Raw genomic sequence first — 114186 nt, 5'->3', positions numbered from 1 at the left:
TCAGGCGGGCGTTACGGTGGGCCATAGAGACCTCCGGTTCGGTGAAGCGTCGCAACTTCCACCTCGCCGGAGGTCTTCTCACATCTCAAGCCGACACGCCGCGTCAACAACGCTCGTGATCACTACATCTAGCACCGGACGGCCCCGCGCGAGCGAACGGCCCCGCGCTGAGCGAACGGCCCCGCGCCGGGCGGGCGGACCCGCGCCGGGCCGACCTTTCGCCGTCAGCGGGCGAGGCCCGCGTGTGCCGCCTCTTCCTCGAGGCCGACGTCCAGGTCCGTCGCCCGCAGGCCGAACGTCTGCTCCGTCTCGGTCGAGTCCAGCAGGAACGGCCCGTAGAACTGGTAGTCCATCTCGGCCAGCTCCCGCGCCATCGGGATGACGAGGCCGGCGGTGCGCATGGCCGCTCGGGGCAGCCTGCGGACCCGTACCGCCGGGGCGCCGGCCATTGTTCCGTAGCGGGCTGCCAGCTCACGGACGCTGACTGCGGGCGCGGACGGTACGTGCCAGGCCCGGCCCCAGGCGCGCTCGTCGCGGGCGAGGGTTACGAGCGTACGGGCCATGTCGCCGACGTAGGTCCACGTGTGCGGGGCCTCCGGGTCGCCCGGTATCCACGCCGTGCGGCCCTTGGCGATCGCTGGGATCAGTACCGCCGAGACCACCCCGGTGGCGCCCGCGCCGACGTAGTCCGAGCCGCGCACCTCGAGCGTACGGATGCCGGCGGCGAGGGCGTCCTGCCACATGGCGATGCGCACGCGGCCCTTGCGTCCGGTCGCGGCGAGTGGGGTGCGCTCCGACATGCGGCCGCCGGGCTGCGGGCCGTACCCGTAGAGGTTTCCGGTGATCGCGAGGACCGCGTCGTTCTCCCGGGCCGCGGTGATCATCGCGGCCGACATCGGCGGCCAGAGCTCCGGCCATTTCGTGTACGGCGGGTTCGCGCAGTTGTAGAGCACCTCGGCGTCCCGGGTCAGCTCGGTGAGGCGCCGGGCGTCACCGGCGTCGGCGGCGATGCGCTCGATCAGCGGATGCTCGGGGCCCGAGCCGCTGCGCGTCACGATGCGGACGGTCTCCCCGGCATCGGCGAGGAGGCGGGCGACCGACGAGCCCACCGGTCCGGCTCCGACGATCACGTGGTTCGACATGGCGCTCTCCTTTGCGAGCAGTGCTCTCTGTTAAGAACACCATGCCGCGTCGAGCCTTCGCCGTCAAGAGCAGTGCTCTCGGTATGGCACACTGTTCACATGACAGCCGCATCGCTCCGGGCGCGCGTCCGCGCCGAGATGACCGACGAGATCAAGGCGGCGGCCCGGCGGCACCTGGCGACCGACGGCGCGAACCTCTCGCTGCGGGCGGTGGCGCGCGACCTCGGCATGGCGTCGTCGGCCGTGTACCGGTACTTCGCCAGCCGCGACGAGCTGCTCACCGCGCTGATCATCGACGCGTACGACTCGCTGGGCGAGGCCGCGGAGAACGCCCCTGACACGGGCTCCGCCGTGGACCGGTGGCTGGCCGTCTGCCACGCCGTACGCGAATGGGCGCTGGCCAACCCGCACGAGTGGGCGCTCGTCTACGGCAGCCCCGTACCCGGATATCAGGCCCCCACCGACACGGTCGAACCGGCGATCCGGGTCATCCTGACCCTCGGCCGCATCGTCCAGGACGCGTCAGCGTCCGGCGAGGTCGAGCCCGGTGAGCCGATCGGAGGCCGGCTCGGCGAGGATCTGGCGATGGTCGCCGAGCGGGCCGCTCCCGGCGCGCCGCCGCAGCTGGTCGGCCGCAGCATCGCGGGCTGGATCCACCTCTGCGGAGCCGTCAGCGCGGAGCTGTTCGGCCAGCTCAACAACACGATCGAGCAGCGGCGGGACTTCTTCGAGTTCCAGATGCGCGGCGCGCTGACCTGGATCGGCCTCAGGGCATCCAGCTAGCGCGGGCCATGTCGACATGGTCACCCTTCAGCGGTACGCCCTCACCGAGCAGCCGCTGCCGCGCCTCCTGCTCGTGCCCCGGCGGCATCCGGCCCGCGCTCGTGACCACCCGGTGCCACGGCACGCCGCCGCCGTGCCGGGCCATGATCGTGCCGACCTGCCGGGCCGAGTTGCGCCCCGAGCGGTCGGCGAGCGCGTCGGCCACCGCCCCGTAGGACATGACCCGGCCCTCGGGGATGCTCTCCACGAGCCGGAGAACCTCTTCCACGTACTCCTGGGGTGTCACCGTCGCCACGATATGGGATCTCGCGGCGGCCGCGGAGCCCGCGGCGAGCAGAATGGGCCGGGTGCGTGAAGAGGTGACCGGCGCGCGCCGGATCGTGGTCAAGGTGGGGTCGTCCTCGCTGACCACAGCCGCCGGCGGCATCGACGACCAGCGCGTCGACGCCCTCGTCGACGTGCTCGGCAGGCTGGGCGCCGGGGGCCGCGAGGTGGTCCTGGTCTCCAGCGGCGCGATCGCTGCCGGGCTCGCCCCGCTCCACCTGCGCCGCCGGCCCCGCGACCTGGCCACCCAGCAGGCGGCGGCCTCGGTGGGCCAGGGCCTGCTGATCGGACGGTACGCGGCCGGCTTCGCCCGCCACGGGCTGACGGTGGGACAGGTGCTGCTCACCGTCGACGACGTGACCCGGCGGGCGCACTACCGCAACGCGTACCGGACCCTGCGCAAGCTGCTCGACCTCGGCGCCCTGCCGATCGTCAACGAGAACGACACGGTCGCCACCGAGGAGATCCGGTTCGGCGACAACGACCGGCTCGCCGCGCTCGTCGCCGCGCTGGTCCACGCCGACCTGCTCGTGCTGCTCTCCGACGTGGACGCGCTGTACACCGGCGATCCGTCCGCGCCCTCGTCGCGGCGCATCACGACCGTGCGCGACGACTCGGACCTGGACGGGATCGCCATCGGGTCCGCGGGGAAGGCGGGCGTCGGCACGGGCGGCATGGTCACGAAAGTGGAAGCCGCGCGCATCGCCACCGGCTTCGGCATTCCCGTCGTGCTGACCGCCGCGCCCCTGGCCGGTGCCGCGCTCGACGGCGACGAGGTCGGCACGCTGTTCCACGCCGCCGCCCGGCGCCCCACCGCCCGGCTGTTCTGGCTGGCACACGCCACCTCGCCGCGCGGCCGGCTGCACCTCGACCCGGGCGCGGTCGCCGCGGTCGTGGCCCGGCGCAAGTCGCTGCTGCCGGCCGGCATCACCGCGGTGGACGGCTCGTTCGCGGCCGGCGACCCCGTCGACCTCGTCGACGCCGGCTCGGGCGCTCCCGTGGCCCGCGGGCTGGTCAACTACGACGCGGTGGAACTCCCGGCGCTGCTCGGCCGGTCCACCGGCGAGCTGGCCGCGGCGCTCGGGCCAGGATATGAACGAGAGGTTGTCCACCGTGACGACCTGGTGCTTCTCTGACCACACCCGGTTCTCTTCCCAGGAGTCATCATGAGTGTCCTGCAGCAGGCCGCCGAGGCGCGGGTCGCCGCCATCGACCTGGCCGCCGCCATTCGGTCCGAGAAGGACGCCGCCCTGCTGCTGATGGCGGAGCGGCTCGTCGAACGGGCCGACGACATCGTCGCCGCGAACGCCGTCGACGTGCAGAACGCGCGTACCGCCGGGCAGCCGGAGGCCATGGTGGACCGGCTGACGCTGACCGCCGAGCGGGTCGCCGCGATGGCCGACGGCCTGCGGCAGCTGGCCGCCCTGCCCGACCCGGTCGGCGACGTGGTCCGCGGCTCGACCCTCGCCAACGGCCTCGAGCTGCGGCAGGTACGGGTGCCGTTCGGGGTGGTCGGCATCATCTACGAGGGCCGTCCCAACGTGACCGCCGACGCGGCCGGCATCTGCCTCAAGTCCGGCAACGCGGCGCTGCTGCGCGGCTCCGGCTCGGCGATGAGCTCCAACGCGGCGATCGTGTCGGTGTTGCGCAAGGCGGTCAGCGACGCCGGGCTGCCGGCCAACGCGATCCAGCTGCTCGACGCCACCACCCGCGACTCGGTGAAAGAGCTGATGCGCGCCCGCGGCCTCGTGGACGTGCTCATCCCCCGCGGCGGCGCGTCGTTGATCAAGACGGTGGTCGAGGAGTCGACGGTCCCGGTCATCGAGACCGGCGTCGGCAACTGCCACGTGTACGTGGACGAGTCCGCCGACCTCGAGAAGGCGCTCGGCGTGGTGCTGAACTCGAAGACCCAGCGCCTGTCCACCTGCAACACCGCCGAGTCCCTGCTCGTCCACTCGGCGCTGGCCGAGTCGTTCCTGCCGCTCGTGATCGAGGAGCTGATCAACGCGGGCGTGACGGTGCACGGCGACCCCCGCGTGGCCTCCTTCGACGGCGTCGTCCCGGCGACCGACGAGGACTGGGGCAAGGAATACCTCTCGGCCGACATCTCGGTCGCAGTGGTCGACTCCCTCGACGACGCGCTCGACCACATCCGCCGCTACGGCACGGGCCACACCGAGGCGATCGTCAGCGAGAGCACGACGGCGGTCCGCCGCTTCGCGGCCCGGGTGGACGCGGCCGCGGTGATGATCAACGCGTCGACGCGGTTCACGGACGGGGGCGAGTTCGGGTTCGGCGCGGAGATCGGCATCAGCACGCAGAAGCTGCACGCGCGCGGGCCGATGGGGCTGCCGGAGCTCACCTCGACCAAGTACATCGTCACGGGCAACGGCCACACCCGCTGACGCCGCGGGCCAGGGCCAGGGCCAGCACAGCCCGGGCCGCGCGGCTCGGGCTCGGCGGCGGCGCCGGCTTGGGCTCGGCGCCGGCTTGGGCTCGGCGGCGGCTTGGGCTCGGCGGCAGCTTGGGCTCGGCGGCAGCTTGGGCTCGGCGGCAGCTTGGGCTCGGCGGCAGCTTGGGCTCGGCGGCAGCTTGGGCTCGGCGGCAGCTTGGGCTCGGCGGCAGCTTGGGCTCGGCGGCAGCTTGGGCTCGGCGGCGGCTTGGGCTCGGCGGCGGCTTGGCGGGCGCGAGGCGTGGCCTCGCGTAGCGCGTGCATTAAGCGCGCGGCGCGGGGTCAGCGGCAGGCGCGGATCGCTGTCAGGGTGGTGTTGACGTCGAAGATCGGCCCCTCGTCGCTGTCCCAGCCGCCGTCCGTGCGCTGCGTCTCCGCCAGCCGCTTCCGCGCCGCCTGCACCAGCCAGTCGTCGCCGAGGTTGACCCGGCGCAGGGCCGCCGCCATGTTCGCCACGTCCGCCGGGGACATGTCGGCCACGCGGTCGCCGAGCACGAGCTGGATCCGCGCCGACTCGTAGAAGAACTGCTGCTCATGTAAGAGCCCCGCCGCGTGCCAGCCGGCGGCGAGGAAGGACGGCCAGCTGCCGTCCGGGCGGAGCTGGGCGACCACGTGGCGGGCCGCCGCGGCGAGGGTGGTCGCGTACCGGGGTGGAGCGTCGTGGTGGGGGTGGGCCTCGAAGTCGGCGACCGTCATCCAGAAGCCGGCGACCGCGGTCAGGTAGAGGGTGGCTTCCGGGTCGCCGGGCACAGCCCACGGCGGCGCCTCCGGGGCGAGGGACTCGTCCTCCTGCCAGGTGCCGTCGCTGCGCTGGACGCCGGCGAGCCAGGCGAGGGCCCGGTCGACCTGTGGGCCGCGGAGGCCGCCGAGGTCGTCGAGTTCGGAGAGGCGGAAGCAGGTGGCGTCGATCGACGGTACGGGGCTGTCGCCGCTCGCGGGCCAGCCGCCTTCCGGGGTCTGGCCGCTCTCGATGCGGTCGAGGACGCCCGGCGGCGGTTCCGTGCTCGTCCTCAGGTACGACAGCCGCGCCCGTTCCACCGGGTCACCGTGCGCTATGACGTACCCGATTGCGGCATCCATGTCGACCACGACGGTGACGCTACAACGCAGCCGGGCTTTTCGCCGGACCGTTTCGGTAGTTGTCTATAAGGTCGCTTCCGTCCCGCCCGATCAGGGGACATTGACGGCCGGTGATGGGTGCGCCGTGACTGACAGCAAACGGCCGCTCACCCTCAGCGGGGTGAGCGGCCGTCCGGAATGACCTCAGTACGACGGCAGCGACGGGTCCACCGTGTTGACCCAGGAGACGATGCCGCCCTGGACGTGCACGGCGTCCTTGAAGCCGGCCGCCTTGAGCGCCGCGAGCGCCTCCGCCGAGCGCACGCCCGACTTGCAGTGCAGCACGATCTGGCGGTCCTGCGGGAAGCGGGCCAGCGCCTCGCCGGAGAGGATCTCGCCCTTGGGGATCAGCGTGGCGCCCGGGATCCGGTTGATCTCCCACTCGGCGGGCTCACGGACGTCGACCAGGAACATGTCCTTGCCGGAGTCCTGCCACTCCTTGAGCTCCTTGGCCGTGATCGTGGCGTTGAGGGTGGCCTCCTGCGCCTCGGTGGAGACGGCGCCGCAGAAGTCCTCGTAGTCCTCGAGCAGGTCGGTGACGGTCGGGTTCTCGCCGCAGAGCGCGCAGTTCGGGTCCTTGCGAACCTTGATCTTGCGGTACTCCATCTCGAGGGCGTCGTAGACCATCAGCCGGCCGACCAGCGGCTCGCCGATGCCGGTGATCAGCTTGATCGCCTCGTTGACCTGGATCGAGCCGATCGACGCGCACAGCACGCCGAGCACGCCGCCCTCGGCGCAGGACGGCACCATGCCGGGCGGCGGGGGCTCCGGGTAGAGGCACCGGTAGCAGGGGCCGTGCTCCTCCCAGAACACCGACGCCTGGCCGTCGAAGCGGTAGATCGAACCCCACACGTACGGCTTGCCGAGCAGCACCGCGGCGTCGTTGACCATGTAGCGGGTCGCGAAGTTGTCGGTGCCGTCGACGATGAGGTCGTACTGGCTGAAGATCTCTTTGACGTTGTCGCGGTCCAGCGCGGTGTTGTGGATGACCACGTTCACCAGCGGGTTGATCTCACGGATGCTCGCCGCCGCGGACTCGGCCTTGGGACGGCCCACGTCGGAGACCCCGTGGATGACCTGCCGCTGCAGGTTGGACTCGTCGACGGTGTCGAAGTCCACGATGCCGAGCGTGCCGACCCCGGCCGCGGCCAGGTACAGCAGCGCCGGCGAGCCCAGGCCGCCCGCGCCCACGACGAGCACCTTGGCGTTCTTGAGTCGCTTCTGACCGTCCATCCCGACGTCGGGAATGATCAGATGGCGCGAGTAGCGCCGGATCTCATCGACGGACAGCTCGGCGGCCGGCTCGACGAGCGGGGGCAGTGACACGGTGAACTCCCCGGGTTGACGGAAGGTGCGGCCACCATTGTTGCTCGTGAATCGCCGTCATGGGCATGACGTGGGCCACCGGCCCGGCATGCGGGAAACGGGAATCAAAGCTCACCCGCCGGGGTTGCCGGCGCGCATCGTCTCGGCCGCCACGAACACCGCGACGGCGAGCGTGAACAGGATCAGCGCCGTGATCAACCGGCGTCGCAGGTACGGCCGCATCTTCTCCATGACACGGTCAGGGTGCCAGAGCACACCATTCGGCACGGGGCATTTGCCCCGAAAGCATCAGAGCGACGGACCCTGGAGGAGGCGGTTGCCGCGGCGGGGCCACGCGTACGGCACACAGCCGCGCAGCGTCAGCGTCTGCTGCACCATCACCGGCGCCGGCCCGCCGCGCTTCGGGCAGCCCTGGTGGCCGTGGCCCAGCTCGTGGCCGACCTCGTGGTTGATGACGTACTGGCGGTAGGTCGGCAGCGGGACCTTCGCGGCGACGTACGGCGGTGCCGACAGCCGCCACCGGTCCAGGTTGATGATCGCCCGCCCGGTCGTCCGGCACGACGTGTACGGCCGCCCGCCCACCGTGATGGTGACGCCTCCGGCAGCGCACATCCGCCCGGCGGTGTCCCGCGTCGCCAGGAACACGGTGAAGTCCGCCTTCTCCCCCGCCGGTACGCGTTGCAGCCGCAACCGCCCGTCCCCGGTCCAGCTGCGCCGGTCGCCGAGCGTGGACTCGACCAACGCGGCGAAGGCCACGACGTCCTCGCCGCTGCCCCGTTCCACCGCCACGCGGAAACGGCGTACCGCTCCCGCCGTACCCAAGATCTTGCCCCGGCCCGGCGCGTACGCGAACGTGCCGGACCCGCGGGCCGGCACCGGACCCGGCAGCGCGACCGACGTCCGCAGCGGGGGTGAGGGCGGCGTGGAGGGAACCGCCGAGGCCGACGGCACGGACGTGGCCGCGAGGGCCGGCGCCGGCACGGCCGCGGACGCGACCGGCATGGGCACCGGCGGCCCGGACGCCCAGACGGTGGGTAACAGCAGGCCACCGGCCACGAGCAGCGCCGCCACCATGACGGCGGCGAACCAGATGCGGCGGCGCCGGTCGATCACGGCAACACGGGTGTCGATCATTTGCCCGCCAGCGTGCCACATCACGGGTGCAGCGGCAGGCCTTCCGTCCGGTCATGGGAGGCGACGTCCTCGAGCAGGCCGACGATCGCGCGGGCGACCAGCCGGGGTACCTCCATCTGTGCCACGTGCCCCACGCCGGGCAGGATCAGCAGCCGGCTGTCCGGGATCGCCTTCGCCACCTGCGCCGGCACCCGCGGGTCCACCAACTCGTCCTTGAGGCCGCCGATGACCAGCGTCGGCGCGGTGATGCGCGCGGCGAGCCGCCACTGCGAATTCACCCCCGGCAGGTACGCCCGCAGGAAGCTCGACACCAGCCCGCGCAACGTCCCCGTGTACGCCTTCGAGTAATGCGCGACCGTGTACCGGAGCTTGATCTCCTCGATCGCCTCGGCCCGGCGCTGCTCGCTGACCTTCGTGGTGTCGCCGAAGCACGCCAGCAGCACCTGCTCGGCCATCTCCTCGGCGGTCATCCGGGCCATGCCCCACGCGATGATCCGGTCGGCGCGGGGCAGGGCGAGCACCGGCAGCACCGGGCCCTGGGCCGTACGCCGCGGGTCGAGGAAGGGCATCGCCGGGCTGATCAGGGTCAGGGTGCGCACCAGGTCGGGGCGCAGCGCCGCCACCCGTACGCAGATCGAGCCGCCGAGCGAGTTGCCGACCAGGTGGACCGCGCCGCGCCCGGAGTGCTCCAGGAAGCCGATGAGCCGGTCGGCGAACGCGGCGATCGAGTAGCGCCGGCTCGGGTCGCTGTAGCCGAACCCGGGCAGGTCCACGGCCTGGGCGTCGAACCGGTCGGCGAGCAGCCCGGCGAGGTCGGTGAAGTTCTGCGACGAGCCGCCGAGGCCGTGCACGTACACCGCCGGTTCGGCGCCGGGCGTGGTCGCCGGGGTGTCCCGGACGTGCAGCATCGCGCCGTCGATCATCACTGTGCGGGCCGGCCACGGCGGTGGCAGGGCCCCGTCGGGCGGCAGGACCTCGTCCGCCGCGAGTTTCGCGCCCTTCATCAGGACAAGAGTGCCTCGAGCCGCCGGTTGACGGCCGCCAGAGTGGCGCGGACCATGGCGTGCCTATCGTCACCCGTGACGACGGCCGAGCCGGCGAGCTGCTCCACCCAGCCGTCGGTGGCGAGCAGGACGACCACCACGGCCACCTGGATCGAGCCGAACGGCACGGCCGCCGCGTGCTCGACGAAGCACTTCGCCGGCCCGTCGGCGTGGTCCGAGTGGGTGAGCAGGTCGTCGACGGCGGTCGCGGTGGCCATCGCGCAGAGCCGCAGCAGGTAGCCGTCCACCGCCGGGCCGGTGGCCTCCCCCGCCGCGGCCTGGCCGCCGACGGTCAGCTGGACCCGTACGGTCGCCTCGCTGCCGAAGGTGTTGACCTGGACGTTCTCGATCATCACCCGCGGGCCGGGACGGTCGCCGGGCTCGAGCAGCGGGCGCGGCGGGGCGGGGTCGATGCCGGTGGGCATGCGCTGCGCCGAGACGGGACTCGGCATCGCGGCGGGGCCAGGCGTTGCGGCCGGACTCCGCGGCGCTGCGCTGGGCGGCGCTGCGGGTGCCGGTGGGGCGACGGGGCTCGGCGGGGCGGCCCGGCCGGCCGGGTTGGGCTGCGACGGCACGAACGGGGCCGGCGCGACCGGAGGCGCGGAGGCCTGCGCCGCCGAGGACGTCCGGGTGGGCAGCGCCCGGGTGGTGGCCTGTGCCGGCGGCGCGGACCGGGGCGCCGGGGCCGGAGGCGCCTCCTCGGGCGCAGGCGTACGCGTCGGCGCGAGCGGCGTGGCACCCTGCATGGCCGCGTCCAGACCCATGCGGTCCTGCAGCAGGCGGGCGACCTGGCGGCTCACCTCGGCCGGGTCGGCGCCCTCCGCGAGGTCCAGCCGCAGGCTGTGGGCACCGGCGGGGGTGGTCCGCAGCGCCGCGTCGCGGACGCCCTCGACCTCGCGGACCGCCTCCAGGATGGCGTTGACGTCGAAGCCGTCCTGCCGCTCCTGCGGCGCCAGCGCGTCCTCGCGGCGCAGATGCGTCGCGATCCGCGCCAGCGCGGGGGTCTCGGCCGAGGGCTCCACGGACGGCGGCTCCGGGACGGTGGGCACGTCCGGCTGGGCCGGGACGCGCTGCGGCAACGCGGCGAAGGGCGGCTTCCCGGTGGTGCCGGCGCCGGGGTCGCCGGCCGGCCGTCCGGTGAACGCCGGCTGCGGGGATTCGTACGGCAGCCGGCGCGGAAAGCTGGAGGGATCGTACGACGGCCGGCCGAGCCCTTGATCGCCGGAACGTGACTGGTCGGTAGCCTCCGGCGGGCCGACCCGGGGCATGCCCTCGGCCGGGGTCGGCGGGTCCAGCGCATGCCGCGCGGACTCGGCGGTCGTCCACTCGGCGCGCCGGCCGCCGGGGGCCGCGGGCCGCACGGCGGGGAACGACGCGCGCTGCTGGGCCGCCTGGGGCCGGGCCGCGTCGTCGAGATCACCCTCATACGGGTACGGCGGCGCGCTGGCCGGCAGCTGGGTGCTCTCCTGACCGCCGTGCAACAGCTCGGGCGAGAGGGGGTCGGGGCGTGGCGGCGGCACGGGCGACAGCGGGGCTGAACGCGGCGGCACAGGCGACAGCGGGGCTGAACGCGGCGGCACGGGCGAGAGCGGGGCGGCGCGCGGCGGCACGGGCGAGAGCGGGGCGGCGCGCGGCGGCTCGGCGGCCCGGGGTTCGTCCTGGCGCGGCTCGCCCCCGTTGGGCGAGAGGTGCGAGAGCAGATCGTCGTAGCGCGCGCGGCTGTCGGACCAGCGCGGCGAGGCGGCGTTCTCCAGCCGCGGCGGTGACCCGTCGACGGGCGGCGCGGGCGATTGCTGGGCGGGGGTGAACGACGGCGGCGGGGGCGCGGCCGCGAACGGGCGGATGTCACCCGATGGTGGGTCGGTCGGCAGGGGGCGGGTGAACGGGCGCACCTCCGTCGCGGGCCGGCGCCACGCCGGGACCTCGGCTTCCGGGTCCAGCGCGGCACCAGCGTTGGACCACGGGCTCTCCCGTGCGGCCCATCCGTTCAACAGGGTGCGGTCACGCGACTCGGCACCGGCACCGCCCTCGGCGGCCCCGGCGTCACCGGAATGCCCTGTTTCGTCCACCACGCGCTCCTCGCTTGCCCCCCGCTGAGGCTACCGTGTGGTTGCAGTGGCGATAAGTTGCAGCGTCGCGACAATTGCCCGCCCGGAACGCGACAGACGACGAACCGGGCAATCCGCGTCGCTTCCAGCGCGGTGGGACTCAAGCTCGGAGGATTGTGACATGACTGCTGCGTCCGGCGGGGCACAGACGGCGGGGCGCCCGACGCGCCTGCCGCGCTCCGCGCGCCGTAAGCAACTGCTTGCCGCCGCGCAGCAGATCTTCGTGGCGCAGGGCTACCACGCCGCCGCCATGGACGAGATCGCCGAGCGGGCCGGCGTTTCGAAGCCCGTGCTCTACCAGCACTTCCCCGGCAAGCTCGAGCTCTATCTGGCCCTGCTGGACACGCACTGTGACGCGATAATCGCCAAGGTACGCGGCGCGATGCTGGCCACCCCGGACAACAAGGAGCGGGTCAAGGGCGCCGTACGGGCGTACTTCGACTTCATGGACCACGAGAGCGAGGCGTTCCGTCTCGTCTTCGAGTCCGACCTGCGCAACGACCCCCAGGTGCGCGAACGGGTGGAGCGGGTGGAGCAGGGCTGCATCGCCGCTGTCACCGACACAGTGGTCGCGGACACCGGGCTGACCCAGGCGAAGGCCGAGTTGCTCGCCGCAGGCCTCGTCGGAGTCTCCGGCCAGGCGGCCCAGTACTGGCTGGCGACCGGCCGCCAGGTCGCGAAGGACGAGGCGGAAGCGCTGGTCGCGGCCCTGATCTGGCGGGGCATCGCCACCTTCCCGCTGCAGGGTGAGTCAACGCCGGGAACGTCTGCGGAAATCGGCTAGCCTTCATGTCGGAAGACTGCTGAGAGGGAGGGCCCCGTGGAGGTCAAGATCGGCGTGCAGCACGCCCCGCGTGAGCTGGCGCTGGAGAGTGCGCAGACGCCGGCCGAGGTCGAGCAGGTGGTGACCGAGGCACTGGCCAAGGACAGCGTCCTGACCCTGACCGACGAGAAGGGCCGCAAGGTGATCGTGCCGATCGCCAAGGTGGCCTACGTGGAGATCGCCGAGAGCAACACCCGCCCGTTCGGCTTCACCACGCGATAAGCACGCGATAAGCACGCGCAGCACCGGCGAGCAGGGGGCCCTCGGGCCCCCTGACGCATTTCCGCCGCCGGTCACCTTCGGCCTGAGGTGCGCAATCTCTCCGTCGGGTAGACTTGGCCCGTCGCCGCCGACGTCGATCCATTTCTCTGGTTCCGCCGCGGCGACGCGCGTGCGGCCCGCGAGCTCCCTCGCGTGTGGCCCGCGCCCTATCCAGACCGCGCCCAGGACTTCGACGGGCGCACCACGAGAGGCACCCGCAGAACTCCATGACCGACATCGAACCCACCGAGACAGAACCCGCCCTGGTACCGGTCCTCACCCGCGCCCCCGTCCGCCCCGACAGCCCCACCTTCGCCGAGCTGGGCGTCCGCGCGGAAACCGTGGAGGCGCTGGCCGCTGCCGGCATCACCCGGGCCTTCGCCATCCAGGAGTACGCACTCCCCATCGCGCTGCGCGGCACCGACCTGATCGGCCAGGCGCCCACCGGCACCGGTAAGACCCTCGGCTTCGGTCTGCCCATCCTCGAGCGCATGACCGCCCCGAGCGAGGGCGCCGACGGCAAACCGCAGGCGCTGATCGTCGTACCGACCCGTGAGCTGGGCCTGCAGGTGGCGCGCGACCTCGCCGCCGCCGGCGCCACCCGTGGCGTGCGCGTGCTGCCGATCTACGGCGGCGTGGCGTACGAGCCGCAGGTCGAGGCGCTCAAGAAGGGCGTCGAGATCCTGGTCGGCACCCCCGGCCGCCTGCTCGACCTGGCCAAGCAGAAGCAGCTGAAGCTCACCTCGATCAAGGCCCTGGTGCTCGACGAGGCCGACCGCATGCTCGACCTCGGCTTCCTCGAGGACGTCGAGAAGATCCTCGCCATGCTCCCCGAGCAGCGGCAGACCATGCTGTTCTCGGCGACCATGCCGGACCCGATCGTCGCGCTGTCGCGCCGCTTCCTGCGCCACCCGGTCACCATCCACGCCGGGCACACCACCGAGAGCGGCCCGTCGCCGCTGACCAAGCAGGTCGTCTACCGCACCCACCCGCTGAACAAGCTGGAGATGGTGGCGCGCATCCTGCAGGCCCGCGACCGCGGCCTCACCATGATCTTCACCCGGACCAAGCGCGCGGCCGACCGCGTCGCCGAGGACCTCGACTTCCGCGGCTTCGCGGTGGCCGCCGTCCACGGTGACCTCGGCCAGGGCGCCCGGGAGCGGGCGCTGCGCGCGTTCCGCACGGGAAAGATCGACGTCCTGGTCGCCACCGACGTCGCCGCCCGCGGCCTGGACGTCTCCGGCGTCACCCACGTCCTCAACTACGACTGCCCGGAGGACCCGGACACGTACACGCACCGCATCGGCCGCACCGGCCGGGCGGGCGCGACCGGCGTCGCCGTGACGTTCGTGGACTGGGAGGACATGCCGCGCTGGGTGCTCATCGACAAGTCGATGGGCCTCAACATGCCGCAGCCCCCGGAGACGTACCACACCTCCCCGGCGCTCTACGCCGACCTGGACATCCCGACGGACATCTCCGGCACCCTGCCGACGGCCGAGCGCAACCGCGTCGGCCTGTCCGCGGAGATCGAGGAGGACCTCGGGGGACGCCGCCGCGGCAAGGACAACAGCCGCTCCCGGCCCCGTAGCAGCGGTGGTGGTGCCGGCGGCGGTTCGCGCCGGCGCGGCGGTGACGAGAGCGCGCCGGAGGCAGCCCCGGCCGCGGAGGGCGAGACGTCCGACCGTCCGCGCCGGCAGCGTCGCCGCCGCCAGGTCGACGAGCCCGCCACGGGTACGCCCACAGCGGACGCCCCTGCCGCAGAGGCCGCCGAGTCCTCCTCCACCGAGGGTGGCCGTCCGCGGCGCCGGCGTCGGCGCAGTGGCGGGCGTGGCGCGGCGGAGTCGTCCGGTGAGATGACCGGTGGTTCCGACGCCGGAGTGGGCACGGGATCGGGTTCCGAGGACTGACGACGTACGCGAAAAGGCGTCCCACCCAACGGTGGGGCGCCTTCTTCCGTCAGTGCTCCGGGGTGATGCCCAGGGCGGCGCACGCCTCCCGGTACATGCGGACGGCCTCGCCACGCACCTGCCGGCGTTCGGTGAGCCGCTCCCGGAACGGGATACGGACCGGGACCGCGATGCCGTCCACGGTGGCCTCGAACTCCATGCCGTCAGCGTCCAGCCCGGACACCCGCGCGGCGCTGGCCGTACCGACGCCGCCGAGGCCCCGCACGATCAACACGTTGTCCTCGGCGTGGTCGTCGTTCATGTGCCGGGCGATCTGCGCGACCGCCTCCGGGGTGAGGTCGAAGGCTTCCACCCAGCGCTCCTTGAGGTCGGCGAGAACGGCGATGTTCAGGCGGTACGCCTCCGACACCTCGGCGAGGAGGCTTCCCTCGTCGTCCGGCGAGAGCGCCAGATCGTCGAGCAATGCACGGTACCGGGTGCGGAACGCGGGTGGCGAGACGCCGTCGAAAACGAAGAAGCGGTGCCCGGGACCGTCCAGGCCGTACGCCTTCGCGATCGCCGGACCGAGGTACTGACCGCCGGACAGGTCGCCCAGGTAGCGGGTGTAGTGGTGGGCGATGAAGGCCCACGGCCGGTCGAAAGCGACCTCGCGCAGGCGGGCCCGGTAGCGCTCGGTGGCCGGCAACGGAGCGTACCGATCCTGGCTGGTCAGCACCGCGAGGTCGTCGGTGAGGGCGGGAAGCCGGGTCAGCTCGGGGAACACGAACGGGCCGGCCACCGGATCCGCGGCCATGACGACCGCGGCCTGCTCGAGGGTCTCGTAGATGAACCAGTGCTGGGTGGCGAGGTCCGCGTACGCCGCTCGCGGCAGGCTGCCGGAGGCGAGGCGGTCGAGGAAGCCGCTGCCCTGCGCCTCGTCGTGGTCGGAACGGGTAGCGGAGCGCAGCCGGACGGACAGCCGGGCGCGCGGCTCGGCAGACGTCACGGCAGCACCTCCCTCAGTGTTAGGCGAGGCTAACAAACGCCGAGCGGCGCTCGGGGTGTCGCGGGGGTCCGAGGCAGAATGGTGGGATGCCCCCATCGCTGGAAGCCGTCCTGGCCGAGGTCCGTGAGCTGCTGCTCGACCCGGCGCTCATCCGTGCGGTCGCGGCGGGCCGGCGGCGCGGCGTCACCCCGTCGCTGCAGCGGGCCGAGCTGCGGCCCGTCGAGCTGAAGACCGGCCGGAAGCTGCAGATCGTCACGAACGACGGCTCCCGGCCGTACACGCGCAACGTCGGCGGCGAGGAGGCTGCCGCCGCGGTCGACGCCCTGCTCGCCGAGCCGTTCGGCAACTGGCACGTGGAGACCGCGACGTCGACGGTGCAGGTGCGGGTCACGAAGAAGGGCGACGCCCAGGTTCATCGCGCCGGCGCGAGCATCGCCGCCGCGCCGCCCGCCCAGCACGACCGGGCCAAGCAGTGGCTGCTCGACCCGGGCGACCCGCTGTTCACCGTCATCGGCGGCAACGCCGCGAAACGCCGGCAGGTCGACGCGTTCCTGCGCGCCCTGGCCGCCACCCTGCCCGACGAGCTGCCGTCGCCGCTGCGGGTCGTCGACCTGGGCTGCGGGAACGCGTACCTCACGTTCGCGGCGTACCGGTATCTGGCCGACCGCGCCGCCGACGTCCGGGTCGTGGGGGTCGACGTCCGCGAGGATCAACGCGTACGCAACACCGCCGTCGCCGAGCAGCTGGGCTGCGCCGACGCGGTCCGCTTCGTGGCGGGAACCATCGAGGACGCCCAGGTCGACGAGGCGCCCGACCTGGTGCTGGCCTTGCACGCCTGCGACACGGCGACGGACCAGGCGCTGGCCCGGGCCGTACGGTGGAACGCCCGCTGGGTCCTGGCCGCGCCCTGCTGCCACCACGACATCGCCGCCCAGCTCAAGGGCGGCACGGCGCCGGCGCCGTACGCGGAGGTGACCCGGAACGCGATCCTGCGGGAGCGCTTCGCGGACGTCCTCACCGACTCGCTGCGGTCGTCCCTGCTGCGGCTGAACGGCTACAAGGTCGACGTGGTCGAGTTCGTGGACTCGCAGCACACGCCGCGCAACCTGCTGCTACGGGCCCGCCGCACCGGCGCCGCCCCGACGGACGACCAGCGTTCCGAGTACGAGACGCTGACCGGCCAGTGGGGCGTGACGCCGGCTCTGGAGAAGCTCCTCGCCTGAATCCGTCGGTGGGTCAGCTGACCGTGGCGGTGAACGCTGCGGTGTGGACCTTGCCCGCCACCTGGAAGTCGAAGAACATCCGGTAGCGGCCGGGGCCGGGCGCGGCCAGCCAGAACTTCACGGCACCGTCGACGGGTTGCGGCTCCGGATGCACATGGACGTAGCCGACATCACCCTCACGAAGCACAACCAGGTGACCGTACGCGCCCAGGTACGGCTCGAGCGCCGCCGGTTTGCCGTCGGGTCCCCGTACGGTCATCAGGATCGGCTGCGACGAGCCGGTCTGCGGCGTACCCCCATACTCGACGGTGAAGCCGTCCGCGGTCGCCCGCGTGCCCGGCGCGGGGAGGGTGACCGGGGCGTAATTGCCGACGACCGTAAGGTCGGCACCCAACGTGACGGGCATCTGCTGCCCGCCGACGATCGCGGTGAAGTCGGCGATCGCGCGGTAGCTGCCCGGCTGAGCGAGCACCAGATCGATGCTCCACGTGCCGTCCGGCGCCATGGCGGGGTGAAGGTGCTGGTAGCCGGTGAGGTCCCGCCGGACGACCACCAGGTGGAGCGGCTTGTCGTGCACGACGGCGTACGTGGTCACGGGCGCGCCACCGGCCGCGGTGACCCGGAAGGTCAACGGCTGCTTACGGCCGGCGGGGAAGGTGGTGGTCCCGGGCTGCAGGGTGAGGCCGCTCGCGGTGATGGCCAGGCCGCCGACGGACTGAGCGGCGGTCGCTCCTGCTACCTGCGTCACGGTGCCGTCGGGGTTGTGGAGGTGGGGCGGGGCGCCGGTGTCGTCGTGGGCCGTGGCGCCGCTGCCGGTGCCGGCCCCGTTGGTGCCGGTGCCGGTGCCGTTGGTGCCGGTGCCGGTGCCGTTGGTGCCGGTGCCGGTGCCGTTGGTGCCGGTGCCGGTGCCGGTTGCGTCGTGGGCGTGGGCTTCGGTGGCGGCTTGTGGCGCGGGGGCGGACCGGGTGCGCTCGACCGAATCGTTGAGGCGGCCGATCCCGTAGCCGGCGAAGAGCACCACCACCAGCACCGCGCCGAACGCGGCCAGGCGGAAGGCGGTGCCCTTCTCCTCCGCCGCCTGCCCGCCGGTCCGGGTCTCCTCGCCTGCCGGAGCCCCGTTACCAGCTGACGCCTGCTCGCCGGCTCGGCCATCGGAGTCGGACCCCGGATCGCCGACGGTGCCGGCATCCGGCGCCGGGTGACCCGACCCGGCGCCGTGCGTGGGTGGAAGCTTGTCGGTCTCAGGCATCGGCAAGCTCGTAGCCGGCCTCGTCCACCGCGGCGCGCACGGCATCCTCGGCGAGCGGCTCGGCGCTGGTCACGGTGACCGCGCCGGTCGGAAGGTCGACCTGGACGGCGTCGACGCCGGGCAGCTCGGAGAGTTCGCTGGTCACGGCCTGCACGCAGTGGTTACAGGTCATGCCGGTGACGGTGTACGTGGTGGTGACGGCCATGGCGGGCCTCCTCCTTCAGTCTGGCGTCCCAGGATGGCGTTGCTTCTTCCGGTCGTCCCGCACGCCGGCGAGGCGTGCCGAGCGCTCAGATGAATGTGGCTCGTGGCTGACGGAGCTTGCTCGGGAGTGAGGGCTCCGGCAGGTCAGGAACGGACCAGGCGGGCGATGGCGTCGGACGCTTCCTTCACCTTCGCGGTGGGGTCGCCGGCCCGGGCAGCATCGACGACACAATGCGCAAGATGGTCCTCCAGCAGTCCGACGGCCACCGCGTGCAACGCACTCTTGGCGGCCGAGATCTGCGTGAGAACGTCGATGCAGTACGTGTCCTCGTCCACCATGCGCTGCAGGCCCCGGATCTGCCCCTCGATGCGCCGCAGCCGCCCGAGCAAGGCGGCCTTGTCGCCCGAGTAACCGTGCGGGCCGGGATGTTCTTGGTCGGCGGTCATGCCTCGACTATACCCCCCTCCGGTATTCGAGAGGATCGCCCCTCCTTCGGCTTCGGCTTCGGCTTCGGCTTCGGCTTCGGCTTCGGCTTCGGCTTCGGCTTCGGCTTCGGCTTCGGCTTCGGCTTCGGCTTCGGCTTCGGCTTCGGCTTCGGCTTCGGCTTCGGCTTCGGCTTCGGGGAGCGTGACACTCGTTGCCGCCGCTCGATAGCGTCGCTTTTGATCGTTTTGTCTCGTTAATGGCTTTGTGTCGTTTACCGTGACCACCCGACCCGTCATTGTCGCCCTGATGTCGGCGCTGCTGTTCACGGGCTACGCCACCGTGAGCCCGACCTCCGCAGCCGCCCATCGCGCCTCCCTCCTCGCCGCCGGTGGAGCAGGGGCGTCGAATGCGGTCCCGGCTGGTCTTCCGTCGGCCGTCCTGCGGGAGCTGTTCGGATCCGCCGGCCCGCAGAAGATCACCGAGCCCCAGGCGGTGCGGGGCGCTCGCGCCGCCAGCACCTCCGGGAGTTTGCGAGGCGTTCGCGCCGCCACGCCTTTCCCAGCGTTGCGGCATCCCCGCGCTCACGCGACCTCGGGCTTGCCGATCGCGCGGGACGACCGGATGTCGACGGCCGAGTTGGACAGGCGCATCACCGGCGCCGCGCGCCAGCTCGAGGTGCTCGTCGAGCAGTACAACGACTCCCGCGAGGACCTGCGCACCACCAAGCAGCAGATCTCGCACCTCGGCGGCCGGCTCGGCCCCATGATCCGGGACCTGGAGGAGCGGCAGTCCCTCATGGACGGGCTGATGTCGCACACGTACCAGCGCACGCGTACCGGGCCGACCGTCGCGCTGTTCGCCTCGGACCAGCCGCACGAGTTCGTCGACAAGCTGCTCGTGCTGCACCAGCTCGCCAGCGAGGAACAGCGCGCCGCCGAGGAACTGCGGAAGGCCCGGACGAGGGTGGCCGAAACCCGGGCGGCACTCAACGCGCTCGCGGCCCAGCAGACGCGCCAGCAGACCGAACTCAGCACCCGCAAGGCGACCGTCAAGGGCGAGATCGTCGCGCTCAAACAAATGCGAGCGATCGCGTACGGCGGAGGCTCCCGCTACCCCGACGCCGGCAACATCCCTGTCCCCGAATACGTGCCAGGCCCCGCCGCGGACGTGGTGGCGTTCGCGTTCGACCAGCTCGGCAAGCCGTACCGCTGGGGCTCGGCGGGCCCACGCTCGTACGACTGCTCGGGACTGACCCTGTCCGCCTGGCGTACCGCCGGGGTGAGCCTCCCCCACAACGCGGCCAGCCAGTACGGGTCCGTCGCCCACGTGAGCAGGAACGAGCTGAGGCCGGGCGACCTGGTGTTCTTCTACAGCCCGATCAGCCACGTCGGCATCTACATCGGCGGCGGGCGGATGATCCACGCTCCGGAGTTCGGCGAGAACGTACGGGTAGGTGCCATCGACCAGCAGCCCATCCGAGGGTTCGGCCGCCCGGGCTGACGAAGAGCCCACCGAGCGCACCCGCCCGATCCTGGCGCACCGCCCGGCCCTGGCGCACCGGTCCGTCCCCACGCACCGCCCGGCCCTCGCGCACCGCGCGGCCCTCGCGCACCGGTCCGCCCCCGCGCACTACCCCGCCCTGGCCCACCACCCGGTTCCGGCCCGCCGCGCACCGCGACGCGGCGGTCCGGCCGGCAGGCGGGCGCGTTCGTCATCCCGCCACTGCCAGCGCGAGCGGCAACACCCCCGATGCGCCGGCGCGGCGGAGTGCTCGGCCCGCCAGAGCCATGGTCCAGCCGGAGTCGACCAGGTCGTCGACAAGCAGCACCGGCCCGTCCAGGTCCTGCAGCGCATCGGCGACGGCCGGCGGGACGGTGAAGGCGTCGTGCAGCGCCAGCACCCGCTGGGCACTGTTTCCTCGGTGCCCCCCGGAGCTGGCGCGGGATGACGTCAGGGCGCCCAGCATGGGGAGCCGGCCGACTGCGGCGATACGGGCCGCTGTGCTCTCGACGAGGTCGGGGTGGCTGCGGGAGCCGACGGCTACGACCCCGGCGGGACGTTGCTGCCAGGCGTCATCGCCTCGCGCCCAGGCCTTGAGGACTTCCACGACAGCGGCGGCCAGGTCGTCGGGGAGGTGGGTGTCCGGCGCGTCGGGGCTGACGAGCGCGCGGAGCCTCGTACCCCAGCCTTGGTCCGACAGGCGACCGACCGCCCGGCCCGGCAGAATCTGCTCGGCCGGAGTGATCTTGCCTTTGAGCTCGACGCCCACGGAGGCCATTCCTGTCGGCCAGAGCTTCTTCGGGGAGATGTCGACGCCGGCACGGCCGAGGAACGCCTGGGCGGCGGACAGCGACTCCGGTGACACTTCCGCGTCGAAGAGGGGCTCGGCGCACGTGTCACAGCGACCGCACGGTTGGGCTTCCGGGTCGTCCAGGCAGCGGCGGAGGAACTCCATGCGGCACGTGGTCGTCTCCGCGTACTCGATCATGGTCTTCTGCTCGGCCGTGCGCGCCTCGGCGACGCGGCGCAGGCGTGCGGTGTCGTAGGTCCAGGGTTCGCCGGTGACGATCCAACCGCCACGCATGCGGCGCACCGCGCCGTCGACGTCGAGCACCTTGAGCATCAGCTCCAGCCGGGTGCGCCGCAGGTCGACGATGGGTTCGAGCGCCTGTGTGGACAGCGGGCGATCCGGGGACAGGGCTGCCAGCACCGCGCGCACCTGGTCCTCGGGCGGGAACGCCAGGGAGGCGAAGTAGCGCCAGATCGCGACGTCCTCCTGGCCCGGCAACAGGACGACCTCGGCGTGTTCGACCGCGCGGCCCGCCCGGCCGACCTGCTGGTAGTAGGCGATCGGCGAGGGAGGCGCGCCCAGGTGCACCACGAACCCGAGGTCCGGCTTGTCGAAGCCCATGCCCAGCGCCGACGTGGCCACCAACGCCTTGATCTTGTTGTCGAGCAGGTCCTGCTCGGCGGCGCGGCGGTCGGCGTCCTCGACCTGCCCTGTGTAGGACGCCACGGGGAAGCCACGAGAGCGCAAGAACTCCGCGGTCTCGGTCGCCGCGGCGACGGTGAGCGTGTAGACGATGCCCGAGCCCGGAAGCTTCTCCAGGTGGTCGGCCAGCCAGGCCAGGCGGTGCGCGGGGTGGGGCAGCTCCAGTACGCCGAGGCGCAGTGAATCCCGATCGAGGGTGCCCCGGAGCACCAGGGCGTCGCCGAGCTGGTCGGCGACGTCGGCCGTGACGCGGGCGTTGGCGGTGGCGGTGGTCGCGAGCACCGGCGTGCGCGCGGGAAGCCCCGCCAGGAATGTCCGCAACCGCCGATAGTCGGGGCGGAAGTCATGACCCCAGTCGGACACGCAGTGGGCCTCGTCGACCACGAGCAGCCCGGTGCTGGCCGCGAGCCCGGGCAGCACGTTGTCGCGGAAATCCGGATTGTTGAGCCGCTCGGGGCTGATCAGCAGCACATCGACCCCGCCGCCGCGAATCTCGGCGGTGATCTCATCCCACTCGTCGAGGTTGGCTGAGTTGATGGTGCGGGCGCGGATGCCGGCCCTCGCGGCGGCTTCGACCTGGTTGCGCATGAGCGCGAGCAGCGGCGAAACGATCACCGTCGGGCCGGCCGGCGGATCACCGGGCTCGGCCGTGACGCCGTCGCGCAGAAGAGCGGTGGCCACGAAGTAGACGGCCGACTTTCCCCAGCCCGTACGCTGCACGCACAGCACCCGCCGCCGGTCGATCACGAGCGCCTCGATCGCCCGCCACTGGTCCTCGCGCAGCACGGCGTGCTCGCCGGCCAGCCGCCGCAGCACTTCCTCGGCGCACTCGCGGACGGCCAGCCGCTCGGCCTCGCTGACTGCCTGACTCGTCATCTCCACCACGACCGCATGTCTACCAGCCCGGTCCGACATCGAGCGGGTTATCCACAGGCTGACGGTTATCCACAGGCCTCGCGGATTTCCGGGCAGGCTCCGCCGGTCGGTGGCAGCGTGAAGGCATGTCCAAGACGATCGCCGAAAAGCTTCTGATCAAGCCGAACAGCACGGTCTGGGTCTCACCTCCGGCCCACCTGCCGCTGCTGACCCCGATGCCCGACGGCGTGCGAGAGAGCGCTGAACCGGCGACGGCCGGCGCGGCGATCATCTTCGCCGACGACGCGGCCAGCGCGCGAAAGCTGATGGAGAAGCACGCCGACGCCCTGCGGCTGCCCGCGGCGTTCTGGGTGGCGTACCCGAAAGGCAACAAGGCGGATATCAACCGGGACACGCTCTGGCCGATCATCGCGGACTTCGACATGCGTCCGTGCGGGCAGGTGGCGATCGACGACCGGTGGTCGGCGCTGCGGTTCCGGCCCAACCGGCCGGGTGAGGGACGGTTCACGGGCGGAGCCGGCTAAGCGACGGACCACCGGCGGGAGCGGGCTGAACGACGGACCACCGGCGGAGCGGGCTGAGCGACGGTTCGCGCGGCAGGACCGGACGAATCCGAGTTCAGCGGCCCAGGACAGAGCCGCCGTTGACGTTGATGATCTGGCCGGTGACGAAGGTGCCGCCCGGGCCGACGAGCCAGCGGACGGCCTCGGCGATGTCGTCCGGCTCGCCGGCGCGCTTCACCAGGGTGGCGTTCACGCGCGCCCGGTGGCCCTCGTCGGTCATCCGGCCGACGAAGAACTCGCTGTCGGTGATGTACCCGGGCGAGATCACGTTGGCGGTGATGCCGTCCGGGCCGAACTGGGTGGCGAGGTCGAACACCCAGCCGTGCAGGGCCGCCTTCGCCGCCGAGTAAGGGCCGCCCCCTCCGCGCTGGGCGGCGATGGAGCTGGTCAGGATCACGCGTCCGCCCGGGCGGCGCAGGAGGGGACGGAGGGCCTCGGTCATGAGTACGGCGGTGATGACGTTCGAGTCGAAGGTGGCCCGCCAGCGGTCCTTGAGCCCGGCCAGCGTCGAGTCGTCGCTGGAGACGTACGCGCCGGCGTTGTTGACAAGGACGTCGACCGCGCGGCCGCCGACGGCCTCGACCACGGCGGGGATCTGCTCAGGGTCCGCGCAGTCGGCAGTCACCGTGGTGGCTTGCGGCCCGATCCATTTCGCCGCGTCCGCGAGCACGTCGGGACGGCGTCCGACGATGATGACGTCGTACCCCTCGCCCGCCAGCATGCCGGCCGTTGCCCGGCCGATCCCCGTGCCGCCACCAGTGACAACCGCAAGCCTCGCCATGCCGCCGACTCTAGAACACCCCGACGCGCGGCCGCCGGGGACGGCGGGAAGCCGAGCCGGGACAACGTCGACCGGGCGGCCGCCGGCCCACGACCACGCAGCCGCCGGCTGCGGCACGGGTCGATTCGGCAACGGCCGCCCGGAGAAGACGCCGGGTCGATATGGGTGCTCCCTAACCGGGCACTGGAGCCCGGAAGACCGCCGTCGCGGCCCCGAGCGGGCGCCAGCCCACAACGGCGATGACGGTCATGGCTGCGGCCGCGGTCCAGAACATCGGGACGATCCCGTACGCGTTGGCCACCACGCCCCCGAGGAGCGAGCCGAGAGCCGCGCCGCCGAGGTCGACGAAGGAATAGACGCTGGTCACCCGGCCGTAGAGGGTGGATGGCACCGATCGCTGCCGGAGGGTCCACACCACGTTGCCCCACACCATGGTGTGCACCCCGAACACAACGATCATTGCCGCCGCGAGTGGTGCGGCCGTTGTCGTGGCCAGCGTCGCGTGCAGGGCGACTTCGATCAGCAGTCCCCCTCTGAGGAGTACGGCGGCCGGCAGCGTTCGGAGCAGGCGCGGGGCGATGAGGATGCCTGCCAGGCCACCGACTGCGAAGGCGGTGAGGAGTACGCCGTAGCCGGTCGACCCAAGGCCGAGGCGGTCCTGGGCGTAAAGCACGAAAGTCGCGAAGGCGGCGCAGTAGACGAGGTTGGCGAAGGCCATCGTCACGGCCAGCGTGCGCAGGAGCCGGTGCCCCCACAGCCACCGGAGGCCAGCACGGATCTCCAAGACCATGGAGGGGCGCTCCGAAGGCGCGGGGTCCGAAGGCGCAGTGGAGCGCGAGAGCGACCTGATCCCACCGACCAGCACCGCGGCCCCGGCGAACGCCACCGCCTGGAGTCCGAACGGCGCCGCCGCGGCGATAGCGAACAGCCATCCGCCCAGCGGCTTGGCAGCGAACTGCCCGACCACGGTGAAGGTTCCGCCGAGCCAGGAGTTCGCCGTGGGGAGCCGGGACGGCGGCACGAGGGCTGGGACGAACGCCGCGGCTGCCGTGTCGGCCAGGGTCTCGCAGGTGCCGAGGATGAACAGCACCGCGTAGATCAGCCAGATGGTCGCGGTGCCGGTTGCCACGGAAGCGGCGAGGATCGCCAGCGCCGCCGCCCTGATCAGGTCGACCGTCACCACGAGGAGGCGGCGGTCGAGCCGGTCGGCCCACGCCCCGCTGATCAGGGCGAAGAGCAGCCAGGGGGCCTGCTGGGCGAACGCCGCGCCGGCCACCGCGGCCGGGTCGGCGGTGATGGCGGCGACCAGGAGCGGGCCGGCCGCCATGGCGACGCCGTCCCCGAGGTTGGCGACGGCGCTCGCGGCCCAGAGCCGGCGGAAGTCCGGGCCCAGGCCCGGGCCGGGCCCGGACGGGTGGGTGAGGGAGTGAGATGCGGGGAACGGGGCAAGACGAACGCGCGACGCAAGGCGCGTCAACAGGGCACGCAAAGGAGCTCCTCGAGCGGAGAAGGGCAAATGGCCGTTGAGCCGCCCGGTCCGAGGAGCGAGGCCGTACGAAGTCCTCGCTACCGGGCGAAGACCGATGCCTTGTCGAGTTGCATCACGCACCCTTTCTGTCGGGTAATGAGTCACCCTAGCCAAGGGCCATGTCGGAACGCGGAGGTAATAACGGGTGCGCGATCGCTCGCCGTGGCGGTATCCGGCTCGGGTGGTGCCGTTGGCCTTTCTGGGAGCCATTGCTGTCGGTACGGGGCTGATGATGCTGCCCGCCGCTCGGGCCGAGCCCGGGGGCGCGCCGTTCGTCACTGCGTTGTTCACCGCTGCCAGTGCCGTGTGTGTCACGGGGCTGTCGGTGGTCGACACGCCGTCGTACTGGTCGGGGTTCGGGCTGGTGCTGCTGACCGTGCTGTCGCAGATCGGCGGCTTCGGGATCATGACGTTGGCGACGCTGCTCAGCCTGCTGGTGTCACGGCGGCTGGGTCTGCGAAGCCGGCTGCTCGCCCAGGCGGAGAGCGCGGGACTGCTCGGCGGCAACATCCGGGGCGTGCTGATCCGGGTCGCGCTCGTCATGTTCGTGTCCGAGGCGCTGATCAGCGTGGTGCTCACCGTACGGTTCTGGGTGGCGTACGACTATCCGTTCGGGCGGGCGGTGTGGGAGGCGGTCTTCCACGCCGTTCAGGCCTTCAACAATGCCGGATTCGCCCTGTACCCGGACAGCCTCGTACGGTTCGTCGGGGACTGGTGGATCTGCGTACCGCTGTCACTAGGGGTGCTCGCCGGATCGATCGGGTTCCCGGTGCTCTTCGAGCTCGCGCGGGAATGGCGTACACCTGGATCGTGGTCCACCCACACCCGCCTGACGGTGTGGGGAACGGTGTTGCTCAGCATCACCGGGTTTCTCGTTTTCCTCGCCTTCGAGTGGAGCAATCCGGGGACGCTGGGACCGCTGGGCACCCCAGCCAAGATCCTCGCCGCGTTCACGCAGGACGTCATGACGCGCTCGGGCGGGTTCAACAGCATCGACCTGGGCGAGATGAACACCGAGACGATCGCCGTCACCAACGGGATGATGTTCATCGGCGGCGGCAGCGCGAGCACCGCCGGTGGCATCAAGGTGACCACGTTCTTCCTGCTGGCGTACGTGATCTGGGCCGAGATCCGGGGCGAGCCCGACGTGGTGATCGCGAAGCGGCGCATCGCGGACGAGACGCAGCGGCAGGCGGTCACCGTGGCGCTGCTCGGGGTCGCGCTGGTCGCGGCCGGGACGCTCGGCGTGGTGCTGCTGACCGACGACATTCCGTTCGACCGGGTGCTGTTCGAGGTCACGTCGGCATTCGCCACGGTCGGGCTGAGCACCGGCATCACCGCTTCGCTGCCGGCTTCTGCGCAGGTCGTGCTCGTGATCCTCATGTACGTGGGCCGCGTCGGCACGATCGCCGTCGGCACCGCCATCGCGCTCAACACGCGGCGGCGGCTGTACCGCTATCCGGAAGAGAGGCCGCTCGTTGGCTGAGCACGCGGGAAACGCCGAGCGACACCGAAACAATGACGGGAAGCGGAACGGAACCGCCGAGCGGAACGGAACCGCCGAGCCGAACGGAACCGCCGAGCGGCACGGAAATGGTGAGCGCGTCAGAGACGCAGAAGGGCGGCCCTACGGTGGCTGAGCAGGTGACGACTGACACGGTCGTGGTCGTGGGGCTGGGGCGGTTCGGCGGGGCGGTCGCCGAGTCGCTGGTCAACCTCGGTCACGAAGTGCTCGGCATCGACTCCGATCCGCGGATCGTGCAGGACTGGTCGGACCGGCTCACGCACGTCGTCGAGGCCGACGCCACGGACACGGATGCACTTCGGCAGCTGGGCGTACAGGAATTCTCGCGGGCCGTGGTGGGGATCGGCACCAACCTGGAGACGAGTGTGCTCACCGTGCTCACGCTCGCCGAGATCGGGATCACCGAGATCTGGGCGAAGGCGACCAGCGCCAAGCACGGGCAGATCCTGTCCCGGGTCGGGGCGCGACACGTCATCTTCCCCGAGTCCGAGATGGGCGAGCGGGTCGCGCACCTCATCACCGGGCGGATGCTCGACTACATCGAGCTCGACGACGGCTTCGCCATCGCGAAAGTGCGGGCGCCGCGCGACGCGGTGGGGCGGTCGCTCGCCGACCTCGGGCTGCGATCGAAATGGGGCATCACCGTGGTCGGCACGAAGGTACCGGGCGAGGACTTCACGTACGCGGTCCCGGGGACGGTCATCCCCGACGGCGGCTGCATCCTCATCGTGGCCGGCGAGACGTCCAAGGTGGAGCAGTTCGCCGCGGCAACCGGCTGAGGCTCCGGCCCCCGACGCGGAAGGCCAGGCGGCAAGCGGGTCAGATGTCGACCGAGAAGCCGCCTTTGGACTTCTCAGTAGCTGCGGACGGGGCCGGCTTCGCCCGCTCCTTCTTGCGGCCGCCCGCGGGCGCCGGCGACGAGGACGGTGAAGACGGCGAGGTGGAGGACGACGAGGAGGTAGAGGGCGAGGAGGTGGAGGGCGACTCATCCGTGGACGGGGAGGTCACGGCCCCGAGGACCTCGGTCTGGCACGGGTGGCCGTTGAGCGCGAACGACAACGGCAGTGGGTTGGTCGCTCGGTAGCTGCCCGTCAGCGTCACCGTCATCGAGCGGCCCGGGCGGAGCTTTGCGCCGCTTTTCGGGCGGAGTACCACCTTGCGGCCGCGTTGGGAGAGGCGCTTCGGGGCTTCGGTGAGGCGCTGGCCTCCGGTCAGCGTGAACTCGAGACGCCAGGCCGCCAGCACGTGCTCCCCCGTGTTCACCACGGTCAGTTGGGCCCCGAAGTCCGTACCCGTGTCGCGCTGGACCTGGTAGCGGACCTTGCAGCCGGTGCCGTGCGGGACCACCGACCCCGGCCCGGTGCCCGCCGCCGCGGCCTGCGCCGTCGCGACCTCCTCCGGTTCGCGGGTCGACGACCAGACCAGGCCGACCGCCGCGACCAGCACCAGCGTCGCGACCGCCGCCTGCACGCGGTGCCGGGCGGCGAGGACCGCCTGGCCCAGCCGGCCGCCGGTGAGCAGGTCGCGGGCCAGGACGCCGCCGCGGAAGAGGCCGCCGCCGAGCGGTACGGGGCCGCCGACGCGCAGGGCCCGGGCGAGGCGGAGACCCGTACGCAGGCACAGGCGGCGCCGGGACGACGCGTGGGGGCCGGGGTGCGGTGACGGCCGGAAGCCCACCAGCGCGGGGACCACTCCCCCGGCGGCCACCGGCGGGATGATCGGTTGCAGGCCGACCAGGGCCGCCAGCGTCGTCGCGACCTCGTCCGCACGGGGGCGGAGTTCCGGCTGCTTGGCCAGGCAGCGCAGGCACAGGTCGGCCACCTGCGCGGGCATGCCGGGCAGGTCGGGTACGGGGTCGGGGTCGGCGTACAGGTGCGCGCGCAACGCCTCGGTGGTGCTGCCGGCCGGCCATGGGAGTCGGCCCGTCAGCAGGCGGTACAGCAGCAGGCCGAGGGCGTACACATCGGCGGCGGGAGCGACCGGGCCGCCGCCGAGCCGTTCCGGGGCCAGGTACGCGGGGGTGCCCAGCAGGCTGCCGTCGGGTGCCGCGTCGCGCTGCCCGGTGAGCGCCGAGATGCCGAAGTCGACCACCTTGGCGCCGGCGCCGGTCAGCATCACGTTGGCCGGGGTGACGTCGCGGTGCACGATGCCGCGTGCGTGGGCCGTGGCCAGGGCCGACGCGACCTCCGCGGCGATCGTGACGGCCTCGCGCCACGGGAACGGGCCGTCGCGGCGCAGGCGGGCGGAAACGGGTTCGCCGTCGTTGAGTTCCATCACCACGTACGGCACGTGCCGGTGCTCGCCGAAGTCGAACACCCCGGTGATGTGCGGGTGGCACAGCCGCGCCGCGGCGAGCGCCTCCTGGCGCAGCCGGATACGGGACAACGGCTCGGCGGCGAGGTGGGCGGAGAGCAGCTTGACGGCCACCGGCCGGCCGAGGACCTCGTCGTGGCCGCGCCAGACGATCGACATGCCGCCGGTGCCGAGCCGTTCGATCAGGCGGTAGCGGCCACCGACGTTCCCGTGCTCGCCGCCCGTCGCCCGCCACCCCATGTGCCGATTGTGGCCCGAGGGGCGGGGCGGTCACCGGCGTCTGCCAAAACCGGCCGGGGTCGCCGAGGTGGTCTGACCGACGGCGCGCGATTTGCCCGATTTGCACCGGACGGCAGCCGTCGACAGAGACGCAAGAAGGAGAACGGACCGGCAAGAAGAAGAACGGACCGGCGAGAAGAAGGATCAGCCGGCGAGCAATTGATCCACCGGCGCGTAATCGTCGGTCAGTACCCGCGCGCCACCCACGAACTCCTCCAGCCCCGCTCCGGACACCAGTTCCACCGGCTCGTCGACCAGGTCCAGGTGGCTGCGGATCTCGTCCAGCGGCAGCGGCCCCCGGGACGCCACGATGACGAAGTTCGCGCCGATCCTGCCGTCCAGCGCGTCCCGGGGGGCGATCAGCGCCACGTGCGGGAACACGTCCGCCACCGTGGCCAGTTCGGCGCGGATGAACCGGTCGGGCGGGTAGTCGATGACGTTCTGGGCGTACATGCCGCCGGGGCGCAGGACGCGGGCGATGTCGGCGGCCATCTCGCGGGTGGCGAGGTGCCACGGGACCACGAGGTGGCCGAACGCGTCACCCACCACCAGGTCGTACGCGCCGCTGGGCTGCTCGGCGAGGCCCACGCGCGCGTCGCCGACGCGTACCCCCAGGTCCGGGCCGGTGGTCAGACCCAGCTCGCGCCGGTCGAGGTCGACCAGGCCGCCGTCGAGCTCGAGAACGAGCTGCTTGCTGCCGGGCCGGGTGTGTGCGACGTACGTCGGTACGGTGAAGCCGCCGCCGCCCAGGTGCAGGGCGTCGATCGGGGCGCCGCCGGTTTTCTGGATGTCGACGAGGGCGCCGAGCCACTGCACGTACGCGAACTCGAGGTGTGTGGGGTCGTTCAGGTCGACGTACGAGTGCCGCGCCGAGTTGAGGATCAGCGTCCGCCCGCCCGGCACCCGGGGGTCGGCGTCGACGCGGGCGCAGTGGTACGCGGTCTCCACGTCGCACGGCGTCGGCGCGGAGGCGCCCAGCCCGGAGCCGACGAGCCCGACCGTGACGAGCACCGCCCGGGTACGCGGCTTGCCCGGCACCGCGAGCGCGGGGTCGCGCCGGCGCAGCCACCAGCCCAGCCCGAGCCCGGCGACGGCGAGCAGCCCGGCGAGCGTGAGGATGATCCAGCTGCTGGGCATCGCGGCGACGAAGATGAAGCCGGTGCCGAGCGTCGCTGTGATCGCGCCGAGCGTGCCGAAGCTGGACAGCCGGCCGACCACCTCCCCGGTCCGCCGCAGGTCGCCGAGCTGCAGTTTCACCGTCAGCGGCGTGATCGCGGCGAGCAGGAACGCGGGCAGGAAAACGGCCATCGCGGCGAGCAGCAGGACGGCCGGGGCCGCTCCGCCGCGCAGGAGCTCGCCGCCCCAGCGGACCAGGGGCAGGGTGAGCGCCGTGGTGATCGCGCCGAGCAGCAGGGCGGGGGCGAGCAGGATCCTCGGGTCGTACCGGTCGGCGAGGCGGCCGCCGAGCCAGGTGCCGTACGCGATGGCCGCCAGCGAGATGCCGATGACCGAGCTGCTCACCTGCAGGGTCACGCCGACGTACGGCCCGACGAGGCGCAGCGCGACGATCTCCAGGACCAGCACGGCCCCGCTGGCGAAGAAGACGAGCGCGGTGGCCAGGCCGGACGGCAGTGCGCGCGGGGCAGCGGGTTCCATCGGCGGAATGCTACCGACGGAACCTGCGGCACCTTCAAAGGCCGACGGATTCTGAGGGTCAGAGGATGGACAGGTGCACGTGGTTGGTGTGGGTCGCCGACGGCCCGCCGGAGCCGCTGTACGCGCGCCAGCCCAGCCCCGGTTGCCAGATCTGGCGGTACCAGATCACGTACATCACGCCGAGGCGGCTGGCGTTCTTCACGAAGTACGCCGCGAGGTTGTTGCCGTACGTGCGGTCGCCGCCGCTGGCGTTGACGTTCTCGAAGCCGCCGGTCGCCGCGGCGAAGTCGCAGGCCCGGCCCTTGGGGTGCTCGCCGGAGGAGCGTTCGCTGAAGCAGGAGGTGTACCGCTTGAACCCGGCCGCCCGGGCCTGCTGGTACGCGTTGAGCAGCCGCGGCGTGATGCAGCCGGAGGTCGTGGGGTCGTTGACCGTGCATGACTCCCGCGGCCAGGAGCCGTCGGAGTTGCGGGGCGCGGGCTTGGCCAGCGGCGAGTTGGCGCTGACGAAGCCGCCGGCCACCGCGCCGCCGCCGGCCGCGGCCAGGGCGCTCTCGGCCTGCTTCTTCTTCCGGGCCATGACCGTGACCTGCTTCTGCTGCTCCTTGATTTCGAGGTCGATGGCCCGGGTCGCCTTCTCGGCGACGGTCACGGCGTCCTGGTATTCGGTGAGGGCGCGCGAGTCGACCTGCGCCATCTGCTCGAGCCGCAGCGCCCGCTCCATGAACGTGTCCGGCGTGCCGGCGTTGAGCAGCAGCGACACCGTGCTGAAGCGGCCCTGCCGGTAGGAGCGGCTGGCCACCTCACGGACCCGGCCCTCGAGCGACACCGCCTTCTCCTGCGCCTGCTTGAGGGCGACCTTGAGCTTCACCTGGCGCTTCTTCGACGCGTCGAGCTTCTGCTTCGCCTCGACGTGTCCCTTCGCCGCCGATTCGAGCTGCTCGCGCAGGGTCTTCGAGCCGCCCTCGGGGTCGGGTGCCGCGTGCGCGGCCGGGGCCGCCACGAGCAGCACGAGGAGCGCCGCCAATAGGGCGAGTGCAGGCTGTGCCCGGCGCAGGTAAGTCGCCGCCACGATCTACCTCCCAAGTGGTGAGCGCGGTGACTCTACCCCGATCACCCGGCTCACGGCAGATCGATCATGTCGCCGAATATCCACCGTCGACGAAGAGTGTCTGGCCGGTTACCGCATCGCTCGCGGAACTCGCCAAATAAACGACACAACCGGCAAAATCCTCGGGTACGCCGTTCCGCCCGATCATCGTGCGCCGGGAGTGGGCGGCAACCTTCTCCGGGTCGGCGAACACCGGCTCGGTCAACGGGGTGTGCACGACCCCCGGCGCGACCGCGTTGCACGTGACGCCGCGGCTCGACCACGCCTCCGCCTGCGACCGGGTGAGCCCGACCAGGCCGGCCTTCGCGGCCCCGTACGCGCCGCTATTGCCGTACGCGCGGAACGCCTGCTGGGAGACGACGTTGATGATGCGGCCCCAGCCCCGGGCCGCCATCGCCGGGCCGAAGCGCTGCCCGAGCAGGAACGGCGCCGTCAGGTTCGCGGCGAGCGTGACGTCCCAGTCGTCGTCGGTCAGCTCGTCCATCGGCGGCCGCCGGTTCACCGCCGCGGCGTTGACGAGGATGTCCACGCCCTCGTACCCGGCGACCCGCGCGACGTCCGTACGGTCCGCGAGGTCCGCCGTGACGGTCTCCACCGCGACGCCGTCCGCGCTCAGCTCGGCGGCGGTGTCGCGCAGCGGCTCCGCCCGCCGCGCGACCAGAACCACCCGTGCGCCCGCCCGGCCCAGCGCACCCGCCATCGCCCGGCCGATCCCGGAACTGCCGCCGGTCACCATCGCGGTCCGGCCGCCCAGACCGAAAAGTTCATCGAGGTACGAACCCATGCGGGCACCCTAATATCGAAAAGATGGCGTACACCGAGGCATTTCCCGTGATGACCGTCTCCGACCTGCCGGCCGCCCTCGCCTTCTACCGCGATCAGATCGGCTTCACCGAGGAGTACAGGTTCCCCGAGGAGGGCGAGCCGGCCTTCGTGACGCTGACGCTCGGCACCAGCCGGCTCTCCCTCGCCGCGGGCGGGACGGCCGAGTTCGACTTCTGCATCTACGCCGACGACTGCGACGCGGCGGTGCAGCAGTTGCGTACGGCGGGCGCCGAGGTGCTCGAGGAGCCGTCGGACCAGCCGTGGGGCGAGCGCATGGCCCGCCTCCGCGATCCTTCCGGCCACCGCATCCTGCTCCTGAGCACCCTCGACGACGCCTGATCGCCTCGGGCGCGGGGGCCGGTACGGCGGCTCGGATCGTGACATCATGCTCGCCGTGCCTGTCTCTCGTCGTACCGTGCTCGGCGCCGGCCTGACCGCCGCCCTCGCCGGCTGCGCGCCGCAACGGTCCGCGCCCACCTGGGGTGAGCCGGCCGCCGACCGGGTCGCGGTCGCGCCGTCGAAGTCCGCGGCGGCCAGGAGCCAGCCCGTGCAGCGGGTGCACGACACGCTCACGAAGTACCTCAAGCCGACCGCGGACAACCCGAAGCACCCCGGGTACGCCGGCGCGGTCGCGCTCGTCATGGTCGACGGGAAGACGACGCTGCACACCGCCGTCGGCCACGCCCTGCGCTACAAGGCCGGCCCGGTCGAGCTCACCGCCGCCAAGCGCGTCGCGATGCGCAAGGACTCGATCTTCGACCTGGCCTCGCTCACCAAGGTCTGCACCGCCCTGCTCGTGCTGCAGCTCGCCGACCACGGCGAGATCGACCTGGACTCGCCGCTGCAGCGCTACCTTCCGGACTTCACGGGTACGGGCAAAGACAAGATCACCATCGCTCAGCTCCTGGCGCACACCTCGGGCCTGCCCGTCGGCGCGAAGGTCACCGGGCTGCCGGACAACACCGCCCGCTGGAAGGCGGTGCTGACGACGCCGATGATCCGGGGCGCCGTCCCGGGCGACACGTTCCGCTACTCCAGCGTGGGCCTGATGGTGCTGGGCCGGCTCGTCGAGAAGCTCACCGGCAAGAGCCTCGACCGGGCCGTCCGCGACCACCTCACGACCCCGCTCGGCCTGAAGGACACCGGCTTCCGGCCGCTCACCTGGCTCGCCGACAAGCAGCGCCTGGTCGCCACCGACGCGCGCTCGTCCCGCGGGCTGCTGCGCGGCACGGTCCACGACGACGTCGCCAACCACCTCGGCGGGGTCGCCGGGCACGCCGGTCTCTTCGGTACGGCCCGGGACGTCGCCGTCATCGGCCAGCTCATGCTCAACGGCGGCACGTACGGCGGCAAGCGGCTGCTCTCCACCGAGGTGCTGCAACGAGCCCTCACCAACGTGAACAAGGGCAAGAAGGCCATCGACGCGGAGCGGCCGACCCGTACGGCGGACCACGGCCTCGGCTTCGAGCTGAACCAGCCGTGGTTCATGGGCCGGCTGGCCTCGCCGACGTGCTTCGGGCACACCGGCTTCACCGGCACCAGCCTGCTCGTCGTGCCCGCCCGCCGGATGGTCGTCGTGCTGCTCACCAACCGGGCGCACCCCAACTGGAGCTGGTCCAACCCGGACACCCACCGCGTCGCCGTGCACAACGCGATCGCGTGAGGCGTCAGGGCAACAGCGTGCCGCGGACCGTGTGCCAGATGTCGTCGTTCGCCGCCACCAGCAGGCCACGCTCGCTGTCGGTCGGGCGGTAGATCCCGCCGTCGAGGTGCAGGGCCGTGCCGCCGGCCTCGGTCAGGATCAGCGTGCCCGGGGTGTGGTCCCACGGCAGGATCCGCCAGAAGACCGCGAACTGCTGCTCGTCGGTGGCCACGGACGGGTACTCGTACCCGGCGCAGTGGTGGCCGCCGGTCACGGTGCCCAGCTTGCCCGCGTTCTCGTCGATGCCCGCGCGCAGGTCGTCCGGGAAGTAGTTGCGCGAGATCATGCCGGTCAGGCTCGCGGCGCCCGGGTCGTCGGTGCGCGTCTTCAGGCGTACGCCGTCCTGGAACGCGCCGGCGCCCGCCTCCGCCACCGTCATCCGGTCCGCGACCACGTCGAGGATCCACGCCGCAGCCGGTTCGCCGTCGCGCAGCAGCGCCACCATCACGGCGAACGGCGCCTTGCCGGCGGCGAAGTTGTTCGTCCCGTCGACCGGGTCGACGATCCACACCGCGCCCGCGTCGCCCACCCGGTCGAGCACCGCGGGGTCCGCCGCCACCGCCTCCTCGCCGACCACGGCCGAGCCGGGCAGCAGCGCGGTCAGGCCGGCGGTCAGCGCCCGCTCGGACTCCTGGTCGGCGATGGTCACCAGGTCGCCGGGCGACTTCTCGTGCACCTCGTCGGCCGCCAGCCCCTGCCAGCGCGGCAGCACGATGGTCTGCGCCACCTCGCGGATCAGGTCGGTGACCCGGTCCAGCATGTCGTCACGCACGCGGTGGCAGCTTCACGACGCTGACGAAGAACTCGTCGATCTGCCGGATCACCGCGATGAAGCGCTCGAAATCCACCGGCTTGGTCACGTACGCGTTCGCGTGCAGCTGGTAGCTGCGCAGGATGTCCTCGTCGGCCTGCGAGGTCGTGAGCACGACGACCGGGATGCGGCCCAGGTCCTCGTCCTTCTTGATCTCGGCGAGCACCTCACGGCCGTCGCGGCGCGGCAGGTTGAGGTCGAGCAGGATCAGGTCCGGGCGTACGGCGTCCGCATACTGCCCCTCGCGCCGAAGGTAGGCCAGCGCCTCGGCCCCGTCGGAGACGACCGTGAGCCGGTTGCGGACCTTGTGCTCCTCGAACGCCTCCTGCGTCATGAGCACGTCGCCCGGGTCGTCCTCGACGAGCAGCACCTCGATCGGCGTCCCGTCCTGGCGAATTGCACCGGTCATGTGGCGACCTCTTTCACTTTCTCCTGGACGGGTACGCCGGCGAGCAGCGGCAGCGTGAACCAGATCGACGTACCCTCCTCGACCTCGAGGTCCAGCCAGATCCGCCCGCCATGGTATTCGACGATCTTCTTGACGATGGCCAGCCCGATGCCGGTGCCCTCGTACGCGTCCCGCCCGTGCAGCCGCTGGAAGATGACGAAGACCTTGTCGGCGAACTCGGCCTCGATGCCGATGCCGTTGTCCCGGACGTTGATCTTCCACTCGTCGCCGTCCTGCCCGCCGGTCACCCGGATCACCGGTGGCACATCCGGGCGGCGGAACTTCAGCGAGTTGCCGATGAGGTTGACGAAGAGCGTGGTGAGCAGCGGCTCCTCGCCCTCCACCGTGGGCAGGTCGGACCAGCTGATCTCGGCGTCCTCACCGGCGCGCGGCTCGAGCTGCGACTTCACCTCGGTCATCACCCGGTTCAGGTCCACGTCGGTGAACCCGGCGGTGAGCCGGCCGATCCGGGAGAACGCGAGCAGGTCGTTGATCAGCCGCTGCATGCGCTGCGCGCCGTCGACCGCGAACCCGATGTACTGGTCGGCCCGGTCGTCGAGCTTGCCCTCGTAGCGGCGCTGCAGGAGCTGGCAGAAGCTGGCGACCTTGCGCAGCGGCTCCTGCAAATCGTGCGAGGCGACGTACGCGAACTGCTCCAGGTCGCGGTTGGACCGGGTCAGCTCGTCCGCCTGCTGCTTGAGCTGGTCGTTGACCCACTCGATCTGCTGGCGGGCCTCGCGTACCTCGGTGAGCTCCGCGGCGATCTGCCGTCGCATGCCGTCCACGTCGCCGGCCAGCTCGCGCAGCTCGGGCGAGCCGGTGCTCTCGATGTGCTTGTCGTAGTCGCCGTCGGCGACCTCGCGCACCTGCTGCGCCAGCTCGGTGACCGGGCGGCTCACGAGGCGGTCCAGCAGCAGCATCAGCGCGGCACCCGCGATGATGATGACCGCCGCGGCGGCGATCTGGATCGCGACCATGCGCTTGCTGGCGTCCTTGGCGTCGGCCGCGGACCGGTCGCGCAGCACGCCGATGTCGTCCTGCATCTTCGCGACGGCCCCGCGCAGGGCCTCGAACTCGGACGTGCTGCCGGCTTCGATCAGCGCCCGCCCGGCCTCGGGGCCCTGGGTGCGGACGGCGTTGAGGATCGGGTCGGCCACGGCGACGTGCCAGGCGTCCGAGCGCCGGCGTACCTCGGCGACATCCGCGCGGATCCTGTCCTCCAGCGCGCTGTCCCGCAGCAGGCCGTTGATCAGTTCCACCTCGGCACGTTCCGCCTCGAGGCCCTCGCGGTACGGCTTGAGGTTGTCGTCCTTGCCCGCGATCGCGTACCCGCGGATGCCGGTCTCCTGATCGACCAGCGCGGTGTTCAGCCGCTCGCCGGCGGCCCGCATGGGGCTGGCGCGGTTGACCACATCGTCGAGCCGGCCGTTGCTGCTGGCGGCCGTGAACGCCGCGATGACGCCGAGGGCGGCGAGCGCCAGGCCCACGGTCACGCACAGCGCGAGCACCCGGCGGCGCAGGGTCCAGCTGTCCACGTTCAGCAGGCTCATCGCCCGCCGCCGCGGGAGATCAGCAGCATCGCCACGTCGTCGGCGAGCGGGCCGCCGTTGGCCTGCTCGGCACGCCCCACCAGCCAGGCCGGCAGCGCGGCCAGCGGCACGTCGCGGGCGACCGGCTCGGCGAGCAGCCCGCAGAGCCCTTCGACGTCGAGGCGCTCGTTGCCGACGCCGGTGTGGCCCTCGATCAGTCCGTCGGTGTACATCAACAGGGACCAGTCATCGCCGCTGAACTCCACGTCGGTCGCGGGGGTGGGGGTGGGGCGCACGCCGAGCACGATGCCCGTGCGCGCGGTCACCGGCCCAGCCTTGCCGCCGGCGAGCAGCACGGGCGGAGGGTGGCCGGCCAGGCGTACGGTGGCGCGGTTCCCGGCGAGATCGATGGAGACCATCGCGACCGTGGCGAACACCTCGCGCGCCCGCCGCTCGGTCATGAGCACCTGTTCGAGGGACGCGAGGACCTGTTCCTCGGGCACGCCGGCGAGCACCAGCGCCCGCCAGGCCACCCGCAGCTCCACGCCCAGGGCCGCCTCGTCGACGCCGTGCCCGCAGACGTCACCGACGATCACGTGCAGCTTCTCGGAGCCTGCCTGGACCACGTCGAAGAAGTCGCCGCCGAGCAGGCCCATCGCCCGGCCGGAACGGTAGAACGTGTGCACGGCCACCTCGGTGGTCTGCATGAGCGGCTGGGGCAGCAGGCCGCGTTCCAGGCGGGCCGACTCGGCCTGGCGCAGCTCGACCTCGCGCAGTCGCTGGGCGTTCTCGTCGGCGCGCTTGCGTTCCACGGCGTAGCGCAGCGCGCGCACCAGCAGGACGCCGTCGACCTGGCCCTTGACCAGGTAGTCCTGCGCACCCTCGGCGACCGCCTGGACGCCCAGGTGCTCGTCGGAGCGGCCGGTCAGCACGCACACCGCGGCGCTGCCGGCGACGGCGAGCAGCTTGCGCAGCCCGTCGATGCCCTCCGCGTCGGGCAGTCCCAGGTCGAGCAGCACGCACTGGATGCCGCGCAGCATCGGGCGCGCCTCGCGCAGGCTCGTCGCGACCTGCACGTCGAAGGAGGCGCCGGCCTCGGCGAGCAGCTCCTGGACGAGGAAGGCGTCGCCCTCGTCGTCCTCGACGAGCAGCACGCGCAGGCGCTCGGGCGCCTTCAATCGCGCAGGCGGCGGGGCGAGTTCGGTCACGGTGTCACCCCGCCCGGCGTCGGGCCGTGGGCGGCACCCGGAACCGCGGCATCGGCTCGGCTGGGACGGTTGATGGCTCGACTCCTTCGGCGGGCATGACCCGCTGATCGTCCACCACGGGTCCGGACGGCACAACACCGCCCACCCTCGCGGACCATCCCGGCGGCCGGCTGCGTGACGGCGTTCACGCGGGCGGACCGTACGAGGGATCCTCGGCCACCCGCCGCGCGTGGCGCGCGATGACCTCGCCGAGGATGCCGTGCAGCCGCCCGCAGTCCCGGCAGTGCAGGTTCTCGTCGAGCTGCCGGCTGCCGCACCCGATGCACAGGCCCCGGTCCTCGGGATCCCGGTACGCCTCGAGCGCCCGGCACAGCGCCCGCACGACGTGATCGCCGAGCTGGAAGGTCACGTCGCCGAGGGCCGTACGCAGCCCGAGCACGGCGACCGCTCCCGCCTCCGGTGCCGGGTCGTACGGGGCCACCCGCCCGACGAAGTCGGCGAGGACGGCGGCGGGGTCGATCGGGGCTGTCACGGGGACAAAGTTATGCCACGGGGCCGTAAGATCGCCCGGCCAGGGTGACGAGGGGGTAGCTGTGGGCGTGCCGAGCGTCGAAGCCGCGGACCGGGCGCTGACCCGGCCCACCCGCCGGGGCTGGGCGGCCCTCCTGGCGGTTCTGATCCTCGCCGTCGCAGGCGCGCTCGCGGTGCGGGCGGTCCAGCCGCCGGCCGCGCGTCCGGCGGATGCGCCGGCCGCGGAGTTCAGCGCGGCGCGGGCGTACGAGCACGTCAAAGCCATCGCGGCGACGCAGCATGTGACCGGCAGCGCTGCCAACGACGCCGCCCGCGAGCACCTGGTCGCCGGCCTGCGGGGCCTCGGCCTGACCCCAGAGGTGCAGGACACCGTCTCGGTGCAGGGCAGCGAGCTGTCCTCGAGCGCCGGCGGCATGGGTCTCGCCCGGGTACGCAACGTGGTCGCGCTCTGGCCCGGTACGGCCTCCACCGGCCGCATCTTCCTGGTGGCGCACTACGACTCGGTGCAGACCGGTCCGGGCGGCAACGACGACGCGGCGGGCACGTCGGCGATCCTCGAGGCGGCCCGCGCGCTCACCAGCGGCCCGCGCCTGCGCAACGACGTGGTGTTCGTGCTGACCGACGCCGAGGAGGCGTGCCTGTGCGGCGCGAAGGCGTTCGTGGACCAGCACCCGCTGGCCCGGGACGGCGGCGTCGTGCTCAACCTGGAGGCGCGCGGCAGCACCGGCCCGGCGATCATGTTCGAGACGACCGCGCGGAACGCCGGGCTGGTGGACGTCTTCGGGCGGGCGGCCCACCCGGTGGGTACGTCGTTCGCGGTCGAGGTGTACCGGCTGCTGCCCAACGACACCGACTTCACGGCGTTCCGGGAGAAGGGCTTCACCGGGCTGAACTCGGCGTACATCGACGGGGCTGCGGTCTATCACACGCCGCTGGACACGCCCGGGGCGATGAACCGGGACAGCCTGCAGCATCACGGCGACAACGTCCTGTCCCTCACCCGTGAGCTGGGCGATCGCGACCTGCCGGGGCTCCGGTCGGGCGGCGACGCCACGTATTTCACGGTGCCGGGCGGGCTGGTGCGCTACCCGGGCTCGTGGACGTGGCCGCTGGCGGCACTGGCGCTGGTCGCGGTGCTCGTGCTGGCCTGGCTGTCGCGCCGGCGCGGGCTGGCGTCGGCGCCCCGCCAGATCGCCGCCTTCGGCCTCACCCTCGTGCCGGTCCTGGCCGCCCCGGTGCTCGCCCAGCTGCTCTGGTTCCTCGTGAAGATCATGCGTCCGGGGTACGCCGAAATGCCGATCGACCCGTACCGCCCGTGGGGGTACAGGCTGGCCGTGGTGGCCCTGACCGCGGCCGTGGTGTTCGCCTGGTACGCCCTCCTGCGCCGCCGGACCGGCCCGGCCGCTCTGGCCGTCGCGGGACTGCTCTGGCTCGCGCTGATCGGCGTCCTCCTGGCCGCGCTCGCCCCCGGCGGCTCCTATCTCACCGCGCTGCCGGCGCTGGCCGGGGCGCTCGCGGGCATCGCGGCGATCCTGCTGCGCCGCCGGTTCGCGGCCGCCCTCGCGCTGTCCGTGGGCGGCTGCGTCGCCGTGGTGATCCTGCTTCCGACGCTGGTCATGTTCTTTCCGGCGCTGGGCATGAACCTCGCGGGCTCCGGCGCGTTCATCGCGACGCTGCTGGCCCTCGCCCTGCTCCCGATCGTCGACCTGCTGCACCCGGCGGCCGGTGGCCAGCGCGGCATGGACGCGCTGCGCGCCCGCCGTCGCGGTGCCCTGCCGACGATGGCTGCGCTGGTCGCGACGGTCGTGGCCGTGGCGGTGGGGCTGTCCGTGGACCGCTTCGACCGGGCCCACCCGGCGCCCACCCACCTGATGTACGCGCTCGACGCGGACACCGGCCAGGCCCGCTGGCTGAGCGCCTCCAGCACGCCCACGGAGTGGACGGGCCACTACGTCGGCGACAAACCCGCGGCCGTCACCGACAGCCTCCCGGCGTTCGGCCCGGAGAAGCTGCTCTCGGGCCCGGCTCAGTCCGCCGGGCTGCCCGCGCCCGTGGTCACCAAGGTCTCGGACACGACCGGGGGCTCCGGCCGTACCGTCGCCCTGCGGGTGACGCCGCAGCGGCCGGCGCGGCTGGTGACGCTGCACGTGGCGGCGGACGCCCAGGTCACGAGCGCGACGGTGGGCGGCCGGCAGGTGCCGGTGGACCGTACGGTCGGCGGGGTGTGGGGCTTCGGGTTCGTCTTCCACGGCCCGCCCCCGGCCGGCGTGGACGTCGTGCTGACCGTGCGCGCCGGTGCCCCGCTGCGGGTACGCGCGATGGACGCGAGCGACGGCCTGTCCGCGCTGCCCGGCTTCCAGGCCCGTCCGGCGGCGGTGGGGGTGGTGGGCTCGCACAGCTCGGAGATGCTGGCGGTCGCGAAGACCTACACGTTCTCCAGCCGCTAGCGTCCCCGGCCACGGCGGCCGGTGGGCGCGTCGTGGCGGAAGTGCACGAACAGCCGTCCCCAGTTGTCGCCGTCCTTCTCGACGCGGTGGTACAGCTGCTTGATGTCCTTCTGGTCGAGGAAGCGCAGCACCTTCTTCTTCAGTGCGCCGCTGCCCTTGCCCGGGATGATCTCGACCATCGAGGCCTTCTTCTGGATCGCCTCGTCGATGACGCCGCGCAGCGCCTTGTCGATCTCGGTGCCCTTGTTGAAGATGTCGTGGAGATCCAGCTTGAGCTTCACGTCGGCAGCCTACTCAGCGCCGTACGCGGTCCGGCCGCCGTTCTTGCCGACCCACGTCTCGACCCGGCGCAGCGCGGTCTCGTAGTCGTCGTGCCGCTTCATCGCCGCCGCCAGCCGCAGGTGCGGCAGCGCCTCACTGAAACGGCCGGCCCTCTCCAGGGTCCGGCCGAGCACGTGGTGCGCGTAGTGATCCGATGGGTCACGGTCGATCAGCGCTCTCAGCTGGGCTTCCGCCCCGGCGAGCTGCGCCGAGTTGAAGTACGCCCGGGCGAGCAGCTGGCGGACGGCGGTGTTGTGCGGCTCCGCCTCCACGATCGGCTCGAGCATCCGGGCCGCCCCGAGCGGGTCGCCGGACTCGAAGACGAAGGTGGCCCTGCGGTACTCCTCCAGAAGATCCATGAACCCGCTCCCCACGCTCGCGCCGCCCACTGTGACCAACGCTGGCACAACTCGGGGCGAACGGCGAGTGTTCCGGCCCTCCACTTTCCCGACAATTCCTCCCATTCGGTGAGCCTCGGCACCGCACAATGCCGGAGTGGGGGACTTCCCGGCCCATCTCGTCCAGGCGCCCGTACGCCCGCCGCCCGCGCGCGCCAAGGCGGCCGTGATCGGGCTCGTCACGCTGACCATGTGCCTGTTCCTGGCGGGCGCCACCCCGCGGCCACCGCTCACCTCCGCGGCGTTCGCGATCCCCGGCATGCAGGCGCTCGGCGCCCCGCCGGCCGGTCCGTCCTGGGCGCCCACGCCCCGGCTCGGCCGCGGGCTGGCGAGCGTCGCGACCGCCCGGGGCCGCACGTTCGCCCTGCACACCGCGTCCGGCGACAGGACGTTCCTGCCCGGGGTCAACCTGGGCAGCACCACGCCGGGCCATCAGCCGGGTGAGCTGTCCATCTCCGCCGAGCAGTACCGCACGTGGTTCGCCGCGATGGGCTGGCTGGGCATCCGGGTGCTGCGGATCTACACCATCCACCCGCCCGCCTTCTACCAGGAGCTCGTCCGCTACAACCGCGCCAACCCGGACCGGCCCCTCTACCTCATGCAGGGCGTCTACCCGCCGGACGAGTCCTACGCCGAGAAGGGCAACCTCTACGACCCCGGGGTGACCGCGGCGTTCCGCGCGGAGATCCGGGACGCGAGCGCGGCCGTACGCGGCCGGCTGACGCGCGCCCCCCGGCCGGGGCGGGCCGCCGGCGCCTGGGACACCGACGTGACCCCGTGGCTCGCCGGGTGGATCATCGGGCTGGAGGTGGACCCGTCCGGCGGTCACCGCTCCGACCTGCGCAACCGCTCCGCTCCCCCGGTCCACGGCCGGTACTTCCGCAGCACCGCCCAGGCCTCACCCACCGAGCGCTGGTTCGCCGCGCGGATGAACGAGCTGGCGGCGTACGAGGCGGCGCAGGGGCTCAGCCAGCCGATCGCGTTCGTGAACTGGCCGACGACCGACCCGCTGCGGCACCCCGAGGAACCCCTCGACACCGAGGACCTGCTCCAGATCGACGCCAACCACGTGCTGCCCACCGTTCAGTGGCCGGCCGGGACGTTCGCCAGCTATCACGCGTACCCGTACTATCCGGACTTCCAGCGGCACGAGCCGGCGCTGCAGCGCTACCGCTACGACGGCCGGGTGGACCCGTACGCGGGATATCTCTCGGCCCTGCGCCGCCACCACCGCGACATGCCCACGCTGATCACCGAGTTCGGCGTCCCCTCGTCGATCGGGTCGGCGCACAACGGCCCGCTCGGGCGCTCCCAGGGTGACCACAGCGAGCGCGAGGCGATGCGGATCGATGCGGAGCTGCTGCGGCTCATCAGGGACCAGGGCCTGGCCGGCGGGTTCCTCTTCGGCTGGGTGGACGAGTGGTTCAAGTTCACCTGGAACACCGTCAGGCACCAGGTCGCCGAGCGCCGCCAGCTGTGGCACGACCCGCTGACCAACGAGCAGCACTTCGGGCTCATCGCGATGGACGCGGCCGGTTCCCCGGACGCCGCTGCGGAGTATCTCCTCGACGACGAGTCGGCCTGGCCGGCGCGGCGGGTCACCGCGCGGGTCGACGAGTCCTTCGTCCAGGTGCGGATCCGGCTGGGAACGCCGGCGCCGAACGCGCTCACGGTCGGTTTCGACGTGCTTCCCGCGCTGACCGGGCAGCCCGCCCCGGGCACCGGCAGCCGCGAGGCCGACGCCGCGTTCGTGCTGGACCCGGTCGCCCGCACCGGGCAGGCGTACCTGCGCGGGGAGCTCGACCCGATGCCGCTCGACTACGGCGTCCCGGCCGGGCGGCGCGGGCCGGCGCCGGAGGGCTGGCGGCGCTTCGAGCTGATCGTGAACCGGGACCTGCGGGTCCCGACGACCGGCGAGCGGCTGCCGGCGGAGTTCCAGGACGCGGGCCTGTTGCGGTACGGCACCCCGGACGAGGACAGCCGCAGCCTCTGGTACCGCGACGGCGACGACCTCGTCGTGCGCGCGCCGTGGGCGATGCTCGGGTACGCCGACCCGTCCCGGCACTCGGTGGGCGTGCCGGGCAAAGGGCTGACGACCCAGGTCAGCCCGGGCATCGCCTTGTCCGTGTCGGCGTCCGGCACCGACCAGACCACCGGGCACGTGACGTGGACCAACTGGAACCGGGTGTACTACGCCGAGCGGCTGAAGGCGGGCGCCGCGCAGTTCCGCGACGCCGCGTTCGAGGTCACGGCTTCTTGACGAGCAGGGCGACCAGGCCGCCGCCGAGCAGCATCGTGCCGATGGAGAGCAGCGCGACCGGGCTCAGCCCGGTGACCGGCAGGCCGCCGCCCTCGCCCGGCTGCAACTCGCGCGGCGGCGCCGACGGGTACGCCGACCCGGACGGCTCCGGGGCGACCTCGGACGGCGCGGCGGTCACGTAGTCGCTGACCGTCAGGCCGTCCCGGGTGCGTACCACCACCGCCACGTCGTACGTGCGGCCGTTGCGCAGCCCCCGCACCTCGCAGCCGGACGCCGTGGCGACGGTCAGCACACACCCGGAGGCGTAGTCCGCGGTCGCCGCCCAGAAGAACTCGAACGGCCCGGAGCCGAGGTCGGCCGGGGGTTGCCAGGAGATGCGCAGGCCGCCGTCGAGGGCGCGTACCCGCACGCCGGTCGCCGCGCCGGGCGGGCGCGGCAGTCCCTCGACCCGTACGGGCACGCCGTCCGCACCCCAGCACGACACGAACCCGTCGATGCCGACGCCGCACGCGTGGCGCGTACCCACGTCGAGGTCCCGCATCCTGCCGTCGATGTCGCGGCGCCCGTCCTTCGTCCAGCAGGACGTGCGCCCCTCGCGGTCGATGCCACAGACCTGGTCGCCGGCAGCGCTGATGCGGTCGAGCGCCGCCCCGCCGGTGTCCGGCTTCGCTCCTCCGCAGAAGGCGCGCCCGTCTGCGTCGAGGAAGCATCCGACCGCGGCCTGCCGGATCCCCTTCACCCCCGGTACGCGCGTCGGCGCCTTTCCCGAGGACCAGCAGTACGCCGCTCCCCCGGCGGTGGCCGCGCAGGTGGTGTTCCCGCCGGCGGCGAGGTCGACGATCGGGCCGGCGATGCCGGTGACCCGTACGGGCGCCGCCGAGCCGTCGCCCCAGCACCAGGCGGCGCCCTCGTCGTCGACCGCGCAGGTGTGCCGGGCGCCCGTGGCGACCTGCACGATCAGGTGCCCGTCGAGCCCGGCGACCTCGGCCGGCTCGTCGCGGTTCCCGGCCGTACCGGTCCCCAGCTGCCCCGCGGAGTTGTCCCCCCAGCAGTACGCGTTCCCGTCCGCGCCGACCGCGCAGGTGTGCGCCCGCCCGGCGTCGACCTGCACCGCGGTCCGGAAGGCGAACACCGCCTGCCCGCCGGTGTGCGGGCGGGCCCCGTCGCCGAGCTGCCCGGACGAGTCGTCACCCCAGCAGTGGACGTCGCCGAGGCTGCTGACCGTGCAGGAGTGCTTCCCACCGACCGCGACGACACCCTCGCTCACACCGGCGGCCCGCAGGTCGTCCGCGCTGACCCCGGCCGGGTACGGTGCGTCCGCAGCGGCCGGCGCCGCCGTCAGGGCGACCATGGCGAGCGCGGCGAGCGCCGTTCCGATCCGGTGTCGCACCCGTGTCTCCGCTCCGCCGCCCGATACCCGCCGCCCGGTATAACGCGGGAAATTATGCGGAGTATTGGGCCTTTAGTCCGATTCCGACACACCCCCCGCCGCGACGTCAGCACCGCGGCCACCGCGGCGCCGGCCGCCGCCGGCCGTTCCGGATGGGGAACGGACCCACAGGTGCTACACAGGAAGCGGATAGGTGCCGCAAAGCGCCGCTCGCGACAGTAGGGGCATGACGATGGCGAACGCAGACCCCAGCAGCGAGCTCCGCCGGCCCGACGGCGGCCCGGTCCGCGTCCTCGTGGTCGACGACGAGCCCACTCTGGCGGAACTGCTCTCCATGGCGCTGCGGTACGAGGGCTGGGACGTACGCAGCGCGGGCGACGGGCTGACGGCCGTACGCACCGCGCGCGACTTCCGCCCGGACGCCGTGGTGCTCGACATGATGCTCCCGGACATCGACGGCCTCGAGGTACTGCGCCGGCTGCGCGGCGAGACGCCCGAGGTCCCGGTGCTGTTCCTGACCGCGAAGGACTCGGTCGAGGACCGCGTCACCGGCCTCACCGCGGGCGGCGACGACTACGTGACCAAGCCGTTCAGCCTGGAGGAGGTCGTGGCCCGGCTGCGCGGGCTGATGCGCCGGATGGGCCACTCGCCGATGCGGGCCGACTCCGAGCTCGTCGTCGGCGACCTCACCCTCGACGAGGACAGCCACGAGGTACGCCGCGGCGGCGACCTGGTCACGCTGACCGCCACGGAGTTCGAGCTGCTGCGCTACCTCATGCGCAACCCCCGCCGGGTGCTCAGCAAGAGCCAGATCCTCGACCGGGTGTGGAACTACGACTTCGGTGGCCAGGCGAACGTGGTCGAGCTCTACATCTCGTACCTGCGCAAGAAGATCGACGCAGGCCGGGCCCCGATGATCCACACGATGCGCGGCGCGGGTTACGTGCTGAAGCCGGCGGACTGACCGTTGCCCACCGCCGTCGCCACCCCACCGGCCCGCTGGCGTTCCCCGGCGGGCTGGTCGTTGCGGACCCGGCTCATCGCGATCATGGTCGTGCTACTGACGGTCCTCGGCCTGGTCGTCGGCGCCACCGCCGAGATCTACCTGCACAACACGCTCTACAAGCGCCTCGACACCCAGCTCCAGGAGACGGCGGGCCGCGCGCAGAAGTGGCCGGGCTTCCCCGGCGGCGAGCCGCACCTCGGCGGCGGCCAGTTCAGCGGCCGGGTGCCGCCCGGTGCCCGGGACGGCTCGATCTTCCTGAACCTCACCGCGACCGGCGGCGTGGACGGCGGCATTGTCACGCTGCGGGCGGACGACGAGGGCTTCCCCAACTTCCAGTACACGCCCCTGCCCGGCGCGACAGTCACGCAGCTGAGCGCGGTGACCCCGAACAATGATCCCACCGACGTCGACCTGGGCGACCTGGGTGACTACCGCGTCGTCTCGACGACCACCCAGGACGGCGTCGTCGTCGCGGCGCTCCCGCTCAAGGAAACCGATCAGACGCTGCTCGCCGTCGCGCTGGTCACCGGCGGGGCGGTGCTGCTCGCGCTGGTCGCCGCGGGGTGGGCCGGAGCCGTGATCATCCGCCGTACGCTCAAGCCGTTGAACCGGGTCGCGGCGACCGCGACCCGCGTCTCCGAGCTGGAGCTGGACCGTGGCGAGGTGGACCTCGCCCAGCGGGTGCCCGAGGCCGACACCGACCCGCGCACCGAGGTCGGCGCCGTCGGCGCCGCGCTGAACCGGATGCTCGACCACGTCGGCAACGCGCTGGAGGCGCGGCACGCCAGCGAGACGCAGGTACGCCAGTTCGTCGCCGACGCGAGCCACGAGCTGCGCACCCCCCTGGCGGCGATCCGCGGCTACGCCGAGCTGAGCCGCCGCAGCCGCCAGCCGGTGCCCGACGAGATCCGCCACGTGCTGGGCCGGGTGGAGTCCGAGGCGAAGCGGATGACCGCCCTGGTGGAGGACCTGCTGCTGCTGGCCCGGCTGGACGCGGGACGGCCGCTGGCGCACGACCCGGTGGACCTGACGATGCTGGTCGTCAACTCGGTGAGCGACGCGCACGCGGCGGGCCCACGCCACGACTGGCAGCTGGACCTGCCGGAGGAGCCGGTCACGGTGACCGGTGACGAGCAGCGCCTCCACCAGGTGCTGGCGAACCTGCTGGCCAACGCCCGGACGCACACGCCGGAGGGGACGACCGTGACGGTCGGCGTGGGACAGGAGCAGGGCGCGGCGGTGATCCGGGTGACGGATGCCGGGCCGGGCATCCCGCGGGAGCTGCAGCCGAAGATCTTCGAACGGTTCGCGCGCGGGGACAGCTCGCGGTCGCGGGCGGCCGGCAGTACGGGCCTCGGCCTGTCCATCGTGCACGCGGTGGTGAGCGCGCACGGCGGCACGGTGGACGTGGACAGCGTTCCGGGCCGTACGGAGTTCACCGTCCGGCTGCCGGCGGGCCCGGAGCTACAGGCCGCGCCGGAGCCCGTCCATGAGTACGTCACGCAGGTCGTCCAGTAGCGCGCCCGCCGCGTCGCCGTCGGAGACGTGCAGTTCGAGCGGGACCGATTCGCGGTCGCGGCCCACGAGCACGTCCAGGGCGCACAGCGCGCGGCCGGCCAGCTCGCCGGTCACGCCGGGCACCGCAGCGGCGCGCAGCCGGTCGTCCAGCCAGGGCCGGCCCTGGGCGCCGGGCAGCCCCGCGGCGACCGCCGCGATCGCCGCCAGCGCCTGGGCCGGCGGGATCTCCCCGAGCAGGAGCTGCGGCGTCTCCCACACCCGCAGCACCACCACCGAGACCGCCTGGTACCGCTCGGCCGGGGAGAGATCGGCCAGACCCTCCAGGAGGTACGGCGCGCTCGCGTTGTTCATGCGTCTCATGTCAGCACACGCAACTTGCATGTGCCCATACCCCGGCTGACGGACACGCGTTCCCGGCGATGGGCTACCATCGCCTCGTGTCCCAGTGGTATTCGTGGTTTACGAGGCCGGCTCCGCCGGTGCCTCGGCCATGAGTTCATGACCTGAGACACCCCAGCAGGGCCGGCAGAGGCAGCGACACTTGAGTCGCTGCCTTTTCGTTTGCGACGAGCCGGCCTGAGCTCGGGGACGCCGGCCCCGGGGACGCCGGCGGAGAAGGAAGACAGCCGTGACCATTCCCGAGGTCCAGCGGGTCAGCGACCACCGCATCGAACGCGTCGTCCCGCTGATGAGCCCCGCCCTGCTGCACCACGAGCTGCCGCTGACCCACGAGCTCTCCGCGAGCGTGCTGGACGGCCGGCGGCAGGTGGAGGCCGTCCTGGACGGCCGAGATCCCCGCCTGCTCGTCGTGGTCGGGCCCTGCTCGGTGCACGACCCCGCGGCCGCCGCCGAGTACGCCGACCGCCTCGCCACCGAGCGCGAACGCCTCGCCGACGACCTGCTGATCGTCATGCGGGTGTACTTCGAGAAGCCGCGCTCGACCGTCGGCTGGAAGGGCCTCATCAACGACCCCGCGCTCGACGGCACCGGGGACGTGAGCAAGGGGCTGCGGACCGCCCGGGCCCTGCTGCTGCAGGTGCTCGAACGGGACCTGCCCGTCGCCGTGGAGTTCCTCGACCCGATCACGCCGCAGTACATCGCCGACACCGTGGCGTGGGGCGCGATCGGCGCCCGTACGGTCGAATCGCAGGTGCACCGCCAGCTCGCCTCCGGCCTGTCCATGCCGATCGGCATGAAGAACCGCCCGGACGGCAGCATCGCCACCGCCATCGACGCGATCAACGCCGCGGCCGTGCCGCACGTCTTCCCCGGCATCGACGTCTCCGGCACCCCGGCGATCATGCACACCACCGGGAACCCGGACTGCCACCTCGTCCTGCGCGGCGGCAAGGGCCCCAACTACAGCGCCGAGGACGTGCAGGCGTCGCTCGCGCTGCTGCGGGACGCGGGCCTGCCCGAGCGGGTGGTGGTCGACTGCTCGCACGGCAACAGCAACAAGGACCACCTGCGCCAGCCGATCGTGGCCGACGACATCGCCGGGCAGCTGGAGGCCGGGCAGCGGGGCATCCGCGGCGTGATGCTGGAGAGCTTCCTCGTCCCGGGGCGCCAGGACCTGGGCGGGGAGCTCACGTACGGCCAGAGCGTCACCGACGCGTGCATGGGCTGGGAGCCGACCGTGGCGGTGCTGGAGCGCCTCGCCGCGGCCTCCGCGAAGCGCCGTTCGAGCCTCACAGCGGCCGCACAGTAAGGGCATAAGGGCCCGACAGGCGGGCGGAAGACAGTACGAGGGTCAAGTGCTTCCGCCTGCCTTAAGGACCCATGATGACATCGACGTTGCCCGTACCGCCGACGGTGGAGCCGGGGTATCCGCCGGCCGAACCCCCCGCGGCCCGCGACGCGCCGTGGGTACGCCCAGCGCTGATCTCGCTGCTCCTGCTCACCGGAGTTCTCTACATCTGGGGCCTGGGCGCGTCGGGCTGGGGCAACTCCTTCTACTCGGCGGCCGTCCAGGCCGGATCGGAGAGCTGGAAGGCGTTCTTCTTCGGCTCCTCGGACGCGGCGAACTCGATCACCGTGGACAAGACGCCCGCCTCGCTGTGGGTGATGGCGCTGTCCGTACGCCTCTTCGGCCTGAGCTCGTGGAGCATCCTGGTCCCGCAGGCGCTGATGGGCGTCGCCACGACCGGCCTGCTCTTCGCCACGGTCCGCCGCTGGTACGGCCCCGCCGCCGGCCTCGTCGCGGGCACGGTGTCGGCGCTGACCCCGATCGCCGTGCTCATGTTCCGGTTCAACAACCCGGACGCGCTGCTCGTGCTGCTCATGGTCGCCGGGGCATACGCGACCGTCCGGGCGATCGAGAACGGGTCGACGTGGTGGCTGCTGCTGGCCGGGGCGTTCGTCGGCTTCGGCTTCCTCACCAAGATGCTGCAGGCGCTGCTCGTGGTGCCGGCGTACGCGCTGGCGTACCTGGTCGCCGGGCCGCCGAAGCTCGGCAGGCGGCTCTGGCAACTGGTGCTGGCCGGGCTGGCCGTCGTCGTGTCGGCGGGCTGGTACATCGCGATCGTCGAGCTGGTGCCGGCGTCGATGCGGCCGTACATCGGCGGGTCGCAGAACAACAGCCTGCTCGAGCTGACGCTGGGCTACAACGGCCTCGGCCGGCTCAACGGCGACGAGACCGGCAGCGTCGGTGGCGGCGGCGGCAACGGCGGCGGGGGCGGCTGGGGCGAGACCGGCATCCTGCGCATGTTCGACGCCGCCCAGGGCGGTCAGGTCTCCTGGCTGCTGCCCGCCGCGTTGATCGTCCTGGTGGCGGGGCTCGTGCTCACGCTGCGCTCGGCGCGGACGGACCGGCTGCGGGCCGGGCTGATCCTGTGGGGCAGCTGGCTCGTCGGCACCGCGCTGGTCTTCAGCTTCATGCAGGGCATCTTCCACGCGTACTACACGGTGGCGCTGGCGCCGGCCGTCGGTGCGGTGGTCGGCATGGGTTCGGCGCTGCTGTGGCGGCACCGGCGCAACGTCTTCGCCGCGCTGACGCTGGCCGCGGCGATCGGCGTGACCGCCTGGTGGTCATGGCACATGCTCGGCTGGAGCCCGGACTTCGTGCCGTGGCTGCGCTGGGTCGTGCTGATCGGCGGCGTCGTGGCGGCCCTCGGGGTGCTCGCCTCGCTGCGGCTGCCCGCGAAGGTGGCCCTGGCCAGTGCGGGGCTCGCGCTGGGCGCGGTGCTCGCCGGCCCGGCGGCGTACGCGGTGCAGACGGCGTCCGAACCGCACACCGGGTCGATTCCGTCGGCCGGCCCGGCGACGCAGGGCGGTTTCGGCCCGGGCGGGGGCCGCGGCGGCCGCGGCGGCCCGGGTGGCTTCCCCGGAGGCGGCTTCCCCGGCGGCGGCTTCCCCGGAGGCGGCTTCCCCGGCGGCGGCTTCCCCGGTGCCACCGGGACCGGCACGCAGCAGGGCGGAACCACCCAACCAGGCACGCCCCCGCAGGGCGGCTTCCGCGACGGAGGAATGCGCGGCGGCGGGATGGGCGGCCTGCTCGACGCGTCCACGGTCAGCGACCAGCTGAAGGCGTTGCTCGACGCGAACGCGGACCAGTACACCTGGGTCGCGGCGGCCGTCGGTTCGCAGAGCGCCTCGGGTTACCAGCTCGCGACCGAGGACCCGGTCATGGCGATCGGCGGCTTCAACGGCAGCGACCCGTCCCCCACCCTCGCCCAATTCCAGCAGTACGTGGCCGAGAAGAAGATCCACTACTTCATCGGCGGGGGCGGCTTCGGCGGCGGCCGTGGCGGCGGCACCGGCGGCAGCAACGCCGGCTCGCAGATCGCCTCCTGGGTCGCCGAGACGTTCCCGTCGCAGACGGTCGACGGCGTCACCATCTACGACCTGACCGCCACCAAGTGATCCGTCACGACAGCCCGCAGGCGGCTCCCGGTTCCGGGGGCCGCCTGCGGCACTTCCCTCACAGTCACGCCACAGGCTCGCCACACAGGGGTCAAAGCGGCGCGGACGACCTTGATGACATGAGCCTCTCCACCACGTCGCCCTCGCAGTCCGCCGCGCGGGACCGGGTCGTCGCGCCGGTCCTCGACGTCGTCGTCCCGGTCTACAACGAGGAGATCGACCTCGAGCCCTGTGTCCGCCGGCTGCACGCGTACCTGGCGGCCGAGTTCCCGTACCGGTTCCGGATCACGATCGCCGACAACGCGAGCACCGACTCCACGCCGGACGTGGCCCGCCGGCTCATCCGGACCTTGCCCGACGTGACCTCCGTACGCCTCGCCGAGAAGGGACGCGGCCGGGCCCTGAAGCAGGTGTGGACGCACTCCGACGCGGCGGTGCTGGCGTACATGGACGTCGACCTGTCGACCGACCTGGGCGCGCTGCTGCCGCTGGTCGCGCCGCTCATCTCCGGCCACTCGGACCTGGCGATCGGCTCGCGCCTCGCCCGCGGCTCCCGGGTCGTCCGCGGCGCCAAACGCGAGTTCATCTCCCGCGGCTACAACCTGCTGCTGCGCGGCACCCTCTCGGCGCGCTTCTCCGACGCCCAGTGCGGCTTCAAGGCCATCCGCGCCGACGTGGCCGCCCGGCTGCTGCCGATGGTCGAGGACACCGGCTGGTTCTTCGACACCGAGATGCTGGTCCTCGCCGAGCGCGCCGGCCTGCGCATCCACGAGGTCCCGGTGGACTGGGTGGACGACCCGGACAGCCGCGTCGACATCGTGGCCACGGCGATGGCGGACCTGCGCGGCATCGCCCGCCTCACCCGCGCCCTGGGCACCGGCCGCCTCCCGCTCGCCGCCCTGCGCGAGCAGCTCGGCCGCAACCCGCTGCCGGTCGCGGGCGTCCCCGCGGGCCTGACCGGTCAGCTCCTGCGCTTCGCCGCGGTCGGCGTCGCCAGCACGCTGGCGTACCTCGTGCTGTTCGCGCTGCTGCGCACCGGCATGGGCCCGCAGGCCGCCAACCTGGTTGCGCTGCTCGCGACGGCGATCGCCAACACGGCCGCGAACCGCCGGCTCACCTTCCGGGTACGCGGCACCGACGGCGCCTGGCGGCACCAGGCCCAGGGTCTCGTGGTCTTCGCCGTGGGCCTCGGCCTGACCAGCGGCTCCCTGGCGGTCCTGCACGCCGTCACCAGCCCGCCGACCGCCGTGGAGCTCGGGGTGCTGATCGCGGCCAACCTCGTGGCGACGGGGGTCCGCTTCCTGCTCATGCGCATCTGGGTCTTCCGCGCCAACCGCACGACCCCACAGGCGGCCAGCTGACGGCGCCGCACGGCCACGCGGCGGGCCGAGCCATGGCACGGCCCGCCGCCGTTCTGCATGTGACGGCCTTGAACACAAGCCCCCGAACGGTATGAATTCTGTGACCTGCGGGTAACAATGGACCCATCGATCGGGGTAGTTCCGCCGAGTCCCGGTCGTTGTGCCCCTACAGTCCGGGCCTCGCCGGAGGTGCGCCATGCTCAGCAAGGAAGACAGCCGCCGGCTGGCTCAGCTGGAACGACAGCTGCGCCGCGAAGACCCCGACTTCTGCTCCCGCATGGCCGGTGGCCGCCCGGCCCGCCGGCACGTGCCGCTGTCGCTGATTCTCGCCGCCACCGTCGTGTGGGCGGCGGCCCTGGTCCTCGCCGTCGTGGGGTGGTGGGCCGCGGCGATCGTCGCGGGCGTCTGGGCCCTGGTCATCATGGTCGCGATCGGCTACCGCTGCCGCCCCGGAGCCGGCGCCGACAGCCCCGACGCGCTGCCACCCGCGTGGTGAAGGCTGTGACGGCTCAGCTGTAGGCCACCGTGGCCTCCGGCACCTCGCGGGCCCGGGCGACCACCCCCGCCTCCTCCTCGAGCGGCTTCCGGCTCCGGGCGGTCAGCGTCCCGAACGGCGTCACGGTCAGCTCCACCCGCTTGCGGCCGGCCATCTTGGCCCGCCACACCCCGGCGATCTCCCCGTCCACCAGGATCACGCCCGGGTTGCCGAGAACGCGCCACACCTCCTTCTGCTGCGCCCGCTCCGGCAGGAGCACGTCGCGGTCGCGCGCCTGCAGGAGCGCGTCCATCGCCGGGACGAAGCGCACTCCGCGGACCGGGCCGGCCGAGGCCAGCGCCGCCGCCGAGCCGGCCGGGATCCACGTCTTCCGGCCGTCGAGGCGCACCTCCTCGAGGCCGTCGGCGGGCCACACCTTCTTGATCTCGGCGGTGGCGGTCCCCAGGTACTTCGCGACCTCCGCCGGGCCGGCCGGGCCGAGGAAGCGCAGGTAGGTCAGGATCAGCTGCTCGATGCCCTCGTTCGCGGCGGGCTGCGGCGGCGCGTTGCGGATCGGGCCGAGCGTCGCGTCCTTGCCGCGGGACTCCACCTGGACGCCACCCGCCAGGCCGGCGACCTGCCAGACGTTGCCGGCGATGTGCCGCGCGCGGCAGGTGCGGCAGTCGTACGTCAGCTCGCGCGGCACCCGCCGGCTGACCTCGGTGCTCGCCTCGCCCCGGGGCATGGACCGCGTGACCACCTCCCGGAACGCCGCGGCGGTCGCCTCGAACGCCTTGACGCCCAGCTTCACGCCGTCGGGGATCTGGCCGCTCTTGATGCGGGCCGAGGCGTCGGCGTCGCTGAGCGGCCACAGCGCCTTGACGATCCGGCCGAGGTCGCGGCGGCGGTGCAGGTGCGGCGCTCCCCAGGCCGCCCACACGGTGAGCAGCCGGTCGTCGTCGAGCGCCGCATCCGTGCGGGCCGCGAGCGCGACCTGGGCCGAACCCGGCGTGTACTCCTGCACGCCGAGGTCGAGCACGTCGAGGTCGCCGGGGCGCTGCGACCCGCGGTCCGCCAGCCCGAGCGCGGCCACCCGGTATGCCATGGCCTGCCTGCGGTCCACCTCCATGTGCACCACCTCCGCCGAACGAAAATCTCAGCCGCGACGACCGTACCGCCGGGATGCGACATTTCTCAGCCGCTCCATCCGGCTTCCCCCGCCGACCGAGACCAGCTCCCACGTGTCGAGGCTGCTGGGGCCGTACGGGCCCTCCTGCAGGATGGGCGGCTCGCCGGTGAGGCGGTACCCGCAGCGGCGCGCCACGGCGGTGCTGGCCGTGTTCCCGGGATCGATGCGCAGCAGCAGCCTGCTCAGCTTCAGCGTGCTGCGGGCGTACGCGGAGAGCAGGGAGAGCGCCCCGGCAGCGAGCCCGCGCCGGCGGTGCTGAGCGGACACCAGGTATCCCAGCTCGGCCTCCCGCAGTCCGGCGTCGACGCCGAAGAGCAGGACCTCACCCAGCGGTTTCACGCCGTCCGTGGTGATCACGAGCTGGATGCGCTGACCGCTGACGCGGCCCTGCCGGGCACGTTTCAGGTACGCGATGCCGGCCTCGGTGTCGAACGGCGACGGCATCGGGGTCCACCGGGCGATGTCGGGCTCGTCGAGCATCGCGACCAGCTCGTCGAGGTCGTCGTCCCGCCACTCGCGCAAGGTGATGCCGTCCCCGGAGAGGGTGACGGGGTACGGCAGGCGGCCGGGGGTCGTCATGGGCCCGATCCTGCCCGTAAGCACCCGGTTCCTGCCAGTAGGCGGGGCTTCATAACCGGGTGAGTGAACCTCTCAGGCGCGGACCACGATCGGTGCGGAATCCCGCAAAGACCAGTCGTGGCTTATGTCTGCGGCCGCGTGCAGGAGCAGCGGCAGGTGATGGCCTGTCAACTTATCGACAGACGTCTCGGCGGCGTGCACGGTCACGTTCAGCGCCGCCACCACCCGGCCGTCGCCGTTGCGCACGCCGGTCGCGATGGACCGGATGCCCAGCGCGAGATCCTGGTCGGCGAGCGCCCAGCCCTTGGCCCGCACCTCGCGCAGCGAGCGGTCCAGCTCGTCCCGCTGCGGCTGCCACCGCGCGTCGATCCCCGAGCGGGTGGGCTGCGCCAGGACCGAGTCCAGCTCGGCCGGGTCCAGGGCGGCGAGCAGCACCTTGCCCATGGAGGTGGCCGGCGCCGGGAAGCGGGTGCCGATGGAGACGGACAGCGTCACGATCTTGGGTACGGCGACCCGCGCCACGTACACGATGTCCGAGCCGTCGAGCTGGGCCATGGACGTCGACTCGCCGGTCTGCGCGACGAGCCGTTCCATGTGCGGCCGGGCCACGTCCCACATGTCGAGGCTGTGCACGTACGCCATGCCGAGCTCGAGGACGCGCGGGGTGAGGGCGTACCCACGCTCCTCGCCGCGCACGTACCCGAGCTCGGCGAGGGTCAGCAGGATCCGGCGGACCGTGGGCCGGGCCAGCCCGGTGTCGGCGGCGATCTCACTGAGCGTCGACACCCGGCGGCCCGGCCGGAAGCTGCGCAGCACGTCCAGCCCCCGCGCGAGGGCCTCGATGAAGTCAGGTCCGGCTTCGCGTGGCACGCGCTAATGCTTCCACTGCGCCGAGCCGGCGTCCCACTCGGTGTAGGTGTACGGGTTGTCCATCACCTTGGTTTCCGGGATGTCAGGGTTCATGCCCTTGAGCCACGCCTCCTCGCCCATCGTCGAGCGCAAGTGCTCGATCGTGCGCTCGACGGCGGTACGGGCGGCGGCGAGGTCGACGCCGACCAGCCGGCCGTCGCGCTTGACGATCCGACCGTTGATCACGACGGTGTCGACGTCGCCGCGCTGCGCCTGGAACGCGACGTGACCGTACGGGTGCAGGATCGGCGTCATGACCGGCGAGTGGTCGTTCTTGAGCAGCACGACGTCGGCCTTCTTGCCCGGCTCGAGGCTGCCGACGAGCGAGTCGAGCCCCAGCGCCTTACTGCCGCCGCGGGTGGCCCAGTCGACGACCTGCTCGGCGCGCAGGTGCACGTGGGTGACCGTCTCGGCGCGGCCGTGCGCCTCCATGTGCTCGCGGGAACGGTCGGCGCCCAGCGTCGTCCGCATCGCCGAGAACAGGTCGCCGCTCCACCACACGCTGGTGTCCATCGACAGCGAGACCGGGATGCCGTGGTCGCGCAGCATCCAGGTGGGCGGGTAGCCCTGGCCGGCGCTCTGCTCGCTCTCGGTCGAGACGGACACCGAGCCGCCGGTCGCGGCGATGCGGTGGTACGAGTCGTGGGTCAGCGTCGCCGCGTGCACGTACACGGTCTGCGGGGTCATGAAGCCGTTCTCGTGCATGAGGCGGATGCCGTCGTCGTTCGTCGCGCCCCAGACGCCGGCGTGCGTGGTGACCGGTACGCCCAGCTCCCGCGCCACCTCGAACGCCGCCTTCTCGGGGAACGACGGGTCGCCGGTGACGTCGAAGGCCATCTGGAAGCCGAGCATGTCGTCGCCGCCGGACAGGCGCCGGTTGACGAAGTCGCGGAACTCGGGGCTGGTCGCCCACTCCCACGGGCCCTGCTGGATGTTGCCGTACGCGAGCACGAACCGCCCGGGCACCGCCTGCAGCGCGTCCACGGCGGCGTCGGCGTGCTGCGGGGTCTGGAGTCCGTGCGACCAGTCGACGGTCGTGGTGACGCCGGCGTCGATGGCCTCGATCGCGGCGAGGAGGTTGCCGGCGTACACGTCCTCGGGCCGGAACAGCTTGCCGGACTCGAGGTAGTACCAGACGAAGTACTGGGTGAGCGTCCAGTCGGCGCCGTACCCGCGCATCGCGGTCTGCCACATGTGCCGGTGGGTGTCGATCATGCCCGGCATCACGATGCCGCCGGACGCGTCGATCACGGTCGCACCATCGGGCGCGGTGAGGCCGGTGCCGACCTCGGCGATGCGCTCGCCGACCACGAGCACGTCGGCGCCGGTGAGAACGGTGTGCTGGTCGTCCATCGTCAGAACGGTGCCGTTGCGGAAAAGAACTGAGTCAGCCATGACCCTCCCTCACAGCGGCGGACAGGCGTCCGTCTGGCGGTCAGTGTGTGACCGCCTCAGGGGGCTGTCAAGGTTTCTCGTTGACATCCATGGTGAAGCAGCAGCAAACTGACGGACATCTGTCCGCTATGCGGGCACAACCTGGAGAGGCGGCTCATGGGCGCACTGGACGGACTGCTCGTCGCGGACTTCTCCCGGATCCTCGCCGGGCCGTACGCGACGATGCTGCTCGCCGACCTCGGTGCCACGGTGGTCAAGGTGGAGGGACCCGGCGGCGACGACACCCGGACGTGGATGCCGCCGGTCCGCGACGACGTGTCCACGTACTACCTGGGCATCAACCGCAACAAGCGCTCGATCGCGCTGGATCTCAAGAACCCCGAGGATCTGGAGGTCGCCCGGCGGCTCGCGCACCGGGCCGACGTGATGATCGAGAACTTCCGGCCGGGCGGGCTCAAGCGGTTCGGCCTCGACTACGACTCGGTCGCGGCCGCCAACAGCAAGGTCGTGTACGCGTCGATCAGCGGCTTCGGCACCGGCGCGGGCGCCAACTACCCCGGGTACGACCTCATGGTGCAGGCGATCTCGGGGCTGATGAGCCTCACCGGGGATCCGGACGGGCCGCCGTACCGGGCCGGCATCTCGGTCTTCGACGTCATGGCCGGGCTGCACGCGAACATCGGCATCCTCGCCGCCCTGCACCATCGGGCGGCCTCCGGCGCCGGCCAGCACGTCGAGGTCAACCTGCTGTCCTCCGCGCTGTCCGGGCTGGTCAACCACTCGAGCGGCTACGTCGCCGGCGGCACGGTCCCGTTCCGGATGGGCAACGCGCACCCGAGCCTGTTCCCGTACGAGCCGCTGCCCACCTCGGACGGCGAGCTGATCGTCATCGCGGGCAACGACGGGCAGTTCCGCAAGCTGTGCCAGGTGCTCGACCTGCCCGAGCTGCCCGACGACCCGCGCTTCGGGCGCAACCAGGACCGCACCGCCAACCGCGAGCAGCTGCGCCCGATCCTGGTGGAGCGGCTGAGCAAGCGTACGAAGGACGAATGGTTCCGCGAGCTGCTCGCCGCCGGGGTGCCCTGCGCACCGATCAACACGATCGACGGCGGCGTGGCGCTGGCCGAGGAGCTGGGGCTCGACCCGGTGGTCACGGTGGGGGGTGTGCCCGGCGTACGGAATCCGATCACGTTCTCGGACACCCCGGCCGGCTACGAGCTGCCCCCGCCCGGCCTGGACGAACACGGTGAGGAGATCCGTACATGGCTGATGCAGGACTGAACTTCCCCACCTCGCTCGGTACGTCCGACGAGAAGCAGATCCGACTGCTCGGCCAGGACCTGGCGGCCGACCTCATGGGCAAGGTCGGGTTCGGCGAGCTGGCGTACTGGCTCGTCGCCGGCCGGCGGCCCACGCCCGGCGAGACGCGGGTGTTCGAGGCGGTGCTCGTCGCGCTCGCCGACCACGGGTTCACCCCGACGGCGATCGCGGCGCGGCTGACGTACCTGAGCGCCCCGGAGTCGTTGCAGGGCGCGCTCGCCGCGGGCCTGCTCGGCGGCGGCAGCCGGTTCCTGGGCGTGACCGAGGACTGTGGACGGTTCCTGGCTTCCACGCTCGCGGACGCCGGACCCGATCCCGACTACGACGCCCTCGCGCTCGAAGCGGTACGCAAGGCCCGCGAGGCGAAGAAGTTCGTGCCGGGGCTCGGTCACCCCGTGCACAAACAGCAGGACCCGCGGACGCCGGTGCTCATGGCGATCGCGGACGAGGAGGGGCTCAAGGGCCCCCACCTGCGCTTGTTCGAGGCGATCGGGCGCGTACACCCGCAGGTTCTGAACCGGACCCTGCCGCTCAACGGCGCCGGGGTGTGCGGGGCGGCCCTGGCCGACCTCGGCCTGCCGATCGACCTGCTGCGCGGCTTCGCGCTGCTGGCCCGGGCCGCCGGCCTGCTCGGGCACCTCGCCGAGGAGCGGCGCCGGCCGCTCGGCATGGACATCTACCTGACGGTCGACCGCAACGCGGTCTACGAGGATTAAGAAAGGTCGCCATGGCTGAAGTCGTCGCGGTCATAGCCTCCACCCACCATCCCTTCTACTACCGGGCCAGCACCTCCACCGGCGAGGACCGGCCGCCGTTCGCCGACGAGTGGGTACGGAAGATCACCGCCTTTCGGCAGACGCTCACGAGGGCGAACCCGGACGTGCTGGTGATGGTCGGCTCCGACCACTTCCACCAGCTGTGGCTGGACAACATGCCGCAGTTCCTCGTCGGCAAGGCGCCGTTCTACGACGCCAACTGGTACAACGAGGAGCGCGAGTTCGGCCTGCCGCGGATGCTGCTCAAGGGGCAGGAGGACCTGTCCGCGCACATCCTGCGCGCCGGCCTCGACGAGGGCTTCGACCTGGCGTTCAGCAACGAGCTGCGGATCGACCACAGCGTCACCTGCCCGATCATCACGCTGCGGCCCGAGGCCGACCTGCCGATCGTGCCGATCTACACCAACATCTTCGCGCCGCCGCTGCCGCAGCCGAAGCGCTTCGTCCAGCTCGGCCAGGCGATCCGGGAGATCGTCGAGAGCTGGCCGAGCCACCTGCGCGTCGCGGTCATCGGCACCGGCCACCTGTCGCTGGAGCTCGGCGGCCCGCGCCAGTTCGGCCCGCACGGCCCCGACCCGGAGTTCGATCAGAAGGCCGTCGAGTGGATCGCCACCGGCGACCTGGACCGCTGCCTGGCCGAGGTCACGCTGGACAGCCTGCACTCCCCCGGCAACGCCACCCACGGCTTCATGGACTTCATGCTGATGATGGGCGTCGCCGGCGCCGGCCAGAAAGCCGACTACGTGGACAGCCTCGACCTGTTCCACACCATGGAGGCGTACTTCACCTGGTACCCGAACGGAGCGCCGCGATGAGCAAGTACCTCGTGGACAAGTTCCTGTTCACCATCGACCGCGACCCCGAGCTGGTCGAACGCTACCGGGAACAGCCGCGCGAGACGGTGGAGTGGTGGGAGGCCGAGCGCGCCAACGCGGTGCTCAACTGCCACGCCGGCGAGGCCTCCACGTGGCTGCGGTTCACCGACGAGGAACGCGAGGCGCTGACCGCCCACGACCACGTCAAGCTGTTCGAGCTGGGCGCCCACCCGTTCCTGACGCTCACCCTGTTCATCGCGATGTTCGAACGCGACCACGGGCCGCTCGAATACCAGAAGGCGTACGGGGCCCGGCTCGCGCACTTCAACCTGCCGTACCCCGACATCGCGACGTGATGCGCGCCGCGCTGCTGCACGAGTGCGGGTCACCGCCGGCGGTCGGCGAACGCCCGCTGCCCACCCCGGCAGACGACGAGATCCTGGTACGGGTCACCGCTGCGTCCATCACCCCGCTGGATCTGCTCTGCGCCACGGGTACGTCGTACTTCGGCGCGCCGGTGACCCCGTACGTGCCCGGGGTGCAGGGCGTCGGCGTGCGCGAGGACGGCGTCGCGGTGTGGTTCCCGACCACGGCCGGCATGCGCCCGGGCGACGGCAGCCTCGCCGAGTACGCCGCCGTCCGCGCGGCCGACACGGTGGAGGTGCCGCCGGACGCCGACCACGCGCTGGTGGCGGCGCTGGGCCTGTCGGCGGTCGCCGCGCATATGGCCCTCACCTGGCGCGGCGGGCTGCAACCGGGTGAGCAGGCGCTCGTGCTCGGCGCGGGCGGCGTCGTCGGTCAGGCCGCCGTCCAGCTCGCCCTTCTGGCGGGCGCCCGTCGCGTCATCGGCGCCGCCCGGTCCGCGGCCGGGCGGGCGCGCGCCCTCGACGCGGGCGCAGCGGCGGTGTGCGACCTGTCCGGCGACCCGGCGGCGCTGGCCGCACGGTTCCGGGAGGCCGCCGAGGGACCGGTCGATCTGGTTCTGGACCCGCTCTTCGGCGTCCCGGCCGCGGCGGCGCTGCGTACGCTGCGACCGGGCGGCCGCCTCGTCAACCTCGGCAGTTCGGCGGGTGAGACCGCTCCCCTGGACTCGGCGACGCTGCGCAGTGGATCGCTGCAGATCCTCGGCTACACCAACAACTCGCTGACGGCGGAGCAGCGGTCGGCCTCGTTGCGCCTGACAGCCGGGCACGCGGCGGCGGGAAGGCTGACGGTCGCGTACGAGAAAGTGGCTCTGCACGACGTCGGCGGCGCATGGTCACGGCGGGACAGCCGGATGGTGGTCACCCCGTAGTACCCATCACCGAAGGTGCTGTCGTACGTTCTAGAGACCATGAGCGTGATCGATCTGGACCACCCTCCCGTCGCGACGCCGCCGCCGGCTCCCCGCCGCCCCACCCGCCGCCTGCTGACCGCCCTCGCCATCCTCACAACCGGCGCGGTGCTCGGCAGCGCAGCGACGGGCACCTATCTCCGGCAGCGCACCGAACGCTCGCTCGACGACGAGATCTCGGTGCTGGTGCTGCCCGACACCGGTCCGCAGTCGAACGACGCCGGCATCGGAGGCGTGATCGTCCACGGCAAGGTCACCGACGCCACGCTCTCCCGCCGGGTCACGCTCGTCAACGCCGGCCCGCTCCCGGTGAACGTGCTGAGCTTCAGCGTGGTCCGGCCGGGCCTGACCGTCCGGGCCGTCGAGAAGCACCGGTGGATCCGCCGGGGCGAGTCGGTGCAGGCCGACGCGGACGTGAAGATCATCTGCTCGGCCGGGCTGCCGATCGGGCTGCTGTCCGTACGCCTCGCGATCCGCACGGACGACGACCGGGACCGGACCGCGACCGCCGTGCTGGACGCCTCCCAGTGGAACGACCAGGCCCGGGTCGCCTGCACCGGCAACCTGTCATAGCCCCGCTGCGGTGCAGTGCGGCAGCAGGGCGCGCAGCACTGTGCTGTCCTCCCGGCGCCACACCAGCGCGAGCAGCGCCGGAATGTCGACGTCCGCGACCGGCACGGCGGTCAGCTTCGAGTCCTCCGCCATCGTCGCGCTGAGCACGGCGACCCCGAGCCCGCGGGCGGCCAGGTCCATGACGGTGCCCGGCGCCGTCGCCTGCAGCGCCACGTTCACCCGCACCCCCGCCGCCGCGCACGCCTGGTCGAGCACGGCGCGCACGCCGGTACCCACCGGCAGACAGATCAACGGGTACGCCCCCAGCCGCCGCAGATCGACGTCCTCCTTACCCGCCAGCGGATGTTCCTCGGGGACCAGGGCCACGAGCCCCTCACTGACGATCGTCCGGTACGCGAGATCCGCCGGCGTACTGCCCGCCGCCCCCACCAGCGCGATGTCGATCCGCCCGGCCCGGACGTCCTCGACGAGCACATCGGAGTTTCCCTCGCTGAGCGTCACCTCGATGCGCGGATGAGCGCGGTGGAAGGCGGCCAGCGCGTCGAACAGCGGCGTCACTGTGCACGCGGTCACCATGCCGAGCCGCAGATGGCCGCGGACCAGCCCTTTCACCTGATCGATCGCCGTCTGTGCGGCGGCGGCCGCGGCGAGGGCGGCCCGCGCGTGGGGCAGGGCTGCGACGCCGGCGTCGGTGAGCCGTACGATGCGCGAGGACCGGTCGAACAGCTCGGCGCCGACCTCGCGCTCGAACTGCCGGATCTGCGCGCTCACCCCGGACTGGGTGATGTGCACGCGCTCGGCTGCCTTGGTGAAGTTGGCCTCCTCGGCCACGGCGACGAAGTACTCGAGCTGCCGCAAATCCATGACCGCGAATCATACCTTCGGCAAGAACTATTTGTTGGACTTGTCACCGGTGTGGCGTGAGGCTGATGACATGACCGAATACGAGAAAGCCCTTCGCCCCGAGGACCTCACACGCCTGTTCGTGGAACGCGCCAACGCCAAGGACGCGGAAGGCCTGGCGCTGCTGTACGAGGACGACGCCGTGATGGCGTACCCACCGGGCCGGCAGACCGTGGGCCGGGCGGCCATCCGCAAGCTGTGGGAGGAGGCGCTGCCGCACCTGCCGGCGTTCGAGCCGGAAGAGCCCCTGCCGACGCTGATCAGCGGAGACCTGGCGCTGACCTCGACGCCGCCGAAGGACGGGTCGGGAGCGCGGGCACAGGTCGTACGCCGCCAACCGGACGGTAGCTGGCTCCGGGTCCTGGACCAGCCCGAGTTCACCCCGCCGCGCTAGACCCGTCCGCGCCGGGACCGGGCGGCCCGGACCTCAGCTCACCGATCCGGCGCAGCCGCCGGACGAGGTCGGCGGTCACCTCACCGGCCTCGGCGCCGTCCTCGATCCGGGCGGCCACCGCCGCGCGCAGCTCCCGTTCGAGCAGGTGGTGCAGCTGTTCGTCGGACGTGTGCATGATGACCCTCCGGTGCTCACCTGCCTTCTGACGGACCGCCCCCGCCTCCGGACCGGCCGCGCAGGATGCCCACGACCGCGGCGATGACGCGCTCCAGCCGGTCCGGGTCGCCGATCAGCGCGACCACGTGACCCGGACCGGGCGGGTCCGCGCCGGGGAGCCGGTCCAGCTCGTACGAGTCGGGCACCGCGCCGAACACCGTGCCCAGCACCTCGGTCACCACGTCCTCGACCCGCCGGCCGCGCCCGATCTGCTCGGTCATGGCGTCGATCGCGCGACCGGCCAGCTCGCTCAACAGGGCGTCGTCGCGCTCGTACGGCTCCACGAGGTGCAGCGGGTCCGGCTCGGCGTACCCGGCGTCGGCGGGCGTGGCGAACCACACCGGAGCCTGCTTGCGGCCCAGCGGGCGCTCGACGTTCTTCTCGTACCAGGCACGGCGCCGGCGCATGGCGGTCAGCACGACCTCCACCTCGGCCGCGACCGTCGCCTCGTCCGCCGCCACGTCGCCGGTACGCCGCAGCCGCAGCTCCGCCCACCGGGTCAGCGGCCAGAGTGAGGCACCGGCCGTGGCGTCGACGCCGGCCCAGTCCAGCACGACCTTCGCCAGTTCGACGAGCCACGGGTCGTCGTGCAACCCCGTGGCGAGCCAGATGGGGATCCGCGGCCGCTGCGGTGCACCCCGGCGGCCACGCCGCTTGCGGTAGCCCTCGATGACCGCCTTGGGCATGCGCATTGTCAGCCAGCCCTCGAGATTCGCGATCGGCAGGTCCGCATGGGCGAACAGGTCGTCGACCACGGCCTCGACGTCATCGTGGAAGCGGTCCAGGCACTCGGGTGCGAGCCGCTGCACCGCCGAGGCGCACCGGTGGTGGCCGCGGGCCCGCTCGGCCGCCCGGGTCACCCGCTGGTACACCAGCGGCCAGACGACCTCGGTGGCCTCCACCCGCAACCGGCGCCGCTCGTCGGCCGGCGCCGCCCCGACGCGCCCCGTGAGTTCTCCTCGCCGTGCCAACCGGCGGACCTCGCTGCTGTCCACGTTCCACTCCTCGATGTCGAAGGTGGCTCGATCGTCGCGGCGCGGAGAACCGAAGAAAATGCTGGTCAGCGCGGTTGCGGGGAAATACGTACGCGCCCCGCCCGGCATACGTACGGGCCGGACCCCCGACGGAGATCCGGCCCGGACGACGGTGGATCAGGACATCTCGCTCGGGCGGGGTCCCTGGTCGAGGTCGAGGACGACGCTGGAGGCGGTCGCCCCGTTGAGGAACACGGTGACCGCCCGGCCCGAGGCGTCGGCGAGCGGCAGCTCCACCGTCGTGCGGTTGAGCATCGCGTCCCGGACCTGCCGGGCGACGTCCTCGGCGTCCGCGTCGGCGATCTGCCACTCCTGCTGTCCGATGATGAGCTTCTTGGCCATGTCGTTTACTCCTTTGTGATGGGTCAGCCGACCGCGTCGACCGAGTACGTGAACGAGAAGTCCTGCGGGTGGCGCTCGTGCCGCCCGATGCCGAACTGCTCCTGGGCGAGCAGGGAGGTGCGGTAGAGCCCGATGCTCGGCCCGACCACTCCGGTCAGCAGCTCGTACGCGGTGTTCACCAGCACCGCACCGGCACCGAGCACGGCGACCGCGGCGGCGGCGTGCGGCGCGGTCATCGCGAGCCCGGCGATCTCCGCGCCCGCCGCCTGCAGCGCCGGGCTGTTCAGCCGCTCCTCGAGCAGCGCACTGAGCGCGAGGCTCCCGCTGGTGTCCCGGGACACCCAGACGGCGATGTCGAGGAAATCGACCGCCGGGCCGTGGTAGATCAGCACGTCGTCCATCGGCAGCCGCTCGCCGTCGTGCACGTTGCTGAACCGCATCGTCTCGGCCCGGTACACCGGCTGACCGCCGGGGCCGCCGGTGAGCACCACCGCGTCCACGCGGATGTCCGCGCTGCCCAGGGCGCGGTTGCGGTGCACGATCAGCTCGGCGATCCGTACCGCGAGGCGGCCAGGCAGCTCACCGCGCGGTGACAGCAGCCGGACCGGTTCCGGAGGCCGGTCGTCGACCAGGAACGTCGCCTTCTCCGCCTCCGGCGGGGCGGTCGGGCTCACCGTGAAGTCGACGGCCCGGACGACGTAGCGAACGCTCTTGCCGGGCGGGCCGCCGATCTCCCGGGTCGCGCCGGTGGCGATCTGGGCGATCAGGCCGGCCAGACCGGGTGCGGCCCCGAGGCGGTCGGCGTCGCCGCGGACGCCCTGCTGCTGCAGCACGCTCACGTCCACCGGCGCGTCGCTGATCAGCACCAGCACGGTCTCCGGCCGGGCCAGCGCCGCGTCTGTGCCCTCCGGCCAGGTCACGTCGACCCCGGCCAGCCGCTGCAGATCCTCGTCCCAGCCGTACGTGTACGTGGCACCGGGCGCGAGCCGGACACCGCCGGGGTCGGCCGCGGTCAGCACGGCGATGCGCGCGGAGACCCCGATGTCCACGAGCGAGACGTACGCCGTTTCCCCGCCGTCGTTCCGCAGCCGGAAGTACACGCGCTCGTCGGCGTACGCGTAAAGCAGTGCCCCGCTTGCCGGAAGCGGCTCCTCCCGGCCGTCGCGCACCCGCCCCCATTCGACGTGCACACCGTGGTCCAGTGGATGGTCCGGGTCGCCGCTCAGCCGGCGCAGCGCCGCGGCCTGGGCGACCCGCTGCAGGTTGGCCGCGATCGCGCTGACCCCCACCGGATTCGGCGGGTACGGCGCGTGCAGCGGCCCCGTGCCGTCCCGGACCACCAGCCCGCCGTCACCCTCGACGGTCACCGCCACCGGGACGTGCGTCTCGGTCTCCGGGTCGGCCGGCCGGACCAGGGGACGCAGAGCCAGCGCGTTGACCAGCTCCGCCGTCACAGGATGCCCTTCCGGCAGCCGCACGGGCAGCGCCGGCGCCGCGGCCTTGGTGCGGTACGCCCGGGCGTCGGCGGGCACGTCCGAGCCGGCCGGGCCGATCCGCAGCGGGGCGGAGGCGGCGGTCGGCAGCAGCCGGTCGACCGTCGCGGTCCCGAGCGCCGGTCCGTCCTGCGGGCCGATCGCATCGGCCGGCATGATGGTGAACTCGTCGCCCACCGCGACGCCGAGCAGCGGCGCACCGAGCAGCTGCACCCGGTCCGGCGTGGTCACCGCGACCGGCAGTGCGCCGAGCGGGTCGAGGTCGACGGTCTCGAACGGCTGCCGGGTGGACGGCCCCTCCGCCTCCGGCCGCTGGCCGTACGCGAGGGCCTGCACGTCGCGGCGGACCGCGTCGAGCAGCGTGGCCCAGCTGAGCCTCAGCCCGGCGGTGTCCCGCAGAGCCCGGGCCAGGGCGTCGGTCAGCAGCCCCATCCGGACGCCGTCCCGGTTGGCGCCCTCCCACGCCGACTGCGACGGCGAGCAGGCGACCACGCGGACCGCGTACGGGTTGCTGATCAGGTGCCTCCGCTCCACCTGCAGGCCGGCCGCCTTCAGCCTGGCGACATGCCGCTCGACGCTCTCGTACGTCGACCCGTCGCGTTCCCGGAGCAGCGACTTCACCCGCAGCTCCGTCTGCCGGGACAGGTGAGCGGCGTGGCAGCAGTCGAGCACCACGGTGACGTTGCGGGCGACCGCGGTCAGCCGGGCCAGCAGCACGGACAGCTCGACACCGGTGATGCCGTGGAAGTCGTCGGCGTCCGCGTAGTCGTCGGGCACGATGAACTGCAGGTCCGGCCCGATGGCCGCCGCGCCGCCCGGTGCCCGGAGCCGGCCGCCGTGTCCGCTGTAGTAGATGACGAACGCGTCGTCGGGGGCGGCGTCGGCGATCAGTTTCTCGTAGCCGTCGAGGATCGCGGCCCGGGTGGCGTCCGGCGTCACCAGCCGCTCCACCCGGAAACCGCGCGGCTCCAGCGCCCCGGCCATCGCCTCGACGTCGTTGAGCACGCCGCCCAGGCCGCCGGTCTCGGCGCCGATCAGAAGAGCTTTTCGCGTCATGCGGTTCTCTGACGGACGGTTCAGGCCGCGGTGTAGAACCCTTCCCGCCGGGCGAGGGCGACCGCTTCCACAGCGTTGCGCACGCCGAGCCTCCGGAACACCCGGCCGATCTGCGTCTCCACGGTCCGCCGGCTCCGGCCACGCATCTGTGCGATGCGCGCGGCGTCGTGCCCCTCGTAGAGATAGCCCAGGATTTCCCACTCGGTCGGCGTCAGGCCGTACGGCAACGGTGGCGCAGCTTCCGCGAGGTTCATGCCGACCCGCGCGGCGAACCGTTCGATCCGCCTGGCCAGCGGGACAGCGCCCAGCGCCTTCGCCGCCCGGTGCGCCTCCCGGGCGGCCCGCTTCGCCCGGTCGCGGTCACGGCCTGCCACCTCGGCCTCCCGCCACCGGGCGTACGCCGCCGGATAGGCGCGGTCCAGCTCGGTCCAGCCGGCGGCGACCTGCGACCACACCTCCGCCGTGCCGGCGCGCCGGCTCCGCTTCCGTTCCGCGGCGCACAGCGACAGGAGCTGCTGTTCCTCGGCGGTCAGCTCCCGGCGCCGGACCGCCCCGGCCACCAGGGCGAGCTCGTCACCGGCCGCCGGGTCGCCCCGGTCGGCCGCACACCGCATGCCGACCGCGCACAACCGCAACAGCTCCAGCGTGTTCTCGCCGTCGCGCACCACCGCCAGCCCGCGCGCCACCTCGGCGGCCGCCCCGGCCAGGTCCCCCTCACCGAGCGCCAGCTCGGCCCGGACCGTGTGCAACGGGCCGAGGAACCGGGGATCCTCGCCATGCTCCACGTCCGCGATCGAGGCGAGCAGCTCGCGAGCGCCCTCGAAGTCACCCCTCGCCACCCTCACCTCGGCGAGCGTCAGCCGCGGGTACAGGCTCTCCTGCGGGGGCCGGTCCAGCGACACCTCGGTGATGATCCGGTCGGCCTCGTCCCACTCGCCGAGCAGCACGAGCGCGGCGCTCGCGTTGTTGGCCAGCACAGTGCCCTGCCGGGTGTACGCGAGATCGAACTGCCGCGCGACCTCCAGCCCTTCCGTGGTGACGGTCGCCGCCTCCCGCAAGCGGCCGGCGTTCTCCAGCACCAGACCCAGATTTCCGTACGCCCGGAACCGGTCCTCGAGATGGTTGACCGACCGGGCGATCTCCAGCGCCTGACGCAGCCGCTCCACGCCCCGGTCGGCGTCGCCGAGCATGCCGAGCGCCAGCCCGGAGACGTTCAACGCGCGTCCCTGCTCGGCGACGGCGTCCACGTCGAGGGCCATGGCCAGCGCGGCGTCCGCCTTCTGCCGGCCCTCGGCGTACCGTCCGGCCTGCAGATCGCCCAGCGCGAGGGCGGCGGACACCCGGGCCTTCACCGCGGACGGCGGACGGTCGCCGAGCAGCGCGGCCGCCCGCCGGTACGCCGCCAGCGACTCCGCCCGCCGGCCCGCCTCCCACAGGTAGGAGCCGAGCCGCTCGTGCAACTCCCCCAGCCGGTCGGGATCGGCGTCGCCGGCCTCCGCGACGGCCCGCCGGATGTGCTCGACCGCCGGCTCGACGTGCCCCGCCCACCGCGCCGCATCCGCCGCCGCTGCCAGCAGCTCGACCCGGGACATGCCCGCGCGCGACTCGGCCTGCGGCACCCTGGGCCACAGCTCCACCGCCCGCTGGAACTGCACCTCCGCCGACGGGAACGCCAGCGTGCGTACGGCGGCCCGGCCGGCCTGAACCGCCGCGCCGAGCGCCTCCGGCCAGCTCCCCGCCAGATACCAGTGGCTGGCCAGCTCGGCGGCAGCGGAACCCTCGCCCAGCCCTTCGACCAGCCCCAGGCCCGGGTCGGCGGTCAGCGCCCGGGCCATGGCCAGGTGCAGATCGACGCGGGTGTCGCGGACGGTGCTCTGATAGACCGCCTCCCGCAGCAGGGCGTGCTGGAAGCGGTACACGTCCTGGTCGTCACCGGCGTACAGCATCTGCCGGTCGAAGCACTCCTGCAGCGCCTCGTTGAGCTGCTCCCCGGGCAGCCCGCTGACCGTACGCAGCAGACGCCGGCTCATCGCCCGGCCGGCGACCGCCGCGACCCGCAGCACCTGACCGGACACCGGCTTCAGCGTGTGCAACCGGGCCAGGATGATCGTCATCAGGTCGGCCGACAACCGCACGCTGTCCGGCTCGGCCAGGGCGCCCGCGGCCATCAACTGCTCGGCGAAGAACGGGTTCCCGCTCGACCACTCGAAGCAGCGCCGCACCAGCCGCGGATCGACCCGGCCGGCGCTGTCCGCACTCACCAGCTCCCGCACCTCGTCGAGGCTGAACCGGCCCAGCTCGATGCGCTCGGTGCGGCGCAGGAAAGCCGGGCTGCCCAGCAGCTGCCACAGCAGCGGAGCGTCCCGCTCGATCCCGACCGAACGGTAGCTGCCCACCAGCAACAACCGGCGACCCTCCGGACGGGCCTGGCCCAGATGCCGCACCAGGTCGAGAGTGGACGGATCGGCCCAGTGCAGATCCTCCAGCACCAGCACGACCGGCGCATCACCGCCGATGTGGTCGAGCATCCGCCGCACGGCGAGGAAGACCTGCTGCTGCGAGCCCATCGGGTCGCCGCCCAGGTCGAAGAACTTCGTCAGGATTCCGTACGCCGGCCCGCCGAGCGCCGCGGCCCGATCGGGTCCGTAGTCCCGGACGAAGCCCTCGATCGCGTCCAGGATCGGCCCGTACGGCATCGGCGCGCCGAAATGCTCCTCGGCCGCACCGGCCAGCACGTGAGAACCGGCCGCGCCCGCCTCGGCGACGAACGCCGCCAGAAGGCGGCTCTTGCCGATGCCCGCCTCACCCGCAACCAGGGCGGTACGGGCACTCCCGGCCCGCACGTCGTCGAGCTGGGCGGCGAGCCGGGCCACCTCACCCCTGCGGCCGATCAAGGCTGTCTCGTGAGGCACGCCTCCCCCTCCGGTGCGCCCTCGTCAGCTTCCCCGGTTCGTCGTACCGGGTCAGCTGACGCTAGGGTCCGCCGGCGACGGAAGGCATCGCCGAGGTGGTCCACATCGGATGGAAGATCGGCCTAATCCGAACGGGCGGACGGCCGTCAGTCCGCGACGGTCTCGTCATCGATCGAGGCGCCGCCCGCGTTCTTCTGGATCGACGCGATCGTGTCCATCGCGGAAGCCTTACGCTGGTACGACTCGCTCGTCGCCACCACCTGGCCGTTGCTGGCCACCAGGTTGAACCGGAACTGCCCGTTGCTGGTCTTCTTGACCACGAACTTCATGATCACCACCTCCTGGCCGCCCAGGTACCCGCGGACGCCACCCCGCCAAACCGCCGTCACCCAGGCGGTTCACGAGACCGACGCACACCCCGACGGGTCGCCCAGGAAGCGAGAAATCGGACCTACCCTGTGATGATGACCGAGCGGGACGTCCTGACCCTGGAGAGGTTGTCGAGCGGGCTCTACGTCGAATACCTCGACGCGACGACCGCCGACCCGGACCTCCTGGTCGTAGGCCTCGGCTACCCGGCTCCCTGCTACGACCGCCTGTGGCACGGACACCCCGGAACGATCGACGACCCCACCCCGCAGCACGTACAGGTCATCTGGGCCCGACTCGAGGACACGGTCGCCAGCTTCGCCCTCGGCTTCAGCTGCGACGACCAGGGGCGGTACAGCCTGGGTATCATCTCCGCGACGGAGTATGCACCCGGCGGCTGCGCGTGCTGGCCGGCCGCCCGCCGACGGACTGAGAACGCTGCAGTTGCGTGGTGCCCCCGGCAGGAATCGAACCTGCGACCTGCGGTTTAGGAAACCGTTGCTCTATCCCCTGAGCTACGAGGGCCTACGGCCCACATCGTACCTACCAGGTGGTTTCCCGGAGTGCCCGGGCGTCCCATCGATGCCCAGCGACGCCATCTGGCCGACCGGCAGACGTTCCACCGCTGGCCAGAGCGCGTTCGGAGCACCTGCGGATAGATAACTTGTCATTCGCTGTCCACAAGTCTAGGATTTTATCCATGGCAGGGCTGGCAGGTCTCCCGTCGACCTTCACGACGGGGCAGGCGCGTGCCGCGGGTCTGCACCCACGCGATCTGTACGCAGCCCGAGAGGGTGGCGGGCTCATCGAGTTGTCGCGCGGGGTGTTTCGTCGCGCGGATGCGCCGGCGGCAGCACACCCGGATCTGCTGGCAGTCTCGCTGCGGGCTCCGCGGGCGGTGGTGTGTCTGCTGTCGGCGGCGGCGGTGCACGACCTGACGGATGAGATCCCGATGGCGGTGCAGATTGCCGTACCGCGCCGGACCTGGCCGCCGAAGCTCGACCATCCGCCGGTTGAGGTGTTCGTCTGGGACCCGGCGACCTTCGAGCTGGGGTTGGACTCCGTCGAGGTCGCGCCGGGAGAGCGGGCGAGGATCTACTCGCCGGGCCGGACCGCCGTCGACCTGATGCGCATGCGGAACAAGCTCGGCGAGTCGGTCGCGCACATCGCCCTGCGCCGTTACCTGGGCCGGCGTGACGCTCGGATCGCCGAACTCTTCGCGTACGCGAAGGCATTGGATGTGCTCGGGCCGGTCCGGGCCGTGGTTGACGTCTTGGCCGCGTCATGAAAGGGATGTCGTGACCCGCCCTACCCGCGCCGACGCAGGTGGCCGTGCATATCTGGACCTGCAAAATCTGGCCCGCAGGCAAGGCCGTCAGACCCAGACGCTGATGGTGGTCTACGTTCTCGAGCGGTTCCTCGCCCGCCTCGAGGTCAGCGGGTACTCGGACCGGTTCGTCCTCAAAGGCGGAATGCTGTTGGCCGCCTGGGACGCCCGCCGCGCCACTGTCGACGCTGACTTCCTCGTACGCAACCTGAATCTCGACGAGGACGCGGTCCTTCGGCGGGTCGTCGAGATCGCCGCATTGCCCGCGCCGGTCGAAGACGGGGTGGAGTTTCGTCCCGACACCGTTACGGCGAGCAGCATCCGCGACGGGGACCTTTACGGTGGGTTTCGGATCGCTATGGATGCGACCGTCGCCGGCGCTGTTGTGAAGCTGCGCCTGGACATCAGCACAGGGGACCCGATTGCCCCGCCACCGACCGTCGTCGACTACCCAACCCTGCTCAACGAGCACCCGAACCTGAGCATCCTGGGGTACCCGTTACCGGTCGTCCTGGCGGAGAAGCTCTGCACCGCCGTCGAGCTCGGTGCCGGCAACACCCGGGTCCGCGACTATGCCGACATCTGGACGCTCACCCGTGGCCACGACATCACCGCGGCAGATCTGCTCATTGCCCTGGCCGCGACGTCAGAGCACCGCGATGTCGCCCTTCGGCCGCTCACTGAGGTCATCGGCGACTACGGCCGTATCCGCGCCGGCGCCTACACCGCCTATCGACGCCGCCTTGGACCAGACGCCGCCAAGTTGCCCGAGACCTTCGCGCGGGTCGTCGACGACGTCATGGCCTTCGCGGACCCGGCACTGGCGTCTCACGTCGCGAGTCGAGCTGTCTGGGCTTCCCGGAGCGCGCGCTGGAACAGGTGAGTGCTCCATTCGTCGTACCGAGGACGGCTGGGCAGGGCGTTACCCGAGGTCGCGCAGCCGATACGTCCGCTCTCGCGGGCGTCAGGCGGCGCCTGTCAGTGGGGGTGGGGGCATGACCACCCGGTCGTACGCGAGCTTGTTGAACATCACGTACCAGTAGTCCGGGGCGGGGATGACCAGCCCTGTCCGCGGCATGCCCGCCATCTCCAGGTCGACCATCTTGCCGTCGCAGTCCGACATGCGGATGTCGGAGAACCAGAGGTCGTGCCACGTGGTGGTGGTTTGCATGCTCCAGCGGCGGTTTGTCAGGTAGACCGTGCCCGTGTCGACGTGGCGCCATTGGCCGGCGGCGTCGCGGGTTGCTTTGGCTCTGCGGGCCGCGTTGCCGACCGCGTTGGAGGTCAGGTTGACCGCGCTGTAGACGGCGCCGAAGACGCCTCCGCCGAGCATCCAGCCGCCGGAGCGTTTGACGTACGCGCCGTCGCCTTCGAGGAATTGGTAGACGTTCATCGGGATCGCGCCGACGCAGAGTTCGCCGGGTTGGAGGGCGAGTTTGACGGGGACGGGCTGAGGTGTCACGCCGTTCTGGAAGGCGAGTGCGAGTTCCCGGCCGGCGCGGCGCGAGTCGTCGATCATCTGCTGTTCGGACTTGCGGGCCATGGCGACCTCCTGACGGTGCTGTCGGTCCGATGCCGGTATCTGACGGACAGAGTCAGCAGTCGCGGAAGACGAGGGCGCCCCAGTACGCCTCGTCGACCAGCTCACGGCGGGCGAGTGTGGGCGCGTACTCGTCCGGGAGGCGGGCGGGTCTCGGGCGGCGCGGGTCGCGCATCCAGTCGCGGACGTGGGCGACGGCCGCCGCCGGGTCGAGGCGGTCGCCGGCGAGCGCCTGGTGCAGCATGAACAGCATCAGCGCCGCGATCCGGGACGGTACGACGCGTTTCCACGTCACGACGCCGCGGAAGCCGGCCGCGAGCAGCGCGTCGCCGAGGGCGGTGAGGCCCACGCCGGTGGGTGGCAGCACGGCGAGCCCGCCCGCGGTCCGGGCCGTACGGATCCGGTCGGGCGTCAGCTCGGTGCCCTCCGCAAGCTTCAGGGCGCCCGCCGGGGTCACCGCGCAGCTCAGCTGGAGCAGGGGCGTGTGCAGGGCGGCCACGACCGTCTGCGGGCGGGCCGGGGTGGCCTCGGCGGGACCCGCGCCGAGCAGGCGGGCTGCCGGGTAGAACGCCCGGAGCACCAGGACGGCGTCGGATGAGGCCGCCGGCCGGTCCCCGCGGGGGTTGGCGACGAACACCGTACCCATCCAGGGGTCGTCGTTGATCGAGGGCTGCCGCGACCGGGAATGGCCGGCGGGCCGGGCGCGGTCCAGCAGCGCCGCCAGGCGGTTCAGGACCGGGACGGCTTCGGCGGTCGTGGCGCGCAGCGTATGGTCGGCGCGTGCCAGCGCCGCTCCGGCGAGTTCGAAGTCGCCGCCCGGCTCCAGCGCCCAGCCGTCGGCGTCGAGCCGTCCGCGCAGGTACAGCGCGACCGCGAGCATCAGCTGATCGGTGTCGTCGCCGCCGGTCCCGGCGGTTGTCACCACCGCCAGCGCCACCATGTCGTCGATGGCGTCCACCGCCAGGTCCCGGCCGTCGGGGCCCAGCGCGGCGGCGAGCGCGGCGAACACGTCGCGGTCCGCCGCCACCAGCACGTGCAACTCCCGGCGCAGAGCCGCCTGGTCCGGCACGATCGGGTCCGGCTGAGCAGTCGGCGCCGGGGGCGGCTCCGAGGGCGCCGGCGCGTCCACGACGGCCACCGGCCGGTCCAGCGGGTCCAGCCGGCTCATCGCGTCGGCGTCGAACAACGACCGCATCGCCGGGAACGCCCCGCCGCGGCCACTCCGGGAATTCTGCAGGCGCTGCAGGTCCTGCAGTGCCTGCATCGCCTGGATCATCCCGCCGATGTTGAACCCGGCCGCGCCGCCGGGGACGCTCGCCATCGCGTCCCGGAAGGCCTCGGCCACGGCGAGCGACGCCTTCACGGCCTCGACGGCTTCCGCGCCCGCGCTGGGCCGGGCCAGGATCGTCCGGAACAGCTCGGCCGCCCGCTCGGCGTCCGCCAGCGCCTGCGGCGGCAGGCCCGGCCCGATCAGCATCGCCGCGATCTGCGGTGACTGCAGGACCCGGGTCGCCCGGGCGAGGTAGAGCTGACCCAGCGCGATCCGCGACATGTCCTGGATCACCGGCGAGAGCTGAGGGAAGGCCAGCGCCTCCTCGAGCAGCGCGACGCCGGCGTCGCGGTCGGGTTCCGGGCCGGCGTGGGCGAGGAAGCGTACGCCGTGCAGCCACCCCAGCTGGCTCGCCACTTGACCGCGCCAGGCGTCGTCGGATGCGAAGTAGCCGTACGCCTCGCCGATCGCCGCGATCGCCTCGTTGAGGTACGGCAGCCCGGCCGGCTGTCCCGGCCCCTGCCGCCAGTACACGTCGGCGAGTTTCTGCCCGAGCTCGAGCAACGTCCGGGTCCGGGCCGGCCCGGTGAGCCGGGCCAGCTTCGCACGGTGGGCGTCCAGGGAATCCGTCATCACTGTCCCCCGTGGACGAAGCCGGCCCAGCCGACGACCGCGGCCGGGTCGGTGCGGTCGAGCTGGTCGCGGAGCTGCTGAGGCATGTCCGGCGGGACCTGCCGCTGGGGGTCGAGCATCCACAGCTGCGCGCGCCGCAGCGCGTCCCAGACCGGCCGGGACCCGGCCATCCGGTAGCGGTGGAACATGTACATGAGCACCGACGTGGCGGCGTCCGGGATCTTCCACTGCGTGAAGAGCACCGACCGTACGCCGGCAGCCAGGAACGCCGTCCCCAGGCTGTACGCCTCGTCGTAGCCGTTGACGGACAGGCCGGTGCTGCACGCGGCCAGCACCACCAGCCCGACCGCGCGATCCTCGGCACCGCCCAGCAGACCGACCAGCTCGTCCACGGTGAGCCGTTGCCCGCCGGCCAGCAGCAGGTACGACGTGGCCGAGCCGGGGTCGGTCTGGATCAGCGCGTGACAGGCGAGGTGCAGCGTCGAGCCGGCCGCCGGGGACGTCGCGGTGAGCCAGGACCGCACCTGCCGGACGGCGGCCGGCCCGGACGGGCTGACCGAGCCGTCCGGGCGACGGCCGACGTACCGGGCGCCGAGGTAGAACTGGCGGTGGATCGCGTACGCCTCGGCCCGCGCGGCCGGCAGGTCGAGCCCGGACGAGCCGGTGTCCGGGTCGCCGACCACCAGCCCGAGCGGGGACGGCGCGACCGGTGCGAGCGCGGCCGACCGGCACAGCATCCGCGCCGAGGCGACCTGCGAGATGGCGATGAACTGGACCGCGTACGCGCCGTCGCGACGCCGGGCCGCCTGCCACGGGATGCGCGCCAGCTCACCCATCGGCACCAGCACGATGCGGTGCGGGCGCCGCGAGGCGGGCACCGGCACCCGGGTGAGGTACCGCTCGATGATCGGCCCGATGGCTGCCCGCCACGCCCAGTCGCAGAGCGCGTCCAGGCTGCCGGCCAGCGCGTGGCCGGCCACCTGGGGGGACAGGTCGCGGCTGGAGACCCCGCCGGACTCCACGAGGTCACGTCCGGCGGCCGCCGCGAGGTACGCGTCGAGGTCGGCGGCGCCGGTGGCGTGCAGGTTGGGCAGCGCCATGTAGCTCAGTCCTCCGCCGGCCGCGGCGATCACCGCGTACCCGGCCAGCTGCGCGTCCCCCGCCACCAGGTAGATCAGCGCGTCGGCGTCGATGCGCAGCAGCGCGGCGCTGATCTCCGCCGGGCTGGGCGGGTCGAGCAGGTGGTCCTCGCCGTACGCCACCCGCAGCACCTCCCGGCGCAGGTCGTCCGGGGGAGGTGTGCGATCGCGCGAGGCGACCGCCGCCCGCCAGCGCGCCGCGAGGTCGTGCCGGCCGGCGTCCTCGAGGCGGGCGCCCACGTCGTGCGCCTCGGTCGCCGCGAACAACGCCAGCCCGCGGCCCGCGTCCAGCGCCTGCAGCGCGCCGGCCACGTCGTGCGCGGCGAGGCACCTCCGGGCGATGCCGACGGCGTCCACGGCGGCGTCCCGGGCGGCGATGCTCGCCCCGGCCAGGTCGGGTTGTTTGAGCACCTGCCAGACGTGCGCGCGCATCCCGTCGAGGCCGCCACGGCCGGAGTCCAAGCCGAGGCGGCTGCGGACGTCGGCCAGCAGCTCGGCGATCATCGTCCACTGTGGGTGGCGCGGGCCGCCGGCGAGCCGCCGGGCGTCCACGAGGACGGTCTCCGCCTCGGCCATCGGCGCCACCGAGTTGGTCACCTCGCCCAGCCGGAACAGGGCGAGCGCGAGCCCGGTCAGGTAGAACGGGCGTTGCGCATCGGCCTCGCCGACGCCCGCGATCGCCGTACGGAACTCGTCGATCGCCCGCGTGATCTTCTCCGGGTCGACCTCGTCGGCGAGCGCCGCGATCGCGGCCGTCGCGCGGACCAGGGGCTGGTCCATGGGCCCGAAGCTGGAGCGGGACGCAAGGTCGGCGATCACGTCGGGGTTCAATTCCCCCGGGCTGTTGATGAACATTCCCGACATGGCCAGCGCGTTCTCGGCCGTGGCCCGCATGGGGTGGTCCGGCGGAAGGGCCTCGGCGGCGGCGCGGATCTTGCGGAGCGACTCGGCGACGTCGGCGCCGGAGCGCTGGGCCGCCATCATCTCCCCCATGGCCGCGGCCACGTCGGACACTTCCGCCGCACTTTCGGCGCCGGCCGAGACCGCGCTCTCGCCGATGGTGCGCAGGCGCTGCGCCAGCCGGGTCATCGCCGCCGCGTCGTCCTCGGCGGCTGCCCGGGCGTACTCGACGCTGAGTCGTGCCGACGCGAACATCGGCTTCATCGAGGGCGCGTCGGCGGCGTCGGCAGCCAGCCGGTCGATCTCCGCGAGCGCCGCATCGGCGTCCGGCAGCCGGTGCTCAGCGGCCGCGAAGGCCAGCGCCATGGCCCGGCCGGCCGCGCGCCACCGGCGCCACCGGGCCGTCCGCGGCGAGTCGGCGTCAGCGAGGACGAGCAGGCCGTCGAGCGCGCGCAGGCGGTCCGGACGCGTCATCGGTTCCCGGCGGATCACCGCCTCGACCAGCTCGGCGGCGAACTCGCCACGCCGGGCGCCGTGCCCGGGCAGCCGGTGCACCGCGGCGATCGCCGCGTCCAGGTCGCCGTCGCCGGTCAGGGCCGCCGTGATCCGGCCGGCCAGGTCCTGGGCCCCGTCCATGCGTACGCGCTCCCTCCGCCGTCCTCCGCTCTCCCTGACGGACAGCGGCCGTGGCGGGCCGGGCCGGTGCCGCCCGTCCGCCAGACCCCGGTGTCGGCCGACCCGGCCGGCGGGAGGAGGCCACCGAAAGATGACGACCTGTCCGATCCGGCCACCGAGCGGGGCGGCGGTATCCAAAAACGCTCTGACCAGGCACAATCGATGGGTGATCAGCCAGCCGGTCCAGCAGCGATGCTGATGGACCTCACGCCCGAGCAGCGCGACCGCCTCCAGCGCCTCCTGGAGGAGGAGCTGCGCGCGGCGTACCGCTCGGCGCTGGAGCGGGGTGCCCGCCCGGCCGATCTCAAGGAGCTGCTGGCGGATCGGCGCGAGGCGCTGGACGGCCTACTGCTCGAGCTCGCGGACGATGGGGAGCACCCGGTCGACGATGCCGGCGACGGCCGCGGGGTCGGTGAGCAGGGCGGATAGCCGGTCGTCCGAGGCGGGTCCGACGCCCGGCGCACGGTCCAGGGACTCGGCGCCGGTGCCGCCCAGGAACAGGCTGGTGAGCACGCGTACCACGGTCGCGGCGGGGTCGTCGTCGCGGTTCAGGCCCCGGGCGATCGCCTCCACCGCCGTCCCGGCCAGCGCGGCGATGTGGGCGTCGGCGGCGTCGTGGCCGTCGGCCGCTTGCAGCGGGCGGGGGTCGGTGACGCCGTCGCCGGGTGGCGCGGCGACCGGGGCCGGCTTGTGGCCCAGTGGACGTTCGACGTGGGCCGCGTACCAGTCGGCGCGCCGGCGCATCACGGCCAGCACCCGGTCCACGTCGGCCGCGACCACGGCCGGCGTGCTGCCCGCCTGGTCGCCCGTGACGAGCGCCCTGCGCTGCGCCCATTCGTCCAGCGGCCACACGTCGGCACCGGCGGTGGCCGGTACGCCGACCCAGGTGAGGATCTCCAGCGAGAGGGCCATCAGCCACTCGTCGTGATCGAGACCGGCGGCCAGCGTGGCGGTCATCCGCGGCCGCTGCAGCGCGCCGATCGCCCCGCGGCGCCGGCGGTGCCCGTCGACCGCGGCGCGGGGTGCCCAGTACGCCAGCCAGGCCGGCAGGTCGTCGATCGGGGTGGTGGTCGCCAGCAGGTGGTCCACGAGCGCCTCCACGTCGTCGTAGAAGGCGTCGAGGCAGGGACCGGTCAGGTGACGCAGGCCCCGCCGGCAGCCCGCATGGCCCCGCCGCCGCTCCACCTTGCGGGTGACGACGTCGAACACCACGGGGTGGCAGAGGGCGTACGCGGCCGCGTAGAACCCGCGCCGGCCGACCTCGCCCGCCTCGGCCACGGTGCCGCCGAGGGTGCCGGCCCCGGCGAGCTCGGTCAGGTGCTGCACACTGACCGTCGGGGTGGTCCGCGCGTCCCGGCGCTGGTTCGGAATCTTCGGGCCCGGCATCCGCGCGTTCGTGGAGCCGGGCCTACGCCGGCCGGCCGCGGCCGTCCGGGGCTCTGCGCTGGTCACAGAATTCCTTCCGGGTAAACACCGCCGGGGTGCGGCGGGACGGGATTGCGATGTAAGGGGCAAAAGTCCGAAGGAACCGAGTGTGCGGATGGACGCGGGCTCCTGACCAGGGCCTGAACGCACAACCGCCCGGAAGCCAGGCAACTGTGGCGAGTGCGTCCGCCGCTCGATCCTGTTCGGCTTACCCCGAACGGCTGTCAAATGCATCGACGCCGGTCCCGGCCGCCCGTGCCGGGAGCCGGGTGCGACGTCAGGACATCCTGGTGGGTGGCACCACCCGGTTCCGGCCACTCACTGGCCATGTTGCCGGCCGATCCCAGGCCACCCGCGTGGCTGTCGGGGTCCCTACATTCCGTACATCTGCGGGATCTCCGAGCGGCCCGCGTTCTTCAGTGGACAACGGAAAGAGCGGCGACGGGGGCGGGAGTCGGTACGTCGATGACGGAGGAGTTCAACCTGTACGGCGAGCTCGTACGCCTGCGCCGCGGGCGTGGCATCGAGCGGCCGGACCTCGGGGCCGACCTCGGCCCCGGGCTCCGGGCGTTGTGCGGGGTGGCCGCGTCCGATCGGGACGCGCGGGTCCGGCCCCGAGTGGCGGCGGTGCTGACCACCCTCGCCGGCGGCCTGCCCCCGGATCTGCGCGAGGCGGCCCGGGTCGCGTTCGCGCTGGACAAGGAGTACCGGTTCCGGACCCTCGAGGACCGGCTCCGCACGCTGGCGGGACGCCGCCGGTATTCCGAGCGCACGACGCGCCGGCTGATGGACCGGGCGTGCCGGATGATGGTGAAGGAGGCCGAGGCGGCCGTCCCGGGCGGCTCCGAGACCACGGCCGGGCCGGGCTGGCGCGTGACGTCGCTGGCCGCCCTGTTCCGGCTGGACAGCGCGACACCCGAGCTCTACGAGATGCGCAGGATCGTCGCCGGCCGTGACCTCGACCGGGTGACCGTACGGTTGGGACTGCCCGCGGCCGCCGACCGGGAGGCCACCGACGGCCTGGTAGTGGACGCGCTGTTCGGGGCGAGGGTCGCCAAGGTGGAGCACGCGCCCGGCCAGAACCATGTCCGCATCGTCCTCGACCTGCCGCGGGTGGTGCCGGCCGACGAGCAGCACGAGTTCTGGCTGCGCGTGGTCCTCCCCGCCGGACAGCCGATCTGGCCCCACTACGCGATCGTGCCGTTGAACCCGTGCGACTCCGGCACCGTGCGGGTCCGCTTCCCACCGGACCGGCCGCCGGCCGCGCTGTGGGCGCTGGACGAGGTGCCCTACCTCGACCTCGCCGACGAGTCCCCGGGCGCCGAGCGGATCCGGCCGGACTGCGGCGGCGACGTGGTCCGGCACTTCACCGGGCTGCGGGAAGGCTACGGCTACGGCGTCGCGTGGACGCTCGCCTCCTGATGGGACCCGCACGCCCCGGTCTGGCGGACAGGATCCGCGCGCTGTCCGTCAGAGACGGTCGACGCTAAGGAGACCGGGGTGAAGAGGAAACGGTGGGCCGCCGCTCTCGTGGCGGCCGCAATGGTGATCGTCTCGAGCGGCGGCGGGCCGGTGCGCGCGGCACCGTCCACTCCGGACGACATCTACGCGGCGCTGGGCATCGACCGGGTGGTCGGCGACTACGTCGTCATGGTGGACGTCTCCGGATCCATGAACGGGGACCGGTACGCCACGGTCAAGCGCAGCCTGACCGCGTTCTTCGCGGCGCTCGCCCCCGAGGACCAGGTGACGCTGGTGCCGTTCGCGGACCGGGCGCAGGCCCGCACGCAGCCGGCCGGGCGGGCTCCCGGGCAGCTGGTCGCGAAGCTGCCCCGGGTCGCCGACGGGCAGCACACCGACATCGGCGCGGCCATCGAGAAGACCATCGACGTGCTGGAACGGCCCGGCGCACCGGCCCTCGCCACGGTGGTGCTCCTGACGGACGGGCAGCACGAGCCGCCGGCCGGGAGCCCGTACCCGTTCACGCAGGGCTACCAGTGGAATCAGCTCGCCCGGAAAGCCAAGGAGCTGCCGCAGCCGTCGGTCACCGCGTACGCGATCCCGCTCGCGGGCCGTACCGGCGCGCCGCTGCTGAAGAAGGCGTTCCCCAGCGCCCGGGTGCTCCAGCCGGCCGCGATCGACAGGCTGACCGCCGCCCTCGAACAGCCGAAGGCCGAGGCCCGGGCCGCCAAGGCGCGGAGCCTGCTGGCCGGGGACCTGACCAAGGGCATCCAGGTCGCCTGGCCCGACGACGCCATCGGCGCCGGGCACAGCGAGGTTGCCGTGACGCTCACATCGACGACCGCACACGTCCCGCTCACCGTCGATCGGCTCGCGGTCACCAGCACCAACCCCGATCTGACCGTACGAGCACCCGCCACGCCCGTGAGCCTCGCGCCCGGCAAGTCCGCCACCGTGCCGATCTCCGTCGACTGGGACGCCGGACCGCGCCGCGCGGCTCCCCTGTCGACGGTCCGCGGCACCACGACGCTCGCCCTGACCGGGGAGGTCGGCTCGCCCTGGGCCGCCACGATGACCGGTGACCTGCGCATGACGTTCCGGCCGGCGCTGACCGGCGCCACCACCGCCCGCGACCTGTCGGCGCAACGCGGCAGCATCTGGTACTGGATCGCCGGTGGCGTCCTGCTGCTGGCCCTGCTCGCGCTCCTCCGGTCGTGGCGGGCCCGCCGGCTCGTCCCCGCCCTCACCGGCTCGCTGCGGGTACGCACCCCGGCCGGCACCGAGCACCACGTACCCCTCAGGGGCCGGAAGGTACGGCTCACCGCGGGCACGTCCGGGCTGCCGGGCGCCGGCGAGGTGAGCGCGATGCGTCCCTCACTCGGCGCCACCCGTACCGACCTGGTCATCCAGTACTCGCGCGACGGCTCGGTGGCCGGGCGCACCGTGGTGACCTGCGCACCGGGGGCCACCGTGCGGGCGGGCGGCGCCACCTTCACTTGGGAAGGAGTGCCCGCTCCACGCGGGGAGCAGGCGGTCGCTTCGTGACCCCGGAGGGCGGGGCGTCGCCGGGCGAGGCGATCGGGCGGCTCGGGATGGAGGCACTCGAGCGCTACCGGCAGTCCGGCGACGCGGTGGATCTGGACATCGTCATCGACCTGTTCGAGCAGGTGTACGTCGTGGACCCGGACGGCGATCATCCGCTCGTCTGGTGGTGGTCGCTCATCTGCGCGTACCGCGAGCGCGGACGGTTCGAGGACCTGGACGAGGCCGTCGACATGGCGAAGCAGGTGATCGCCCGCGGCGGACCGGACCACCCGATCCACGACGAGGCCGTGGCGATGCTGGCCGACCTCGGGGTGGCCCTCGTCGACGCGGGGCACCTCGACGCCGGCATCGACGCGCTGGAGCCGGCGCTCACCGGACTGCCGGCCGCCTTCGACCGCCGGTTCCGCGGCGCGCTGTCGTGCGCGCTGGCGACCGCGTACGACCGCCGCTGGCAGGAAGCCGGCGCGGCGGCGGACCTCGACGCGGCGATCGCGGGCTGGGACGCGGCCGAGGCGGACGGCTGGACGGGACCGGAGACGGCGATGGCACGCGGTTCGCTGCGCTGGGCACGGGCCGACAGCCGGGACGACGCGGACGACGCCCGGCTCGCGGTGGCCCTGCTGTCCGGGGCGGCGGCCGCGACGACCGACCCGGCCGCACGCCACGCGTCGTACCTGGCCGCCGCGGCGGCGAGCCGGGTGCTGTGGGAGATCACCGGGGAGCTCGAGCCGCTGGAGCGGGCGGCCGGGTTCGCCGACCGGGCGCTCGCCGCCGGACCGTCCGGTCCCGAGCTGCTCGAGGCCCGTTTCGAACGGCTGATGGCGGAACACTTCCTCACCGACAACGGCCGGCGTCGCGGTTCCCTCCTCGAGGAGTCCGTGGCGGCCGCCCACCAGGCGGTGCGGAACGCCCACGACGTGCCGGCCGATCACCGTGCCGTCTTCGCGCTGATGACGGCGCTCGTCAGCTTCGGCACCCTGGCCGGTGGCGGCTCTGTGGACCGGACCCGTGAGCTGGTGGCGGTGGCCGCCACCGCCAAGGATGTGTGGCCCGGCTACTGGCCGCACCTGGACATCGCGCGGGCCACGCTCGAACTGATCGACGAGCTGCTCAATCCCCGACCGGGGCAGGGCCGGGCGCTGGCGTCGCTGGCCCGGGCGGCCTCCGCCCCGGACCTCCCCGGCGACCTGGCAGCCAGGATCCACGCGATGGTACGGATGGCGACGCGCCTCCGGGCCGATCTGACGGGCAACCGGGCGTACACCGGCACGGCCCGGCGCTTGGCTGACGCTGCGCCGTTGTGGTCCCGCCAGGAGACGGGCCGCCGGATCCGCGGCGCCGGCATCGTCCCGTACGACAAAGATCTCGTCTTCGTCCTGTCCACCCTGGATCACATCGACGCCGGCGACGACGACGGGCTCCGGGCGGATCTGGCCGACGCGGCCACCGGGCTGGGCTCGGAGGCCGATCCGGGCCTGGTCGCATACCTTCAAGCGCTCCGCGCGATCATCGACCCCGCGGACGGCCCGCTGCTGAGCCTGACCGAGGCTGTCGCACCGGAAGCGGTGGTCCCGACGGGGGTCGCCGTGACGATCCAGGCGATGGCTCGCGGCGACACGGCGACCGCCCGGCTGGCCACCGAGCGCGTCGAGCGTCACGCCGCGGGACTGCCGGCCGGCGAGCGGCGCCGCACCGCCCTGGCCTTCGGCGCGGCGGGCACCCTGCGCCTCGCCCTCGCCGAGAGGGACGGACACGAACCGGACGTGGACCTCGCCCGCGCGCACCACCGGCGCGCCATCGACCTGCTGGGTGGTCCCCACGCGTCCGGCTGGTCGCGGATCACCATGAACGGCGCACGCGCCGAGCGGCTGGGTACCGCCCCCGACCGCCGGCGCAGCCGAAACCTCGGCATGGCGGCGCTGCGGGGCCACGCGTGGCAGGTGCTGGCACAGTCCGGCACCGACGACGCGGTCGCCGCGGCCCGGACCGCCGCGGCCGACGCTCGCGAGCTGGCCGGATGGTGCCTGGCGGACCGGCACGCCGACCCCACCGCGCTCGACCAGCTGATCGCGGCGCTCGACGCCGGCCGCGCCCTCGTGCTGCGCGCGAGCAGCGCCTCCCGGGCGGTCCCGGAGCTGCTTCGCGGCCGGGGTGCCGCAGGCCTCGCCACGGAGTGGGAGGCGACCGCCGGGCGGGGACGCGACATGGTCGTCATCCGCAGCGGCACCGGCCCGGTCGAGGTGCCGGACGAGCTGCGGCTGCAGGTCCTCGGCGCGCTGGGCGAGCAGGCCGTGGCAGATTTCGAGCCGATCACCGCCGCGGAGATCTCCGCCGCTCTGTCCCGGCTGGGCCGCGATGCGCTCGTGTACCTCGTCGAGGGTGCCGCGGTCATCGTCGCGGCGTCCGGAGCGGTCACGGTGCTCGACCTGCCCACCGGCGCCGTCCCTCCAGCCAGGACCGTGCCCTCCACCGGCAGCCGTGACCTGCACGGGCCCGCGGGCCACACAGCCGACGACCTTGATCGGCAATGCGCCTGGGCATGGGACGCGGTCACGGCGCCGGTGCTTCGCGCGCTTCCGGGCGGCAAGCCGAGCATCGTTCTGGTCCCTACGGGCGCCCTGGCCCGCGTTCCGTGGCATGCCGCGTACACGGAGGAGTCGGGACGGCGGCGGTACGCGATAGAGCGGGCGGTCTTCTCGTACGCGCCGTCCGCCCGCTCGCTCTGTGCCGTGGCGGGCGACCCGCCGGCAGCCGTCGCCTCGGCGCTCATCGTCGGCAATCCCACGGGCGACCTGCCCCACGCGGGGGACGAAGCCGCCACCATTCACCGCGCCTTCTATCCGGCCGGCACGTACCTGGGGCCCGGCGGCGGTACCCCGCAGGCCGTGCTCGAGTGGATCGGCAAGCGCCCGGCCGGAGCGGCGATGCTGCACTTCGCGTGTCACGGCACGGCCGACCCCGATCACCCCGCCGACGCGGCGCTCGTGCTGGCCGGCGGGCGGCTGGACGTCCGTACGCTGCTCGACCGCTCCCGATCGGCCGCGCTCCGGGTCGACCAGGTGTTCCTCGCGGCCTGCGCCTCCGGTGCCGCCGGCCCGGACGACGACGAGGCGCTGAGCCTGACCACGTCGTTCCTCGCCGCGGGCGCCCGGACCGTGTTCGGGGCGCTGTGGCCGATCCCCGACGCCGAGACGTCGCTGCTCATGATCATGGTCCACCACTACCTGCGCCGGGAAGGCTGTACGCCCGCGGAGGCGCTCAACCGCGCCCAGCTCGGCATGGCCGACCCGGGCGCCCGTCCGGTGGACCTGCCGCTCGACCGCCGCGCGGACGCCGCCGGCCTCGCGTCCTGGGCGGGCTTCGTCCACACCGGCCGGTAAGGGGAACGATGATCATCGACGAGGACCTGCTCGCCTACCGCGACCTCACCCCGCCCGGCGAACGCGGCGGCACGGCGGCCGGGGAGGGGGTGACCAGCGGCGTCCGGTGCGGGCGGCCGCTGCTGTACCCCGTACCGGCCGAGGATCTCCCGCTCCCGTTGCGTCGGCGCGCGCAGGCGTTCGACGGGCACTACGTCGGGGCGCTGTTCGCGTACGACCTCGACGAGCTCCCGCCAGGGCGGCGGTATCTGAGCGCCCGCTTCGACGTGGCGCTGGACGAGCGGTCGGCGCGCGCCGTCCATCTCGCGGTCGACGGCGACGACCTCGGGCTGGTGAGCGGCCCCACCGCGATGGAGCCGGCATCGGCCACGGCGGCCCGTACGGTCGCCGCCGCCCGGAAACGGAGCACGTGGCTGCGCCGGTTGACCGGACGCTCCGGTACGCCCCGCGCCTGGCCGAAGGGCACGCACAGCCCCGACTTCGGGTGGGCGTACGACGACCCGGGCGGCGACCTGCTGCTCCCCCGCGCGTACGGCATGCACGCCCTGCTGGAGGTGCCCGCCGCGACGACCCGGGTGACCGGCCGGCTCGGCGTACGCGTCGACATCGGCGACCGCGGTGGCCGCCGCCCCGCCGGGATGAGCGAGTCCGTCCGCTTCGACGAGCCTCTGACCGCGGCCGACGTGCCCAGGGGTGCGGCCGTCCGGCTGTGCATGGCGGCCGACGTCTCGGGCTACAGCAGGCGCGGGAACGCCGCCACCGAACGGATCCAGCGCGACCTGGTCGCCACGCTCGCGCGCTGCCGGCGGGCGGCCGGGATCCCCGACACCGCGGTGACGCCGCAGCCCCAGGGGGACGGCCAGTTCACCGTGCTACCGGTCGGCATCGACGAGTCGGCGGTGATTCCCGCGCTGCTGCACGAGCTGCACCGGGCGCTGGGTGAGCTCAACGACCGCGCCGGCCCGGCCGACCGGATGCGGCTGCGGGTCGCGTTCCACCGGGGACTGATCAAGGAGGGGGACAACGGCTGGATCGGCGCCGCCCCGATCGCCGTGCACCGGTTCCTGGACAGCCCGCCGCTGCGCCGCGCGCTGGCCGACCACGACGCCGCCGACTTCGTGCTCGGCGTACCCGATGTGCTGTTCCGGGATGTGATCGTGCCGGCGGCCGGCCCACCGCGTCCGGAGGACTTCGTGCCGATGGTCGTCGACCTTCCGGAGAAGGGCTTCGTCGAACACGGCTGGCTCCACGTAGGGCCGGCCTAGAGCTCCGGTTCCTCGGCCAGCGCGAGCAGCGCGAGATGGTCGACCACGGTGATCCGCCGGTAGCCGGTGCGCACCAGGCCCCGGTCGCGGAGCAGGCGCAGCGCCTTCTGCACGGTGTCCTCGGCCGCGCCGACCAGCGTGGCGAGCTCCGTCTGGCTCAGCTCGACGCCGATCAGCAGGCCGTCGCGGACCGCTTCGCCGCAGCTCGCCGCGATCTCACCCAGCACGTGCGCCAGGCGGACGTGGACCGGGAAGGCGGCGAACTCCGAGCGCCGCTCGTTGGCCCACCGCAACCGGCCGCCCACCGTGGCGGTGACCTGGTTGGCGACGGCCGGGTGCGCCCCGAGGAAGGCCAGGAAGTCGGCCTGCCGGATCACCGTCGACACCACCGGGCCGCAGGTGGTGACCGTGGCCGACCGGCCGTTCCCGGTGAACGCCGCGAGCTCGCCCACGATGTCGCCCGGCAGCCGGATGGCGAGCAGCCGCGGCGCGCCGCCGAGGTCGGTGGTGACCTTGACGTGGCCCTGCCGGATCACCTCGACGTGGGTGTCCCGGTTGCCCTCGACCAGGAGCTGCCGGCCGCCCGGCAGCCGCCGGGTGACGCCCAGCGCCAGCAACGCCTCGCGTTCCGGCACGGTGATCCGCGCCAGGAACGAACCCGGCGCCCACGCCGGTTCGGCGAAACTGGTCATGGCCCGATTCCGTCCTTCTCCGGATTCCCGCACGCCGCCCGGTGGTGCAATGCCGTCATGGAATCCCACTGAGGTCGAACAGTACGCAGGTCAGCCCTCCCGCTCACCCACGATGTCCCGGACGGTGGCGACGATCCGGTTCAGCCTCACCTGATCGGTGAGGGCACCGGTCACGCCACCGATCGGGTCGGCGACGTCGTGCGGCGCCCGGTCGATGGTCGGCGTGAACGGACCGCCGAACACGGTCCGGATCACGTCCACCACGATCGCGTCGATCCGCTCGCCCTTGGCCAGGCGCTGCCGGATCGCGCCCACGGCGTCGGCGGCGAGCCGGGACATCTCGGCCTCGACCTTCGCGTACGGGTCGCCCAGCTCCAGCGGCGCCGCAGTGGGCCGCGGCCCGTCCTCGATCGGCAGCGCCGACACCGCCGTCTGCTTACGGCCCAGCGGGCGTTCCACGTACGCCTCGTACCACTGAGGGCGGCGGCGCATCGCGGCCAGCACCGTCTCGACCTCCTGCGCGACCACGGCCGGTTCGCTGCCGAACCAGTCACCCGTGCAGCGCGCGCGGTCCTGGGCCCAGACCTCGAGCGGCCACGTCTGGTTGCCGGCCGTGCCGCTGACCCCGACCCAGACCAGCATCTGCGTGGCGAGCGTCGTCAGCCACCGGTCGTGGCCCAGGTCGTCGGCCAGCCAGCCGGGGAGCCGGGGCCGCTGCAGCGCTCCGCGCTCACCGCGACGCCGGCGATGACCGTCCACTGTGGCCGCGTTCAGCCGCCCGGCGATCCACCCCTCGAGGTTCAGGATCGGCTGCCGGGCGTGCGCCAGCAGGTCCTCGACCACCGCCTCGACGTCGTCGTGGAACCGGTCCAGGCAGTCGTCGGCGAGCCGGTCGACGCCGGCGGCGCAGCCGGTGTGACCCCGGCTCACCTCCATCCGGCGGGTGACCCGGGCGAACACGATCGGCCAGGCCATCTCGTACGCGGCCCCGGTCAGCGCGGTCCGCTCGGCGGGTCCCGCGGCGGCCGCCGCCTCGGCCAGCCGGCCGCATCGCGCGAGGTCCCGCAGCTGCTGGCCGCGGGTCGGGCCGGGGCTGCGGCCGAACGTGCCGACGACGTTCGCCGTGCGGGACGCGTACACGCCGGCCTGTGGGCCGTTCTGCGGCGCGCGGACGCGTGCGTAGCCGTACTCCAGGCGCTGGGTCGCCTCGTCCGAAACCCCCATCGAGGGCCCCTTCCGATCTTCCGGAAACAGATGATGTCGGCATGCGAAACGCCGTCAACTCCGACAGCGCCCGCTCGCAGCTTGGCGGACGGCGGTCGCGGAGCGCGACGGCCACTGAACGGATCGACCGATTCGGAACCCGAATCAGGACCTTCAGCGGATGCGAACGGATGATCGTCGATCGGTCGCCGACCGGATCACCCATCGACAGCGAACCGGCCGGGCCTCGTCCGTCAGTACTCGATGGACAGTCGGAGTCGGCGGAGGGGGCGCCCGTGGCGCGCAAGGCACTGCTCATCGGGGCGCGGACGTACGGCCTGCAGGGCGTGGACAACGACGTGGACGCGATGGCCACCACCCTGTCCGCCCGCGGCTTCGCCATCACCCGGTGCCAGGGCGAGGACGCCACGCGCGACGGCATCCTGGAGGCGTACGAGCAGCTGATCTCGTCCGCGCAGCCCGACGACGCGGCCGTGGTCTTCTACTCGGGGCACGGGGCGTCGCTCGAGACACCGGGCGCCGGCCGCGCCGCGATCCTGCCGGCCAACCGCCGGTTCATCGTGCCGGTCGACATGGCCCGGTCCACCGCCGCCGACTTCCGCGGCATCACCGGTGTCGAGCTGTCGGTGCTGCTCAGCCGGCTGACCGCTCGTACGCGCAACGTCACCGTCGTCCTGGACTGCTGCTATGCCGGCACGATGTCCCGGGACGGGAACCTGACGGCGAAGTCGCTGATCGAGCCGTGGACCGTCGACCTCGACGCGCACCTGCGCCGGCGGCTGCGCGAAGGTCTGCGCATCGACCTGACCCGGTCGCTGGGGAATCCGTACGCGGTGCGGGTCGTCGCGTGCGCCCCGGACCAGCGCGCCAACGAGTACGGAGGCCGCCTGGGTGAGCGGATCGGCGTCTTCACCGAGGCGCTGACGGAGGCCCTCGCCGGCGCCGGGAACGCGGCGGTGAGCTGGTCGACGCTGATCGGACGGGTACGCCAGAACGTCGAGGAGTCGGTTCCGCACCAGCGTCCCGACGCGGAAGGACCCTCGCGCCGGCTGTTGTTCGAGCTCGCCGAGAAGGACGACGTGGGTTCCCTGCCGGTCGTGGCGATCGGGCCCGGCCGCGTCCGGCTGGACGGTGCGCCGCTGTTCGGGGTCCAGCCCGGTGACCGCTTCCTCATCATGCCGGCGGGCGCCGAATCCCCGTCGCGGGACAGCGCCCTGGCATCGGTCCGGATCGACGGCTGCGGCCCCGCGGAGGCCACCGGACGGCTGGAACCGCCGGCGCACGCGGACCTGCCGGTCGGGGCTCGCGCCTTCCGGGTGGCGGCGGCCGCACCGCGCCTGCCGGTCGAGATCCCTCCGGCTCTGGTGCCGGCGGTCGAGCGGAGCACGTTCGTACGGGTGGCCGCGCCGGGCGAGCGCCCCGCATTACGCGTACGCGCCGACGCCGCAGGTCTGTTCACGGTCAGCGACGCGATCGGCCCGTTGCACGCACCGCGTCCCCGGGTGGTGCCCGACCTCGAACGCGTCGCCAAGGCCACCGCGCTGCGCCGGATCGCGTCCCGTACCGGCTGGGAGCTGGACGCCCGGGTCGCGATCGGATGGGGTCGGGTCACCGCCGGGCGCCCGGTACCGCTGCCGCTCACCAACGCGCTGGTCCGGGTGGGCGAGCCCGTCTACGTGTGCGTCCGCAACGACGACGATCCGGTGTACGTCTCGCTTCTCGACATCGGCGTCTCGGCCCGGATCAGCGTCCTCGACCCCACCCACCCGTCCGGCCGCCTCCTGCACCGCGGCGAGGACTACGTCTTCGGCCGCGACGACCGCACCGGCCGGCTGACCGGGGTGCCGCTGAGCTGGCCGTCCGGGCTGGACGCGTCCTGGCCGCGCCCGGAGACCATCCTGGCCTTGGTGACCTCCCGCCCGCTGGACGTGACGGTCCTTGAGCAGGAGGCGGTCTCCCGCTCCGTACGCGAGCCGCAGTCACCACTCGAGGCGCTGCTGTCCCAGCTGACGACCGGCGCGACGCGCGACCTGCCACCCCGGCCGGCGGCACCGGACCGGTACGCCGCCCTCACGATCGAGTTCGACCTGCACCCCACCCCCTGACGCTCAGGCCTCGGCCGGGTCAGTGCTGTCGGACGGCGCCCGCTGTTCGGGAGCGGAAGCCGGTTCCCCGCCGGCCGGCTCCTTGTTGACCGACGGCAGCACCGCCGAGATGGCCGACAACACCTTGCCCAGCCCGTCGAGGAACGGGTTCAGCCCTGGCATGAGAACCACGAAGCTGCCCAAGGCCAGGATGAGGACGCCGACGCCGAACAACCACCCGACGCCGGGCATCGGCACGTCGAAGTGCCGCAGGAGCAGCAGGATGGCCAGGGGCAGGGTGATGGCACCCAGCTGCCGCAGCTTCCTCCGGCCGGGTGACGCCCGCCGCGCGCGGGCCGCCGGCGACGGCTGCGCCACGGCAGCAGCCTCCTCCAAGCTGGTGAGCACCTCGCCGAGCTGGTCCCGGCAAATGCCGATCAGGCACGTGACCATGGTGGACAGCAGATGGTCATCGACCTCGCGCAATCCGGCGAGAGGGTTGGGGCGCTGAATCTCCGCGATGATCCGGCGGGCCTTCCTGATGTGCTCCCGATGGTGCTTGCGGCCGTGCCAGCGGGCGGCCCAGCCGACCGGCCGTCCGCCCCGCGCCATGACCAGCAGGGCCACCTCCGCGGTACGCAGGCCCTCCTGGATGCGGGACCGCCGGTTGATGCCGGGACGACGCTCGGTGTCGACCAGCAGCCGCACCACCTCCAGGAACTGGTCGAACGCCCGCACGTCGCCGCTGCCACCGCCCTGCCGTGACCGCAGGATCGGCGTCAGCGCCGCCATCGAGAGCAGCGACACGACGATCAGGACGAGCGTGAGCCCGGATCCGAGGGCGATGCCGGCGCTCACCCGCCGGCCGTCGGTCGTCGACGACGCCAGAGCCGAGCGCGGATCCCACCAGGCGGCCGCCGGGGAATGCGGCCGCAGCTCCCACGCCAGTGCGGCCGCAGAGACGGCCACCACGGCAGTGCCGATCGGGCTTCGGCGGTGCACCGCCCACCAGACGGCACTGACCAGCAGAAACGCGGTGATCAGGTATGCGAGGAGAACCACCGGCCGGGTCCGGTCGAGGGTCCACGTGATCAGCGAGACCGTGAGGCCGACCGCCAGCACCGACACCACCGCATAGACGATGACGAACATCTGACGGCGGCGGACCCGGCGGTGGGCGGCAGCATCGCAGTAGGTCCAGAAGGCGGCGCGGATATCGCTCCGCTCCTCGGGGGACACCTGACGGATCAGCGGGACGAGGTGGTCCCACACCTTCTTCAACTCGGCCGCCAATGCGGACCGCGTCTCCTCGGCCCGCCCCCGCCGGAACAGGGCGACGTCCCGGGCAACGCTGACCACCCCCCGGCTGTCCGAGCCGGGCTCTGCCGCGGCCGATGGCTCTGCGCCCCTCTGCATCACCGTTCCGGCCCTCCTGTCTGTCTCGTCGCGGGTTACTGGCGGACCGCTCCCTCCACCGGCCCTCTCACCTGCGAAGACCTGGCGCCCGGGCGGCTGTCCGTCAGATGACGGCATGAGCTACGACGAGGGGAGGTCCGCATGACGTCCCAGGACTCCGTGGTGGAGCCGGCGACCGGCGTGGACGATGCGGTGCCCGAGACGACCGAGCCGGCCCCGCCCGGCACCGAGCCGGCCCTGGCCGGTGCCGCGCCGGCGGAGCCGGATGTCGCTCAGCGGCTGGCCGAGCTCACCGCGGCGCTGACGGCCGTTCAGCAGGAGCTGCGGTCCGCCGACGAGCGGGCGGCGAGCCGCGAGCGGATCATCGACCGGCTTCACGAGGAGAACCAGAAACTGCGGGCCGGTGAGCGGCGCCTGGTGCTCATGCCGGTCCTGACCGACCTGCAGCGGCTGCGCAACGACCTGCTCCGCCAGGCCGCGACGGTGCCGCCCGAGATGGCCGGCGAGCGCGTCGCGCAGCTGCTGGAGTCGTACGCGCACTCGGTCGAGCTGACCCTGGAACGCGGCGGTGTCGCGCCGGTGCGGCCGCGGACCGGCGAGCCGTTCGACGGGACGCGGCACCGCCCGACCGACGTGGTCGAGGCGCCCGAGCCGGCCGCCGACGGACGGATCGCCGCCGTGCTGGCCGACGGCTACGAGGAGACGTTCTCGGGCCGTGTCCTGACCCCCGCGACCGTACGCGTCCATCGCTGGATCGAACCCACGGAGGAACCCCATGCCTGACGAAGCCCCGTCGTACTTCGGTATCGACCTCGGCACGACGTACTCGGTGATCTCCTACATCGACGAGTACGGCAAGCCGGCCGTCATCCGCAACGCGTCGTCCGGCAAGGAGACGCTCCCCTCGGTCGTCTACTTCGAGTCGGCCGGCAACGTGGTGGTCGGCGAACAGGCCAAGAACCTGGCCGTCGTGTACCCGGACAAGGTCGTGCAGCGGGTCAAGCGGGACATGGGCCGCGAGCGCAACTGGGACTTCGACGGCACCTCGTACACGCCCGAGTCGATCTCGGCGCTGATCCTCAAGCGGCTCGCCGAGGACGCCGCCGAGGAGACCGGGAAGACGGTCGGCGACGTGGTGATCACGGTGCCGGCGTACTTCGGCATGCTCGAGCGGGAGGCGACGAAGCAGGCCGGGACGATCGCCGGGCTCAACGTGGTCGGCATCGTGCCCGAGCCGGTGGCCGCCGCGATGCAGTACGAGGTCAGCAACAGCGATTCCGAGCGCATCATCCTCGTGTACGACCTCGGCGGCGGCACGTTCGACACCACGGTGATCCGGGTCAGCGCCGACCGCATCGACGTGCTCTGCACCGACGGCGACCAGGAGCTGGGCGGCGTCGACTGGGACGACCGGCTGGTGTCGTACCTGGTCGACGAGTTCGTCGCGAAGGCGGCGCCGGCCGACGACCCCACCGACGACCGGCAGTTCATGCAGGAGCTGCGGGAGAAGGCGGAGGACCTCAAGCGCCAGCTGTCCAATGTGAACTCCCGGACGATCCCGCTGCGCTTCGGCGGGGACGCGGCGACCATCGAGATCACCCGGGAGACCTTCGAGCAGATCACCCGCGACCTGCTCGACCGTACGCTCAGCTACACCGACCGTACGCTGGAGAAGCTGACCAAGAAGATCAGCGTTTCCGGCGATCCGGCCCTGCGCATCGACGAGGTCCTGCTCGTCGGCGGCTCGAGCCGCATGCCGGCAGTCAAGGCCGCGCTGGAGGCGAAGTTCCCGTCCTGGAAGCCCCGGCTGCACGACCCGGACCTGGCGGTCGCCAAGGGCGCGGCCCGGTACGCCCTCACCAGCGCGATCTTCAACTGGAGCAGCGACGACGACGGCGCCACGACCGAGCAGGAGCTCAAGGAGCGCGTCGCGGCCATCGCGGACGCCGCCAACCTGGACCCGGCGATGCTGGCCAAGGTCGCGAAGAAGGAGATCACCACCGTCCTGCCGAAGGCGTTCGGGGTGCGGATGGTGGACACCACGAAGCCCGGCTGGGACCAGGACATCGACGCGGCCAGCTACATCCAGCACCTCGTGCACGCCGATCAGTCCCTGCCGACCGAGCAGCGGATCGCCGCGGGCACGGTGCAGGCGGATCAGCGCGAGGTCACGGTCGAGATCTACGAGCAGGCCGGCGGCGAGGAGAGCCGGGAGATGTCGGCCAACAAGCCGGTCGACAAGGGCGCGGGGAGCATCACCGACCTGCCGCCGCAGCTGCCGGTGAACTCGCCGATCGACGTCGTGATGAAGGTGGACCGGGGCGGAATCCTCGAGGTGACCGCCAAGGAGCCCACCAGCGGCCGGAACCTCCGCATCGAGGTGCAGGTCAGCGTGCTCTCCGACGAAGAGGTGCAGAAGGCCACCGCCGCCGTCTCCGCCATCTCGGTGAGGTCCTGAGCCGATGGTCTTCGACCAGCGCCGCTACGAGGAAGACGTCATCAAGCCGATGCGGAGCCAGAAGGGCCCGCTGACCGACGACGACCTCCTGCGCCGGTACGCCATCGAGCCCGGGCTCACCGACGCCGCGGAGCTCAAGCAGCATCTGCGGAAGCTGCGGACGTACTGGAACCAGACCGCCAGCCTGCCCACCGGCCTCGGCCAGGTGTGCAAGCGGCTGATGGCCGCCGACGAGGACCTGAAGAAGCGCCCCGACGCGCGGCTGGAGGACCCGGCGTGGTGGGCGGGCGTACGGACGGCGAAGGCGAACCGTGCCCGGCAGGCGGTCGGTGACCTCGCGAACGAGCTCAAGGACGCGTTCGGTTCGCTGGGCAGCGTCACCCGTACGCAGGTCAACGGGGTGGCGAAGCAGTACCCGCAGCTCGACCCGGCGGACATCGACGCCGCCGTACGGCAGGCCGGGCTGCGCGTGCTGGACGTCGTCGACCTGCCGGAGTCCAGCGGGCTCGACCGGGCGGCGTACCGGGCGCTGGCGCAGCGGCTGCACGAGGTCGGTGCGCCGACCATCGTCCAGGTGCTGCACCCGGACCTGAACCGGCCGTACGCGCTGGTCCAGGCGTTCGCGGTCAACGGCCGCCCGGAGCTGCGGCTGGACGAGGCGACGCTGAAGACCCGGATCAAGGAGGCGGACACCGCGGCCGACTCGCCGATGCTGCGGGCCCGCCGGGCGGCGCTGCGGTTGCTGCAGACCGGCGTCGGGGCCGGCGCGGACCTGCGCGTCGTGGCGCTCTACCAGGTCGTCGAGGCGCTGCTGGAGAGCCGCGGCGACAACCTGGTCGACGCCTTCCTGATCCGGGTGGCGACCCGGCTCGGGCTGACCCAGGAGGACGCCGAGCTCATCGTCGCCAGCCTGCCGAGCGGCCGCACCGGCGGGTCGTCGGGCGCGGTGGCGATCCGCGACATGCTGGCCTCCGGTCAGCTGCGGGCCGCTCAGGGCGCGCTCGGCGGGCTGGCCGCCACCGACCCGGAACGGGCCGGGATCGTCGCCGAGATCGCTCAGCTCGAGGCCAAGCTGGCCACCCTGCTCAACGATGCCGAGCAGGCGCTGCGCGACCGCCGCGAGGACGAGGCCGAGCGGCTGATCCTGGCGGCGCGGCGGATCGCCGAGGACGACGAGGCCGTGCAGATGCGGTACGCGCGGCTGCCGATGCCGCCGGTGCGCGACCTGCGGGTGGTGGTGGCCGGCACGGTCGTCCAGCTCGACTGGCAACCGCCGGCGTCCGCGATGAGCGACATCCGCTACCGCGTCGTGCGGCGGCTGGACGCGGACCCGGGCGGACCGCAGGACGGCACCAAGGCCGGCGAGACCGGCGACACGTCGCTGACGGACAGCCGGCCGCCGGTGGGCCGGGACCTGCACTACGCCGTGTTCGCCAGCGGTAACGGCGGCGCGGTGTGGTCCCGGTCGGCGACCGGCACCGCCCGGCTCGTTCCCGAGGTCGCCGACGCCACGGTCCGCCCCGGCACGGACCGGATCACGCTGACCTGGCAGGCGCACCCGGACGTCGCCGAGGTGCGGGTCCGGCGTACCGAGGGCCGCCCGCCCCGCGGCACCGGCGACGGCGTCGGCATCCCGGCCGGGCGCGACACGCTGGTGGACCGGCAGTTGCGCGAGGGCGTCGAGTACTTCTACGGGCTGGTCGCCGTCTACCACGACGATCAGCGCCGCGAGGTGCTGTCCCGGATGACCGTGGTCTCCGGCTCGCCGCAGGCCGAGGCGCGCCCGCTCGGCACCCTCCAGGTCGAGCCGGTCCGGCGCCGCGGTAACTCGGTCCAGGTCCGGCTGACCTGGCCCGCGGACGCCGGCACGGTCCGCGTGCGCTACGCGCCCGGACCGCCGGCCTGGGACTTCGGCGCGGTCGTCACCCCCGCCGAGGCGGCCCGGTACGGCCGGGAGCTGCCGGGACTGCCCGAGGTGTACGGGCACGAGTGCGTCCTCGAAGCCGACGTGCCGGCCGGCCCGCAGCTGTACGTGCCGTTCACCACGGGACCGTCCGGTCTGGTCGTCGGCCGTCCCGTGCACGGCGGGCACGCGGAGCCGGTACGGGCGCTGCAGACCCGGCGTACCGGCGAGCGCGTCACCGTCACGTGGGTGTGGCCCGAGGAGGCCGGCGTGGCGGAGGTGCGGTGGGAACGCCCGGACGCGCCTACCGAGACGCGACGGGTCACCCGGGCCGCGTACGTGGACGGCGACGGGTGCGTGCTCGTCGTCGGGGCGGCGGGCGGCACGGTCTCCGTACGGGCGATCACCGCGGGCCCGGCGGGCGACGCCCGCTCCGACGCCGTGACGCAGGCGGTGAGCGGCCGGGCCATCGAGGTGCGCTACTCGATCCGCCGGCCGTCCGGCTTCAAGGAGCGCTACTCGCGGCAGCGCGACCTGGAGATCGTCACCGACCAGGACTGCGCCGACCTGGACCTCGCGGTGGTGGTGGCGCCCGGCCCGGTCATGCCGCTGGCGGTGCAGCCGGAGGTTGTCGCCGAGCGGTTCGCCGGCCTGGCGCCGCGCCGGGGAGTGCCGATGCCGCTGTCCTTCACCGTTCCCAAGACCGCGAAGCCGTACTGGATCCGCGTCTTCGCCACCCGTCCCGACAACGTGACGGTCATCGACCCGCCCATCGCCGAGCTGAAGGTGTCGTGATGAGCCGACTCGCCTGCCCCTATTGCTACCAACGGATCGACGGCAGCCGCCTCTGGTATCAGTGCACCGGCCGCGGTTCACCGGGCCGCAAGGGCTGCACCCCGGCCAAGGACGAGGCTCGCGCGAATCTGACCGGCTTCCGGGAACCGGTGCGCCCGTCGTTCCCGCCGACCTCGAAGGTGTCGTTCGGCCCGTCCAAGGCGAACTGCCCGACGTGCGGGGCGGAGAGCGGCATCCGGGCGTGCCCGAAGTGCCACACGCCCCTGTCGTCCAACTTCGGCGCGAGCGAGAGCCCGCTGATCGCGATGGTGGGCGCCAAGGGCACCGGCAAGACCGTGTTCCTGACGGTTCTGGCGCACGAGCTGCTGAACGGCCTGCGCCGCCGCTTCGGCGCCGACGTCCGGATGACCGGGGTCGACCGGCAGGCGCTCATCGGCGGGTTCGTGGGCGAGGTCTTCTCGGGTCAGCAACTGATGCCGCAGACCGCGGCCACCGTGGACGGCCGGCAGGCTCCGACGGTGTTCGAATGGCGTCAGCAGCATCGGGTCGCCAACATGCTCAACCGTTTCCGGACCACGTTCCTGTCCTTCTACGACACCGCCGGCGAGGACCTGAACAGCAGCGACAAGACCCACGACCTCACCTACCTGGGCGCCGCCGACGCGCTGATCCTGCTGCTCGACCCGTTCATGATCCAGCAGGCCCGGAACCAGATCCAGCTGCCCAAGGAGGCCGTGCGGTCCGAGCAGCCGGCGATCGACGTGCTGAACCGGGTGACCGAGAAGCTGCGGGTGCAGCACAGCATCAAGTCGAGCAAGCGCATCAAGATCCCGGTCGCGGTGGCGTTCGCCAAGATCGACGCGTTCTTCGACGTGCTCGGCCCGGACCACCCGCTGCTGCGGGTGCCCGCGCAGTCCGGACCGTACGACGAGACCGCCGGGCAGGACACCCACGAGCAGGTCAAGGCGCTGCTGCACCAGTGGGGAGCGGACGACATCGACACCCACCTCGAGTACAACTACGCCAACTTCCGGTACTTCGCGGTGTCGGCGCTCGGTTCCCCTCCGGACTACGCGAGCAGCACCATCGACGCGCGGGGGGTCCACCCGTTCCGGGTCGCCGAGCCGCTGCTGTGGCTGCTCAGCCAGTTCAACGTGGTCCCGCGCCAGAGGCAGCGATGAGCACCGACGACGACGTCGCATTCGAGACGCTGATCTACACCGACTGCGTACCGGGGCAGGGTCTGCAGGGCACCGCAGGCCTGCAGTTCCAGGCCCGTTCGCCCGGCGCGGACCGGGCGGCCATGTCGCTCGTGCAGGGCGCCGACCTCTACGAGCCACCGGCCTCCTGGATGCGGGACCGCCGGCCGCTCGAGGACTATCCCCCGTCGTTCGCGCACGCCTACGACACCGTGTACGCCACGGCCGCCGGGGTCTACCTGGGCCGGGAGGCCAACGGCGGCCGGGAGGGCAACCAGCTGACCCATGCGATCGTCACCGCCGACCCGGCGAGCTACCTGCTGCACCGGCCGGCTCAGCTGTTCGGGGCGCCGTTCTGGCTGAAGCAGCCCGCGCCGACCACCGAATGCGAGCCGGTACGGCACCCGTGGGAGCCCGGACCGTTCGACATCGAGGCCGCCAAGGCGCTGGTGACGGAGAACCCACGTGGCACCGAGCTGCTCGACCGGCTGCTGACGAGCCTGCTGGCGCTGACCGGCTCGGACGGCCGCCGGGTGCTGTTCATCAGCGAGGACGCTGAGGAGGTGCTGCGCTGGATCAGCACCGCCACGCTGCTGCTCCCCCAGGAACAGGCGTTGAAGATCGGGTTCAAGGTCTTCACCACCAATCCCGCGTACGCGACCCAGCCGGTCGTCGCGGTGCACCCCGGCTGGGACAGCACCGCCGTGACCCTCGAGGACGACGGCGGGTACGCGGTGTTCGACCTGACCCGCAACGACTCCAGCAAGGTGCCGGTCGACCCGCAGGCCCGGCGCTGGGTGCGGCTCCTGCTCGACGAGGACCCGTACGACGTGCTCGACATGGTGGAGACCGCGGCGGCGACCGGGCGCGAGAACCCGGACGAGGCGTACGAGCTGGCCCGGCTCATGGTGCTGCACGGCCCGGGGTTGTCGCAGCACGACGCCCGGGTCGCGGTGTCGTGGCTGAAGACCACGCCGGCGACGGTGCTGAGGCCGTCGCGGGAGAAGCTGATCGACAAGCTCCTCGACGACGTCACGCAGTGGCCCGAGGACATCCTCCGGGACCTGGACGAGATCGCGCGCAGCGGCCAGGCCGACCCGTCGCGGCCGCCCCAGGTACGCGTCGCGTTGATCAGCGCCGAGCTGGACCGGGCCGCCCGCCAGGGCACCGCGTCGACGATCGAGCTCGGCGCCCTCCCACCGGGCGCCTGGCAGGACCAGCACACCGACCAGTGCGAGGCCCTGGTGGTGGAGGAGCTGCGGGCCGTCCGCGATCCGCGCATGTTCGACGCGGTCCTGAAGGTGGCGCACCGCTTCCACCTGACCGCGCGCGTCGACGACGCCGCCGAGGCGAGCCGTGCCTTCATCGAGGCCTGGGCCGACCACCCCGAGCTGGACCTGTCCCCCGGCTCGTGGGGCACGGCACAGCGTCCACTGCTGGACGACCTCCGGTCGGAGCTGACCCGGCGGGTCCGGGCCGGGCACGGCGACGAGGTGGGTGACGCCTGGTGGAACCTGCTCCGCGTACCCATGCCGATGTCGGACGATCCGCTCGACGCCGCGCTGTTCGCGGCGAAGATGGTCCACTCCGCCGAGGCCGCCCGCGCATCCCTGATCGAGAAGCTGGTGACGCAAGCGCTGGGCACGGCGCCGGAGGACCGCGCCAGGACCGTCGAGCGGACCATCTCGACCCTGTGGAGCCGGGTGCCGCCCAGCCTGGACGAGTACCGGCAGGTGGCGCAGTTGCTGCCGAACGGCTTCGCGTTGCCGGCCGCGCTGGCCCGGCCGCTGGTGGAGGCCATCCTGGCCGGCAACGACCCGGTCCGGCACGAGCACCTCGACGTGCTGCGCAGCCTGTACGACAAGGAGCTGATCCCGCGTACCGAGCGGGTGGAACGCATCGTGCACAGCGACGAGGATCTGCGCGCGATCCACGAGCGGCTGCCCACCGCGGACGTCCAGCAACTGACCGAGTTCCCCCGCATCGTCAGCTACAGCGTCATGCCCGTACGCCACGTCTGGGCCCGTGAGATCACCGAGGCGATGCAGCTGGTCAAGCACCCGGCCGGCAGCGACCGGCTGCTCAAGCAGATACCGGCGGAGTATCACCGCCCCTACCTGCGCGAGCTGCTGAGCCGGCTCCGCAAGCCGGGCGACGTGGTGCCGGCGGTGGTCGCGTACCAGCTGGCCGGTGCGGACTTCCTCGGGCCCGAGCGCCGCGAGGAGTGCCTCACCTACGTGCAGCACTGGGTGCGCAAGGCCAACGAGAAGCAGCGCAAGCAGGCCACCGCGCTGGTGCTGCAGATCGCCTCGCGGGACCGGCAGCGCGAATGGACGGCGATGCTCGAGAGCCGCGACGAGGGACGGTCCTGGAAGCCGACCTCGTGGCTTCGGAAGGCGGAGGGCTGACATGCAGTACGTGTTCATCATCGCCGCGGTGGTGCTCGCCGTCGCGCTGTACTTCTACGTCTGCGCGCTGCTCTTCATCTACGTCGCCGTTCCGGCCATGGTTCTCGGGGCGGGGCTCGGTTTCGCGGCCGGCGCGGTCACCGGCCTCGTCGTCACCTTCATGGCGCTCTTCGGCGACCAGGGCGCCCGGGTGCTCACTCCCGCCGACGTCGCGGCGGGCAAGCTGAAGATCCTGCGTACGCCCACCGCGGTCCGGCCGGACTTCGCGTGGCCCGGGTACTTCGTGGCGCAGGTGTGGCTGGACTGGTGGACCATGGCCGAGCGGATGGCCACGGTGCTGCGACCCGCCTGGCAGTGGTCGTGGACGCAGGCCCGTCGATCGGGGCTGGTCGGGCTCGCCTGCTGGCCGCTTCTGCTCCCGGTCGCGGTCACGCTGATCGGTGTGACCGCGGGAGCCGCCGCGGTGGCCGTACTCGTGCTCACGATCTTGATCGTGGTCACCGGCGCGGTGTGGATCGCGGGCGCGGCGGTCACCGCGGTGCTGCGCACCCTGGACCGGGCCGGGCAGATCGTCCGCCGCTCGGCCGGGAACTGCCCGCGCTGCTATCAGGTGTCGCCGCACCCGGTCTACCGCTGCGCCGGCCCGCACCACGGCGACAAATCCGAGTTGCACCACGACATCCGTCCCGGCCTGCTCGGCGTGTTCTACCGGCGGTGCGGTTGCGGGCGGCGGCTTCCCACGATGGTGCTGCGCGCGGCCCGGTCGATGGCGGCCCTGTGCCCGCTGTGCGGGGCCGACCTGCACTCGGGCGCGGGCGCGGCCACCGACGTGCGGGTGCCGGTCTTCGGCGCCCCGTCGTCGGGCAAGACGCACCTGGTCATGGCGAGCGTGGTGGGGCTGCTCCGGCAGGGCGGCGACGTCAAGGTCTCCCTCGCCGACGAGCACAGCAAGCGGACGTACACCACCTTCGCGGCGGTGATCGACGGCGGCGGCTCGGCGGTCAAGACCGACGCCGCCCATCCGCCGATCGCCATCACGCTGCGCATGCAGCAGGGCAAGCGGGACGCGCTGCTGCACGTGTACGACGCGGCCGGCGAGGCGCTGGCGAACCCCGAGCTGAACGAGAAGTTCCAGTACCTCGACGCCGCCCGGACGCTCGTGTTCGTGCTCGACCCGTTCGCCATCCCGGACGTACGCCAGCGCTACCAGCGCACCTTCGCCGACCTGTTCCGCACCGCGAACGTCTCGGCCGACCTGCCCGAGCCGTCGTACCAGAACATCGTCACGCGGCTGCGGCAGTACGGCGTACGCACCGAGCAGAAGCGCCTCGCCTTCGTGGTGTCCAAACGGGACCTGGTGCAGCAGCTGCCCGACATGAGCGGCCTGGCCGACGACCCGGACGCCGTCCGGAGCTGGCTGATCGACCGGGGCGCGGACAACCTGGTCGCCTCGGCCGAGCGCGACTTCGGCACGGTCCGGTTCTTCTTCGTCTCCGCCAAGGACTCCGCCGCCGCGGCCGCCGGCCCGCTGCGGCCGTTCCGCTGGCTGCTCGAGGACGAGCCGGTGCCGAAGCCCGTGCCGCAGCAGGCCACCGGCCACCGGGCCGCCCACCAGTACAACCGGACCTAGGAGCGGACGTGTCGATCGACTCACCACCCAGCCACCAGGTGTCCCGTTACGTCATCGCCCTGCTGCTGATCGCGGCGTTCTCGGCGGTCATCGTCGGGCTGGTGCTCGCGGGCGTGGACACCTGGGCCACCGAGGGCGGCAGGCGCATCATCGAGGAGGTACGGACGGCATGGCAGAGCTGACCCCGTTTCTCGGCATCGACCTGGGCACCACGAACTCGGTCGCCGCTTCCGTGGACGCCGAGGGGCGCCCGACGGTGCTGCGTAATCCGGCCGGCTCGGAGACCGTACCGTCGGTGGTGCAGTTCGTCTCCGCCGACGCGGTCCTCGTCGGCGATCAGGCCCGGGAGCTGGCCGCGGTCGATCCGGCGCACACCGTGGCGCTGGTCAAGCGGCTGATGGGCACCGACCGGCTGTTCGAGTTCCACGGCGCCGAGCACACCCCGGAGTCCATCTCCGCGCTGATCCTGCGGGCCATCGTGGACGGCGTGCTGCCCCACCGCGACGGTACGCCGGTCCCGGCCGTCATCACCGTCCCGGCGTACTTCGGCATCCGCGAGCGGGAAGCGACGCAGCAGGCCGGGCTGCTGGCCGGGTTGCGGGTCCTGGAGCTGGTCAGCGAGCCGGTCGCGGCGGCGTTGCATTACCGTCCGCGCGGTGACGGGCCGGTCGTCGTCTACGACCTGGGCGGCGGGACGTTCGACGTCACCGTGCTGCGGGTCGACGGAACCGGTTCCCAGGTCGTGGCGGTGGACGGCGACATGGACCTCGGCGGCGCCGACTGGGACCAGCGGCTGCGCGCCCACCTTCTCGACCGGTTCGTCGACCAGGTGGGCCCGGCGCAGGACCCGGCCGAAGACGCGGCGTTCATGACCGAGCTGACGCTGGTGGCCGAGCGCGCCAAGAAGGCGCTCACCCACACCCGGACGCACGAGGTCGCGCTGCGCCACGACGGGGCGACGGCGCGGATCACGGTGTCGCAGGACGAGTTCGCCGCGATGACCCGCGACCTCACCGATCGCACCGGGGACTGTGTGCGGCGCATCCTGGCCACGGCCGGGCTGGCGCCGGGCGACGTCGCCGACTGCCTGCTGGTCGGCGGCTCGACCAGGATGCCGCAGGTCGCCTCGGCGCTGCGGGAGTGGTTCGGCTGGAACCCGCGGTCGCACGACCCGGACCTGGCCGTGGCCAAGGGTGCCGCGCTGCGGGCATGGCAGTTGGTGGACGCCGAACAGGCCTGGGTCACCCCGGGCTGGGGTACGGATGCCGTTCCGTCCCGCCCGTCCGCACCGTCGCCCACGCCGGCGGCGTCCGTACCGTTCCTGAGCTCGGTGGTTCCCCGCAGCTTCGGCCTGCTGATCCACGACAGCTCCGATCCGGAGGGCCGGCGCCGCTACATCCAGCATGTGATCCACCAGAACGAGCCGTTGCCGGCCGACGGGCACGAGATCAAGGTCGCCACGATCCTGAAGGACCAGGCGACGGTACGCATCGAGGTGTACGAGCAGGCCGGCTTCGTCGAATCGGCGGAGCTGGACGACAACCGCCGGGTGCTCGACGGTCAGCTCTCCGGGCTCCCGTCCGGCCTCAAGGCGGGGTCGCCGCTGATCGTGGCGCTGCACCTCGGCCTGGACGGGCGGCTGCGGGTGACCGCCCGGGAACCGCGCAGCGGCGTCTCGCTGAGCCTCGAGGCGTACGTGGACGGTGTGCTCGATGCCAACGACCGGCTGCAGCAGGCCCAGCGCCTGACCCGGTTGACCGTACGTCAGTGAGGGGTTTGTCGTGAGCGACTGGATCCGGCGCTCGTTCGACGCCGTGGGCGTCACGCAGTACAAGCCGGGCAAGCACCTGGCGGCCCTGCAGGAGCCGCATCTCGGCAAGGTCATCCTGTGCATCGACGTGAGCAGCTCGATGTCCGGCACGCCGCTGAAGGAGGCGGTCCGTGGCGCCCGCGAGTTCGTCGCGCAGGCCGTGGACGCCCGCTACCGGGTCGGCCTGATCCTGTGGAACAGCTCCATCGCGAGGTCGGTCCCGCTGTCGGCCGATCCGGGCCCGGTCCTGGCCGGTTTGGACCGGGCATACCCCTCGGGCGGCACGAACGTCACGCCGACGCTGCGGGCCGGGATCACCGCGCTCGGCTCCCTGACCGGCGACCGGGTGCTGGCGGTGTTCGGCGACGGCGACATCGGGCCGGTGGCCGCCGCCGTGGCGGCCGCGCGGGAGGCGGCGGCGCTCGGCATCCGCATCATCGTGCGGGGACTCGGCAGCCACGCCGCCGCGTCGCTGGCCCAGATCGCGACCGAGGGACTGGAGGTTGCGGAGATCACCGGCAGCGGGTCGATCGCCTCGGGCATCGCCGGCATGGCGACGTCGCTGCGGATGCGGTCCTGAGGTGGACGCCTCAGCCGAAGGGTACGACGGCGACGCGATCGAGGACTACGACGCCGCGATCGCCTGGGGCACCCGGCTCCGGGCCGACCCGGAGACCCGGGAGCTGGGCGTGGTCCGGCTCGCGGATCTCTTCTGGGACAGGTCCTGGGTCATCCGGTACGGCGACGACGACGTGGACGCGGCCGAGGACCTGAACCGGCTGATCGGTCTGCTCGCCGAGCTCGAGGACGAGCGGAACGGCCCGATCGTCTCCCGGTATCTGCGGATGCTGCACGGCATGGCGCTGGCCGAACGGGCGGAGCTGGGCGACGGGGACGTCGATGCGGTGATCGCCCAGCTGGAGCCCGCGCTCGAGGAGCTGATCCGGCTCCCGGACGGCGAATACCGGACGGAGATCGGCGACAACCGGCTCGCCCTGGCGGCACATTCGCTGGCCGAGGCGTACCGGCGGCGAGGCGAGCTGGACCGGGCCGTGGCCGTGCTGGAACGCGCGCTCGCCGACCACGCGACCGGCCTGCTGCGGACGTTCGTGTCCAGCAGCCTCGCGGCGACCCGGCAGGAGCGATGGCACGACCGGATGGCTGCCGGCGATGACGTCGCGGCTGCCGCCGAGCTGAAGGCCGGCATCGCGGTCTGCGAGGCCGACGGGGCCGACGATCCGTGGTTGCTTGCGCTGCACGGCGAGTTGCTGACCGCGCGCGCCGAACAAGACCGGTCCGATGTGGACGCCGAGCAGGCGGCCGGGCTGCTCGACCGGGCTGCCGAGTTGATGGCCGACGCGCCGGACGGGTGGCGGTTCTGGCGCTCGGCCGCCACCGCGCACCGCCTCCGCCCTCAGGAGCCGGGCGAGCTGGAGACGGCTGCCCATCGCATCGAGAGGGCGCTGACGTACGTGCTGCCCGACGACGACCGCTTGACGATGCACGCCGACCTCGTGGCCATCGCCCATGAGCGGACCACGCCGGACCTGCGGAACGCGCTGGAGGCCGGGATCCGTGCGTGGGACACGGCCACGGACGCCGATCCGGGGCTGCGCGCGGCGGTTGCGCTGCTTCTCGCGTACGGATACTTCGCGGCCGTCGCCGCCGACCTGGGTGACGTGGACACGGCCGGCATCCGGCGGCTCCTCGACGCCGCCGCCGACCGGCCCGGCGCCGACGACGAGTGGCGGGCGCTGGTCGACTACGGCACCGGCGTGCTCGAGCACTACGAGGACATGCTCGACCCGAGACGGCCCGGAGACGGCGGCCTGCGCCGGCTGGCCCGGGCGGCGGCGTTCCAGCAGCCCGACGCCGACTTCGCGCAACGCCTCCGGCTGACGCTGGCGCTGGCCGGCCAGGCGGACGCGAGCAGGACCGGCGACCGGCGCACCGCCGAGGCGGCCCGGCAGCAGGCCGATCCGGGCCGTCCGCTGCCGGAGCGACCGGCACCGGCGGCCCAGGAGCCGGTGAGCGCGGCCGATGTACACGTCGTCGAGGTCTACTCCCGGCTGATGGAGCAGATGCAGGCCAACGACATGATCGCGGTGGTCGCCACCGCCCGGGAGGCGCTGCCGGTCCTGGAGGCATCGGACCCGGCCGGGCCGGAAGTGGCGTTCCGGGACATGGTCCGCGCTCTCGCCGCCCTCGGAGATCTCCACGGGTCGGCACCCCTGGACATACCGGCCGTCGACCGGAGCGGGGGCATGGGCGCCGTCGTGCAGTACGCCGGCGCGATGATGACGGCCACCGCCGCGCTCGGGCAGGCCATGTATCGCAACGATCTGCCCCGGATGCGCGAGATCGCCACGACGGTGGAGCAGCTCATCGCGTCCGTACCGAACGACGACGGGCAGGTGCGGCTCGGCGCCGCAGCCCTCGCGGGACAGGCGCATCTGGAGATCGCCGTCCGGGCACCGGAGGCCACGTACCACGCGCGGCGGGCAGCCGACTGGTTCGGGCAGGCGCTCGACCACGCCGGCGGGGTGGGGCACCAGATGTGGTCCCGGCTGGCCATGGGCCGCGCCGACGCGCTGCGCCGCACCGGTGGCGACCACGCGGCCGGCCGGGCCCACGGCATGTCGGCGCTGCAGGGCCACGCCTGGCAGGTCTTCGCCCAGGCCGGTACGGACCACTCCATCGCGTCGGCCAAGCAGGCGGCGGCCGATGCGCGGAAGGTGGCCGGCTGGTGCCTGGCCGACCGGCGCCGCGACCCGGCCGCGCTCGATCAGCTGATCGCCGCCCTCGACGCCGGCCGGGGCCTGGTGCTGCGCGCGACCACGACCGCGCGGGCGATCGCCGAGCAGCTGATCCGCGCCGGCCACGCCGAACTCGCGGCCGAGTGGACCGAGACGGCCGGGCAGGGCCACGACATGGTCACCGGGCTCGGTATGGCCGCCGGCTCCGGATCGCAGGGCACCGAGGTTCCCGACGACCTGCGGCTGCGGGTGCTGCGCGCGCTCGGCGGCGAGCAGGTGCTCGGGTACGAGTCGATCACCGCCCGGGAGATCCGCGCGGCGCTGCGCGCGACCGGCACCCAGGCCCTGGTGTACCTGCTGAGCGCCGAGAACGGCCGGGAGGGCGCCGCGGTCGTCGTGCCGGCCGGCGGCCCGCCCATCGTGATCACGCTGCCGCGCCTCGAGACGGGCCCGGACTCGCCCGTGCGGTGGTACGTCCGTACGCAGCCGCACACCACCCCGGCCCGCACCGTCCCGACCGGCCCGGACCGAGGCCCGGAGGATCGCGATCTCGGGCCGGTCGCCGACGTCACCGATCCCGGCCGCGGCCTGGACGAGCTCTGCGCGTGGGCCGGGGACGCGGCGATGAGCACCGTGCTGCGGGTCGTGCCCGGTGGTCCCGATCGCCGCCTGGTGCTGGTGCCCATGGGAATGCTCGCCCTGGTCCCCTGGCATGCGGCCTTCGACGGTACGCAGTCCCCACGCCGCTACGCAGCCGAGCAGGCCGTCATCTCGTACAGCCCCTCCGCGCGCGCGTTCTGCACCGCCGCGACCCGACCGCGTACGCCCATCGCCTCGGCCCTGATCGTGGGCGACCCGACCGGCGACCTCCCGCACGCGGGCGCCGAGGCCCAGGCCATCCGCGACCGCTTCTACCCCGCCGGCGCGACGGCCCACACCCCGGACGAGGTCCTCCACTGGGTCACCACCCACCCGGCCGGAGGCGCCGTCCTGCACTTCGCCTGCCACGGCGCCGTGGACCCACGCCTGCCCGCCGACGCCCACCTCGTCCTGGGCGGGCACGCCGGCCTCACCGTGCGTACGCTGCTGGAAACCTCGCAGAGCGCCGAGCTGGACGTCCAAGAGGTCTTCCTCGCGGCCTGCACCACCGGCGTCACGGGCAACGACCACGACGAGGTCCTGAGCCTCGCCACGTCCTTCCTGGCGGCCGGAGCCCACACGGTCATCGGCTCCCTCTGGCCCGTCCCCGACGACGCGACGTCCCTGCTGATGTTCAAGGTGCACGAGCACCTGCGGGTCACCGGCTGCCCACCCGCGGACGCTCTGCACCGCGCCCAGCTATGGATGCTCGACCGGGACCGCGACGTCACGGGCATCCCGCCGGACCTGCTCGGGGACTACCGGCCGGGGATGGCGTTCCCGCTGACGTCATGGGCCGGCTTCACCCACATCGGACGCTAGCGACGCAGAAACTCGGCGGCTCGCGAGTACAGCACGTCGAAGGTCTCGTCCGGATCGAGCGCCTCGGCCACCGCACGCACCCGCGCCAGCTGATCCTCGTGCGCCTGCCAGTAGGACTCCGGCACGCGCCGCATCAACGCGTCGAGCAGATCACCCGGATAGAAGTCGCCCTCGGCCAGCGGATCCCGTTCGACAAGGTCGAGTGCCAAGGGTACGAGCGTGTCCAGCCCGGTCTGCTGCGAGATGAGCAGCCGCAGCCCTTCGACGCCGAGCTCACCGACCGGTCGCTTGTGCAGCGCGTACGCCGTACTGATCAACCGGGTCGCATCAGCCGGCGGGTCGCCCCAACGATCGTCCTCGATCTCCTCGATCTCCTCGAGCGACCGGCTGTCATCAGGTTCGGACACGTTCCCCATCGAAGCATGCCGTGAATCCGGGGCCGTCCCGCTCGGACGGCCCCGGATCCCGGTTCTCAACTGGGCAGCGTCACCTGCTGCGGGGACGTCCGCTGGGTGGTGGTGCCGTCGCCGAGCTGGGCGTTGGCGTTGTTGCCCCAGCACCACAGGCTGCCGCCCGTACGGAACCCGCAGTTGTGGTAGCCGACCGCGTTGTCGTTCGTCCAGGTCGTGTCTGTGCCGATGCGGACCGGAGCGTACCGGTGGGTCGTCGTGCCGTCGGCCAGCTGACCCGCGGTGTTGTTCCCCCAGCACCACAGGCTGCCGTCGGTACGGAGCCCGCAGGTGGTGTCGAAGCCGGCGTTGACGCTCGCCCACGACGTGGCGTCGCCGACCCGGACCGGCGAGGGCTGCTGGCCGCCGGTGACGCCGAGCTGGCCGTAGCCGTTCTCACCCCAGCACCACAGCGTGCCGTCGGCACGGGAGGCGCAGGAGTACGCGTACCCGGCCGCGACACTGGCCCAGTTGGTCCCGGTGCCGACCTGAGCGGGCGCCGCGCGGTAGGTCAGCGGGGTGCCGAGGCCGAGCTGACCGAACATGTCGTCGCCCCAGCACCAGAGCGTGCCGTCCGTACGGGTCGCGCAGGTGTGCGCATAACCGGCCGAGACGGTCGCCCAGCTGGTCGCCGTACCGATCTGCACCGGCGTACGCGCGTCGGCGGGATCACCGGTCCCCAGCTGCCCGAAACGGTTGTAGCCCCAGCACCACAGCGTTCCATCCGTACGGATCGCGCACGTGTGAGTGTCACCGGCGTTGACCACGGCCCAGTTCGTCGCGGTGCCGACCTGAACGGGGGCGGTCCGGCCGCTGGTGGTGCCGTCGCCGAGCTGACCCCGGTTGTTGCTACCCCAACACCACAACGATCCATCGGTACGCACACCGCACGTGTAACTGGTCCCCGCCTCGACAGCGGCCCAGGAAGCGCTTCCAACGCGTACGGGAGCAGTCCGATTCGTCTTGGTCCCGTCGCCGAGCTGACCGCTGTAATTGCCACCCCAGCAGGACAGAGCCCCCGCACTGCTGACCGCGCACGTGTGCGAATAACCGGCCGCCACGCTGGGCGCCACGGGAGCGGCAACGGCTGCGGAAGCCGGTGCGGCCATGGTCAGGAGCATCCCCACCGACGACACCACGATCGCGAGCAAGCCGCCCGCCGAACGCCGCCTTACCTGTCGACCTCTGAACACGCGCGAACTCCCTCTCTGAAGAACGCCCACGTCCGGTGCGGCGCAGAAGCGTTCAGCTCGCGAGCCCGCACGCCGGCCACAGAGGCACGACGCCTTCGCGTCAAGCCGCCGCCGGACAGCATCCGATCAGGACCTGAGCGTCATCCCGCTGGCTCACCCGCAGCCTATGGGAGCGCTCCCAGACATTCAAGAAGGTCGTTTCATAAGCTCGGCGCGGGTGAGGCTCAAAGCAGCAACCAAGGGGACAACCTCGGCGTTCTCGGTCCATGCCGTCCGCCGCGGCGAGGACCGGTTGCTCGAAGCGGGACCGTCCCCGTCGACCGGCGGGCGCGTCCGAGCGACCCGGCAGATCACCTCGGCAAGCTCGGGCTCGGTCGCCGTCGTCAGCTCCCGCGGCCCATCCCCACCACGCAGTTCGTGGGCGAAGGTCCCTTCGGCCGGCGTGATCAGGGCTGTGGGGTCCGGGCCCCAGATAGCAGTTCCGCCCTTTTCGGGAGATTTCCAAGGCTCAGCGGAGTCGGCCCGGCCAAATGGCAGCCGCACTTGAGGCCGCTCGCCTCGAGGAAGAAGCTCGGTAGCCTGAGGGAGTATCGATGGGAGCGTGGTGTGGACGGGATCGATGCCGCCGAGGAGTGGCTGGACGCTTGGGCCGCGCAGACGAGTGAGCATGCGGCACGCAGTGTCGAACTGTCCCGGCAAGTTGCTGCCCTGACCGGTACGGCGGAGGATCGCGATGGGGCGATCCGGGTAACCGTCGGGTCCACCGGCCAGGTGGAGCGCCTTGAGCTGGACGACCGCGTGCACGAGTTGCCCGGTCCCCGGCTCGCGGAGGAAATTGTGGCGGTGATGCGGCGTGCCCAAGCGGCCCTGTCCAGCCGCGTGAGCCAGGCAGTACAGGACACGGTCGGTGCCGATACGGAAACCGGACGCGCGGTCATCCATTCGTTCGAGACGCGTTTCCCAGTAGTCGAGCGGGAGGAGAACCGATGAGCTCAGGCGTGGACTTCCCAACTGAAGCGGTGCTGCACCATGCCGCCGCCGTGAAGAGTGCACGCGACGACATGGCTCAAGTCCGCGCAGCAGCCGGAGAGGTAGTGATGGACAGCCAGGCGTACGGGCAGCTCTGCCAATTCCTGCCCGCCATCCTGAGTCCGCTCTTCGGCAGCGCGACGGAGGTCATGAACGATGCGGTGGACGCTCTCGGAGAAACCGCGCTGAACCTTCGGAGGACCGCCTCCGAGATGTCGGACACCGACACCGCCGGCGCGCGACGGCTGACCGCAGCCTCGGGCCCAGGCGACGACCTCCCGCTGTGACTGACAACCCACTCGTCGCTCAAGCGCACAGTTCGACCACTTGGTACACCGGGCTGGGCCTGGCCGAGGACGCTGCCCAGATCAGCGACGGCATCCAGAACAACAGCTGGGTGGACGGCACGCTGGGGACTGTCGGCGGCACGCTCGACCTGCTCGGCACGGTCGTCGATCCGCTCGGTTCCCTGGTGGCGTGGGGCGTGGGCTGGCTGATGGAACACGTGCGGCCCTTGAAAGAAGCCCTCGACTGGCTGGCCGGCCAGCCAGTCGAGATCGCCGCCCACGCCGCCACCTGGCGTAACGTCGCTGCCGCAACGACCGCCACGCAGCAGCGCCTTGCGGATGATGTCCGGAAGCACACGGCCGGTTGGGCCGGCGCCTCCGGCGACGCCTACCGCAGCCACGCCGCCCAGCAACTCGACGCGCTAGGCGGCATCGCCAAAGCCTCGGAGGCCATCTCGTACGCCGTCGAAGGTGCTGGCCTCGTCGTCGGCCTGGTACGCGGCATCGTTCGTGACCTCATCGCCCAATTCGTGGCAACCCTTGCCGCCCGCCTGCCGCAGTGGCTGGCGGAAGAGGGACTGACCCTAGGAATCGCCACCCCTGTGGTCGTCGGCCAGGTCGCCACACTGGTCGCCAAGTGGGTGGATCGGATCCAGAGCTTCATCCGTTCGCTACTCAACAGCTTGCGGCGGCTGAACGGCAAGCTCGACGAACTGAACGGCGTCCTCAACATCCTCAGGGACAAGCTCCGTAAGCTGAGCCGCTCCGACCCGACGGAAACCGCGTCTGACGCCGCCTTCTTCAGCAAGAGTCCGGCGAGAAGCAACCGGGATATCTTGGAAAATGGTCCAGGTACCCCGATGAGCATGGACAATGTGCACGATGTGGCAGGGCGGATGAACATCGACCTCGACGACATCGAGGTGGTGATCATCAGCGACCCCGAGGAGATCCGCTATCTCGACCACATGGATGCCGGCGCGTACACCCCCTCTGAGT

The 114186-nt window shown here is 72.6% G+C and carries 96 protein-coding genes and 1 tRNA gene (1 of these 97 running past the window's edge); 49 read left to right on the top strand and 48 right to left on the bottom strand.

What is annotated here, in order from left to right; all coding sequences use genetic code 11:
• Positions 1 to 224: 224 nt before the first annotated feature.
• Positions 225 to 1142, bottom strand: coding sequence for an NAD-dependent epimerase/dehydratase family protein (locus IT780_RS30420; RefSeq protein ID WP_199515239.1), 918 nt, complete (start codon positions 1140 to 1142; stop codon positions 225 to 227).
• A gap of 99 nt (positions 1143 to 1241) precedes the next feature.
• Here IT780_RS30420 and IT780_RS30415 point away from each other — a divergent pair, with 99 nt between their 5' ends.
• Positions 1242 to 1925 (top strand): TetR/AcrR family transcriptional regulator, encoded by a 684-nt coding sequence (locus IT780_RS30415; RefSeq protein WP_199515238.1) that lies wholly within the window; start codon positions 1242 to 1244, stop codon positions 1923 to 1925.
• On the opposite strand, the gene IT780_RS30410 is transcribed toward IT780_RS30415, so the two are convergent.
• The gene (locus tag IT780_RS30410; RefSeq protein WP_199515237.1) at positions 1909 to 2211 is read right to left on the bottom strand and encodes an MGMT family protein; all 303 of its coding nucleotides are present in this window, start codon (positions 2209 to 2211) and stop codon (positions 1909 to 1911) included. The two genes, IT780_RS30415 and IT780_RS30410, sit on opposite strands and share 17 nt — an antisense overlap.
• A gap of 61 nt (positions 2212 to 2272) precedes the next feature.
• Between IT780_RS30410 and proB the strand changes: the two genes are divergently transcribed.
• Positions 2273 to 3385, top strand: a complete 1113-nt coding sequence (gene proB / locus IT780_RS30405) for a glutamate 5-kinase (protein ID WP_199515236.1) — start codon at positions 2273 to 2275, stop codon at positions 3383 to 3385.
• A gap of 30 nt (positions 3386 to 3415) precedes the next feature.
• Positions 3416 to 4654 (top strand): glutamate-5-semialdehyde dehydrogenase, encoded by a 1239-nt coding sequence (locus IT780_RS30400; protein WP_199515235.1) that lies wholly within the window; start codon positions 3416 to 3418, stop codon positions 4652 to 4654.
• A 329-nt stretch (positions 4655 to 4983) separates the two neighbouring features.
• Here the strand turns inward: IT780_RS30400 and IT780_RS30395 are convergent, their stop codons facing one another.
• The 5 genes from IT780_RS30395 to IT780_RS30375 form a co-directional block, all read right to left on the bottom strand.
• Positions 4984 to 5790: a prenyltransferase/squalene oxidase repeat-containing protein gene (locus tag IT780_RS30395; RefSeq protein ID WP_199515234.1), complete on the bottom strand. Its 807-nt coding sequence runs from the start codon at positions 5788 to 5790 to the stop codon at positions 4984 to 4986.
• 174 nt (positions 5791 to 5964) lie between these two features.
• Complete coding sequence (moeZ, locus tag IT780_RS30390) at positions 5965 to 7146, bottom strand: adenylyltransferase/sulfurtransferase MoeZ (protein ID WP_199515233.1); 1182 nt, start codon at positions 7144 to 7146, stop codon at positions 5965 to 5967.
• A gap of 288 nt (positions 7147 to 7434) precedes the next feature.
• Positions 7435 to 8280, bottom strand: a complete 846-nt coding sequence (locus IT780_RS30385) for a DUF3152 domain-containing protein (protein WP_199515232.1) — start codon at positions 8278 to 8280, stop codon at positions 7435 to 7437.
• Positions 8281 to 8300: 20 nt separating this feature from the next.
• The gene (locus tag IT780_RS30380) at positions 8301 to 9284 is read right to left on the bottom strand and encodes an alpha/beta fold hydrolase (RefSeq protein WP_199515231.1); all 984 of its coding nucleotides are present in this window, start codon (positions 9282 to 9284) and stop codon (positions 8301 to 8303) included.
• On the bottom strand, positions 9284 to 11392 hold the full coding sequence (locus IT780_RS30375; protein WP_199515230.1) for a Daple: 2109 nt from the start codon (positions 11390 to 11392) through the stop codon (positions 9284 to 9286). Before IT780_RS30375 ends, IT780_RS30380 begins: the two co-directional genes overlap by 1 nt.
• A gap of 160 nt (positions 11393 to 11552) precedes the next feature.
• Between IT780_RS30375 and IT780_RS30370 the strand changes: the two genes are divergently transcribed.
• The 3 genes from IT780_RS30370 to IT780_RS30360 all read left to right on the top strand — a co-directional run bounded on the left by IT780_RS30370 (position 11553) and on the right by IT780_RS30360 (position 14425).
• A complete protein-coding gene (locus IT780_RS30370) occupies positions 11553 to 12215 on the top strand; it encodes a TetR/AcrR family transcriptional regulator (RefSeq protein ID WP_199515229.1) in 663 nt (220 codons plus the stop codon).
• Between the two features lie 36 nt (positions 12216 to 12251).
• The gene (locus IT780_RS30365; RefSeq protein ID WP_199515228.1) at positions 12252 to 12476 is read left to right on the top strand and encodes a DUF3107 domain-containing protein; all 225 of its coding nucleotides are present in this window, start codon (positions 12252 to 12254) and stop codon (positions 12474 to 12476) included.
• Positions 12477 to 12742: 266 nt separating this feature from the next.
• Entirely contained in the window at positions 12743 to 14425 is a 1683-nt protein-coding gene (locus IT780_RS30360; RefSeq protein ID WP_199515227.1) for a DEAD/DEAH box helicase, read from the top strand.
• A gap of 49 nt (positions 14426 to 14474) precedes the next feature.
• Here IT780_RS30360 and IT780_RS42245 read toward each other — a convergent pair whose 3' ends face one another.
• Positions 14475 to 15410 carry a biliverdin-producing heme oxygenase gene (locus IT780_RS42245; protein WP_307831462.1) on the bottom strand — a complete coding sequence of 312 codons (936 nt, stop codon included), beginning with the start codon at positions 15408 to 15410 and terminating at the stop codon, positions 14475 to 14477.
• An 86-nt stretch (positions 15411 to 15496) separates the two neighbouring features.
• Here IT780_RS42245 and IT780_RS30345 point away from each other — a divergent pair, with 86 nt between their 5' ends.
• Entirely contained in the window at positions 15497 to 16633 is a 1137-nt protein-coding gene (locus tag IT780_RS30345; protein ID WP_199515226.1) for a class I SAM-dependent methyltransferase, read from the top strand.
• Positions 16634 to 16646: 13 nt separating this feature from the next.
• On the opposite strand, the gene IT780_RS30340 is transcribed toward IT780_RS30345, so the two are convergent.
• The 3 genes from IT780_RS30340 to IT780_RS30330 all read right to left on the bottom strand — a co-directional run bounded on the left by IT780_RS30340 (position 16647) and on the right by IT780_RS30330 (position 18533).
• Positions 16647 to 17882, bottom strand: coding sequence for a DUF8832 domain-containing protein (locus tag IT780_RS30340; protein ID WP_199515225.1), 1236 nt, complete (start codon positions 17880 to 17882; stop codon positions 16647 to 16649).
• Positions 17875 to 18087, bottom strand: coding sequence for a heavy-metal-associated domain-containing protein (locus IT780_RS30335; RefSeq protein ID WP_199515224.1), 213 nt, complete (start codon positions 18085 to 18087; stop codon positions 17875 to 17877). The genes IT780_RS30340 and IT780_RS30335 overlap by 8 nt, the downstream gene beginning before the upstream one ends.
• 143 nt (positions 18088 to 18230) lie before the next feature.
• Positions 18231 to 18533: a metal-sensitive transcriptional regulator gene (locus tag IT780_RS30330; RefSeq protein WP_233413769.1), complete on the bottom strand. Its 303-nt coding sequence runs from the start codon at positions 18531 to 18533 to the stop codon at positions 18231 to 18233.
• Positions 18534 to 19134: 601 nt separating this feature from the next.
• On the opposite strand from IT780_RS30330, the gene IT780_RS30325 reads away from it, so the two are divergent.
• Positions 19135 to 20013, top strand: a complete 879-nt coding sequence (locus tag IT780_RS30325) for a C40 family peptidase (protein ID WP_199515223.1) — start codon at positions 19135 to 19137, stop codon at positions 20011 to 20013.
• A 211-nt stretch (positions 20014 to 20224) separates the two neighbouring features.
• Here the strand turns inward: IT780_RS30325 and IT780_RS30320 are convergent, their stop codons facing one another.
• Entirely contained in the window at positions 20225 to 22381 is a 2157-nt protein-coding gene (locus IT780_RS30320) for a RecQ family ATP-dependent DNA helicase (protein ID WP_199515222.1), read from the bottom strand.
• A gap of 125 nt (positions 22382 to 22506) precedes the next feature.
• Between IT780_RS30320 and IT780_RS30315 the strand changes: the two genes are divergently transcribed.
• Positions 22507 to 22905 carry a hypothetical protein gene (locus tag IT780_RS30315; RefSeq protein WP_199515221.1) on the top strand — a complete coding sequence of 133 codons (399 nt, stop codon included), beginning with the start codon at positions 22507 to 22509 and terminating at the stop codon, positions 22903 to 22905.
• A gap of 94 nt (positions 22906 to 22999) precedes the next feature.
• Here IT780_RS30315 and IT780_RS30310 read toward each other — a convergent pair whose 3' ends face one another.
• Positions 23000 to 23725 (bottom strand): SDR family NAD(P)-dependent oxidoreductase, encoded by a 726-nt coding sequence (locus IT780_RS30310; protein ID WP_199515220.1) that lies wholly within the window; start codon positions 23723 to 23725, stop codon positions 23000 to 23002.
• A gap of 172 nt (positions 23726 to 23897) precedes the next feature.
• Positions 23898 to 25118 carry an MFS transporter gene (locus IT780_RS30305; protein ID WP_267910182.1) on the bottom strand — a complete coding sequence of 407 codons (1221 nt, stop codon included), beginning with the start codon at positions 25116 to 25118 and terminating at the stop codon, positions 23898 to 23900.
• A gap of 319 nt (positions 25119 to 25437) precedes the next feature.
• On the opposite strand from IT780_RS30305, the gene IT780_RS30300 reads away from it, so the two are divergent.
• Both IT780_RS30300 and IT780_RS30295 read left to right on the top strand, forming a co-directional pair.
• Positions 25438 to 26739 carry a TrkH family potassium uptake protein gene (locus tag IT780_RS30300; protein WP_199515255.1) on the top strand — a complete coding sequence of 434 codons (1302 nt, stop codon included), beginning with the start codon at positions 25438 to 25440 and terminating at the stop codon, positions 26737 to 26739.
• 107 nt (positions 26740 to 26846) lie between these two features.
• Positions 26847 to 27557, top strand: coding sequence for a potassium channel family protein (locus IT780_RS30295; RefSeq protein WP_199515218.1), 711 nt, complete (start codon positions 26847 to 26849; stop codon positions 27555 to 27557).
• A 40-nt stretch (positions 27558 to 27597) separates the two neighbouring features.
• Here IT780_RS30295 and IT780_RS30290 read toward each other — a convergent pair whose 3' ends face one another.
• The 4 genes from IT780_RS30290 to IT780_RS30275 all read right to left on the bottom strand — a co-directional run bounded on the left by IT780_RS30290 (position 27598) and on the right by IT780_RS30275 (position 32918).
• Entirely contained in the window at positions 27598 to 29331 is a 1734-nt protein-coding gene (locus IT780_RS30290; protein ID WP_199515217.1) for a serine/threonine-protein kinase, read from the bottom strand.
• Between the two features lie 183 nt (positions 29332 to 29514).
• Positions 29515 to 31026 carry a fused MFS/spermidine synthase gene (locus IT780_RS30285; RefSeq protein WP_199515216.1) on the bottom strand — a complete coding sequence of 504 codons (1512 nt, stop codon included), beginning with the start codon at positions 31024 to 31026 and terminating at the stop codon, positions 29515 to 29517.
• Between the two features lie 58 nt (positions 31027 to 31084).
• A complete protein-coding gene (locus IT780_RS30280; RefSeq protein ID WP_199515215.1) occupies positions 31085 to 32095 on the bottom strand; it encodes a coiled-coil domain-containing protein in 1011 nt (336 codons plus the stop codon).
• Between the two features lie 64 nt (positions 32096 to 32159).
• Positions 32160 to 32918, bottom strand: coding sequence for an SDR family NAD(P)-dependent oxidoreductase (locus IT780_RS30275; RefSeq protein ID WP_199515214.1), 759 nt, complete (start codon positions 32916 to 32918; stop codon positions 32160 to 32162).
• 23 nt (positions 32919 to 32941) lie between these two features.
• Here IT780_RS30275 and IT780_RS30270 point away from each other — a divergent pair, with 23 nt between their 5' ends.
• Both IT780_RS30270 and IT780_RS30265 read left to right on the top strand, forming a co-directional pair.
• Complete coding sequence (locus IT780_RS30270) at positions 32942 to 33298, top strand: VOC family protein (RefSeq protein WP_199515213.1); 357 nt, start codon at positions 32942 to 32944, stop codon at positions 33296 to 33298.
• Positions 33299 to 33344: 46 nt separating this feature from the next.
• Positions 33345 to 34622, top strand: coding sequence for a serine hydrolase domain-containing protein (locus IT780_RS30265; protein WP_199515212.1), 1278 nt, complete (start codon positions 33345 to 33347; stop codon positions 34620 to 34622).
• A 4-nt stretch (positions 34623 to 34626) separates the two neighbouring features.
• Here IT780_RS30265 and IT780_RS30260 read toward each other — a convergent pair whose 3' ends face one another.
• The 5 genes from IT780_RS30260 to IT780_RS30240 all read right to left on the bottom strand — a co-directional run bounded on the left by IT780_RS30260 (position 34627) and on the right by IT780_RS30240 (position 39189).
• The gene (locus tag IT780_RS30260; RefSeq protein WP_307831459.1) at positions 34627 to 35433 is read right to left on the bottom strand and encodes an inositol monophosphatase family protein; all 807 of its coding nucleotides are present in this window, start codon (positions 35431 to 35433) and stop codon (positions 34627 to 34629) included.
• Positions 35426 to 35881 carry a response regulator gene (locus IT780_RS30255; RefSeq protein WP_199515211.1) on the bottom strand — a complete coding sequence of 152 codons (456 nt, stop codon included), beginning with the start codon at positions 35879 to 35881 and terminating at the stop codon, positions 35426 to 35428. The genes IT780_RS30260 and IT780_RS30255 overlap by 8 nt, the downstream gene beginning before the upstream one ends.
• The gene (locus IT780_RS30250) at positions 35878 to 37470 is read right to left on the bottom strand and encodes a sensor histidine kinase (RefSeq protein WP_199515210.1); all 1593 of its coding nucleotides are present in this window, start codon (positions 37468 to 37470) and stop codon (positions 35878 to 35880) included. The genes IT780_RS30255 and IT780_RS30250 overlap by 4 nt, the downstream gene beginning before the upstream one ends.
• Complete coding sequence (locus IT780_RS30245) at positions 37467 to 38657, bottom strand: PP2C family protein-serine/threonine phosphatase (RefSeq protein ID WP_199515209.1); 1191 nt, start codon at positions 38655 to 38657, stop codon at positions 37467 to 37469. Before IT780_RS30245 ends, IT780_RS30250 begins: the two co-directional genes overlap by 4 nt.
• 184 nt (positions 38658 to 38841) lie before the next feature.
• On the bottom strand, positions 38842 to 39189 hold the full coding sequence (locus IT780_RS30240; protein WP_199515208.1) for a hypothetical protein: 348 nt from the start codon (positions 39187 to 39189) through the stop codon (positions 38842 to 38844).
• A gap of 61 nt (positions 39190 to 39250) precedes the next feature.
• On the opposite strand from IT780_RS30240, the gene IT780_RS30235 reads away from it, so the two are divergent.
• The gene (locus tag IT780_RS30235) at positions 39251 to 41635 is read left to right on the top strand and encodes a M28 family peptidase (RefSeq protein WP_372443826.1); all 2385 of its coding nucleotides are present in this window, start codon (positions 39251 to 39253) and stop codon (positions 41633 to 41635) included.
• On the opposite strand, the gene IT780_RS30230 is transcribed toward IT780_RS30235, so the two are convergent.
• Both IT780_RS30230 and IT780_RS30225 read right to left on the bottom strand, forming a co-directional pair.
• Positions 41632 to 41916 (bottom strand): Smr/MutS family protein, encoded by a 285-nt coding sequence (locus tag IT780_RS30230; protein ID WP_199515206.1) that lies wholly within the window; start codon positions 41914 to 41916, stop codon positions 41632 to 41634. The two genes, IT780_RS30235 and IT780_RS30230, sit on opposite strands and share 4 nt — an antisense overlap.
• 9 nt (positions 41917 to 41925) lie before the next feature.
• On the bottom strand, positions 41926 to 42315 hold the full coding sequence (locus tag IT780_RS30225) for a tetratricopeptide repeat protein (protein WP_199515205.1): 390 nt from the start codon (positions 42313 to 42315) through the stop codon (positions 41926 to 41928).
• Between the two features lie 136 nt (positions 42316 to 42451).
• Between IT780_RS30225 and IT780_RS30220 the strand changes: the two genes are divergently transcribed.
• Positions 42452 to 44614 carry a hypothetical protein gene (locus tag IT780_RS30220; protein ID WP_199515204.1) on the top strand — a complete coding sequence of 721 codons (2163 nt, stop codon included), beginning with the start codon at positions 42452 to 42454 and terminating at the stop codon, positions 44612 to 44614.
• Here IT780_RS30220 and IT780_RS30215 read toward each other — a convergent pair.
• Positions 44601 to 46004, bottom strand: a complete 1404-nt coding sequence (locus tag IT780_RS30215) for an RCC1 domain-containing protein (protein WP_199515203.1) — start codon at positions 46002 to 46004, stop codon at positions 44601 to 44603. The two genes, IT780_RS30220 and IT780_RS30215, sit on opposite strands and share 14 nt — an antisense overlap.
• A gap of 226 nt (positions 46005 to 46230) precedes the next feature.
• Here IT780_RS30215 and IT780_RS30210 point away from each other — a divergent pair, with 226 nt between their 5' ends.
• Both IT780_RS30210 and IT780_RS30205 read left to right on the top strand, forming a co-directional pair.
• Entirely contained in the window at positions 46231 to 46968 is a 738-nt protein-coding gene (locus IT780_RS30210; RefSeq protein WP_199515202.1) for a response regulator transcription factor, read from the top strand.
• An 84-nt stretch (positions 46969 to 47052) separates the two neighbouring features.
• Positions 47053 to 48528 carry a sensor histidine kinase gene (locus IT780_RS30205; protein ID WP_199515253.1) on the top strand — a complete coding sequence of 492 codons (1476 nt, stop codon included), beginning with the start codon at positions 47053 to 47055 and terminating at the stop codon, positions 48526 to 48528.
• Here IT780_RS30205 and IT780_RS30200 read toward each other — a convergent pair.
• Positions 48475 to 48879, bottom strand: a complete 405-nt coding sequence (locus tag IT780_RS30200) for a hypothetical protein (RefSeq protein WP_199515201.1) — start codon at positions 48877 to 48879, stop codon at positions 48475 to 48477. The genes IT780_RS30205 and IT780_RS30200 overlap by 54 nt on opposite strands.
• Positions 48880 to 49156: 277 nt before the next feature.
• Here IT780_RS30200 and IT780_RS30195 point away from each other — a divergent pair, with 277 nt between their 5' ends.
• The 4 genes from IT780_RS30195 to IT780_RS30180 all read left to right on the top strand — a co-directional run bounded on the left by IT780_RS30195 (position 49157) and on the right by IT780_RS30180 (position 54246).
• The gene (locus IT780_RS30195; protein WP_199515200.1) at positions 49157 to 50236 is read left to right on the top strand and encodes a 3-deoxy-7-phosphoheptulonate synthase; all 1080 of its coding nucleotides are present in this window, start codon (positions 49157 to 49159) and stop codon (positions 50234 to 50236) included.
• A gap of 74 nt (positions 50237 to 50310) precedes the next feature.
• Positions 50311 to 52389, top strand: a complete 2079-nt coding sequence (locus IT780_RS30190) for a glycosyltransferase family 39 protein (protein ID WP_199515199.1) — start codon at positions 50311 to 50313, stop codon at positions 52387 to 52389.
• Between the two features lie 119 nt (positions 52390 to 52508).
• Entirely contained in the window at positions 52509 to 53750 is a 1242-nt protein-coding gene (locus IT780_RS30185; protein ID WP_199515198.1) for a bifunctional glycosyltransferase family 2/GtrA family protein, read from the top strand.
• Between the two features lie 196 nt (positions 53751 to 53946).
• The gene (locus IT780_RS30180; protein ID WP_199515197.1) at positions 53947 to 54246 is read left to right on the top strand and encodes a DUF3040 domain-containing protein; all 300 of its coding nucleotides are present in this window, start codon (positions 53947 to 53949) and stop codon (positions 54244 to 54246) included.
• A 13-nt stretch (positions 54247 to 54259) separates the two neighbouring features.
• Here IT780_RS30180 and IT780_RS30175 read toward each other — a convergent pair whose 3' ends face one another.
• The 4 genes from IT780_RS30175 to IT780_RS30160 all read right to left on the bottom strand — a co-directional run bounded on the left by IT780_RS30175 (position 54260) and on the right by IT780_RS30160 (position 58297).
• Positions 54260 to 55354, bottom strand: a complete 1095-nt coding sequence (locus IT780_RS30175) for a DNA glycosylase AlkZ-like family protein (RefSeq protein ID WP_233413738.1) — start codon at positions 55352 to 55354, stop codon at positions 54260 to 54262.
• 27 nt (positions 55355 to 55381) lie between these two features.
• Positions 55382 to 55993 carry a GNAT family N-acetyltransferase gene (locus IT780_RS30170; protein WP_199515196.1) on the bottom strand — a complete coding sequence of 204 codons (612 nt, stop codon included), beginning with the start codon at positions 55991 to 55993 and terminating at the stop codon, positions 55382 to 55384.
• A gap of 72 nt (positions 55994 to 56065) precedes the next feature.
• Positions 56066 to 56863, bottom strand: coding sequence for an IclR family transcriptional regulator domain-containing protein (locus tag IT780_RS43270; RefSeq protein WP_199515195.1), 798 nt, complete (start codon positions 56861 to 56863; stop codon positions 56066 to 56068).
• Between the two features lie 3 nt (positions 56864 to 56866).
• A complete protein-coding gene (locus tag IT780_RS30160; protein WP_199515194.1) occupies positions 56867 to 58297 on the bottom strand; it encodes an amidohydrolase family protein in 1431 nt (476 codons plus the stop codon).
• Positions 58298 to 58453: 156 nt separating this feature from the next.
• Between IT780_RS30160 and IT780_RS30155 the strand changes: the two genes are divergently transcribed.
• The 6 genes from IT780_RS30155 to IT780_RS30130 are packed head-to-tail and all read left to right on the top strand — an operon-like array spanning position 58454 to position 63114.
• The gene (locus tag IT780_RS30155; RefSeq protein WP_199515193.1) at positions 58454 to 59578 is read left to right on the top strand and encodes a CaiB/BaiF CoA transferase family protein; all 1125 of its coding nucleotides are present in this window, start codon (positions 58454 to 58456) and stop codon (positions 59576 to 59578) included.
• Positions 59560 to 60333 carry a citryl-CoA lyase gene (locus IT780_RS30150; RefSeq protein WP_199515192.1) on the top strand — a complete coding sequence of 258 codons (774 nt, stop codon included), beginning with the start codon at positions 59560 to 59562 and terminating at the stop codon, positions 60331 to 60333. Before IT780_RS30155 ends, IT780_RS30150 begins: the two co-directional genes overlap by 19 nt.
• Positions 60334 to 60344: 11 nt before the next feature.
• Entirely contained in the window at positions 60345 to 61208 is an 864-nt protein-coding gene (locus IT780_RS30145; RefSeq protein WP_199515191.1) for a DODA-type extradiol aromatic ring-opening family dioxygenase, read from the top strand.
• Positions 61205 to 61564, top strand: coding sequence for a hypothetical protein (locus IT780_RS30140; protein ID WP_199515190.1), 360 nt, complete (start codon positions 61205 to 61207; stop codon positions 61562 to 61564). The genes IT780_RS30145 and IT780_RS30140 overlap by 4 nt, the downstream gene beginning before the upstream one ends.
• Positions 61564 to 62502, top strand: a complete 939-nt coding sequence (locus tag IT780_RS30135; RefSeq protein ID WP_233413737.1) for a quinone oxidoreductase family protein — start codon at positions 61564 to 61566, stop codon at positions 62500 to 62502. Before IT780_RS30140 ends, IT780_RS30135 begins: the two co-directional genes overlap by 1 nt.
• A gap of 39 nt (positions 62503 to 62541) precedes the next feature.
• On the top strand, positions 62542 to 63114 hold the full coding sequence (locus IT780_RS30130; protein WP_199515188.1) for a hypothetical protein: 573 nt from the start codon (positions 62542 to 62544) through the stop codon (positions 63112 to 63114).
• Here the strand turns inward: IT780_RS30130 and IT780_RS30125 are convergent.
• Positions 63109 to 63978, bottom strand: a complete 870-nt coding sequence (locus IT780_RS30125) for a LysR family transcriptional regulator (RefSeq protein ID WP_199515187.1) — start codon at positions 63976 to 63978, stop codon at positions 63109 to 63111. The two genes, IT780_RS30130 and IT780_RS30125, sit on opposite strands and share 6 nt — an antisense overlap.
• A gap of 70 nt (positions 63979 to 64048) precedes the next feature.
• Here IT780_RS30125 and IT780_RS30120 point away from each other — a divergent pair, with 70 nt between their 5' ends.
• Complete coding sequence (locus IT780_RS30120) at positions 64049 to 64411, top strand: YybH family protein (protein ID WP_199515186.1); 363 nt, start codon at positions 64049 to 64051, stop codon at positions 64409 to 64411.
• Here the strand turns inward: IT780_RS30120 and IT780_RS30115 are convergent.
• From IT780_RS30115 to IT780_RS30085, 7 genes are all read right to left on the bottom strand, one after another.
• Positions 64395 to 64586 carry a hypothetical protein gene (locus IT780_RS30115; RefSeq protein ID WP_199515185.1) on the bottom strand — a complete coding sequence of 64 codons (192 nt, stop codon included), beginning with the start codon at positions 64584 to 64586 and terminating at the stop codon, positions 64395 to 64397. The two genes, IT780_RS30120 and IT780_RS30115, sit on opposite strands and share 17 nt — an antisense overlap.
• A gap of 16 nt (positions 64587 to 64602) precedes the next feature.
• Entirely contained in the window at positions 64603 to 65622 is a 1020-nt protein-coding gene (locus IT780_RS30110) for a hypothetical protein (RefSeq protein WP_199515184.1), read from the bottom strand.
• 156 nt (positions 65623 to 65778) lie between these two features.
• Positions 65779 to 66003, bottom strand: coding sequence for a hypothetical protein (locus tag IT780_RS30105; protein ID WP_199515183.1), 225 nt, complete (start codon positions 66001 to 66003; stop codon positions 65779 to 65781).
• Positions 66004 to 66026: 23 nt separating this feature from the next.
• Entirely contained in the window at positions 66027 to 68552 is a 2526-nt protein-coding gene (locus tag IT780_RS30100) for a caspase family protein (protein WP_199515182.1), read from the bottom strand.
• Between the two features lie 20 nt (positions 68553 to 68572).
• A complete protein-coding gene (locus tag IT780_RS30095; protein ID WP_199515181.1) occupies positions 68573 to 71464 on the bottom strand; it encodes an ATP-binding protein in 2892 nt (963 codons plus the stop codon).
• Between the two features lie 146 nt (positions 71465 to 71610).
• Complete coding sequence (locus IT780_RS30090) at positions 71611 to 71793, bottom strand: YegP family protein (RefSeq protein WP_199515180.1); 183 nt, start codon at positions 71791 to 71793, stop codon at positions 71611 to 71613.
• Positions 71794 to 72282: 489 nt separating this feature from the next.
• Positions 72283 to 72358 (bottom strand) — tRNA-Arg (locus IT780_RS30085).
• Positions 72359 to 72533: 175 nt separating this feature from the next.
• Here IT780_RS30085 and IT780_RS30080 point away from each other — a divergent pair.
• Both IT780_RS30080 and IT780_RS30075 read left to right on the top strand, forming a co-directional pair.
• A complete protein-coding gene (locus tag IT780_RS30080) occupies positions 72534 to 73121 on the top strand; it encodes a type IV toxin-antitoxin system AbiEi family antitoxin domain-containing protein (RefSeq protein ID WP_199515179.1) in 588 nt (195 codons plus the stop codon).
• A gap of 10 nt (positions 73122 to 73131) precedes the next feature.
• Positions 73132 to 74043, top strand: a complete 912-nt coding sequence (locus IT780_RS30075; RefSeq protein WP_199515178.1) for a nucleotidyl transferase AbiEii/AbiGii toxin family protein — start codon at positions 73132 to 73134, stop codon at positions 74041 to 74043.
• 81 nt (positions 74044 to 74124) lie between these two features.
• Here the strand turns inward: IT780_RS30075 and IT780_RS30070 are convergent, their stop codons facing one another.
• The 3 genes from IT780_RS30070 to IT780_RS30060 are packed head-to-tail and all read right to left on the bottom strand — an operon-like array spanning position 74125 to position 79278.
• Positions 74125 to 74703 (bottom strand): hypothetical protein, encoded by a 579-nt coding sequence (locus tag IT780_RS30070; RefSeq protein WP_199515177.1) that lies wholly within the window; start codon positions 74701 to 74703, stop codon positions 74125 to 74127.
• A 52-nt stretch (positions 74704 to 74755) separates the two neighbouring features.
• Positions 74756 to 76603: an amino acid adenylation domain-containing protein gene (locus IT780_RS30065; RefSeq protein WP_199515176.1), complete on the bottom strand. Its 1848-nt coding sequence runs from the start codon at positions 76601 to 76603 to the stop codon at positions 74756 to 74758.
• Positions 76603 to 79278 carry a CHAT domain-containing protein gene (locus tag IT780_RS30060; RefSeq protein ID WP_199515175.1) on the bottom strand — a complete coding sequence of 892 codons (2676 nt, stop codon included), beginning with the start codon at positions 79276 to 79278 and terminating at the stop codon, positions 76603 to 76605. Before IT780_RS30060 ends, IT780_RS30065 begins: the two co-directional genes overlap by 1 nt.
• Before the next feature lie 201 nt (positions 79279 to 79479).
• Between IT780_RS30060 and IT780_RS30055 the strand changes: the two genes are divergently transcribed.
• A complete protein-coding gene (locus IT780_RS30055; protein ID WP_199515174.1) occupies positions 79480 to 79746 on the top strand; it encodes a hypothetical protein in 267 nt (88 codons plus the stop codon).
• On the opposite strand, the gene IT780_RS30050 is transcribed toward IT780_RS30055, so the two are convergent.
• Positions 79663 to 80769 carry a hypothetical protein gene (locus IT780_RS30050; RefSeq protein ID WP_199515173.1) on the bottom strand — a complete coding sequence of 369 codons (1107 nt, stop codon included), beginning with the start codon at positions 80767 to 80769 and terminating at the stop codon, positions 79663 to 79665. The two genes, IT780_RS30055 and IT780_RS30050, sit on opposite strands and share 84 nt — an antisense overlap.
• A gap of 438 nt (positions 80770 to 81207) precedes the next feature.
• Here IT780_RS30050 and IT780_RS30045 point away from each other — a divergent pair, with 438 nt between their 5' ends.
• The 4 genes from IT780_RS30045 (at position 81208) to IT780_RS30030 (ending at position 88393) form a co-directional block, all read left to right on the top strand.
• The gene (locus IT780_RS30045) at positions 81208 to 82164 is read left to right on the top strand and encodes a hypothetical protein (RefSeq protein WP_199515172.1); all 957 of its coding nucleotides are present in this window, start codon (positions 81208 to 81210) and stop codon (positions 82162 to 82164) included.
• A 78-nt stretch (positions 82165 to 82242) separates the two neighbouring features.
• Positions 82243 to 83748: a vWA domain-containing protein gene (locus IT780_RS30040; protein WP_199515171.1), complete on the top strand. Its 1506-nt coding sequence runs from the start codon at positions 82243 to 82245 to the stop codon at positions 83746 to 83748.
• A complete protein-coding gene (locus IT780_RS43265) occupies positions 83745 to 87128 on the top strand; it encodes a CHAT domain-containing protein (protein WP_199515170.1) in 3384 nt (1127 codons plus the stop codon). Before IT780_RS30040 ends, IT780_RS43265 begins: the two co-directional genes overlap by 4 nt.
• Positions 87129 to 87136: 8 nt before the next feature.
• Positions 87137 to 88393 carry a hypothetical protein gene (locus IT780_RS30030; RefSeq protein WP_199515169.1) on the top strand — a complete coding sequence of 419 codons (1257 nt, stop codon included), beginning with the start codon at positions 87137 to 87139 and terminating at the stop codon, positions 88391 to 88393.
• On the opposite strand, the gene IT780_RS30025 is transcribed toward IT780_RS30030, so the two are convergent.
• Both IT780_RS30025 and IT780_RS30020 read right to left on the bottom strand, forming a co-directional pair.
• Positions 88390 to 89085, bottom strand: coding sequence for a Crp/Fnr family transcriptional regulator (locus tag IT780_RS30025; protein WP_199515168.1), 696 nt, complete (start codon positions 89083 to 89085; stop codon positions 88390 to 88392). The two genes, IT780_RS30030 and IT780_RS30025, sit on opposite strands and share 4 nt — an antisense overlap.
• Positions 89086 to 89175: 90 nt before the next feature.
• Positions 89176 to 90309, bottom strand: a complete 1134-nt coding sequence (locus tag IT780_RS30020) for a hypothetical protein (RefSeq protein ID WP_199515167.1) — start codon at positions 90307 to 90309, stop codon at positions 89176 to 89178.
• Between the two features lie 275 nt (positions 90310 to 90584).
• Here IT780_RS30020 and IT780_RS30015 point away from each other — a divergent pair, with 275 nt between their 5' ends.
• A complete protein-coding gene (locus tag IT780_RS30015) occupies positions 90585 to 92414 on the top strand; it encodes a caspase family protein (RefSeq protein ID WP_199515166.1) in 1830 nt (609 codons plus the stop codon).
• Between the two features lie 3 nt (positions 92415 to 92417).
• On the opposite strand, the gene IT780_RS30010 is transcribed toward IT780_RS30015, so the two are convergent.
• The gene (locus tag IT780_RS30010; RefSeq protein WP_199515165.1) at positions 92418 to 93752 is read right to left on the bottom strand and encodes a hypothetical protein; all 1335 of its coding nucleotides are present in this window, start codon (positions 93750 to 93752) and stop codon (positions 92418 to 92420) included.
• Positions 93753 to 93950: 198 nt separating this feature from the next.
• Here IT780_RS30010 and IT780_RS30005 point away from each other — a divergent pair, with 198 nt between their 5' ends.
• The 10 genes from IT780_RS30005 to IT780_RS43260 are packed head-to-tail and all read left to right on the top strand — an operon-like array spanning position 93951 to position 110229.
• Entirely contained in the window at positions 93951 to 94592 is a 642-nt protein-coding gene (locus tag IT780_RS30005; protein WP_199515164.1) for a nucleotide exchange factor GrpE, read from the top strand.
• Positions 94585 to 96267: an Hsp70 family protein gene (locus IT780_RS30000; protein WP_199515163.1), complete on the top strand. Its 1683-nt coding sequence runs from the start codon at positions 94585 to 94587 to the stop codon at positions 96265 to 96267. The genes IT780_RS30005 and IT780_RS30000 overlap by 8 nt, the downstream gene beginning before the upstream one ends.
• A gap of 4 nt (positions 96268 to 96271) precedes the next feature.
• A complete protein-coding gene (locus IT780_RS29995; protein ID WP_199515162.1) occupies positions 96272 to 98965 on the top strand; it encodes a SaeA-related protein in 2694 nt (897 codons plus the stop codon).
• A complete protein-coding gene (locus IT780_RS29990) occupies positions 98965 to 100146 on the top strand; it encodes a zinc ribbon domain-containing protein (protein ID WP_199515161.1) in 1182 nt (393 codons plus the stop codon). Before IT780_RS29995 ends, IT780_RS29990 begins: the two co-directional genes overlap by 1 nt.
• The gene (locus IT780_RS29985; RefSeq protein WP_199515160.1) at positions 100143 to 102572 is read left to right on the top strand and encodes a GTPase-associated protein 1-related protein; all 2430 of its coding nucleotides are present in this window, start codon (positions 100143 to 100145) and stop codon (positions 102570 to 102572) included. The genes IT780_RS29990 and IT780_RS29985 overlap by 4 nt, the downstream gene beginning before the upstream one ends.
• A gap of 1 nt (position 102573) precedes the next feature.
• Positions 102574 to 104202, top strand: coding sequence for a TRAFAC clade GTPase domain-containing protein (locus tag IT780_RS29980; protein WP_199515159.1), 1629 nt, complete (start codon positions 102574 to 102576; stop codon positions 104200 to 104202).
• A gap of 8 nt (positions 104203 to 104210) precedes the next feature.
• Positions 104211 to 104384 carry a hypothetical protein gene (locus IT780_RS29975; RefSeq protein ID WP_199515158.1) on the top strand — a complete coding sequence of 58 codons (174 nt, stop codon included), beginning with the start codon at positions 104211 to 104213 and terminating at the stop codon, positions 104382 to 104384.
• Positions 104372 to 105973 (top strand): Hsp70 family protein, encoded by a 1602-nt coding sequence (locus IT780_RS29970; protein ID WP_199515157.1) that lies wholly within the window; start codon positions 104372 to 104374, stop codon positions 105971 to 105973. The genes IT780_RS29975 and IT780_RS29970 overlap by 13 nt, the downstream gene beginning before the upstream one ends.
• 10 nt (positions 105974 to 105983) lie before the next feature.
• On the top strand, positions 105984 to 106592 hold the full coding sequence (locus IT780_RS29965; RefSeq protein WP_199515156.1) for a vWA domain-containing protein: 609 nt from the start codon (positions 105984 to 105986) through the stop codon (positions 106590 to 106592).
• A 1-nt stretch (position 106593) separates the two neighbouring features.
• Positions 106594 to 110229, top strand: a complete 3636-nt coding sequence (locus tag IT780_RS43260) for a CHAT domain-containing protein (protein WP_199515155.1) — start codon at positions 106594 to 106596, stop codon at positions 110227 to 110229.
• Here the strand turns inward: IT780_RS43260 and IT780_RS29955 are convergent.
• The gene (locus tag IT780_RS29955) at positions 110226 to 110636 is read right to left on the bottom strand and encodes a contact-dependent growth inhibition system immunity protein (RefSeq protein WP_199515154.1); all 411 of its coding nucleotides are present in this window, start codon (positions 110634 to 110636) and stop codon (positions 110226 to 110228) included. The two genes, IT780_RS43260 and IT780_RS29955, sit on opposite strands and share 4 nt — an antisense overlap.
• A gap of 65 nt (positions 110637 to 110701) precedes the next feature.
• On the bottom strand, positions 110702 to 111787 hold the full coding sequence (locus IT780_RS29950) for an RCC1 domain-containing protein (protein WP_307831464.1): 1086 nt from the start codon (positions 111785 to 111787) through the stop codon (positions 110702 to 110704).
• Between the two features lie 690 nt (positions 111788 to 112477).
• Here IT780_RS29950 and IT780_RS29945 point away from each other — a divergent pair.
• The 3 genes in view from IT780_RS29945 to IT780_RS29935 are tightly spaced (each overlapping or abutting the next) and all read left to right on the top strand, a layout consistent with a single transcriptional unit that may run on beyond the window.
• Complete coding sequence (locus IT780_RS29945; RefSeq protein WP_199515153.1) at positions 112478 to 112861, top strand: YbaB/EbfC family nucleoid-associated protein; 384 nt, start codon at positions 112478 to 112480, stop codon at positions 112859 to 112861.
• A complete protein-coding gene (locus IT780_RS29940) occupies positions 112858 to 113187 on the top strand; it encodes a hypothetical protein (RefSeq protein WP_199515152.1) in 330 nt (109 codons plus the stop codon). The genes IT780_RS29945 and IT780_RS29940 overlap by 4 nt, the downstream gene beginning before the upstream one ends.
• Positions 113184 to 114186: the 5' portion of a WXG100 family type VII secretion target gene (locus IT780_RS29935; RefSeq protein WP_199515151.1), read on the top strand. It continues 200 nt past the right edge of the window; 1003 of the gene's 1203 nt are visible here — the first part of the coding sequence; its start codon is at positions 113184 to 113186; the stop codon falls past the right edge of the window. Before IT780_RS29940 ends, IT780_RS29935 begins: the two co-directional genes overlap by 4 nt.

Origin of the sequence: Nucisporomicrobium flavum (assembly GCF_016464385.1) — a bacterium.
In the GTDB taxonomy this organism is placed as follows: domain Bacteria; phylum Actinomycetota; class Actinomycetes; order Mycobacteriales; family Micromonosporaceae; genus Actinoplanes; species Actinoplanes flavus_A.
Note: the sequence above shows the minus strand (reverse complement) of the source record. Positions and strands in the feature narration are given on the sequence as shown.

Coding starts and splice junctions, on each gene's coding strand:
- IT780_RS30420 (WP_199515239.1), bottom strand. CDS start 1,142: ATGTCGAACCACGTGATCGTCGGAGCCGGACCGGTGGGCTCGTCGGTC.
- IT780_RS30415 (WP_199515238.1), top strand. CDS start 1,242: ATGACAGCCGCATCGCTCCGGGCGCGCGTCCGCGCCGAGATGACCGAC.
- IT780_RS30400 (WP_199515235.1), top strand. CDS start 3,416: ATGAGTGTCCTGCAGCAGGCCGCCGAGGCGCGGGTCGCCGCCATCGAC.
- IT780_RS30385 (WP_199515232.1), bottom strand. CDS start 8,280: ATGATCGACACCCGTGTTGCCGTGATCGACCGGCGCCGCCGCATCTGG.
- IT780_RS30380 (WP_199515231.1), bottom strand. CDS start 9,284: ATGAAGGGCGCGAAACTCGCGGCGGACGAGGTCCTGCCGCCCGACGGG.
- IT780_RS30370 (WP_199515229.1), top strand. CDS start 11,553: ATGACTGCTGCGTCCGGCGGGGCACAGACGGCGGGGCGCCCGACGCGC.
- IT780_RS30360 (WP_199515227.1), top strand. CDS start 12,743: ATGACCGACATCGAACCCACCGAGACAGAACCCGCCCTGGTACCGGTC.
- IT780_RS30345 (WP_199515226.1), top strand. CDS start 15,497: ATGCCCCCATCGCTGGAAGCCGTCCTGGCCGAGGTCCGTGAGCTGCTG.
- IT780_RS30340 (WP_199515225.1), bottom strand. CDS start 17,882: ATGCCTGAGACCGACAAGCTTCCACCCACGCACGGCGCCGGGTCGGGT.
- IT780_RS30335 (WP_199515224.1), bottom strand. CDS start 18,087: ATGGCCGTCACCACCACGTACACCGTCACCGGCATGACCTGTAACCAC.
- IT780_RS30330 (WP_233413769.1), bottom strand. CDS start 18,533: ATGACCGCCGACCAAGAACATCCCGGCCCGCACGGTTACTCGGGCGAC.
- IT780_RS30325 (WP_199515223.1), top strand. CDS start 19,135: ATGTCGACGGCCGAGTTGGACAGGCGCATCACCGGCGCCGCGCGCCAG.
- IT780_RS30320 (WP_199515222.1), bottom strand. CDS start 22,381: ATGACGAGTCAGGCAGTCAGCGAGGCCGAGCGGCTGGCCGTCCGCGAG.
- IT780_RS30315 (WP_199515221.1), top strand. CDS start 22,507: ATGTCCAAGACGATCGCCGAAAAGCTTCTGATCAAGCCGAACAGCACG.
- IT780_RS30310 (WP_199515220.1), bottom strand. CDS start 23,725: ATGGCGAGGCTTGCGGTTGTCACTGGTGGCGGCACGGGGATCGGCCGG.
- IT780_RS30295 (WP_199515218.1), top strand. CDS start 26,847: ATGGTGAGCGCGTCAGAGACGCAGAAGGGCGGCCCTACGGTGGCTGAG.
- IT780_RS30290 (WP_199515217.1), bottom strand. CDS start 29,331: ATGGGGTGGCGGGCGACGGGCGGCGAGCACGGGAACGTCGGTGGCCGC.
- IT780_RS30285 (WP_199515216.1), bottom strand. CDS start 31,026: ATGGAACCCGCTGCCCCGCGCGCACTGCCGTCCGGCCTGGCCACCGCG.
- IT780_RS30275 (WP_199515214.1), bottom strand. CDS start 32,918: ATGGGTTCGTACCTCGATGAACTTTTCGGTCTGGGCGGCCGGACCGCG.
- IT780_RS30270 (WP_199515213.1), top strand. CDS start 32,942: ATGGCGTACACCGAGGCATTTCCCGTGATGACCGTCTCCGACCTGCCG.
- IT780_RS30265 (WP_199515212.1), top strand. CDS start 33,345: ATGCTCGCCGTGCCTGTCTCTCGTCGTACCGTGCTCGGCGCCGGCCTG.
- IT780_RS30255 (WP_199515211.1), bottom strand. CDS start 35,881: ATGACCGGTGCAATTCGCCAGGACGGGACGCCGATCGAGGTGCTGCTC.
- IT780_RS30250 (WP_199515210.1), bottom strand. CDS start 37,470: ATGAGCCTGCTGAACGTGGACAGCTGGACCCTGCGCCGCCGGGTGCTC.
- IT780_RS30225 (WP_199515205.1), bottom strand. CDS start 42,315: ATGGATCTTCTGGAGGAGTACCGCAGGGCCACCTTCGTCTTCGAGTCC.
- IT780_RS30210 (WP_199515202.1), top strand. CDS start 46,231: ATGACGATGGCGAACGCAGACCCCAGCAGCGAGCTCCGCCGGCCCGAC.
- IT780_RS30205 (WP_199515253.1), top strand. CDS start 47,053: ATGGTCGTGCTACTGACGGTCCTCGGCCTGGTCGTCGGCGCCACCGCC.
- IT780_RS30200 (WP_199515201.1), bottom strand. CDS start 48,879: ATGAACAACGCGAGCGCGCCGTACCTCCTGGAGGGTCTGGCCGATCTC.
- IT780_RS30190 (WP_199515199.1), top strand. CDS start 50,311: ATGACATCGACGTTGCCCGTACCGCCGACGGTGGAGCCGGGGTATCCG.
- IT780_RS30185 (WP_199515198.1), top strand. CDS start 52,509: ATGAGCCTCTCCACCACGTCGCCCTCGCAGTCCGCCGCGCGGGACCGG.
- IT780_RS30180 (WP_199515197.1), top strand. CDS start 53,947: ATGCTCAGCAAGGAAGACAGCCGCCGGCTGGCTCAGCTGGAACGACAG.
- IT780_RS30175 (WP_233413738.1), bottom strand. CDS start 55,354: ATGGAGGTGGACCGCAGGCAGGCCATGGCATACCGGGTGGCCGCGCTC.
- IT780_RS30170 (WP_199515196.1), bottom strand. CDS start 55,993: ATGACGACCCCCGGCCGCCTGCCGTACCCCGTCACCCTCTCCGGGGAC.
- IT780_RS30160 (WP_199515194.1), bottom strand. CDS start 58,297: ATGGCTGACTCAGTTCTTTTCCGCAACGGCACCGTTCTGACGATGGAC.
- IT780_RS30155 (WP_199515193.1), top strand. CDS start 58,454: ATGGGCGCACTGGACGGACTGCTCGTCGCGGACTTCTCCCGGATCCTC.
- IT780_RS30150 (WP_199515192.1), top strand. CDS start 59,560: ATGGCTGATGCAGGACTGAACTTCCCCACCTCGCTCGGTACGTCCGAC.
- IT780_RS30145 (WP_199515191.1), top strand. CDS start 60,345: ATGGCTGAAGTCGTCGCGGTCATAGCCTCCACCCACCATCCCTTCTAC.
- IT780_RS30140 (WP_199515190.1), top strand. CDS start 61,205: ATGAGCAAGTACCTCGTGGACAAGTTCCTGTTCACCATCGACCGCGAC.
- IT780_RS30135 (WP_233413737.1), top strand. CDS start 61,564: ATGCGCGCCGCGCTGCTGCACGAGTGCGGGTCACCGCCGGCGGTCGGC.
- IT780_RS30130 (WP_199515188.1), top strand. CDS start 62,542: ATGAGCGTGATCGATCTGGACCACCCTCCCGTCGCGACGCCGCCGCCG.
- IT780_RS30125 (WP_199515187.1), bottom strand. CDS start 63,978: ATGGATTTGCGGCAGCTCGAGTACTTCGTCGCCGTGGCCGAGGAGGCC.
- IT780_RS30120 (WP_199515186.1), top strand. CDS start 64,049: ATGACCGAATACGAGAAAGCCCTTCGCCCCGAGGACCTCACACGCCTG.
- IT780_RS30115 (WP_199515185.1), bottom strand. CDS start 64,586: ATGCACACGTCCGACGAACAGCTGCACCACCTGCTCGAACGGGAGCTG.
- IT780_RS30105 (WP_199515183.1), bottom strand. CDS start 66,003: ATGGCCAAGAAGCTCATCATCGGACAGCAGGAGTGGCAGATCGCCGAC.
- IT780_RS30100 (WP_199515182.1), bottom strand. CDS start 68,552: ATGACGCGAAAAGCTCTTCTGATCGGCGCCGAGACCGGCGGCCTGGGC.
- IT780_RS30090 (WP_199515180.1), bottom strand. CDS start 71,793: ATGAAGTTCGTGGTCAAGAAGACCAGCAACGGGCAGTTCCGGTTCAAC.
- IT780_RS30080 (WP_199515179.1), top strand. CDS start 72,534: ATGGCAGGGCTGGCAGGTCTCCCGTCGACCTTCACGACGGGGCAGGCG.
- IT780_RS30070 (WP_199515177.1), bottom strand. CDS start 74,703: ATGGCCCGCAAGTCCGAACAGCAGATGATCGACGACTCGCGCCGCGCC.
- IT780_RS30065 (WP_199515176.1), bottom strand. CDS start 76,603: ATGACGGATTCCCTGGACGCCCACCGTGCGAAGCTGGCCCGGCTCACC.
- IT780_RS30060 (WP_199515175.1), bottom strand. CDS start 79,278: ATGGACGGGGCCCAGGACCTGGCCGGCCGGATCACGGCGGCCCTGACC.
- IT780_RS30055 (WP_199515174.1), top strand. CDS start 79,480: ATGGGTGATCAGCCAGCCGGTCCAGCAGCGATGCTGATGGACCTCACG.
- IT780_RS30045 (WP_199515172.1), top strand. CDS start 81,208: ATGACGGAGGAGTTCAACCTGTACGGCGAGCTCGTACGCCTGCGCCGC.
- IT780_RS30030 (WP_199515169.1), top strand. CDS start 87,137: ATGATCATCGACGAGGACCTGCTCGCCTACCGCGACCTCACCCCGCCC.
- IT780_RS30025 (WP_199515168.1), bottom strand. CDS start 89,085: ATGACCAGTTTCGCCGAACCGGCGTGGGCGCCGGGTTCGTTCCTGGCG.
- IT780_RS30020 (WP_199515167.1), bottom strand. CDS start 90,309: ATGGGGGTTTCGGACGAGGCGACCCAGCGCCTGGAGTACGGCTACGCA.
- IT780_RS30005 (WP_199515164.1), top strand. CDS start 93,951: ATGACGTCCCAGGACTCCGTGGTGGAGCCGGCGACCGGCGTGGACGAT.
- IT780_RS30000 (WP_199515163.1), top strand. CDS start 94,585: ATGCCTGACGAAGCCCCGTCGTACTTCGGTATCGACCTCGGCACGACG.
- IT780_RS29995 (WP_199515162.1), top strand. CDS start 96,272: ATGGTCTTCGACCAGCGCCGCTACGAGGAAGACGTCATCAAGCCGATG.
- IT780_RS29990 (WP_199515161.1), top strand. CDS start 98,965: ATGAGCCGACTCGCCTGCCCCTATTGCTACCAACGGATCGACGGCAGC.
- IT780_RS29985 (WP_199515160.1), top strand. CDS start 100,143: ATGAGCACCGACGACGACGTCGCATTCGAGACGCTGATCTACACCGAC.
- IT780_RS29980 (WP_199515159.1), top strand. CDS start 102,574: ATGCAGTACGTGTTCATCATCGCCGCGGTGGTGCTCGCCGTCGCGCTG.
- IT780_RS29970 (WP_199515157.1), top strand. CDS start 104,372: ATGGCAGAGCTGACCCCGTTTCTCGGCATCGACCTGGGCACCACGAAC.
- IT780_RS29950 (WP_307831464.1), bottom strand. CDS start 111,787: ATGGCCGCACCGGCTTCCGCAGCCGTTGCCGCTCCCGTGGCGCCCAGC.
- IT780_RS29940 (WP_199515152.1), top strand. CDS start 112,858: ATGAGCTCAGGCGTGGACTTCCCAACTGAAGCGGTGCTGCACCATGCC.